The following is a 115,343-nucleotide window of genomic DNA, read 5'->3' on the forward strand; positions in this document are numbered from 1 at the left end:
CGTCCCGGGGATCGAGATCCGTCTCGATCCAGGGGCCGAGGGGGCAGAACTTGTCCGCCGACTTGGCCCGGATCCACTGCAGATCGTTCCGCTGGCACTCCCGGGCGGTGAGATCGATGCCGATGGTGTAGCCCAGCACACACCGGAGCACTTCGTCCTCGGACACGTTCTTGAGCACGCACCCCACCACCGCCGCCAGCTCTCCCTCGTAATGGAACTCCTTGGTGAAGGGCGGATAGGGGATGCTCTCGCCGGGATCCGCAAGCGCGTTGGGCGCCTTGAGGAAGAGCCCCGGCTCCTTGGGAAGGTTCTCCGCGTCGTTCTCCATCTCCTTGATGTGATCCACGTAGTTCCGCCCCACGCAGACGATCTTCGTGGGATTCGCCGGAGCCTTCAGAACCACCTTGTCCAGGGCGTAAGTGTTCCCCGTGCGCTCGCCGCCGGGACCGTTGGTGACGATGATGCGCTCTTCCTCCAAAATGCCCCACAGGGCAGCACTGCCGGGGGGGTGAACTTGACGAGTTTCATGGTATCGAACGACCTCCTTCGTTTTCGTTGCCTGCTGTCGTCTGCGCGCTCCCGAAGGAAATCGCGCCTTTTCACACCGTGTCCTTTTCCCGGGCGGGAAGCATGCTTTCCGCAACAAACCGCACCGGCGTCTTCTTCAGAACCGCTCCGGCGGTTTCATGGCGACCATGATACCCCACGGAGCATGGGAATGCATCAGCCCCCCGTCACCTCCGCCCGGGAGAAGAAACGCCGGAGAAACGGCTCCGATTCGGCGAGCAGCACCCCCGAGAGAATCACCACACCACCGAGGACGACCTGGGCGTTGAGCACCTCCTGCCCCAGCAGAATGGCGATGACGTAGCCGAAGGGACTCTCCAGGGAGAGCAGGATCGCCGCGTGGGTCTCCGGACTGTACCGCTGCGCCATGTTCTGCACCAGAAAAGGGATGGCGGTGACGCAGAGCGCTACGTAGACCACGCCGCCCCAAATCTTCGGAGACAGCCCACCGAAGTGCGGCATCGGCTCGAAGAGCGCCGCCGCGAGCACCAGAAAGACCGCCGTCGCCGCCATTTGCACCCCCGTGAGCCCAACGGGATCCATGCGGCGACTCAGGTTTCCGACGATGAGCACGTGGAGGGCGATGCCCAGGGCAAGGAGCAGGGAGAGACCATCCCCCATCCCCCAGGCCATGGAGGGAGTAAAGGCCATGATGAGCAGTCCCGTCGTGGTGAGCAGCGCCGCCACCGTGGCCACCGCCCCGGGCCATCGCCGGTAGAAGAGCGCGTAGAGAAAGGGAACCATGGCCACGTTCGATCCGGCGATGAAGGACTGCTTTCCCGCAGTGGTAAGCTGCAGTCCGAAAATGTGGGCGAAGAAGACAAATCCCAGAAAGACGCCGAGCCCTCCGGCAAGAACCATCTGCTTTCGGTCCAGGGCGGCCATGCGCCGCCACAGCACGCAGGCGAGAAACAGGGCGCTCAGAGTGAAGCGCACCGCCAGAAGCCACATGGGGGAGATGGTCTTGAGGAGCCAGGAACTCACTCCGAAGCCGGATCCCCAGAACACGGCGATGACGAGCATGGCCATGTCCGCCAGGAGGATCGTCCGCACATCCCCGCTCCGCCGCTTGCGTTCCGCTTCCATGAAAGACCTTCCTTTCCCCCGTTCCCGTGCGGCACCCACAATGAAGCTCCGTGTGCGACACACGCGAGCCCGCTTCGCGACCTCGCGCCCCCTCGGGAAGGGACGTTCCGTTTCGTCCTACCGCTTACCGCAGTGCGCTCGCTTCCGGAGAGCGCCCCTGAAGAAACACCGTGAAACAGCACCCCGAAAAAGGCGACGCACTGGAACGCTAGGCGGATTTCCCACCGATTCCCAAAATGTCCGTACCGAGAAAGGGCGACGCCGCCAACTCGGACCGGGACATGTAGAGCGGATGGGCCAGACAGAGTTCCAGCACCTGTTCCCGCAGGCGCGCCTGTTCGTCCTCCCCCGGCTCCTCCGGAGCGAGCATGCGGGCCATGATGTCCCCCACGATCTCCACATCCGCCACGGAAAATCCGCGGCTCGCCACACCGGCCGTGCCGACGCGGATGCCGCTCGTCTCCGTGGGCTTTCGGGGATCGAAGGGAATCAGGTTCATGTTCACCGTAATGCCCACCTTTTCCAGCCGCATCTCCGCCTCCCGGCCCGTGAGAGAGGTGTTCCGGAGATCCACGAGGAAAAGATGATTGTCCGTGCCGCCCGACACGAGGGCGAAGCCCCGTTCCTGAAGGCGTTGCGCCAACGCCGCCGCACAGGCCGTCACCCTGCGGGCGTACTCGCGGAAGGCCTCGGTGGCGGCGAGTTTGAACGTGAGGGCCTTGCCCGCCATGATCTGGGGAATGGGGCCGCCCTGAATGCCCGGAAAGATGGCCTTGTCCACCGCGGCGGCGAACTCCTTCCGGCAGAGGATCACACCGCCCCGAGCGCCCCGGAGCGTCTTGGTTGTGGTGAAGGTCACGAAATCCGCGTGCGGCACGGGACTCGGATGGACCCCCGCCGCGACGAGTCCGGCGATGTGAGCCATGTCCACCAGGAAGTAGGCTCCCACCTCCCGGGCAACCGCGGCGAGGCGCGGAAAATCGAGCGTCCGCGGATAGGCGCTGGCGCCGGCGATGAGCAGACGGGGGCGCACTCTGCGGGCGATGTCCGCCACCTCATCGTAGTCGAGACACCCCGTCTCCCGGTTCACGCCGTATCCCTCGGTGACGAAGAACTTGCCGGAGATGTTCGCCTTGCTTCCGTGGGACAGGTGTCCTCCATGACGGAGATCCATGCCGAGGATGGTATCCCCGGGATTGAGGACGGCCAGAAACACCGCGAGGTTCGCGTTCACCCCCGAATGGGGCTGCACGTTGGCGTGCTCCGCGCCGAAGAGGGCCTTGGCCCGCTCGATGGCGAGGCTCTCCACCACGTCCACGAAACGGCAGCCTCCGTGGTAGCGTTTTCCCGGATAGCCTTCGGCGTATTTGTTCGTCAGGACCGACCCCTGGGCTTCGAGGATCACCTCGGGGACGAAATTCTCCGAGGCGATGAGCTCAATGGTGAGATTCTGTCTGGCCTTCTCTCCCTCGATGGCCGCGGCCAGCTCGGGATCCATGTAGTGCAGCAACTGCATCGTTCTCCACCTGCCCTCTTTCAGGAAATCTGCGTCTGGATTTCTCTCGACCGGCGCGCATGTCATCTTACCATTTCCCGTATCTTCGATATACTTTGAGAACACACCGGCCGGAAAAAATCGTGTTTTTCCGAGGGCTCCCGGGAATGCCGCGTCCGAAAGGAAAGACTGCTTCCCTTGCGAAGCCACCCGACACAACCGGAGACGCGCCGCGAAGGACTCCCGGAACGATCGTTTCGCGAACGGAGCGCACACACCTGGGGCAAACGGAGCAAGGCACCCCCGGCGGCAAACTCCCGGGAAGCCGCCGCGCCCCGTTGGGTCTGACACGGCCGACCTACAAAAATCACCGAAGAGAGGGCGAAAAACAACCATGAAGAGGACCGCGAGAGGACAGGACCTTGTCGTGAACGGCCCCCGGCTCCTGCAAAGCCTGGAGCGGCTGGGGCGCATCGGATGGAACGGCGAAGAGGCGGGCATTACGCGCCTGGCCTTCTCCGACGAGGACAGACAGGCCAGACGGTTCTTTCTGGACGAACTCGCCGCGTCGGGATACGCCTGCCGCATCGACGCCGCGGGGAACATCTTCGGCGTCCGCCCGGGCGGGGCGGGCGAGGACGCTCCGGTCACGATGGGCTCTCACCTGGACACGGTGCGTCAGGCGGGCGCCTACGACGGCGCCTACGGCGTGCTGGCCGGACTGGAGGTGCTCCGCACCCTCGACGATCTGGGCATCGCCACGAGACATCCCCTGGCGGTGGCGAACTTCGTCAACGAAGAGGGCGCCCGTTTTCAGCCGGACATGATGGGAAGCATGATTCTTTCGGGGGCACTCTCTCTGGAAGAGGCCCGGACAAAGCGAGACGACGCGGGCATCTCCGTGGGAGAGGAGCTGGACCGCGGCAACTACGCCGGGGCGGATCGGGTTTTTCCTGGAAAGTACCTGGAACTCCACGTGGAACAGGGCCCCATCCTCGAAGCGGAGGCTCTCCAAATCGGCGTGGTGGAGGGCGTGCAGGGCATCGCCTGGTGGCAGGGGTTCTTTCTGGGACAGGCCGCCCATGCGGGGTGCACGCCCCTTGCGCTCCGCAAGGACGCCCTGCTCGGGGCGGCGGATCTCGCCCTGGCGGTCCGGGCTCTCGCGGAAGAACTCGGGGACGGCTCGGTGGCCACCATGGGGCGCTGCGCTCCCGAGCCGGACGTGATCAACGTCGTGCCCGGGGGCGCCCGCTTCACGCTTGATTTCCGCAGCTACGACCCCGAGCGGTTCGAACGAGGCAAGATCCTCGTGGAGGAACTGGTGCGGAGCGTGGCCTTCCGGAACGGACTCGAATACCGCCTCGAACAGGTGGCGAACGCCCTTCCCGTGCGCTTCGATCCGACCCTCGTCGCCCTGGTGGAGCAGAGCGCCCGGGAACGGAGGTACACCTACCGCCGCATGCGGAGCGGCGCCGGACACGACGCCCAGCTTCTGGCTCCGGTCTGCCCCGCGGCGATGCTCTTCATTCCCTCCGTCGGCGGCGTGAGCCACACCCCGAAGGAGTACTCCACCCCGGAGGATCTCGTCCGGGGAGCGAACGTGCTCCTCTCCTGCGCCCTCGCCCTGGCGGAGCCGCTCTAGTCTTCCCGGAACAACTCGGAGTGCGAAACCCGCGGCGGGAATTGTCCACACCGCCGCGGGAGAAACCGTCGGAGCATCATCATTCGTGCGCGCACGCGGTCCGCTTTCGCTCCATCGGACAGGGGCGCCGCCGGACGCTATCCCCGCCGCCAGACCGGCTCGCCGTCGATGACGGTGGTCACGACCCTGCTCCGCGCATCCAGCGGATCTCCGTCCCAGAGGGCCAGGTCCGCGTCCTTTCCCGGATCGAGCGAGCCGAGACGCTCCGCGAGATCGAGGTGTTCCGCCGCGGAGAGTGTCACCGCCCGGAGCGCCTCCTCCCGGGGAAGCCCCGCCCGGACGGCGAGGGCGGCGCAGACCGAGAGGTGCTCGATGGGCACCACGGGATGGTCCGTGATGATGCAGAAGTGTACCCCCGCACGATGGAGCGCGAACGGCGTGTCCCAGGTCTTGAACCGCAGCTCGATCTTGGGTTTCCCCGTGAGGGTGGGGCCCACCGCCGCCCTGGCCCGCTGCTCCGCCAGGAAAGGCGCGATGAGGTGTCCCTCCGTGCAATGCTCCAGGGTGATCCGGAGATCGAACTCCTTGGCGATGCGCAGGGCCGTGACGATGTCGTCCGCCCGATGGGCGTGCACGCAGAGGGGCAGCTCCCCGTCGAGCACGGGGAGAAGCGCCTCTCGGGCGAGATTCCGCTCGTCCGACTCGCCCTTGGCAGCGGCCTTCTCCAGTTTGAGCCGATAGTTCAGCGCCTCGACGAAGCTATTCCGCAGAAGCGCCGCGTTGCCCATGCGCGTGTTGGGGAGCTTTCCCTTGCTCTTGTAAATCCGGATGGGGTTCTCCCCCAGGGCGGCCTTCATGGACGAGGGAGCCCGGACCACCATGCGATCCGTCACATCCCGCCGCGTCTTGATCACCGCCCCCTGCCCGCCGAGCACGTTGCCGCTGCCGGGAAGGACCTGCACGCAGGTGACTCCCCCCGCGAGGGCGTCGTCGAACCCCGTGTCACCGGGGTAGATGGCGTCCAGAATGCGCAGGTGCGGCAGCACGGGGTCCGTCATGTCGTTGGCGTCCTCCATGTCCTCGGGAAAACCCTCGCAGTAGACCCCAAGGTGCGTGTGCGCGTCGATCAGCCCCGGCGTGATCCAGATGTCCGAGCCGCCCTCCGCCGGAACGTCCGGAAAACGCGCCGCCGCCTCTTCGGCGGGCAGAATCTCCCGCACCTTTCCATTCTCCACGAGCACCGCCGCGCTGTGCACGGACACGCCCCGCCCCGTCTCCACCGTACCGCCCAGAAACAACCGTCTCCGCACCACCAAGATCCTCTCCTTCGTCGTCCATCGTTTCCGCGCCCGTTCTCTTCTTTCATTTCCCTTCGTCTCGTCTTTCCAGAGGGGAAACGCCAAAAAATCCAGCTTCTCGCGACGCTTTCCGGAGCACACCATTTTCACTGTATCTTCGCCGGAAGAAATAATTGCTGATTAATATAACACAACTACATCAGAAAGCAACGCCCTCCGCATTCCTTATCAAGCGCTTTGAATGAAGCTGAACGCATGACAAAAGCTCGCTTCTTCTTCGGAAAGAGCAGAACAGAGAGGCGATATTCGAAAGTGGTAGGGAATCTCTGAATAAGGCTGCGTCAGCCCCGCAGGGCGCCTCGCAGAGCCTGATGCAACCCGAGTCAAGGGAAAGCGAAAGGCCTTTATTCAGAGCTTCCGTAGTTTTCAGTGAGAAATGCCCCTGAAGAGGGGCGCCCCCCATCCTCCGGAATTCCCGTGCACATCCCGTTCATCGTCGGCAATGCCATCTTCATTCACGCCACACTGCATTGAATCGGGAGATGCATCCACCGCGACAAATTCCCCGAAAAAACGCGGCATCGCGAATCCTCACGGAACATGCGCGACTTTACAGTTGCGCGATATTTTCTCCTGGGTTATTGTAAAGACAGCTCTTTTCCGCGAAGGAGGTCCGATCATGAGTTACCCCCTCCCCATACGGAACCGGAATAGTTCGCATGGTCACTTCCATCGGAGACTTCTTTTTCCAGTTTTCCTCCTCTCCCTTCTTCTGGCTCTCTTTTCCGGCGGCGTACTCCGCGCCACGGCGGAAGACTTGTACGCGCCGCAGGGGGCATCTCCCACCGCGCTTCCGGCGCAGGCAACCACCCCCTCGCCGCCGGTCTCCGGAGACCTCTTGCAGCAGCGCATCGAGGATCTGGAACGGCGCGTCGTCGCCGCGGAGAACGCCGTTTCCTCGGCGACCGCGGATGCTCTGGGCGTCTCCCTGGACGAACTCCGCCAGCGCGTGGCCATCCTCAGGGAAAACGCCGCCTATCTCCGCCGGACGAAAACCGCCCTGGAGGACCGGGCGGTCCTCCAGAAGGAACTGGCCTCCCTCAGGGAAAAACTCGCCGCAGGAACGCTTGACGTTCCTCGACAGCCACCCTTCCCCCTTTCCTTCTACGACGGCTACCTGGACCAGCTGGACGCGCTCGCCCAACGGCGGGATTCCGTCACCATGTCCATCAACATGTCCAGAACATCGCTGGATGCGCTGAACTCCCGCCTCAACGACATCGCCCGACAACGTCGAGCGCTGGCGGACCAGAGAGAGCGAGGAACATCGGACCCGGCGACACAGAAACGTTTCGAGTGGAACGCCGAACGCCTTCAGCTTCTGGAGGAGTTGACACAAGCCAATCGGGAACTGATCATACAGACCCTCGAAAACCAGAAACTGGAACAGGAAATCGTTTCTCTCACGCGGGAGATCCTCACCCGAACGGCGAACTGGATCCGCGAGAACGTGCATTTCGACCAGGAGGATCTGGACAAGCAGATTCAGGCTCTGCAAACCCGCATGGAAAACCTCCGCACGCGCATCACCTCGCTGATGGAACAGCGGAATCGGGTCGAACGGGCAGCGATGCGCGCCCAGACCCAAGCCACGGAGGCCGTGATCGACCAGGACAAAGCCGTCACCGCGGCGATGATGAAGGCCCTCGAAGCCTTTCGGGAGTACTACCAGCGCACGCTGGAATACACGGAGACCCAACTGAGCATTCTCTCGGACTTCGAGGCGATCTGGCGCATCCGCTACCAATACCTCGCCGAACGGGAGACGGACAACAAAGAGTCGAAGCCGGAGAACGTGCAGAAGAACATCGAAATGCTCCGCGACGAAATCTCCACTCTCGAGAATGCCATCCGATTCTTCCAGGGGTACCAGGTAACGCTCCAGAGCCGCGTCACGACGCTCCAGCGCGAGGAGGACAGCGAATCGCTTCCCTTCTATTCTCTCGTGGCCCCTCAACTCCGGAGCGAATTGCGGGCTCTTCGGGACCTGATCGAGGCCAACGGAAGCCACCTCGCCCTTCTGCTTCAGGCCGCCCAACGCTACCAACGTCTTTACGACGAGCTGGAAAAGATCCGCCGGGGGATGAACCTCACCGAACGGGTGAACATTCTCTGGCAGGACCGGGTGATGAGCATCTGGAATATGGAACTCTGGGTCATCGACAACAGCGCCGTGACGGTGCGGAAAGTGATCCTCGCCTTTGCCATCTTCTTTCTCGGCCTCTGGGGAGCCAAGGCGGGAACGCGCTGGTTGAACAAAAAGCTCCGCCGCCGCTTCGAAATCGAGCGGGACGCCGCCGCGGCGATCCAGCGCATTATCTATTACGTGCTGGTGATCATCGTTTTTCTCTTCACCCTCAAGATGGTGAACATCCCCCTCACGGCCTTCACGATCATCTTCAGCGCCTTTTCAGTAGGTCTCGGTCTCGGCCTGAAGGACCTCTTCGCCAACATGGTGACGGGGTTTTTCCTGCTGCTGCACAAACCCTTCCGCACCCAGGACGTCATCGAGGTGAACGGCATCACCGCCACGGTGCAGGAAATCGGCGCTCGCTACACGATTCTCCGTACCTTTGACAACAAGGAAGTCATGATGCCCAACAACGTGTTCTTCACGAACCAGGTCACCAACTGGACCCTCTCGGACAAGATCACCCGGAACAAGCTCACCGTCGGCGTGGGGTACGATTCGCCCGCGGAGAAAGTGGAGGAGCTGCTCCTCGACGTCGTGAAGAACCATCTGAAGATCCAGAAAAAACCCGCGCCCTTCGTCGTTTTTCAGGATTTCGGCGACAGCGCGCTTCTTTTCGACCTCTACTTCTGGGTGGACATGAACATCGGCGTGGGGATGCGCGTCGCCAGCGACCTGCGCTTCCGCATTCTGGAGCGCTGCAGGGCGGAGGGCATCTCCATCGCCTTCCCTCAGCGGGACCTGCACCTGCACACACCCCGCCCCCTGGAACTCCGCTTCGAGAATCCGGAGCAAGCCCCCCGGCCTGGCCGGGACGGCGAAACACCGCCTTCCGCGGACAAAGCCCCTCCGCCGTCACAGGAGGTCTGAACAGAAAGAGGATCGGCCCGGGAGGGAAGGTTTCATTCCCCGGGCCGATCCTCTTTCTCCGGGCATGTTTCCCGACGCGCACCGGGCGATCCTCCGGCACAATTCGACGCACGTCCGCTATCCCTCCTCGGAGAGCGCCTCCTCAAGGGCGTCCTTCTCGTGTTCAAGAAGGCGCCGCTTGTCCTGAACCGCCTCGATGCACTGGAGCATAATCTCTCCCGAATGGGCGAGGAGGAACACCGCCAGGGCGAGATCCACATCGCCGGAAAAACGCTCCGCCAGCTCCTTCAGTGCCGCATCGTCCCCCCGAAAGCTCGGCGTGCACGTGTAGCGGTCCTGGTCGTCTCCAACGATGGAGAAGGAAACACCCTCGTAGGCGAAGGCGACGTCCCGCTCTCCCATCGCCACCACCCGGGCCATGGCGTTGAGGAACTTGGCGGCGTCCTTTCTGACCTGGGCGTTCGCGGCGTCGAGTTCATCCCCCCGCTGCTTCAGATCGAGGCAGGCATTCCGCAGGGCCAGCACATACTGAGAATAGGCATAGGCCATGACACATCCCTCCTTCCACTCCTAGTCCTAGCGCCCGCCGCTCCGTCTTCGGGGACGGAGACGCCTCTTCGGGGAGCGACTGGGGGAATAGAATGCCCCCTTGGGTATCTCGCCGCTCTTTCCTTTCTTTTTCTTGCCCTTGGAAGAGGTTTTCCCCTTCTTCGCGTCCCTGTGCGCTTCCTCCGGAGAGGAAGCGGTCTCGCCGCCGGACGAGGACGCCGCCTCCTGCGTCGCGTCGGATCCCGCGCCATCGGGGCGGCCGGGAGCGCTCCGCCCTTTCCGTTTTCCCGACGCGCTCCGGGTTTTCTCCCGGAGAAGTTCCGGGCGGGACAGGGGTGTTTCGGAGCGGCTCTCGGAGATCTCCTGGAGACATTCCTCGAAGGTGAACACCGTCTCGTCGATACGCTCCACCTCCGCCTCCAGCTCTCCCATACGGGCGAAGGAGTATCCCTCGGGGAGAGCGTTGGCGAAGCGTTTGATCTTCAGCAGCGCCTGGAGGCGGTTCCGCTCGTACCGCTCCACGATCGTCGCGGCGGCGAGGGAGGAGGGACGCTCCTCCTCGCAGAAGAGCCAGGCCATCTGGAGGTTCTCGCCCACCTCCATCTCCTCGAACCAGATGTCCCCCAGAACAGCCCGGAAGCGGCGCCGGAGGTGGTGCGGCACGAGGCGCTTCACCCAGCGGTCCACGGAGCGGAGGGCCGCGCGGATCTCGGTGTAGACGTCCCGGTAGTCCCGCTCGGGGAGGGAACCGAAGGCCACCGTCTCCGCCTCGCTGGAAGGAGTGGTCTCCTCCCGGAGCAGGCGTCCGAAGGCGGGCGCAAGGTCGATCCGGGCCGGCTCGGGAGTGCGGAAGAGCAGATCCCGGTAGAGGTCGTCGATGAGAAAGTTCCGGTTCTCCCAGGGGCTGTCCGCAATCCAGGTGACATAGCCCGTGTCGAAGTGTCCCTTCCGGCCCGCCCGCCCCGCCATCTGCAGGAACTCGTTCCGGGACAGGGGACGGTCGTCGTGGTACCAGGCGAGCTGGGCGAAGAGCACCGTCTCCGCCGGAAGGTTCACTCCCAGCGCAAGGGCGTTCGTTCCCACCACCACGTCGAGAATGCGCTCCCGGAAGGCGGTCTCCACGAGGAGTTTCTCCTTGGGAAGCAGACTGCCGTGGTAGAGGCCGACTCCCTTGTAGAGCGGCGGCGGCAGTTCCGCCACGCCGAAGATGCGGGCCATCTCCTCGAGCCGGTCCAGCATCTCCCGGGGCAAAGAGCGCCGTACTCCGGCAATCTGCTCCGCCAGCTCCTTCACTCCCTCCCGGGAGAAGACGAAGACCAGCGCATCCCGCACTTCTCCGGGACGGACGATGGGCTTCTCCCGGAAAACCAGTTCCGTGGCCCGCTCTTCGTTCTCCACGAGGACGAAGGGACGCCCGGTGACGCGGGCCAGATAGCTCCGAACATGTTCGGGATTGCCGAAGGTGGCGGACATGACGAGGATGGGGACCTCCGGCGAGGTGGCCCGAATGCCGTCCACATAGGTGCGCGCCCGGCGGCTGTCGGTGAAGATGTAGTGGAACTCGTCCACCACCAGGCGGATGCCGGGCTTGCCCGCGTACTTGAGGGTGTAGATCTCCTGGGTGCAGCAGAGCACCCGAGCACCGGCGTTCTTCTTGAAATCCCCCGTCTCCAGCCCCACCTCGAAACCAAGGCCCCGGAGGTCGAGATAGCGTTCGTTGGAAAGCGCCTTGATGGGGGCGGTGAAGATCACCCGCTCTTCCGGGCGACGGGGCTGTCCTGCACTGTCCAGAAGCCCCGCCCAGAGATAGGCCACCAGCGTCTTGCCCGATCCCGTGGGCGCCGCCAGCACAGCGCTCTGTCCCTCGATCCGGGACCAGGCGTCGAGCTGCCAGGGATAGAAGGAGATCATGACGCTTTCACTCCGGAATATCCGCTTCGTCCCTGCGGAGCGACACGGCGGGAAGCGCGTTTTTTCCGGAGAGCCCGCTGTCCTGCGATAGGTCTCATGCTTGTCCCTCCCGGAGCGTCGTCTCCTCCGGGAAGTCGCCTCCACATGGTTCGGAGGAACTCCCGGAATTCTTCCATTCCATTCTTTGATTATGGCACAGCGCTCAGGGAACCGCAAAATTTCCCGAACCGCCCCCATCCGGGTCGCGGAAGGGCATGTCGTGGAGCGCACCACGGTATGGCAGAAACGGAAAGGCATGCCCCCTCCACCACGACACGGGACCATCCTGGGAGAGTCCTTTTGGTTGCGGGAAAAGCGTCGGATGACGCAGGAACGAAGATGTGACGCAGAAGATGTGACGTATAGACGTATATAGGAAGACAAGCTTGTCTGACGAAAGATGTCGACGTCTTGTCCGGTTCGTATGCGTTTGCCGCCGGGGTGGGTCGGTTCTTCATCTCGCCGACGGGTCGGTTTTTGATGGTGCTTGACTGCGACGACTCGCAAATCCAGGGGCGATATCTTTTGGAAGCTCTGAATAAAGACCTTTCGCTTTCCCTTGACTCGGGTCGCATCAGGCTCTGCGAGGCGCTCTGCGGGGCTGACGCAGCCTTATTCAGAGATTCCTTTTCAGAAACATGCCCCTTTTCCGGAGGAAGCATGATATGATGAGAATGGCATTAGTCTTCCGAGCCCTGTCGCCTCGGGAAAAATCTCCGCCTCCAAGAGGCGGATGTGCCCACTAAACGCTGGAGGAACATGGGACTTCGACGACGCCTCGCTCTCGCTCTCGGCAGCATGTGCATCCTGATCTTCGCCGGACTAGGCCTCCTCTTCGGCGGCCTTTCCCGGGAGCGTCCCCGTGCCGTTCCGGAAGCACCCCACGAAGGCGTCACCCGACGACCCGTCCTTCCCGATCTTTTCGAGGAAATCGGGAAGGTGCTGCGTTCTCCCGAGAGAGGCATCCTTCCGAAAATCCCCCTTTCCCCATCCATCCCATCGCCGCTCTCCACCCAAGCACCTCCTCCGGAGACGCCCCCGGTTCGCCCCTTCTTCCCGGCCTTCCTCGCCGCCGGACTCGTGACCGCCCTCCTCGCCTATCTTCTCGTGCACCGCCTCGTCCTTGCCCGTCTCCTCCGCCTTACGGAGGAGCTGCGGTGCATCAGCGAAACGGGCGAGCAGGGACGGCGCGTCACCGTGAAGGGAAAGGACCAGCTCGCCATGTTGGCGAACTCCGTGAACGATCTCATGGACGCCCTGGAAACGTCCATGATCCGGGAGCGGGAACATGCAACACGCCTGCAGGCACTGACCAACAACATCCCCGGCGCGGTGTACCGCAGCCGCAACGACGCCGCATGGACAAAGCTCTATCTGAGCGGACACTTTCAGGACATCACCGGCTACGCTCCCGAGGAATTCCTCGGTGTGAACGGGCGGGGCTTCGCGGAGATCATTCACCCCGACGATCTGGAGAAGGTGCGCGCCGGCGTGGCCGAGAGCAGCCGAAAGGGACTTCCCTTCACGCTGGAGTACCGCATCGTCCGCCCCGACGGCAGCGTGCGTTGGATCTCCGACCGGGGGCGGGTCGTACAGGACGAACTGACGGAAAAAACCTGGCTGGACGGGGTGCTTCTGGAGGAAACGGAGCGACGGCGCGTCCTGGAGGCCCTCGGCGAGTCCGAGGCCAGACACAGGGCCATCTTCGAGAACGCGGGAAGCGCCATGATCCTCACCGACGAGGACGGGCAGATCGTCATGGCCAACGAGGAGTTCTGCCGTCTCACGGGCTACTCCAGGGAAGAGGTGGAACATCGCCTCTTCTGGACAGCCTTCGTTCCCCCCGAAGAGCTGCCCCAAGTCCTGGAGATGACCTCCCGGCGGCAGAACGCACCGGAAACCGTTCCCCGGCGCTATGAGACGCGCCTGACGGACAGGACGGGAAGACACCTGGACGTGATCGTCTGCGCCGATCTCATTCCCGGTTCTCGGCAACAGGTGGCCTCTTTCCTGGACATCACGGAGATCCGAACCGTCCAGAGCGCCCTCGAGGCAAGCGAACGCCGCTTCCGTGAATTCGCCGAATCTCTTCCCCAGGTGGTCTTCGAGATAGACCTGGAGGGAACTGTCCTCTTCGTCAACAAGAACGCCGGAGTCACCCTCGGCTATTCGCCGGAGGAACTCCGGAGCGGGTTCAACGCCCTTTCCATCATCGCCCCCGAGGACAGAGAACGTGCCCGGAACCGCATGGAGGAACGCCTCCGTGGCGACGACAACCCCGCCCACGGAGAATACACCGGACTCCGCCGGGACGGCTCGCGCTTTCCCCTGGCGGTCTATCTCCGCCCGATCCTCGTCGAAGGCCGCCCCCAGGGCTTCCGAGGACTTCTCGTGGACATGACCCACCAGAAGGAGCTGGAGGAACGGCTCCGCTTCTACAGCCTCCACGATCCGCTCACGGGACTCTACAACCGTACCTTCTTCGACGAGGAACTGCGTCGCCTCAGCGCCGGACGGGACGATCCCGTGGGAATCGTGATCTGCGACCTGGACGGGCTCAAATTCCTCAACGACACCATGGGACATGCCGTGGGCGACCGCATTCTCACCGAGACCGCGCACATTCTCCGAAGGGCTTTCCGCAAAAACGACGTGCTGGCCCGCATCGGCGGAGACGAATTCGCCGCCCTGCTCCCCCGCTGCGACGGCAACGCGCTGGCCCGCATCGTGGAGACAATCTTCCGGGAGGTGGAGCGCCACAACGAATCCACTCCGGCCCTTCCTCTGTCCATTTCCGTGGGACACGCCTCGGGAAATGCCGGAGAGGTCCGCATCGAGGCGCTCTTCGCCGCCGCGGACGACAACATGTACCGGGCCAAGAACGACCGCCGGGAGGCATCCCGCCATTTCCTTCTGGAACGCCTGCGGAGAGCGCTCGACCTCCGGGAATTCAGCGACGGGGAGCATTTGCGGCGTCTCGAACGCCACCTCCTCTCCCTGGCGGAGCCCCTCGGCATCCCCAGGGAGGCCCGGCAGCTTCTGCATTCGCTCGCGCACTGGCACGACATCGGCATGGTCACCGTGGACGAGTCCATCGTGCTCCGCCCGGGCCCCCTCACGCCGGAAGAGTGGAAGGAAATCCGCCGCCACCCCGAAACAGGGGCGCGCATCGTCGCCTCCTTCCAGGATCTGGCGGCCCTTGCGCCGTGGATCCTGGCCCACCACGAGCGGTGGGACGGGGCGGGATATCCCCTTGGTCTCAAGGGCGAGGAGATCCCCCTGGAGAGCCGCATGCTCGCCCTTGTCCACGCCTACGACGCCATGACATCCCCCCGGCCCTGGCGCCCGGCCCGAAGTCCCGAGGAAGCCCGGGCCGAACTCCGACGGTGCGCGGGAACCCAGTTCGATCCCAACATGGTGGAACTGTTCCTCGCCCTGCCCGAGGATTCCGAGGGCGAGCGTCACATCTCCGCCGACGTCTCTCGGGTGAACGCTTCCTCCTGAGCGAAGGTGAGGCTGCGGCACCGGCACAGCGCTTTCGGCCGGCTTTGACTCCTGAAGCAAGCTCCCTGGAACCCCGTTACGGGTATTCTTTCAACGAAAAGGCTCCTTGTGCCCGTCGAGGAGAAACGCCCGTCGCGAAACACGTTGCTTCGAGCACGAGCACAGAGCGGAGGGAAAGAGGGAAATAAAAATACCGAGCTTCTCCGAAGGATTCGGAAGAGCCCGGTAAAGAGGCGAAAACAGGGACGGCGCGGGCGAAAAATGCTCCGGAGAGATCACTCCCGGGCGACGGCGAGTTTGTCGAGGAGATCTCTTTCCATGAAGGGTTTGGTGAGAAAGCCCCGAGGCGCCAGTGCCTTGGCCCGGGCGAGCGTTTCCTGATCCGTGTGGGCCGTGAGAAAAATGACGGACACTTCTCCGTTGCCCTGCATGAGCCGAGCCGCCTCGATCCCTCCCAGATCCCCCTTGAGGGAGATGTCCATGAGCACCAGGTCGGGTTGCAGTTCCTTGGCTCGACGCACCGCGTCCTCCCCGGAGAAGACGATGTCCACGACGCGATATCCCGCCCGCTCCAAACAGGCCTGGAGATCCAGGGCAGTGAGCACCTCATCCTCAACGACGAGCACCCTTGGCGGAGACGCTTCACGCCGTTCTTCCCGCAAGTCCATCGAAAAGTCCTCCTCTTTGGAAATCTCTGAATAAGGCTGCGTCAGCCCCGAAGGGCGCCTCGCAGAGCCTGATGCGACCCGAGTCAAGGGAAAGCGAAAGGTCTTTATTCAGGGCTTCCTTTGTTTTTTCGCGCCGTGTCACCGAACATGCCTCCGGGTCAACAATTTCCGACGCGTTCCATTCTACGCGAGGGGCAGGGAAATGACCAGACGAGGCGTTTTTGGGTATAATCGAAACAGCGTATTTCGGACCCGTCTCCTCGCTGAGGGAAACGCCGTTCCGGAAAGCCGTGCACGCCACGAAGGAGGAAGGCACTCCATGAGACAGGGACTCCTCTGGTTCGAATGGCTCAAAAGAAAGGAACCACTCCACCTCACTCTGTGGGCGCTTCTCCTGTGTGTTTTCCTTACGGCATCGTTTTGTGCCGACGCCCGGCCCACCGCTGCCGACGATCTCCGCTTCTTTCGGGCAAGCCAGGTCGTCTCGGAATATCCCCGAATTCGAATTTTCCTCACACTCCCCCGGGAAAGCGCAACGTCCGGGAAAATTTCCCCGGAAACACTCCAGGCGCGCCTGGGCGACGCGGTTCTTCCGGTCCGTTCGGTGCGCCCCTTCTCCAGAGAGGAAGACGGCGTCGCCTACATCTTTCTCGTGGACGTCTCCAAGTCCCTTCGGGAAGCCCAACTGGCGGACATGCGCATCGCTCTTTCCGCCTGGGTGGACGCCATGGGCCCGAAGGATCGGGCCATGATAATCACCTTCGGCGAACGCGTCCACCTTCTCCGGGACTTCGACGGAAACTCCGAGGCCCTTCGGGCGGCGGTGAGGACGCTCCGCCCCACGGACATGCTCACCGAACTCCACGGCGGCCTCGCCCGGGCGCTGGACATGGGCAAACGCCTCGACCCGGGACTTCCGTCCCGAAAGGTCATCGTAGTCCTCTCCGACGGCAAGAACGAGATGCTTGGGGGCATCACCCGGGCGGAGGTGTTGCGCCGCATGGAGGAAGGCGCTCCTCCCATCTTCGCCCTCGGCTATTTCGCCCCTCCTCTGGACGAGGAGAAACGGGAGCACCTGCGTCTTCTGGGAGAGCTGGCGACATCCTCCGGTGGGGCCTATTTCCAGCCCGACGGAACACCCGTCGAGACCATCTTCACCGCCATGCGGAGCGCCATCGACGACACCCTCGTGGTGGATCTCGACGCGGGAGCCATCTCCCCCGACGGATCACTGAAGCGTCTCTTTCTCTCCCTGAAAACCGAGGATGCCACCCTCACCTACACGGCCCCGCTGCGCCTCCTTCCTTCGGAAGTGCGCCCCGCCTCCGCCTCCGGAGACTCCTCGGCGGAACAGACCCTCTCTGCAAACAGCGCCTCCGGTCTCACTCCGCCCTCAGAAACGCCGGAAAGCGCGAAAGAAACGACGCACACGCCCGAGACATCCCCGGCAGGAACCGCTCCGGCGGAGAAGGCCCAGGAAACTGCCGCGACTCCCGAGGACACCCTCCGGGGCGGAGCCCCTTCGGACACTGCCGTCGGCGTCGGCGCCGCCGCTCCGGAAGCACAACGTTCTCCGGAAACCGGAGCGGCTCCGACGGCCCACGCTCCCGGAGCGACGAAGGAAGAGGCGCCCCCCGCGTCGGAAAAGACCCGAACGCCAAGTCCCTCCTCCACAAAGACGGGCGGTGCCGCGCCGGAACCGACGCCCGGGACGGCTGCCACCGGATCCGGAACCTCCGGGGAAACATCCGAGGCAAAACCCGCCTCGCCGAGGCTGACGCCTCTGCTCGCCATTCTTCTCGGCGGCATCGCGCTCATCGCGATCACGACGCTCCTCCTGCTCCCCCGGGAACAGCGGAGGAAGGGAACGGAGACCGGGTCAGGAACCTCGCGCAAGGAACACCGAAGCATGCGGCTCCGTATGGAGATCTCCCGGTCCGGCAAGGTTCTCGGCGCCTACGCCGCGGACATCACCGAGCGGATCGTGCTGGGCCGGGGTTCCGAGTGCGACGTGCGCCTCTCCGGAGACGAGACGGTGTCGCATCGTCACTGCGAACTCAGCCTTGCAGGAGGAATCCTCGCCGTGCGGGACCTCGGCTCCACAAACGGAACACTTCTCGACGGCACACCCGTTCCGGGTGACCGCGCCATCCCCGTCACCGACGGCGCGCGCCTTCTGCTGGGAAACACGACGGTGACGCTCTTTCCCGGAGCAACCTCCGGAGACCCCTCCGGAGAGCGCCGCAACACCTCGGAGCGTGCGCTCCCATGACGATCCGCCCGGACATGCGCGGCCCAAACATGTGCCCCCCCGCCCCGGAAGTGGAAACGGCTCCGGTGATTCTTCCGGGCAACGCCCAGGACCAGGGCAAACGCCGGGAACAGCAGGACGCCTTCACCATCTCGGACCCGGAACACACGGTCTTTCTGGCCCACGCGGGTCTTCTCGCAGTGGTCGCCGACGGAATGGGGGGCATGAAGTGCGGCGGCGACGCAAGTCTCCTCGCCGCGGACACCATGCTCGAAGCCTATGCGGTGAAACGCCCGGAGGAACCCGTGGAGGAGGCCCTCCTCCGTTCCCTGCGCAGGGCAAACCGCGCCGTTCTGGAGATGGCCTGCCGGAACGGCGTGGCGGGCGACTCCGGAACGACCCTCGTCGCCGCGGCAGTCCTCGGCAACCGCCTCTGGTGGATCTCCGCAGGCGACAGCCGGCTCTACCTGGCCCGCAAGGGAGAACTGCTCCGGCTCACCGAGGATCACGTCTACGCGACGGAACTGGACCGCTCGGTCCTCCTCGGCCGCATCTCCCCCGAGGAGGCGCTCTTTCACCCCGAGCGCGAGGCACTGACGAGCTTTCTCGGCCTGGAACCCCTTCCCAAAGTGGACCGCAACCGGAACCCTCTTCGCCTTGAAGCGGGAGACCGGCTCCTCCTCTGCAGCGACGGGCTCTACAAATTTCTTCCTCCGGAAGAGACGGCGGCGATTCTTTGCGACGGGGAGCGGCGCCATCCCCAGGCGCAGGCGGAGCGCCTCGTGGAGGCGACGCTGCGCAAGGACGCTCCCGGCCAGGACAACATCACCGTGGTGGTTCTCGGCGTGGAACGTCCCGAAGCGCCCAGGACATCCGGAAACGGAGGGCTCTCCTCCCTATGGGCCGAACTGGAGCGCGGCTTCGCTTCTCTGACGGAACGGGCACGGGGCGTCCTCGCCCTCGAACCGGGAGAAAAGCCGTGACGTTTTCCGCTTTCCCCGAAGAGGATTGGCTGCGCCGTTTTACCCTCTCCAAAGGCAGACGTCCGGGGCATAATGAGGATGCTTCGGGGGAGTTGTATTCCTCCCGAGGGCTTCTCGCGGCACTCGCGGACGGCCTGGGAGGCCACGCGGGGGGAGAGATCGCCTCCCGCCTTGCCGTGGAGACCGCCCTCGCCGCCTGGCGGCGCCGCGAGGAGGCTCCGGACGCGGCAGATCGGGATGACGCGGAATGCCCCGGTTCGCCCGGCCACGGCTCCCTGTGGATAGGGCATACGCTGGAGCGGTGCCTTCAGGAAGCTCACGAGGCACTGCTGCACCGAACCCGGCAGGAGGGACTTCCGCCGCTTCTGACCACCCTGGCCCTCCTCTGGATCGGCGCAAACGGTGTCATGGGCTGGTGCTCCCTGGGCGACACCCGGGTGCACCTCTTCCGCGGAGGAGCCCTCGAAATCCGCACCCGCGACCACTCTCTGGTGCAGGCCCTTGTGGAGAGCGGACGTGTGCCTCTCCGGAACGCACGGCGGCATCCCGAGCGAAACGTGCTCACCGCCGCGCTGGGAGATCCGAATGTGGAAAACCTCTCCCCGGAGATCTTCTGCGGAGAGGTGAAGCGCGGAGACGCCTTCCTTCTCTGCACGGACGGCTTCTGGGAGTGGCTTGCCGAGGTGGAGATGCTGGCGGACCTCCTCGCCACGGAGGATCCCGCCGCGTGGATTTTCCGGATGGAACTGCGCCTCTACGGACATTTGCTCCGGGAAACGGAGCGGAACGGACAGAAGGGAAAACTGCTCGACGACTATTCCGCCGTGGCGGTGCTGGTCGGTGCCGACACCGCCGCGAACGACACGGACGACAGGAGGGAAGACCCGTGGGATTGATCCGTTGCGAAAAGGGACACTACTACGACGAACAGAAGCACAGCTCCTGCCCCTATTGCGGCGTCAAGGAACTGGAGGAGGAAATCTCCCGTTTCACCCCCCTCGAGACCAACGGTGACGCACCCGAGGACGACGAGGGAAAAACCGTGCGCCTCTCCAGACCTTCCGGAGGCCCCGAGGGGTTTGCGCTGGGCGGCGGCAGAGAAGGCGAGACCGTGGCGTACCTGCGCTCCCGAACCGGAATGGACCCCGTCACGGGGTGGCTCGTCTGCGTGGAGGGACCGGAGAAGGGGCGGGACTACCGCATCCGGAGCGAACGAAACACCATCGGCCGGAGCGACCAGATGGACATCTGCATCCGCGGGGACGAGACCATCTCCCGGACAAACCACGCCTTCATCGTCTTCGATCCCCGGAAGAACATCTTCCGCGTCCAGGCCGGAGAGGGGCGGGGACTGACCTACCGGAACGGCGAGGAAGTCATCCTCTCGGAAAAACTCGAGCCCTACGACGTGATCGAGGTGGGGCGGACGCGGCTTCTCTTCGTGCCGCTCTGCGGGGAGCGCTTCTCATGGGAATGACATCGAGACGCCCCCAGAAGTCCGCCTCCGAAAGAACCGATGCTTCCGGAACGTTCCGCCGGGGAACGCCGCCCCCCATCGCCGGAAGAACCCTGCCGCTCCCGCTCCTCCTTCTGCTCTTCGTACCGGGCGTGCTGCTTGCTCTTTTGACCTGGAGTCCCGGTGCTTCCGCACAGGACGCACCGACGGAGCCGACCCGGTTCCGCCTCGTGGGAAGCCGCATCGCCCCGCCCACGACGCCGCAGGAAGTCCTGCGGGTGCTCGCCTACGTGGAACTCCTCGACGAAAACGAGCGCCCCGTCAAGGGCGTCTCCCCGGACAGCGCGGCCTGCACCCTCGGCGCGACGGTGCTCGACAATCCCCGCTTCACCCCGCTCGCCGCCGAGGAGGGAACGGCGGTGGTCTTTCTCGTGGACGTCTCCAAGTCCCTCAAGCAGAACGAGTTCTCCCGCATCCGGGACGCGCTCGCCGCCTGGGCGGACTCCCTCGGCGAGGCCGACCGGGGAGCGGTGATGCTCTTCGGCGAACGGGTTCGCCTGGTGCAGGACTTCACCGCCGACAAAGCGGCCCTTGCCGCCGCCATCAAGGAACTGGCCCTCACGGACAACCGCACGGAACTTCACGCGGGCATCGCCGAGGGGCTTCGCCTCGCCGCCCGCGGCGATGAGGCGCTTCCGCCGCGGCGCGTGGTCGTGGTCGTCTCCGACGGCATCGAGGACGCGCCGGGCGGCACGTCCCGGGACGAGGTGCTCGCCTCTCTGCGGGAACATCCCATCCCCGTCTACGCCGTGGGCTTCGCCCTGCCACCCCTCACGAACGCGAAGAGGGACGGGCTCGCCGTTCTGGGAGAGTTCGCCCGCACCTCCGGCGGAGCCCTCACCACCGTGGAGAAGCCCGATGCGTTTCAGGGCGCCTTCGAGACGCTCCGGGAGCGGATCAACAGCGTCTATCTCCTCGCCGCCGACGCGGGGGCGATCGTCCCCGACGGAAAGACGCACCGCCTGCAGGTGACGCTCCGAGTGGGGAGCCGCACCTTCACGGACGGCACGGACCTTCGGGTCCTTCCCCTTCCGGGCCTCCTCGCCGCCGGAGCGTCCCCTGACCTGGAGGCCGCCGCGGTCACCGCGCCGGAAAGCACCACCGCCGTAACGGGAGCACCGAAGACAACCTCCCCTTCACCCCAGGCCGCGGAAACGCCCACACCCTCGCCGGGCCGGAACCTTCCCCTTCTCGCCCTTGGGGCCGGCGTGGCCCTGCTGGTGCTGATGGCGCTCTTCCGAAACGGCAAACGCACCCCGCGGGAGAAAGAAACACCCCCCGCGCCGGAAGAACCCGCGGCGGAAAGGACGGGCGCCGCACCGCGCATCGTCGCCGGAGAGGGATTCTTCCTGCGCCTCACCGTCCTCAAGGGAGCCGACGTATCGCGCCACTACGACGCGGTGGTGACGGACCGCCTTTCCCTGGGGCGCTCCTCCAAGGGAAACGGCATGGTCCTCAAAGGAGACATGGGCATCTCGGGAACGCACTGCGAGTTCTTTCTGGAAAAAGGGCGCCTTTTCGTCCGTGACCTGGGCTCCACCAACGGCACCTACGTGAACGGCGTGGCCATCGTGGGCCCCTGCCCACTTTCGGACCAGGACAGACTGCTTCTGGGCAGCACGGAGCTTCGGGTGCACCTTCCCGCATCCGCGTCCAGAGAAGACCGGAAGAGCTGACCCCTTTTCCTTTCGTCGGGTTCCACCTCCGCGAGGTTCGCACCTTCGCGGAGCACTGTCTGAGGAGGCGATTCCGTGAACGGAGGCAGACATCGAGAGGGCGCACCGGCGGTGACCCGCACCTCCGCCGCCCGGGGGCACCGGGACGAACCGGTCTCTCGCCAGATCAGCGTGCGCCCCGCCCGGGAACGCGCCGAGGAGCTGTGCCCCTTCTGCCTCCAGGAGCGCACCTCCGCATCCGGCCCCTGCCCCGCCTGCGGCGAGGGCGGCGAAATCCGACGCACCAGCCCGCTGCACCTGCCCCCGGGGACGATCCTCCTCGACAAATATCTCGTGGGAAAGGTCCTCGGACACGGCGGTTTCAGCATCACCTACCTCGCCCTCGACCTCTCCCTGGACGTGCGCTGCTGCCTCAAGGAGTATTTCCCCGCCAACCTCGTGACCCGCAACGCCGGACAGACCCTCTCGGTGGAGGTCTTCCGGGAGGAACGCGGCTCCGGAGGCGACCCGAGGGAGATCTACAACGAGGGGCTGCGCCGCTTTCTCGACGAGGCTCAGATCCTCGCACGCTTCGAGAACCACCCGGGTATCGTCTCCGTGCGGGATTTCTTCGAGGCCAACGGAACGGCCTACATGGTGACGAGCTTCTTCGAGGGAATCACCTTCAAACAGTACCTGGAGCAGCGGGGCGGCTCCATCTCCTTCGACGCGACCCTCAAGATTCTCATGCCCGTGCTGGACTCCCTCCGGGAGGTGCACCGCGCCGGATTGCTCCATCGGGACGTGAGCCCCGAGAACATCTACATCACCGCCTCGGGGCAGGTGAAACTTCTCGATTTCGGCGCCGCCCGCTCCCTCGCCGGGGAGGGGCACAGCCTCTCCGTGGTGGTGAAGCCCGGCTACGCGCCGGAGGAACAGTACCGCACCCGGGGACATCAGGGACCCTGGACGGACGTGTACGGCGCGGCGGCGACCTTCTACCGCGCTCTCACGGGAAAAGTTCCCCAGGAGGCGCTGGAACGCCTCTCCGGGGACGACCTGCGCGCCCCCTCGGCACTCGGGGCGGAACTCCCCGAAAAGGCGGAACTCGCCCTCATAAAGGCCCTGGCCGTGAGAGCGGAGGACCGTTTCCAGAACATCGAGGCATTCCAAAAGGCCCTCCTCGCCGCTCAGGGCGCACCAACGAAACGACAGGCGCTCCGACTGCGCAAACGTCGTCTCGCCATCGGCGCTGGAGCGGCGCTCTTTCTGCTCCTTTTGGGCTTCGGAGGCTGGTACCACTGGGCGAATCAGCCGGAACAGCTCTTCCGCCGGGGCGAGCGTCTCACCGCCTCCGGAAAGTACGCCCAGGCACTGGCGCTTCTCCAAAAAGCCCAGGACCGGGAGGGAGGGGCTCCCTGGGGAACGCTCCATCTCCTCATGGGACACTGCCTCCTCGAACTGCAGCGCCCTGCCGAGGCGGAGGAAGCCCTGTCCCGGGCAGTGCTTCGAGACCCCCTCTCCCGCCAGGCCTGGCAGCTCCTCGGTGATGCCCGCGTAGCTCTGGACCGCCTTGCCGAGGCGCGCAGCGCCTATGCCCGCGCCGCCTCGCTCCCTCCCCAGGACGGCCCCTCCTGGCTTCGGGTGGGCGATCTCGCCCGACGCCTGCACCAGGACGACGAGGCCGCCGGAGCCTACGAGCGCGCTGTCGCCGTTGATCCCAACCTCGTCGAGGGCTGGATCGCCCTGGGAGATCTCGCGGCCTCCCGCAATCGCCCCGCCGAGGCGGAGCGCGCCTTTGGCCGTGCAACGACCCTCGCGCCGGAGCGACACGACCTCTGGAAAGCCCTCGGAGAGGCGCGCCGCAGCCTGAACGACCTTTCCGGCGCCGCCGACGCCTTCGCCGAAGCAGCGGCACGGGCCGGAAGCGACCCCGCCGAAGCCCTGTTTCTCGGCACAGCCCTGCTGGAATTGGACCGCCCCCGGGAGGCAACAGAGATTCTCAACGCGGGCCTCGCAAAGACGCCGCACGACCCGGCCCTGCTCGTTTCCGCCGCGGAAGCGTCCCGGCGCCTCGGCGACATCGCCGCGGCGGAAACGCACCTGCGAAACGCCGTGGCCGCCGACGGCGCCTCCGCCGACGCGTGGAAAGCCCTGGGACTCCTCCTTCTCGATGCGAACAGGCCCGACCAGGCCCTCTCCGCTCTGGAGCGGGCCGCCTCGCTCCGCCCCGACGACGTGTCTTTGCGCAAACATCTCGGCATCGCCCTCGCTCGGACGGGACGCTCCTCCGAGGCGGAGGAGACGCTCCTCCGCGCCGCCGCCGCCGCTCCCGACGACGGAGAGATTCTCCTCGCCCTCGGCGATGTCCGCCTCGGGGCAGACTCCCCGCGGGACGCCCTCGCCGCCTATCTCGACGCGGCCCGAAAGGACGAACGCCTCGCGGCGAAAGCCCTCGTCGGCCAGGGCAAAGCCCTTCTCGCTCTGGGACGCACCAACGAGGCCGCGGGAGCCTTCTTCGCCGCCACGGACCGCGACGCGACCTCCGTTCCCGCCTGGCTCGGCCTTGCGGAAGCCTCCCTCCGGCGCGAGCAGTACCGCCTCGCCGTGGATGCCCTCCGCCGCGCCCTCATCCTGGACCCGAACAACGAAACGGCCTGGCGCAGACTCGGCCAGGCCTACTTCAGCTGGGGACAGTACGACGGCGCCATCGAAGTCTACAACCGCATCCTCTCCAACGTCTCCGGCGACGAGGCCGCCGAGCTGGAGCACTTCAACCTCGCCAAGGCCTACATCCAGATCGGCGACATCTCCTCCGCCTCGCGCATCCTCGACCTGCTGGAGGAACGCTCCTCCACCTACTCGGGCGAACTCCGCCGCCTCCTCGAAGGACGCCGCCCGTCGCAGTAGAAGCTCAGAAGGGCCACCACCACTTGGAGCATCTCAATCGGAGAGATCTTACCCACCTTTGCTGGACACTCTGATAAGCAAGCACAACGCCCACCAAAGATGAGCCATGAAAGACAAGACAGCTCAGGAAAAAAGGACACGAACCAGATACCCCGGGGATCCTGACGCAGCAGAGCACGACTCCGCACAGAAAAAGAAGAAGCAAAAGCACATCTCTCGGCGATCTCACCGCGGCGGTGATCTCATGTGCGAGTTGTGTACGTCAAGTCTTGTGATACCGAGCGCCGTGTTCGCCCGCAACACACCGAACACAATCTTCCGACCGCATGGCGAAGGCGGATCCAGGCAAACAACGACGCGGCGCCGGAAGAGGATTCCTTCCGGCGCCGCGTCGTGTTTTCCGTGTGGACAAGGTGGAGCGGGATCAGTCCTTGAAGTAGGTGCAGACGTATTCCGTGGGTTCGTCGCAGCGGTACTTGAACTTGCTGTTCGCGGGAATGCCGAAGAACTGACCCGGACCGTAGGACTGCCAGTCCTCCCGGCCGGGCAGCACCACCGAGGCGACTCCGGCGGTCATCTCCATCAGTTCCCGGTCCGCCGTGCCGAACTCGTACTCCCCGGGCAGAATGACGCCCAGGGTCTTCTTGCTTCCGTCGGCAAAGAGAACGGTGCGGCTCTGCACCTTGCCGTCGAAATAGACGTTTGCCTTGGTCAGGACCGTTACTCCTTCAAACTTCTCGATCATGGGGAAAAGCCTCCTCCGGAAGAAATGAATGTGGCGGAACGAGAGAACTTGCGTTTCCTGTCTTGCGGAATCGGTGACGAGCGTCGTTCTTCCCGAGAGTGCGGTCCCGGGGCGCCTCCAAGTATACACTCTACAATGCTCTGATGCCAGAGAACCGATGTCTTTTCGGCCTCAGAAAAAACAGCCGGAGGAAGAAGAACGGAAGCCCAAAGCTCCGTCCTCCTCCCTCCGGCTGTTCCGTGGGTTATCCTCCTCTTTCCGCGACACCGCGAAAGAGAGGGGGTTTCACTGTTCGCTACTCGGCGTAGCCGAGGTTCTTCGCCTCGTCCTTGTAGCCGAGTTCCCAGAGGACGTTCCGGTAGACCTCAAGGTATTCCTTGCCCTCGGGGATGGCCTCGCACTCGGCGAGAAGGAGCTTCGTGCCCACTTCGCGGGCCTTCTTCGCGTCTTCAGCACTCCAGCTTGCGACTTCGATGTTCGGATTGGATTTCCACTTCTCCCGGGCCTTGATCTCCGCCACGTAAATCAGGCTGGCCTGGAAGCGGGCCTTGTCGCGGGCGACGAGGAGAATGTCCTTGAAGTTCTGGGGAAGGGCATCCCACTTGGCGGGGTTCACCACGAGGGGGAAGTTCTCGTTCACGCCGGTATGGTAGGCGGGGTCGAGGACGAAGGTGGCGACTTCCTGGAAGCCCATGCGCATGTTCTCATCCCAGTAGGTCCACTCCGCGGCGTGGATGTTCTTGGTCTGAAAGGCCGTGTAAATTTCCGGAGCGGAGAGGGACACCGTGGAGGCACCGAGTTCTTTGTAGAACTTTGCGCCGAAGCCGGAGGAGCGGATCTTCTTTCCCTTGATGTCCTCGATGGACTTGAGGGGAACCACGGACATAAGCTGCTCGGGCATGACGCTCTCCATGATGTGCCCCAGATACTTGATGCCGTACTTCGCGTAGATCTTTTCGAAGAAGGGGAAGAGTTTCTCGTCAAGATAGACCCCTTCGGCGAAGGTGCTGATGGGGCAGCCCGGTCGGGTGGTGAGGATGAACGCGGGGTCCTTTCCCGTCCAGTAGGCGCTGTAGACCATGGCGGCATCGACGATGCCGTTGGCGACGGCGTCGAAGGACTCGAACACGGGGAAGAGCACGCCCGCCGCATAGGGCTCGATGACGAACTCACCGCCGGAAAGGGTCTTCACGGTCTCGCAGAAGTCCTCGGCGAGTTTCTGCTGTTCCGTTCCGGGCATGGCATGGGTGACGAGTCTCCAGGTCACCTTCGCCGCCAGAGCCGCCTGGGCTCCGACGAGGATGAACAGAAACACCAGAGCAAGGGCAAACATTTTTCTCATGTTGTCCAAAAGCCTCCTCTCTCGCGAAACGCCTCCGCATACTACAGAAGGTCTCCTTCTTTTCCAAGCGCGTCGAACGTGGATGGTGACGAAACGGACTCTCCCTCTCTCGGCGTTCACCCCTTTCTGTCCGAAGATGCGTCCGCGTTTTCCTTCCGCAAGGCACAAAGCTCAAAGCCCAAAGACGAGCCTGGGGAGCCAGAGGACGATGGACGGAAAGAGAAAGATCAGGATGATGCAGAGAATCTGAAGCGCCAGAAAGGGCACGCTCGCCCGGTAGATGTCCACGATGGAAACGCCCTCGGGGGCGACTCCCTGGAGATAGAAGAGGCTGAAGCCGAAGGGGGGCGACATGTAGGCGCACTGAAGCAGTACGTTGAAGGCGAGCCCCACCCAGAGGGGATCGAAGCCGAGCCTGGAGAGGATGGGCGCCAGGATGGGCACCGCAAGAAAGATGATGGCCCCGGGCTCCAGGAACATGCCGAGGAAGAAGATGAAGATCGCAGCCACGACGAAGACCATGTTCGGCCCTCCCGGCATGGACATGGCGAGGTTCGCCACGAGGGTGTTTCCTCCAAGGCCGGAGAAGACCGAGCCGAAGGCGGAGGCGCCGATCATCATCCATCCCACCATGGCGGACACGGAGATGGTCTCGAAACAGGAGGAGTAGACGATCTCCCAGGTGAGCCGCTTCTTGAAGAAGGCGATGATCATGGCCCCGAAGGCGCCGAAGGCGGCGGCCTCGGTGGGCGTGGCCATTCCCATCAGGATGGAGCCGAGGACGATGACGATGAGCAGTCCCGGCAGAAGCACGTTCCGCAGGGCGGCCAGCTTCTCCCTCGTCGTGGCCCGCTCGTCCGGCGGCAGCGCGGGGGCGAAGGAGGGATCGAGGAGCCCCCGGATGAGCACATACCCGATGTAGAGAACGGCGAGGAGCACTCCCGCGGAAAGTCCCCCCGCGAAGAGTCCCCCGATGGAGACACCGGTGACGCATCCGTAGAGCACCATGTTCGTGCTGGGAGGAATGAGCTGCCCCAGGGTTCCCGCGCTCATGACGCACCCCAGGGACATGTTGCGGTTGTAGCCGTGCTTGAGCATCTGGGGAAGGCCGATCAGTCCGAGGCCGATAACCCCCGCGGCGACGACGCCGGAAACGGCGCCGAGGATGGCCCCCACCAGCACGGTGGCGACGGCGAGCCCTCCCCGAAGACCGCCGGACCACTTGTAGAAGGCTTTGTACAGGTCCTCCACCACGTTGGTCTTCTGGAGGATATAGGCCATGTAGATGAAGAGCGGCACGGCGATGATCACGAAGTTGTTCATGGAGCCCCACGCCGCGGAGACCACCAGATTGAGGGCTCCCGCACCCCAGAGGAAATAGGCGAAGACGATGGCCACCGCCGCGAGGGAAAAGGCGATGGGCACGCCGAAGGCGAGGAGAAGGAAGAGCGATGCGAACATCAGAAGCGGATAGAATTCACGGGCCATGGTCGTCCCCTCCTCACTCGGGCTTCGCGCCCGCGACTTTCCCGAGCTTCGGGAAGATGAGGGCGAGCATGTCCTTGAAGGACTGCCAGGACAGGAGGGCGCAGGACAGGGGAATGATCCAGCGGTACCACCACACCTCTGGGTTGAAGGGGGTCTGGTGGGTGGAGCGCTCCCGCATGAGAGTGGAGCGGTAGGCGGCGGGAATGCTCACCCAGAGGAGCACCAGCACCACGAAGAGCACCACGCCCTCGGCGAAGATCCCCTGAATGCGGCGCCATCGTGGAGGCAGATAATGATTGATCACGTCCACGGCGACGTGCTTTTTCTCCTTGTGGCAGTAGGCGGCGCCCAGCATGAAAAAGGTCCCGTAGAGGAAGAGGGAGATCTCGAAACTCCAGATGGGGGTCTCGTTGAGGAAATACCCCTTCAGGGAGCTGTAGACGATCTCCAAAATGAGCGGCAACAGCAAAAGTGAGACAAGCTTACCAAACCGATCCATGTTCATGAGCCGCACCCCGCAGACGACGGAGTTTCCCCGTACCGGTGACAACAGCAGGAATCGCCCTGCATCAGCGTCGCGGAACGGGAGAAGGTCAGGTTTTCGGAGAAACCCCTGGCGATGGCGAAATCGATGGCACAATAGAGTTCGCCTTCCTCCACCATGCCTTTTTCCTTCCATTCCTCGCACATCGGGCAGTAGGTGATGTCGCTTCCGTTCTCCCGCTTTATCGCCTTCCAGGCGAAATGCAGCGGAAGGTCGTAGTGTTCGGCCAGGGTCTCGTGCGTGAGTTCCCTGACGTGCCGCAGCACCTCCTCGCGAATGCGCCTTCCCCGCTCCTCGCCGAAACGGGCGACGACACGCTCCACCAGCTTTTTCCCCTCGCTCTCGCCCAAAACGGCCACACTTTCCTGCACAAAAATTCCGTGGAAGTGCGCCAGTGCCCGGGCCATATCGTCCACGCTTTTTCGCAACACTTCGGAATTCTCTCTCATACTCATATCCTCGGCCACTCTCCATTCCACCTCGCTTCCGACATGACACAGCAACGAACTGCATGAACCCTTTCGACGAAACACCCTCCCTTGAAACAGCCACATTGCAACGCAACAAGCGTCCGAAAGTCCGAGACCTTGCTGTGTTTTCTTTTCGTGCATCGGTTCTTCTGCATCGATTTCTCGGGGAAAACGACCGTGCTTTTTTCCGGATCGCTTTCAAAGAAACGGGAGAAAGGCGAAACCCTCCCCTTCCGTCTTTCGGCCTCGGAGAAAGAAACGTTCCTCTCTCAGGGACGCCCTTCGGAAAACGCCTTGCGAAAGCGGGCGAGAAGGAGTTCCGGCCGCATCTCCGTAAGGAAAACCGCCGCCAGAATGAGGACACACCCCATCACCATGGGGGAGGTGAAGACATCTCCCATGAGCAGGATTCCCGCGGCGGCCCCGAACACCGATTCGAGGCTCAGGAAAATGGACGCGTGCGTGGAGGGCGTGAATTTCTGCGCGACCGTCTGGATGAGAAAGGCTCCGGTGGTGCAGAAGAGCACGAGATAGGCCATGCTCCACCACGCCCCTCCTCCGAGCTGCGTGAGGTCCGGAATCGTTTCGAAGAAAGGAACGCAGAGTGCGGCGTAACAGGAGACGAAGAGAAGTTGCAACGTGGCCAGGCGATACGCGTCCATGCGGGGCGCGAAGGCCTCCAGGGAGACGATGTGCAGGGAATAGAACACGGCGCAGGCAAGAGTGAGCCCGTCGCCGAGGGAGATGGAAAAGCTCTCCTGCAGAGTGAGCAGGGCCGTTCCCACGAGACAGAGAAAGGAGGCGGCAAAGGCGTTCCATTCCGGAATTCTTCGTCGCAGTGCCCAAGCGGCGAAGGGAACGAGCACCACATAACTGGCGGTGAGAAAGGCCTGTTTTCCCGCCGTGGTGTACTGGAGCCCCACGGTTTGGGTGGCGAAGCCGAGAAAAAGCAACAGCCCCACACCCGCGGCGATTTTGAGATCCTTCAGGGTCGTGCCCCGCAGGGACTTCGCAAAAATCAGAGCCAACAGGCCTCCCGCGAGAAAAAACCGCACCGCGAGAAGGAAAAAGGGAGGAAAAAACACGAGGGCATCCTTCATCACGACGAAACCGATGCCCCAAAAAAGTGCCACCGAGGCGAGCCCCACATCGGCGAGCAGCGTCCGGGTTGTACTTTTCATTCGGTTTCCAGCTCCTTCTCTCCCGTCAACAGTACCCTCAAGCCCGGAATCTTTTCTCCAGGCACAGCGTCAACTGGTCGGATTCTCTTTCACCGGCCTCTCGACAGAGAGGAATAGCAGAAATTATACAGTATTCTCATTGGGAGAACAAGATTGCACACAACAAGAATTTTCCGGACCGGGAAGCGGTTTCCCGCCAGAACACGAGTGCCTCGGAAATGCGTCGGGACGACGGAGCCATCGCAATCCGCTCGTACACCCCGTGGAACTCCGCTCCTTTTTGCTCCTTTATTTACCGCGAGAACATACGACAGAGAACTCCTTTGTAATCCAGGTGTTCACATATGCCTGCACTATCGTAATCAAACTCCTGAAGGTGGATGATGTGTATTCCGGAACAGCAGAGAGAGTTTACAATTTCCGAAAAAAATCGGGGGTAATTCGTGAATTTTCTGGAACAGTCGTTCTTTTTTGTAACGTACTGCGCATTCCTTCGTCAATCCATTCTTTTCCAAAACACGAGTTTCTCAACGCCGTCAGGGTTGCTTCGTCATAGAACTCTTCTCCGGGAGCACAAAGCATGTCCGTCGCGGGATACTGTTCATTGATCAGCAGAAAACCGCTCCGGAACAGATTTTTTAAAATTTTTTCAAAATCTGTTTCCCCTCTCCCCGAGGAGCGTTCCTGTGAAGAGCCGACGGAAAAGACCGGGTGTCGAAGGCGAGAATGGAGGCGACTACGGGATGTTCCGCGGAACGAATGGACTCTCTTCCGAAGAAATCGCGGACAATGCGGTTCCTTCTTGGCTTCCTTCGGGGTATCATGCTGGGAATCGGGCAACATGGAACGGAATACGGAGAGAAGGAGCAGAAACGAAAGGAGTCGAGAACCCATGCACAAGAGAGGAATGTGCTTTTCCGCTGCGACGAGGAGACGCCTCGTCCTTGCGGTTTTGCTGATGGCTGCACTGTTCGGCACTGTCACGGCGGAAGCCTCCGCTACGGCGGAGCGCGATTACGACGTGATCGTGGTGGGGGCCGGTGCGGGCGGTACGGCGGCGGCGCTCCAGGCGGCCCGGAGCGGTGCCCGGGTGGCGCTTCTGGAGGAGACGAACGTCGTCGGAGGCCAGATGACCGCGGCGGCGGTGTCCACCATGGACGACATGTACGCCAACTGGTCCGGCATCTACGAGGAGTTCCTCGCCAAGGTGAAAGCCCACTACGACGCGCTTGGCAAATCCACCGGCACCTGCTATTGGGTTCCCTTCACCATCGCCTTCGAGCCCTCGGTGGGGGAGACGGCGCTCCTGTCGCTCGTCGAGGAGACCCGCAGCGGCGCGGCCCTTCGGGACCGCACGCCCCGCACGCTCGACCTGTTCCTGCGCTCTTCGGTGGTCCAGGTCCTCAAGGACAGGCGAGACACCACCGTCACGGGAGTGCTCGCAAACCTGGACGGAACGCCGACGCTCCTCCGCTGCAAGGTCCTGGTGGACGCCACGGAATACGGAGACGTGCTGCCCCTAGCGGGGGCCGCCTACCGGGCGGGCAACGCGGAGACGCCTTTCCTCGATCTCGACGCCCGGATTCAGGACATCACCTGGGTGGCGGTGATGAAGGCCTATCCCAGGGGCATTCCGGAGCACCTGCGGATGTCCACGCCTCCTCCCGGCTACGAGGAGCGGGTGGAACTCTTCCGGAGCTACCTCACCAGGGACGGCAACCGTTTCTGGGGATATCCGGTGAAGCTTCCGGTGAACTTCCACAGCCACAACGCCTATCGGGGCCTGCCGGACTCCTCAGCCCCTGGAAACGCCGACGCTTCCAGCGCCTACAGTTGGCTTCTCCTTTCGAAGACGGGGGTCAACTGGTGCAACGACTATCCGGGCAAACCCGGCTACGAGGGGCGGAGCGGCCTTCCCGTGCGCTATCTCGAGGACAAGGAATTCCGCCGGGAGACGAACGCCCGGGCGCTGCTCAAGACGCTTCAGTTCCTCTACTACGTGCAGACCGAACTGGGGATGCCCTGGTCGGTGGCGGACGACGAGTTCGACAGCCCCGCCAATCTGGAGATCGTGAGGGGCATCGTTCCAGAGGCATACGCACCCCTCGTGCGCCGTTTCCCGCCCATGCCCTACGTGCGGGAAAGCCGGCGCCTCGTTGGCCTGGAGACCCTCACCTCGGCGGAGCTGCGGCGGAACTCCGAGAGTTACTTGGCGGGCGGACCGGGCTTCGAGCAGCCCACTTCCCTCGCGGTGGGAAGATATATTCTGGATCTGCACGGCTCCAGCGAGACCGAGGCGCTGGAGGCGCGCTTCGGGGAGACCGCCGAGTCCACGGTGGAAAACAAACCCCGGGGTCCCTTCCAGGTACCCTTCGAAATCTTCATTCCCGAAAAAGTGGACGGCCTCGTGGCGGCGGAGAAAAACCTCTCCATGACCCGCCTCACCTCCGGGGCGCTGCGTCTGCAACCCATCTGCATGTTCACGGGACAGGCCGCGGGAGCCATCGCCGCCGCGGCGGTGCGCGGCGGCATCCCTCCCCGGGACGTGAACCCCCTTCTCGTGCAGCGAAGCCTTCTCGAAGCGGGAAGCGTCCTCGCCCTGCTCCGCTATAGCGACGTGCCCAGAAGCCACCCCTACTGGGCGGCGGTGCAGCTGGCCACCATCCGGGAACTGCTGGAGCCCCGGGCGTATCCCACGGCACCGGCACCGCGCCTGGACGATCTGAACACCCTTCTCGCAACGGCGAAAAAAGGGCGCCTCCAGGGCATTTTCGGCGTGGACGAGCCGATTGCCCCCGCCGAGGCGATCCGCCTGCTTGCCCGCGTCGCGGCCCTCGGCGAGCGCGCTCCCCAGCCGTTCCGCCCCGTCACGTCGTCGCGCTTCGTCACCCGGGGCGAGTTCGCCTGCGCCCTGGCGGAACTCTTCGATCTCTCCGCCGACACGCCGGAGGTGCCGACGCCGCTCTACGGCGACGTTCCTTCGGGAAGCCGCCTCGATAGGGCGCTTCGCGGACTGGACGCGCTGGGAGCGCTCGCCGGCGTGGAGGGCGGCACCGCCTTCCGCCCCGAAATGCCGCTCTCCCGGGGGCTCGCGGTGGATCTGGTCTACCGGGTACTCGGCGCGGAGGCGCTCTGGTACGAAAACGAACGGAACGAAGGGCCGGAGCGATGACGTCCCGCCACACCGCGCTCGTCGCGGAGGAACTTCATCTGCGTCCCGAATCGGTGGCGGCGGCGGCGGAACTCTTCGCCGAGGGATGCACCATTCCCTTCGTCGCCCGCTACCGGAAGGAGGCGACGGGCTCCCTCGACGAAGTGGCCCTCCTTGCCATCCGGGACCGCCTCGCCCAGCTGGAGGAACTGGACAAGCGCAGGGAGGCGATCCTCAAGTCCCTGGAGGAACGGGAGCTGCTCACGGAGGAACTCCGGCGCAATCTGGAGGAGGCCCCCACCCTGGCTCGTCTGGAGGATCTCTACCTCCCCTTCCGACCGAAGCGACGCACCCGGGCGACCATCGCCAAGGAAAAGGGACTGGAGCCACTGGCGGCTCTCCTGTGGCAACAGTGCGGCACCGATCCCGCCGCGGCGGCGAAGGAGTACGTGGACCCGGAAAAGGGCGTGGAAAACGCCGACGACGCACTGGACGGAGCCTGCGACATCATGGCCGAGTGGGTGAGCGAGGACGGCACCGCAAGGGCGTCCCTGCGGCAACTCTTCGCCGCAAAGGCCATGCTCTCCTCCAAGGTGAAGAAGGGCAAGGAAGAGGAGGGGGCGAAGTTCCGGGACTACTTCGCCTGGAACGAACCCGCGGCGAAAGCCCCCTCCCACCGCGTGCTCGCTCTCTTCCGGGGAGAGCGGGAGGGGTTCCTCTCCCTGTCGCTGCTTCCTCCGGAGGAGGAGGCCCTGACGCTGCTGGAACGCCTCTTCGTCAAAACGACAGGCCCGGACGGAGCGGAGGTCCGGGCAGCCGTGGCCGACGGCTACACCCGGCTGCTGGCGCCCTCCATGGAGACGGAATTGCGAAACGCCCTGAAGCGCAACGCCGACGCCGAGGCCGTGACGGTCTTCGCCCGCAACGTCCGGGAAGTGCTCCTCGCCCCGCCGCTGGGACGCAAGGTGGTGCTCGCCGTCGACCCCGGCCTGCGCACGGGGTGCAAGCTGGTGGTGCTCTCTCCGGAGGGAAAACTCCTGGAGACGGCGGTCATGTATCCTCACACGGGCAAGGAGAGCGCGAAAGAGGCGCTCCGCCTCGTCCGGGATCTTGCGGCGCGGCACAACGTGGAGGCCGTGGCGGTGGGCAACGGCACGGCGGGGAGGGAGACCGAGGCCTTTCTCCGGGCTGCGGAACTGCCGGGAAATCCTCTCGTGGTCATGGTGAACGAAAGCGGCGCTTCCATCTATTCCGCCTCCGACGTAGCGCGGGAGGAATTTCCCGACCAGGACGTGACAGTCCGCGGGGCAGTCTCCATCGGACGGCGTCTCCAGGACCCTCTGGCGGAACTGGTGAAGATCGACCCCAAATCCATCGGCGTCGGCCAGTACCAGCATGACGTGGACCAGAAGCTCCTCCGACAGGCCTTGGACGACGTGGTGACCTCCTGCGTCAACAGCGTCGGTGTGGACCTGAACACCGCCAGCAAAGAGCTGCTTTCCTACGTGTCCGGCCTCGGCCCCCAGCTCGCGGCGAACATCGTCACCTTCCGGAACGAACACGGCCCCTTTCGGAGCCGGAAGGAGCTGCGCAAGGTGCCCCGGCTGGGTCCCAAGGCCTTTGAACAGGCCGCGGGGTTCCTGCGCATCCGGGACGGCGAGAACCCCCTCGACGCAAGCGCCGTCCATCCCGATTCCTACGACATCGTGGAGGAAATGGCCCGAGACCTGGCCTGCGACGTGGCGGACCTCCTCGCGGAGGAGACGCTCCGCCGCCGCATCGACCCCGCCCGCTACATACGAAAAGGAGTGGGGCTCCCCACCCTTGCGGACATCCTCGCGGAACTCGCCAAACCCGGACGGGACCCTCGGAAGAGTTTCGAGGTGGTGCGCTTCGCTCCGGGCGTCACCACTCTGGAGGATCTCGTGCCCGGCATGATCCTCCAGGGCGTGGTCTCTAACGTCACCGCCTTCGGCGCCTTCGTGGACGTGGGGGTGCATCAGGACGGGCTCGTCCATGTGAGCCGCATGGCGGACCGCTTCGTGGCCAATCCGTCGGAACTCGTCTCGCCGGGACAGCGCGTCCGCGTGGCCGTGGAGGGAGTGGACCTCCAGCGGCGGCGCATCTCCCTCACCATGAAGGGCATTCCTCAGCACGAGCCGGAGGACGCCTCCGGGGAAAGCGCATGACCGGCGCACCCGTCGAACCTGCGCGGCGACGCACCGAACGGAGACGGTGAGGAAATGCCCCGGCTCCGCCGCCCCTTTCCCTTTCTCGGGATCGTCCTCGTCGCTCTCGCGTCGGACCAGGTGCTGAAACTCTGGGCTCGGGAATACCTTCTCCCCTGCGGAGGAAAACTCCCGGGACTCTCGCTCTGCCTCTCCTCCAACCAGGGGATCGCCTTCGGGCTCTTTCGGGAGCGGGGGCTCCTTCTCGGCCTGTTCGGCCTCGCCGTTCTCGCGGCGGGCACAGCGCTCTTTCTGCGCTCCGCGGAGCACGTCCCTTCCGATGAAGAGGCACGGAGGCGGGAAAGCACGACGATGCCATCCTCCGAAGCCAGGACGTCTTCTTTTCTTCCGGGACTCGCCCTGCTCTGGGGCGGCGCCCTGGGCAACGTCGCGGACCGCCTTTTCCTCGGCGCCGTCACGGATTACCTACGCATTCCCCTTCCCTTCCATCTCTTCGGAGGCGCCCTGTCGCTGAACCTCGCGGACGGATGGATCATCCTGGGAGCGTTCCTCCTCTTCACGGTGCATCTCCGGTTCCTTCGAAACTGAGAAACCTCTGAAGAAGGCCAAACCGAACTCGCGAAAACGCGATGCGATCAAGAGCGAGAGGAACCCTTTTCATCAGAGCGTCCATGAATCTCTTCCCCAAGGCAGCCACCGTTCCCGCACCCTGCGGCACAACCCCATCGGCGGCACCGGAGCCGAGACGTTGCCTCCGCATGAACCTGTCGCTCGAACACGAAAAGGCACTCCTGGAAAAGTGCGATCACTCGCTGCCGGCGGCCACCAAACACCATGAAAACCTCTGCACACGACGGAACGCGCACGACTCTCACGGCCACCGGACACCGGAACAACCCTTTTGCAGAACGTGGCGCGCAGGATCGACAAGGGACGAAAGAGAGTCCCGGCAACCCTTCCCGCGGAAAAGATGACAAAACTCTTTCAAACGGAGAACACTCCGGGAAATAATTCCCCAGACCGTTGCTTTTTCGGCGATTTCTGTCATGCTATGCCTACTTCGGCTTCCATATTCAAGGGAGGTGGTATGGGTTGACCAAAGTGGGTGCACCCCTGATCCACGTGGAAAACCTCTGCAAGAGTTTCGAGGATGGAGAAGTACTCAAAAATGTCTCCATCGACATCCGGGAGGGGGACCTCGTCTCGATCATCGGCCCTTCCGGGTGCGGCAAATCCACATTTTTACGATGCCTCAACTGCATGGAATACCTCGACTCCGGAAACATCACCATCGCCGGCGTCACCGTGAGCCGTACCGGCACGGAAGAACATCTGGACCGCCCCTTCCTGGAAGCCTGCGCCCAGATGCGCAAGAACGTCGGAATGGTGTTTCAGAGCGTCAACCTCTTCCCCCACAAGACGGTTCTCGACAATGTCATGCTCGCCCCCCTGGTGGTCAAAAAGGAAGCCCCCGACCAGGCCAGGGAAAATGCACTGCGCCTGCTCGCCAAGGTGGGGCTCAAGGATTTCGCCGCCCGCTATCCTGCAACACTCTCGGGAGGACAGGCGCAACGCGCCGCCATCGCCCGGGCGCTGGCGATGAACCCCAAGGTGATGCTCTACGACGAACCCACGTCAGCCCTGGACCCGGAACTGGTGAACGAGGTGCTCCAGGTCATGAAGGACCTCGACGCGGAGGGAATGACCCAGATCATCGTCACCCATCACATGCGCTTCGCCAGAAACGCCTCGGACTACATCGTCTTCATGGACGGCGGGGAGATCGTCGAAAAAGACGACGGCGACGTGCTCTTCACCACACCCAAAAACGAACGGACCCGTGAGTTCCTGCGACACTTCACGGAGGAGGTGGCATGATGGCCCACAAGCGACACCGCTCCTCGTCGCCGGCCGGGTGGAAGATGGCGGGATGGACCAACCGCGTTCTCTTTCCGCTTTTTGTCCTCGTTCTGGCACTCTGTCTCGTTCCGGGCATTCCGGAATCCGCCGCGGCGGAAAAACCCGCTCTGAAATGGGGAGGCGACACCGAGGGCGGCGCTCCGTTCATGTTTGCCGACCCCGCCGATCCGAACATCCTCATCGGCTTCGAGGTGGAGATCGTCGAGCGAATCGCGGACTATCTCGGCATGCGGGCCGAATTCGTGCAGAATGGCTGGGACAATCTGATTCCGGGGCTGCAACGCCACCTCTACGACATCTCCATCAACGGCCTGGAAATCACCCCGGAGCACAAGCAGGAAGTGAACTTCTCCATTCCCTACTACCGCACCTTTCTCCAGCTCTCGGTGCGGCGGGACGAAAAGGGCATCACCTCCCTGGAGGACTGCACGGACAAGGTGGTGGGCACTCTCAAGCAGTCCTACGCCTATTTCACCCTCGTCGACGCGGGGGTGAAGGACATCCGCACCTACGAGGACGAGATCAACGCCTACACGGACCTGCAGAACGGCCGTCTCGACGCCACGCTCTTCGACGCGCCCATCGCCATCTACTACGCGGGGTTCAATCCGGAGATCAAGTTCGTGGGGGGCCCCATCGGAGAGATGGAGTACGGCATCGCCCTCCGCAAGGAGGACACGGAACTGCTCCGGAAAATCAACGAGGCGGTGGTGTACCTCCGGGATTCGGGGGAACTGCGGCGCATCTATGACCGGTGGAACCTCTGGAGCCCCGTCATGGCGGACATGTTCCAAGATTTCTCCCCCGCGAAGGAGGCTCCCTCGCGTTTTCAGGAATGGGCGGAGCACCAAAAACCCGAGTTCACCCTGGCGCTGCGCCTCAAACGCTACGCGGGCTTTCTGCCCATTCTGGGGCGGGCCGCGGTGGTCACCATGGAGGTCTCCCTCGCCGCCATGGGCCTGGCCATCGTCCTCGGACTCTTCCTGGCCATGGCCCGCATTTTCGGCCCCTCGCCCGTCTCGCGCCTCGCCGTGCTCTACATCGAGTTCATCCGGGGGACTCCCGTGCTGATCCAGCTCTTCTTCATCTTCTACGGGCTTCCCCACATCGGCATCAAGCTCAGCCCCTTCGTGGCGGGCGTGCTGGGGCTCGGCCTCAACTACGCCGCCTACGAGGCGGAGAACTACCGGGCGGGGCTCCTCTCGGTGCCGCGTCTGCAGATGGAGGGCGCCCTCGCCCTGGGCATGTCCCGATGGGAGGCGCTGCGTCACGTGGTGCTTCCCCAGGCCATCCGCGTCTCCCTGCCTCCGGTGACGAACGACTTCATCTCCCTGCTGAAGGACTCGTCCCTCGTGTCGGTCATCACCATGGTGGATCTCACCAAGGCCTACGGACAGCTCGCCACCACCTATTACGACTACTTCGGCACGGGCATCCTGGTGGCGATCATCTACCTTCTCCTGGGCCTTCCCTTCGTGCGCCTCGCCCGCTGGACGGAGCGCCGCATGGCCGTGGCCGTCCACGGCGGCACCACCCCGGGGGGGACGGGGCGGAACGGCAAGTATTCCCTCGGGCGCAAACCCGCGTCCTACTAGAAACAGGTACGTTGTGATGCGCTTTCCACGAAACGGAGTTTTCAACCGCTTCGCGATTCTCCTCCTCGGAGGGTTCGCCGCGCTGCTGCTGACGCTTCCGGGACAGATCTCGGCACAGAACATTCCCGCGACCCTGCCCGGCTCGTTTCTTCCGGCTCAGGTCGGAACCGCGCCGGCGTCAAGGGAGCCTTTGCAGCTTCCCTTCACGCCAGTACTTCGGGAAGGGCTTCCCCGCTTCGTTCCGGGACCGTGCCCCATCGACGTCCCCGCAGCGCTGCGGGGACGGGTGTCCTGCGGCACTCTCGTCGTTCCCGAGGACAGGAAGAACCCTTCCGAATCGGAACTCGTGCGCATCGCCGTGGCGATCCTCCGCAGTGCCTCCTCCTCTCCGGCACCCGATCCGGTGCTCTTTCTCGAAGGAGGGCCGGGGGATCCCACGCTGCCCTCTCTCGAAGATTGGGAAGAGTCTCCCTTTCTCGAAAAGCGCCACCTGATCCTCTTCGACCAGCGTGGAACGGGGTTTTCCACCCCCTCCCTGGAGTGTCCCGAACTCTACGACATGTGGGACCGCACCCGGGACCGCCATCTCACCGCGGGAGAACACGAGGAGGAACTGCTTTCCGCGGTGAGGGCCTGCGCGGTCCGTCTCCGGGGGCTCGGCATCTCCCTCGAATGCTACGACACGGCGGCGAGCGCCGCCGACGTGGAGGATCTGCGGCGCGCTCTGGGCATTCCGCAATGGAACCTCTACGGCATCTCCTACGGAACGAGGCTGGCCCTGGAGGTGATGCGGCGCACTCCCGAAGGAGTGCGGAGCGCCATTCTCGATTCCTGCCTCCCCCCCCAGGCCAGGGAATACGAGGAGGCCCCGGAGAACATGCTCCGGGCCTTCCGGTACTTCTTCGACGCCTGTAAAGCCGATTCCCGCTGCGGCGCCGCCTTTCCCGACCTGGAGCGGAACTTCTACGAGGCGGTGGAGCGGCTGAACCGAAAACCGCTTCGGCTCTCCCTCCAGTACGAGGACGAGCCAAAGCCGCTCCCCATGCTCTTCACCGGATGGGACCTGGTGAACCTCCTCTTCGATTTCCTCTATGACGAGACGCTCCTCCCCTATTTTCCCCTCCTCCTGGCCCAGATCCGGGCCGGGGATACGGCAGCCCTTTGCCGCTACTACGAGGAGGGAAGCGGTTGGTCCAGCGACGGTCTGTACTATTCGGTAAAATGCCGGGACGAGGCTTCGGCGAACGCCCCCGAGATCGTGCGGGAGCGCCTGAAAAACCTCCCCTCGGCCCTGCGGGGCTACGATCCCTTTCCCGGCGAGTTCGCCGCCTGCACCCTCTGGAACAATGGAACGGCCTCCCCCGAGGTGAACGCTCCGGTCTCCGGCTCCATCCCCACGCTGGTCCTCGCCGGGAGCTACGATCCCATCACGCCTCCCGAATGGGGACGCCGGGTCGCGTCGAGCCTGGAAAAGGCCTACTTTTTCGAGTTTCCCCACCGGGGACACGGCACGACTTTCTACGGTTGTCCCCTTGAACTCGCCCTGGCCTTCCTCGACAGGCCGGACCGCAGGCCCTCGGCCTCCTGCGAGGAGGATGAGCCGCTCGTCTTTCCGACCAAACGAAATGAAAAGGACTCCCCCTACGGCATCGCCGACCCACCTCGGAAACGCCGTTGAAGCGACGGAACGCACCCTGCGTTGAAAGCGGGTCTCCCTGCTGTTAGAATCGAAGACGGTCTCGCCGGATTTGCACCGTGAGCGTCACCGGAGACGCTCTCCGAAGAGGCCGTCTTCCCTTCGGCACAGGACGCACCGCACGGATGCCGTCCTCCCGTCACAAGATCGCCGGGAGCACTTCCGGCGTTTCTCCTCGTGTCGGTCTCAGCTGTTTCGGAGGGCATTGTCTCGCGGACGCCGCACGCCGCATCATCCACATCTATCATGAGGAAAGCAGGGATCCGTCACATGGAAGAACTCCTCGGTTTCGAGATCTGCAACGCCCGGTACAAGCCCCTGGCGGAATTGCTGATCCGCAAGTACGACGAACTGCGCCACATCGACCCGGATTCGCTCCTCTTCGTCCTGAACCGCAAAAATCCCGGCAAGAGCCGCCGGAGCAAAGTTCTTCTGGCGCAGACCTACAAAGTGCCCGCAAAATGGCAGGAGATCATCTATCAGCTCGGCGGCCTGTCCTATTTCTTCCTCATCGAATTCTACGAGAAGAGCATCTCCGTCCTGGATGGCAACCAGATGACCGCCCTGGTCTATCGGGAACTGCGGCGCATCACGCTGAACGGCAATGTGGCCGCCCCGGACGTGCACGAATGGTATCAGGTGCTCCAGGGGCTTGGGCGTCACTGGTTCTATCCTGACGCCACCTGCCCGGATCTCCTGGCGGACAACGTGGACTGGAAGAAGCTCATGGGCCCCAACTACGAACCTCCGCTTCCGATGGAGGGATAGAAAACGGCGGGAATTTCCGTGCGCAGGACCCGCCCTCGAAAGGGCGGCCCAAAACACTAGAGGGGGAAAGCGGGAAAGACAAACCCCTCCCGGAACAGATGCCGGCAGGCTGCCACGACGCGGGCATCGTAGCGCTTGCCCGCACCCTCGTCGATTTCCTCGAGGGCTTTTTCGAGACCGCGGGCAGGGCGGTAGGGGCGGTTCGACGCCATGGCCTCCACCACATCCGCCACGGCGAGAATGCGGGCTTCCGTCCGCAGGGTCTCTCCGGAAAGCCCGTTGGGATAGCCCGAGCCGTCGAGGCGCTCGTGGTGCTGCAGCACGATCTCCGCCACAGGCCAGGGAAAGTCGATGTTCCGGAGAATGTCGTATCCGGCTCCGGCATGAGTCCGGATAAGCGCAAACTCCACGGAACTCAGGACGCCGGGCTTGCTCAGCACCTCCGCGGGAACGGTGATCTTGCCCACATCGTGCACCAGCGAGGCAAGGTACACGCCGCGCACGTCCGCCTCGGACAGGTCCAGCTCCCGGGCGACGGCCTGGGCGAGAGCGGCCACGCGCCGCTGGTGCCCCGCCGTGTAGGGATCGCGCAGCTCCACCACGGAGGCGAGAATCTGGATGGTCTGCTCCCAGGCCTTCTCAAGCCGCCCAAGACTCTCGCGCAGCTCCGCCTCCGCCCGTTTGCGCTCCGAAATGTCCCGGTAGATCACATAGTACTCCAGATCGCCCTCGGGCTCTTCCGGAAGAATGAGCGTTCCCAGGAGATCCACGTACAGGGGTCTTCCGTCCGTGCGGTACCGGAGCACCTCCACGGCCACCTTTTCCCCCCGGAGAATGCGGGCGGTGATGTCCGAGGCCTCGGCATACTTGTCCCCCATGGAGACGAGAACGTCCAGCTCCTTTCCCACCACCTCCCCGAGGGAGGCAAATCCGAAAAGATCGCAGAAAGAGCGGTTCACCCGGAGTATCCGCCCCTTGGCATCAAGGAGCACCACGCCTTCGAGGGAGCTCGCGAAAAGCTGCTCCATCCGGCGCTGCTCCGCCCGGAGCGCTCTCTGATCCCGAAGACGTTCCTCTTCTTCGCTCTGCATGGTACGACCTCCCCTCTGTAAAACCCGGCTCTTCGGACATGCCGCGCTCCGACGCCGGAAAAAGGGTTTTGGATCGGGAGAAAAATTTTTTAAGGAATCTCTGAGGAATCTCTGAATAAGGCTGGGTCAGCCCCGCAGGGCGCTTCGCAGAGCCTGATGCGACCGGAGTCAAGGGAAAGCGAAAGGTCTTTATTCAAAGCTTCCTTAAGAAAAATCAGAAAAGAAACCGATAGATGAAAAAAAGAACCATAACGAGGACACCCGCAAGGATACCGAAGAACACCGCGGGAGGAAGCGGTTTTTTTGCCCCGTCCTCCCCCGGAGACCCTTCATCGAGGTGTCCCTGTCGCAGCATGAGCGAGTTCTGGGCGGAAAGAATTCCCCGAAATCCCTTGGTTATTTCGAGTTCCATGAGCGTGGACTCCTCGGTACGCGCCTCCACCCGAAGAATCCGCGCCTCCACCTTGCCGTCGAAAAATCCCTTTCTGGCCTTGGAGATGAGGGAATAGAGCACCGATTCCTCGGGAAGTTTCACCACCACTATCTCGCCTTCCTTGAAACGGTTCGCCGCCTTTCCCTTTAAAGGATCGATGATGGCAGTGCAGTTCACGTAGACGACGGATTCTTTCTCCTCCGTCGCGCCTTCATCCGTTTCCGCTCCTTCCGGTGCCGACGCGTCGCCTTCCTCCGTCGATTGAGCCGCCCCACGGGAGGGGAGAAAGGGACGGATCTCGTCGTCCGCGGCGTTCTCCACCCGAACGAAGGCGTGCACCTCCGCCTTGAGAGCCGAACTCCCGTAGTCGTTCAGCTTGGCCTCCATCTCCCGTGCGGCCTTGCCGTTCGTCTCCACCAGCTCCGACGGGCGCACCGCCGCCAGAGCCTGGCTGATGACGTTTTGGAGGACCTCCTTGGAGGGGCAGACATCCGAGCCAAGCACGAAGGAGATGTATTTGGTCCACTCGCCGCGGATGCCGGGAAAGGGGACCCCCTCTTCCACAAGACGGCATCGCACGCTGTAGATGCTTCCGTTATCGATGATCGCGTAGAAAGCGACGAGGCTTGTGCTCTCCTCGGAGGTGGTGATGTCGCAGTAGCCCTTCACCACACGATATCGCGCACTTTTGAGGGTATTCGCCACAAGGCATCATCCTTTCCTTTTCAAAGCCTTCCCGCGAGAGCTTTTCAGCTTGCCGCCACAGAACAGGAACGGAGGCCCCGGCATCTCCTCCCCGGTCAGAGCCTCTTCTTGCCGCGATATTCTCCCGAGAGAAGCCGGGAAAGTTCCTCCGCGGCGTCCCCCCGATCCTCCTGCGTCTCCTTGCGCCCCTTGCTGTGCTCCGCCTGCAGTTTTTTCGCGAGGTTTTCGTCCACTTCGACGAGACGGAAGGTGGAAAAGGACTCCTTGCGTTTCACTTCGAAGTATTTGTGATCCCGGATGAGAATTCCCTCGGAAAAGATGTCCAGCAAGCGGTTGATCAGCAGATCGATCGTGTCCGTGCACATTCTCGCCTCGAATCGTTTCCACATGGCAAGGGAGAGCTCCTGAGGCGAAAAGGGCTTGAAGACCGCCACGATGTTTTCGTTGGGGAAAGCCCCATAATAGTCGAAGATGAGCCCTCCCTCCACACGCTCCACCATGAAGGCGGCAAAGAGATCCCGCAGCCTTGTCTGGATCATGAGCTTGTCCTGAATGACTTCTTCCTTCTTCCACTGGTAGATGATCACGTTGCCTTTTTCGATGTCACCTCGATCGAGGACATCCTTGAGCAACATCATTTTTCGATCCCTCCCCGGAACGAGACGTCTTCGTGCTCCGTCGTTCCTTCATCCCATGCGCACACATCCCTTCAAAACGCATTATACCGTGTTTCGCAAACGCCACGGGATAGGGCCTTTCCGAAACGACACTCCACAAAGCGGGGCGGCGTTAACGCCGCCCCGCTCGCGGGAACTTTCCACAGCCCGAGTGCCCTTATGCCAATCCTCCGTTCAGATTCCTGGGAAAATCAGTCCTCCCTCGATTCCGCCAGCAGCGCGAGCTTGACAGGTTTTGCCGGAGGACGGATGGTTCCGGGAGGAATCTCCCCATAGGGGGTTCCGGTGATCTTGGCGATCTCCCGAAGGATGATCTCTCGACACCCCCGGCCCTGGCACGGACCCATCCCCACACGGAGAACGCGCTTCAGTTCGTCGAAGGTGTCGTATCCCTTGCCGATCCATTCCCGGATCTCTTCCATGGTCACTTCCTCGCAACGGCAGACGATGACTTCCTTCTCCATGTCTCACACCACCTTCACGGCCCGGACTTCCGAGACGAGTTCTTTCGGCACGGCCACGGAGACGACGTAGGTACTGTCCTTCCACGGCTGGGTGACGTTCACGATCTGGGTGCGGTGCACTTCCTCGCCACAGCGGTTCAAACACGCCACGGTCTGCCCTTTCGCGGGGAGGGGGAGCATTTCGTAGGGGAGTTTCAACAGGGCTTCCTTCTCTCCCCAGGTAAGGTCCGCGACGAAACAGGCGAGGCCGGGGCACTTGGCGACGCACAGGGCGCAGCCGGTGCATTTGCTGTAGTCGATCCGGGGGGTGTCGTTGATGTCCTCGAAGGGGATGACTGCGCCGGTGGGGCAGCTGGTGGCGCAGGGGTTGCACGGAATGCGCTGGGGGCACTCGATGAGGACGAGGCCGTTCTTCTTGCTCTCCCAGAGCTCTTTGGGGGGAAGGACGGCGCCGGGGCGCTCGCCGGTGAGGATGCCGCTGTTGAAGGTCTTCTCGTTGTCGGTCATGGGGTTATTCCTCCCATTTCTGGACGCTGGCGGCGCTGACGCCGATGCGGATCTTTTCGCCGACTTCTCCGGCCCGGAGGTCGGCAAGGCGTTCGCTGTAGTGGGCAAACCGCTCTTTGCGTTCTTCGGGGGTGCCATATCCGCAGGCTCCGGCCGCGCCGAGTCCGGCGATGCGACCTTCGACCATGGCGGAGGAGGCTTCTTCAATTCCTGCGGCGTCTCCGGCTATCCAGATGTCGGGATGGCTGGTCCGCATGAAGGGGTCCCGAAGGGCGACGTGGCCGCAGAGCTGGGGAATGAATTTCATGGCGCATCCGGCCTGCCACAAAAGTTCGCAGGTGGGGGCGAGCCCGACGGCCATGCAGATGATGTCGCAGTCGATGGTGGTGCGTTTGCCGCCGGGGGTGCAGTCGGGGGCGAGGTTCTCGATGATGGCGCCGGTGACGGTGCGTTCTCCGAGGGCTTCGACGATGGTGTGCTGGAGGTAGATGGGCACGCCGAGGCGGCGGATCTTGGCGGCGTGCACCCAGTATCCGCCGACTTTGGGCATGAATTCGACGACGCCGCACACCTGGACTCCGGCCTGGAGGAGCTGGTAGCTGACGATGAGGCCGATGTTCCCGGCTCCGACCATGAGGACGCGGTCGCCGGGGGTGACGCCGTAGACGTTCATGAGGGTCTGGACGGCTCCGGCTCCGTAGACGCCGGGAAGGTCGTTGCCGGGGAAGGGGATGAGCCGTTCCTGGGCTCCGGTGGCGACGACGATTTTCTTGGGCCGCATCCGGAAGTATTTCTCTTCTCCGATCATGCAGGTGACGATGCCGTCCTCGGGGTAGTAGCCGGTGGCGGTGCAGTCGGAGAGGATTTCGATGCGGTCGGCGTTTTTCCTCAAGTCCTCGAAAAGGATGTCGGCGATCTTGTACCCGCGGGTTCCGGCGTATTCGTCCTTGGAACCAAAGAATTTATGGGTCTGTTTGATGAGCTGGCCTCCGAGCTTCAAGTCGCTGTCGACGACGGTGACCTGCGCTCCGAGGGTGGCGGCTTCGATGGCGGCGGAGAGGCCGGCGGGACCGCCTCCGATGACGAGGATTTCCGTGGTCCGCACGCTCAATTCCTCCTTTCCTCTTCGCCCCGCACTTCGCCACGGCCTCGCTGGGTTTCGACGCTCATGCCCTCGCGAAGTGGCGTGATGCAGGTCCGCACGTTCGGAACTCCGTCCACGACCATGAAGCAGGACGAGCATTTGCCGATGGCGCAGAAGAATCCCCGGGGGCGCTTCATCTCCGGCGTCTCCCGGTAGATCCGCACGCCTCCGGCGTGCAGCGCCATGGCGATGGGTTCTCCTTCGAAGCCTTCCATCTCGCTGCCGTCGAAGGTGAAACGCACTTTCTTCTTCTTCCCGTGCTCGAAATCGAGTATGGGATGTTCCTGGATGAGTCGCATTGGTCCATCACCTCGTCTTCGCTAGATGCAGGCTGGCTCGAAGAAAAGTTCCCCTTCTTCGAACCGGCTGTACCGAAACATGGACACGTCGATGAACGGCGTTTCTCCCGCGACGAGCTCGGAGAGAACCCGTCCCACCGAGGGACCAAACTGCAACCCGTGGCCGCTCCAACCACAGTTCAGGAAAAATCCCGGCACGGGCGTGGCACCCACGATCGCCTGAAAGTCCGGCGTGTTGTCGTAAGGGCCCGTCCACTGACGCACTAGCCGGATACCGCCGAGGATGGGCATCTTGGCGAGAACTCGGGTCGTGACCTCATCCAAAAAGTCCCAGCTCGACGTGTACGCCGTGTCCTTCTTCTCCTCGGGATTCCCCCATCCGAGCATGAAGGTGCCATTGGGACACTGTTTCCAGTAGCTGCCGTCGTCGAGACAGAGCGTCATGGGATGTTTCATGCGTTCCACCGCTTCGGTGATGAGGATCTGATGCCGCTCGGGCGTGATGGGGATCTCCAGTCCTATCCACTTCCCCACCTCGACGCTCCAAGGGCCGGCACAGCAGACCACCGCATCAGCTTCGCAGTCGCCTTTCGTCGTGTGGACTCCCGCGGCGCGTCCACCCTTCATGATGATTCCCGTGACGGGCGTGCGCTTGTGGATCTCCGCGCCGAGGGCCTTGGCGGAATCGGCGTAGGCGAAACAGAGCGTGTGAGGATTGATATGTCCGTCTTCCTGGTTCCAGCTCGCCCCAAGCACGCCCTCTACATTGAGGTATGGCGCGACCTCCTTGATCTGGGCGGGGGTGAGAATCTTGGAACCCGTCGTGCCGAGTTCGTTCTGCAATGCCACGTTCTTCTCGAGCTGCGCAAGTTGCGACTCCGAATAGGCGATCCAGAGGTACCCCGCGGGATCGTATTCGAGGGAGACGGGATAATTGAGATCCTTCTCCAACGTCTTGAACACCCGCATGTTGTACTGAGCGAGGCGAATGTTCACCTCCGTGCCGAACTGGTGGCGGATGCCCGCGGCACTGCGCCCGCTGCCGCCGGAGGAAATGTAGTCCCGTTCGAAGAGGGCAACCTTATAGCCCTTTTTCGCCAGGTGATAGGCGGTGGAACACCCATGGACACCACCGCCGATGATCGCCACATCACACTTGTGCACGCCCCCGCCACATCCGCAGCAGCACTGCGGTGCTCCTTGCGCTTTCATTTCTCTGCGCTCCATGCACGAAACCTCCTTACGCTAGGGAATTTCGGAGAAGATCCGCCTTTTCCGCTCTTTCGGCAGGACGACATCCTCCACCTCCCACTCCTGCGCCATACACCCCAAAAGGGGCTACAGCAGGAATACGCGGCCTCGTCGCGACGAATACGCCGAAATCTCCTGTGGCGCAACATCGCAACAGGGTGCAAAGGCATGGAAAACAACATGACGAAAGAGAAGGAAAGACGGAACGTTCAGGGAGTACTTTCGAAAAGGAATGCCGAGGGTCAATCTGCGGGGGGGCGCTTGCGGCAGCCTGCAGGAAGAGGAAGAGACCAGATATCCCATACCATGCCGGGAAGGGACCGTCTGGAGCCAGGTAAAGAAGGGGGCATGCCGAGAAAAACACGTGCCGTCATCAAGTGCCACCTCCTTTCCGTAGAGTATTCAGAATTGCAGATCCCACTCCAGGTTCGATTGTGCACTAAATCGCGTCCGAGGTCAATGTAGTACCGATTTTCACATAAGAGGAAACCAAATTCCCCTTTTGCTCTTTTTTTGCCACCACCCTGACTCTGGTTTCGCAACGACAACCAAACCGACACAGACATCCTTGACTGGCCTGTGCATTTTCCGTAAAATCCAGTCAGGTTTGTCCATTTCAGAAAAATTATTTCCAAAATGGAAAAGGAGGCGTCTCCATGAGCCGTTTGGACAAGGGAATTCAGGTTTTGCGACGCCTGTGCGAACCCCCCTTCTTTCATTCCCTGGGAGACCTCTCCAATTCTCTGGAAATGACCAAGAGCGGCATGCACAAAATTCTCGCCGTCCTGGTCCAGGAAGGGCTCGTTTTCCAAGAGACGGAGTCCGGACTGTACCGGATCGGTCCCGTCGCATACCGCATGGGCGTGGTCTACGCCAACGAAAGAGGGCTCAACGGAGCCGCCCTTCCCGTCATGGAGCAGATCGGGCGCATCACCAAGGAGACCGTTTCCGTCGGACTTCGCGACGGAGATTCGGCCTTTCTCGCGCTGAGCGTGGAAAGTCCGCATCTCATCCGGCTCAAAAGTCGGCTGGGCACCAGAATGCCTCCCAACGCCGGAGCCATCGGCAAGCTTTTGTGGGCCTACCATCCGGACCCGGTCCGGCGATCCACCGTTCTCCACTCCCTGGATCTCGCGTCCGAGGCATCGGGTTGCCCGAATCCTTTCCTCGATCTCGACGCACTCCTCGAGGAATACGACCGGATCCGCCGTCAGGGGTACGCCCTCAGTGTCAACGAAAGCGTTCCCGATTTCCTGGGGCTCTCCGTTCCCGTTCCGGACCGCATGGAAAGAATCTGGGCCTGTCTCTGCATCGCCGGTCCTCTGGAGCGACTCCCCGTGGAAAGAGCGCTGGATCTCCTGCCGGTTCTCCGGAGCGGCGCGGAGGACATCTCGGCCCGCCTGGGTTGAGCGCTTTCCTTTTGCCCACGGAGATCCTTTCGTTCCATCGTTCAGCTCGAAAAACCCATCCCGAAGGAGAGAGTGCAGGTATGTCCGTCAGTGAAAACATTATGCGCCTGGCCCGAGAACATGATTTCCGCATCCGCGAAGACCGAAGAGTCATTCACCGCCGTCCCGGTGTCGGCATGGAAGTGGAGGAGACCGCCTCCTTCGTCGCGAAAACATTGGAGGAGATAGGTCTCGACGTGCGCAGGGGCGTCGGAGGGACCGGAGTCGTCGCCCTTCTCGAAGGACGTGAGGCAGGCCCCGTCGTCGGCCTCAGAGCCGACATGGACGCCTTGCAGATCCAGGAACAGACGGGACTTCCCTTCGCCTCCGAGATCCCGGGAATCATGCATGCCTGCGGTCACGATGCGCACACGGCGATGCTTCTCGGAGCGGCTCGGGTCCTTTCGGCGCTGAAGGGAACGATCCGCGGCGCGGTCAAATTCGTCTTCCAACCCGCCGAAGAGTGCGCACCCACCGGAGGGGCTCCGGCGATGATCGCCGACGGCGTTCTGGAAAATCCCACGGTGGATGCCATGGTCGCCCTTCATGTCTGGCCCGATCTTCCCACAGGGAAAGTGGGTATCAAGACCGGCCCCATCATGGGCGCCTCGGACCGCCTCGACCTGATCGTCCGTGGACGCAGCGCCCACGGCTCCACCCCGGAGCAGGGAGTGGACGCCGTCGTCGTTGCCGCTCAGGTGATCACGGCGCTGCAGACCGTGGTCTCCCGCTCCGTGAACGCCACGGAGGCAGTCGTTTTGACCTTCGGGACCGTCCACGGAGGCTACCGGTACAACGTTCTGGCCGACGAGGTTCGGCTCGAAGGAACCCTCCGCACTCTGAACCCAAACATCCGGGATGTTCTTCCGGGGAAAATAGACGCTCTCGCACGAGGGATCTGCCGGGGAATGGGAGGTGACTGCGAAATGCATTACGAAAGAGGATACGCCCCCACGATCAATCATCCCGAAACAGTCTCCGTCGTCCGGGAAAGTATCGCGAACATTCTCGGAGAGAGGGGCATTCTGGAGATCGAAAAACCCACCCTTGGAGGAGAGGACTTTTCCTTCTTCGCTTCCAGGGTTCCTTCCGTCTTTCTCTGGCTGGGATGCCGCCCCGAGGGAATCGCACCGGAGGACTTCCCGCCTCTGCACAATCCGCGTTTCACCCCCGACGAAAGCTGTTTTTCCATCGGGGCTGCCGTCCTCGCCCAGGCGGCATGGGATCTTCTGAAAAAGCTCGGAGGAGGCATATCCGCATGAAAAGTCGCCCGACGGACTTTCGCGAAGAACTCATCCGCCTCCGGCGCGAACTGCACCGCCACGCCGAAAAGGGGTGGGAGGAGTTCTGGACCAGCGCCTTCGTCGCCTCGAAGCTCGACGCGCTGGGGTTCACGGTTCTTCTGGGCGAGGACGTGATCGCACCCGAGGCCGCCATGGGGCGCCCCTCTCCGGAAGAACTCGAGAAGGCCCGGACGCGGGCTCTGGGATGGGGGGCTTCTCCCTCTCTTCTGGAAAAAATTGGGCTTTTTACCGGCGTTGTGGGAATTCTGAAGGCGGATTGTCCCGGTCCCGTGACGGCTTTCCGGTTCGACATGGACGCCGTCGAAGTGGGCGAGAGCAGAGACCCGGAGCATCGCCCACTTCGGGAGGGCTTTGCAGCCCTCGACGAGGGCGTTGCCCACGCCTGCGGCCACGACGGCCATACCGCCATCGGGCTCGTCCTGGCCCGATGGATCAGCGAAAATCGACGACTCCTCCGGGGGACTTTCAAACTCCTTTTTCAGCCCGCCGAAGAAGGAGTCCGCGGCGGAAAATCCATGACCGAAAAGGGGCTTCTCGATGACGTGGATGTCCTTCTGGGCCTTCATCTCGGAGTGGGCATGCCCTCGGGGACAGTCGGAGCCGGATGCAGCGATTTTCTCTGCACCACCAAGATCGACGCCGTCTTCACGGGAGTCGCCGCACACGCGGGAGGCGCTCCCAACGAGGGACGAAACGCACTGCTCGCCGCAGCGTCGGCGGTCCTCGGGCTTCACGCCATTGCCCCGCACCGCGACGGCGCCAGCAGAATCAATGTCGGTGTTCTTCAGGGAGGAACAGGACGCAATGTGATCCCCCCCAGGGCGGAGCTGAAACTGGAGACCCGCGGCGCGACCGCGGAGATCGACGGCTACGTTCGGACCCGGGCTATGGACATCCTGAGAGGTGCGGCCATCAGCCAGGGAGTGGAGCTGGAAACCCGTCTGGCGGGAGGAGCGGTCAGCGCCGCAAGCGATTCGGAACTCGTCGATCTCGTTGCGGCAAAAGCCCTTGGCATCGAGGGCATCCGCCGGATTGAGCGGGAGGGCCACATTTCGGGGAGCGAGGACATCTCCTGGATGATGCAAAGGGTGCACGAGAGAGGAGGACGTTCCTGCTATTTCATTCTCGGCGCCGACACGACGGCGGGCCACCACAACGAGCGTTTTGACTTCGACGAGGAGGTCCTCGGTCCCGGCGTGGCTCTTTTAAAGGAGTTGACCCTCGACATAGCGGGGCGCTGAACGTCGTTTTTTCCGCAAGGAGGTGGTTTCCGACACGCAACGCACCTGCGAGATCAGGACGGTTTTCCGAAGTTTCGCACACTGCCTTTTTTACTCTCTGTCTCTTATTGTATTCCAACAAGGAGGAGGATCAGTATGTCCAAGAACACGGATTCGAACAGGACCCCACAAGGTGGGGCCTTCGGGCGCTTCATCCGCGGCATCGAAGTGGTGGGAAACAAGCTGCCCCATCCCTTCTGGCTCTTTGTCCTTCTCGCCCTGACGGTGGTCGTTCTTTCGGCCTTTCTCGCCGCGTCAGGCACGTCCGTCACGTACATGGCTGCTTCGCAAAAGGTTGGGGAACTTCCCAAGGAAGTGACGGTCCCCGTCAAAAACCTCCTGAGCTACGAAGCCATGAGACCCTTTTTCGCCGACTTCGTCAAAACCTACATTTCCTTCGCACCCCTCGGACTGATCATGGTCATGATGCTCGGCATCGGCCTGGTGGAGCAGACGGGTTTCATCTCCGCCCTGATGCGGAAGACCATCCTGGGAGCGCCTCCGTACATGGTGACCGCCGTTCTCGCCCTGGTGGGCATCAACGCCAACCTCGCCTCCGACGCGGGCATCATCTTCACCCCCGCCATCGGCGGAGCGGTCTTCAAAGCCCTGGGGCGCAATCCCGCCGTGGGGATCATCGCGGGATTCGCCGCGGCCTGCGGAGGATTCACGGCCAACTTCTTCGTCGCGGGAACGGACGCCCTTTTGGCGGGGATCACCGAATCGGCCGCCAAGGGAATGAACATTGTGGCCCCCACCCATCCCCTCATCAACTGGTTCTTCCTCTTCGCCTCCACCATAACGGTCACCCTGGTCACAACCGTCGTGACCGAAAAGTTCATCGTTCCCATGTTGGGAGACGAAGGCGCATCCCGAGATTCTTCCGCGCTCGCAGAACATGTCGTCACCAATGAGGAGAAAAGAGGACTCCGCTGGTCCCTCTGGGCAGGGCTGGGAACAATCGTCCTCCTTCTTGTTCTGACCGTTCCTCAAGGGGCCTTTTTCCGCGCCGACGATGGAAGCCTTTTGCCCAGGTCGCCACTCCTTTCCAGCGTGGTGCCCATCCTTTTCTTCCTCTTCTTCTTCGTCGGCATCGCCTACGGCTTCGGATCCGGAACGCTCAAAACCGCCTCGGACGTTCCCAAGCTGATGCAGAACGGGCTTCAGGGAAGTCTCAGCTTCCTGGTCATCGCCCTTCCCGCGTCCATGTTCATCCAGCTCTTCAACACCAGCAACCTCACCACCATCCTGGCCGTCAAGGGAGCGGAGGCTCTCGAAGCCCTCAATCTGGGCGGAATCCCCCTGCTGCTCCTCTTCATCCTCCTCTGCGGCACGCTGAACCTTTTCATGATCAGCGGTTCCGCCAAGTGGTTGATTCTCGCTCCCATCTTCGTCCCCATGTTTTCCATGGTGGGCTTTTCTCCTGCCCTCACCCAGGTCGCCTACCGGATAGGGGACTCGAGCACGAACATCATCTCCCCCCTTTCCTATTACATTCCGGTCGTCATCGGCCTTCTGGAACAGTACCGGCGGGAGGGCGACGCCCCGGTCGGAATAGGAACCGTCCTCTCTCTGGAACTCCCCTATTCTTTGGCGTTCCTGGTCTGTTTCTCTCTTCAGCTCATTCTCTGGTACGTGTTGAATCTTCCCTTGGGACCCGGTGCGGGAATGTTCATGTAAGACAACCCGATTCCACGCGAAGGAAGAAAATCGCCGGAGAGGCAGCCCCGGAAGGGCTGCCTCTCGTTCATCCCGAGACAAACCGTCTTTTCCGCCATCGCTTCCTCTTTTTTCACAACCCTGTCCAGAACCGCCGCTTTGCCGCTTCCTTCAGGCTCAAGAAGCACCCGCCCCTCCTCATCCGCAGAGAAGGACAGATGGCATTTTCCCTGTTCCGTTCCAGGTACGGACATTATCACTGTCTCGTAACACAATTTTTGCACGCACCCTTGCCCCTTTTTCCGAGAAGAGCTATGATGGACACGGCGAAAAGTTCTTCGCATTTTTTGTGTGCTTTTCAGGGGCGTATACGCCCAAAAGGAGTGACATCCCGTTATGGAAGGCGACAGTTCGAGTAAACCTCTGCATTGCCGCTTTACGAACCGTACTTCGCACTGACGCCGCACGGACGTACTCTTTCCCGGTCCGGCGGCGCCGGATCGGGAAAGGGATTCTTTCTCCGCCCGTACACTGCGGGCTCTTTGCAGCACCCCCCTTTCTCCGGTCCCCGATACAGTTCCATCAATCTCATATCGAAACAGCCGTTCGTCTTCTGCGCAGCGGGACATTTTGTCTGTGTTTCCCAGAGGGTGAACGGAAAAGGGGGGAGCCGTCATGATCACCATTTTCAAGACCGAAGACCGGGGTATCCGCCAGCTCGATTTTCCTGCCGTGGAACCCGGCTGCTGGATCAACGCCGCCGCACCCACGGCGGAGGAACTCGCCGCGCTTTCCGCCGTGGCGGGAATTCCCGTGGATTTTCTCTCCGCGGCGCTCGACCCGGAGGAAACATCCCACATCGAATCCGACGAGAACATTCTCCTGGTCATCATCAACGTCGCCAAGGCGGCGGGAAGCCACGACTTCGACACGGTCCCCCTCGGGGTGATCCTCACGCCGGACTTCATCGTCACGGTCTGTCTGGAACAGGGAGAGATCCTGCCCAGAAGCGTGGTCTCCATGAACGGTTTCTGCACCTACAAGCGGACCCGCTTTCTGTTGCAGATCCTCTACAAGACGGCCACCCAGTTCCTGAAATATCTGCGACAGATCAACCGCCGCTCCGACGAGATCGAGGCGCACCTGCGCAAGTCCATGCGCAACGAGGAACTCTACCAGCTCTTCGACCTGGAAAAGGGGCTCACCTACTTCACCGCCGCCCTTCGGTCCAACCGCATGGTGGTGGACAAACTGCTGCGTCTCTTCCAGAACGGCCAGATGCGGGAGACGGTGAAGATCCGCGAGGAGGACGAGGACCTGCTTCAGGACGTGCAGGTCGAATACAACCAGGCCTTCGAGATGGTGCAGATGTACGGCAACGTGTTGGCGGGCATGATGGACGCCTTCGCCTCCATCATCTCCAACAACCTGAACATGGTGATGAAGTTCCTCACCTCCGTGACCATCATCCTCGCGGTACCCACGGCCATCGCGAGCTTCTGGGGCATGAACGTCCCCGTTCCCTTTCAGGAATCGCCCAACGGCTTCGCCGTCGTGACTCTCCTCTCCCTTGGAGTGTCCGCCCTGTCCGCCCTCTGGCTCTGGCGAAAGCGCCTGCTCTGAAAGAACGCGCCTCCGACGGCCCCCTCCGGGGGCCTTTTTCGTGCACGTCGAGAGGCGCTTTTCTTCGCACAATTCCGTAACACCCGCCGAAATCCTTCTCTTTCTGGGCTATAATGGAGCGATACGAAAACGGAACATCACTTCGACTCGGGAGGACCGTCATGGCAGGCTCCGGCATTTTCACGCTTCTGCTTCTCTTTCTCTTCCTCTTTCTCCTTTCGGCGTTCTTCGCCGCGGCGGAGATGGCCTATTCGAGCATCAACAAAATCCGGATGAAACGCTTCGTCGAAGAGGGACGCACCGGCGCCGGGCGGGCCATGCTCCTGCTGCAGGACTTCTCCCGCACCATCTCCACCATCCTCGTGGGGGGCAATATCGTGGACATTCTCATGACCGCCATCGCCTCCACCGTACTCGCCCTTCTCTTCGGCCCCATCGGGGCTCTCTACGCGACGGTGCTCATGACGGTGCTCATCATCCTCTTCGGCGAGGTGCTGCCCAAGTCCTACGTGAAGGACTGCTCCGAGTCCTTCGCTCTGGGCGCCGCACCGGTCCTGCGCTTTTTCGTGCGCCTCCTCCACCCCCTCACCTGGTGCATCATGTCCTTCTCGGCCTTCCTCGGGCGATGGCGCTCCGCGGGGCAGCGCCCCCAGCCCAGCGTCACCCACGACGAACTGCTCCACATCCTGGAGACCATGGGAGAGGAGCAGGTGCTCCCCCAGGCGGAGCGGGAGCTCATCGAGAACGCGGTGAACTTCAACGAGCTGGAGGTCTGGGAGATCCAGACACCCCGGGTGGACGTGTTCGCCCTCGACGTGGACGAGGAACCTCAGAGGGTGCGGGCGCTTTTGGTGAAAAACCAGTACTCCCGCGTTCCCGTCTACGAAGGCACGCTGGACAACATCATCGGCGTGCTTCACGTGAAGGACTACATGCGCCGGGTCTTTCAGCAGGAAGAGACGAACCTGCGCTCCGTCATCAAGCGCCCGGTCCTCCTCGCGGGAAGCGCGAGCCTCATGGACGCGCTGCGCATCTTCCGGGCCAACCGGACGCACATGGCCATCGTCCTCGACGAGTACGGCGGCACCTCGGGAATTCTCACCGTGGAGGACATTCTGGAGGAGCTGGTGGGAGAGATCCGGGACGAGCACGACGACATCAAGGAGTCTTTCACACAGCTTGAGGAGAACGTCTATCTCGTGAGCGGCGATGTCTACCTGGAGGACATCTTCTACGAACACCTCAATTTGGACACCATGCCGGACAGCGAGGCCTCGACCCTCAGCGGCTGGCTCTACGAGCAGTTCAAGACCCTTCCCGAGCAGGGAGCCGCCGTCGCCTGGGGCGGATTCCTCTTCTCCGTCGCAAAGGTGGGAGGGCAGCGCATCCTGAAGGTCCGCATCGAGCGAAAACCCGTCGAAGAAGCCATCCCTTCACTGCCGCACCAGGAATAAGCTTTTTCACTGCGGCAACGCTCTTTTTTTCCGTCGGAACGGCGAGAACTTCCAGGCGGTTCAGTCGGTTGTCATCGCGGAAGACCCCCCGCTGCATCCGGGGCCGGAGAGTCCGCTCCGGCCTCCGGAAAGCGGAAAGACCCGGATCTGGGAGGCGATGCGCTCCTTGAGGGCCGCAACGTGGGAGATGACGCCGATGAGTTTGCCGTCCTGCCGCAATTCCGCGAGGGTCTGGAGGGCCGTGTCCAGGGCGTCCTCGTCCAGCGTGCCGAACCCCTCGTCGAGAAAGAGGGAGTCGATCCGGACGTTTCGGCTCGCCATGCGAGACAGGCCGAGAGCCAGGGCGAGGCTGACGAGAAAGCTCTCTCCTCCGGAGAGATTTCTCGTGGACCGTCGCTCCCCAACCTGGTAGGCGTCGATGACATCCAGCTCCAGAGGTTGCCCGTCGTTGCGGACCAGGAGATAGCGGTCGGTCATCTTCCGGAGCTGCCGGTTCGCGTGAGAAATGAGGATGTCGAAGGTGAGGCACTGGACGAAGTTCCGGTACTTCTTCCCGTCCGCGGACCCGATGAGGTCGTGCAGGGCCTCGATGCGGAAGCACTCTTTCTCCTGCGCCTCCAGTGCCGCACGGCGGTCCCGGGCCATTTCCCTCGCGGTCTCGTTCTCCCTGAGCTTCTGCGCGATGCCGCCCAGTTCCTCCCGGAGGATTTTCACGTCCCGCCCCAGCTCCTCCAGCTCACGAAGGAGATCCTCCCGGGAGCGGTCGGTCGCCTCCCGGCGCTCCTCCTCCTCCAGCCGCTCCGCCTTCTCCCGTCTCCTCGCGTTCAGCGCGACCCGCTCCTCCTCCAGCGCACGGGCCCGCCCCTGCAGTTCCTTCCGCTCCTCCTCGGGCAGAAGCGCCGCCAGGTAGGCGTCCTCGTCGGCAAAACCGGCTCCGTCGAGACGGCGGACAAAGGCGATCTCCCGGACCTGCAGCACTTTCTCCCGCTCCGCTATGGCGTTTTCCGTCTCGGCGATTTTGGTTCGCGTTCCGCCAAGCGCGTGCACCGCTTCGTCCGACCTGGCACGCACCGTGTCGAACTCCGCCGCCAGGGCCTTCAACGCCTCTCCGAGGCGGCGTTCCTCCGCGTCGGGATCTCCGTCGCCGAAGCGCTCCCGCCGTTCCTCCTCCAGGACCTGCCGTTCCCGCAGAAGTTCGTCGCGATGCCGCCGCCGCTTCTCCACCTCCTCCACGGCCTGGCGAATCCGCTCCTTCCGCTGGTCGATCCGGAGTTCGAGGGAGGCGATCTCCTTCTCCAGTGCACCCTTTTCCTCCTGCCGGGCATTCCAGTGCACCCGACGCTCCTCCAGGTCCCGGAGCACCGCCTCCCACTCCTCCGGATCGGACGCGAGATCGCCGATGCCGTAGGGCGCCAGGTCGCGAAGCACCCGCTGCCGCGCCTCGTCGAGCTGCACGGCGGCCTCCCGCGCCTCGGCCTCCGCCCGGACCGCCGTCTGCTCCGCCGATTCCTCGCGGTGTGCGGCGTCCCCGGCGAAGCGCTCCTCCAGGACAAGATTTTCCCGGGCCTTCTCCAGGCTCTCCCGCAGGGTGGCACACTGCTCGTCCGCCTCCTCGGCGGCCTGCACAACCCGGAAGGTCTCCTCAAACCGCTCCCGGATCTCCCGGGCAAGGCGCTCCAGCAGTGCCTCCGCTCCAGGTCCCTCCGGGCATTTTTCTTCCTTGGAGAGCGCAGTCCATTCCTCCCGAAGCCGGACCTCCTGCCGGGCGATTTCCTCGTCGCGTTCCCGCCGCCGTGTTTCCGCCTGCTCCAGGTCCTTCGACGCCTCCGCACGAGCGACCCGGAGATCCGCAAGAGTCCTCCCCGCGGCCTGAAGCTCGTTCCTGAGAGAGAGCAGCGCCGCGGCGGCCTCATCCGGAACGGGAACGACCCCCGCGGCGAAGGGGTGCTCCGTGGCGCCGCAGAGGGGACAGGGTTCACCCTTTCGCAGGCGATGCCGCTCCGTCTCGAAATCCGCGATCCGCCTCAGCGAGGCGAGTTGTTCCTCCAGCCGGGCCGACTCCGCTTCGAGCGCCGTCTGCCGTACCGACGCCGCCGCAATTTCCCCGTCGAGATCCCCGCAACGAGCTCGCGCCGCGTCCTCCAGAAGACGCAGCTCCATCGTCCGCCGACGCGCCTCTTCCAGGGCATGCAACGTTCCGACGACATCTTCGAGGAGGCGTCTTCGCTCTTTTTCCTCGTCGAGATCCTTTCTCCAGTCCGACATCCTGCGACCAGCGAGAAGGCTCTCCAGCGCATGCCGCGCTTCATCGAAAGCACCCCGGGCGGTCTCGTACTCCGCCCTTCCCGTCACCAGGGTATCGTCCCGCTTTCGCCGGGCGGTTCGGGCCTCTTCCAGTTCCCGGGCAGCGGCCCGAAGTTTTTCCGTCCCCTCGCGGCCTTTTCCGTCCAGAGTGCGGAGCGCGTCGAACCGATCCCGGAGTACGGGAAATTCCTCCACGAGCTTCTCGTCCGCCGCACTTCGGGCAAGGTGAGAGCGAACCGCCTCAAGGGCGCCCTGCCGTTCTCCGAGAAGACGCCGTTCCATCCCGTCCCTGTCGCGAAGAGCGTCGAGGGCGGCTTCTCCCTCCGTCAGGGCCTCTTCGGCGGCACCGACGGGGCCTTCCTTGTCCCGGATCCGCAGGTCCAGGGCCTGCACGGCCCGAAGAAGCGGCACCGCCTCGGCCAGGGCCCTTCTGCCCGCGTCCAGCGTCTCGCCACTGCGCCGCTGTGCCTCGGCGGCGAGACGAACTTCCTCCTCCAGCGCCGGAAGTGTCTTCAGAGACGCTGCATGAACGTCCCGGTCCCGCCGTTGCTCCTCCCGAAGAGATTTGAGGGCGGTGTGCTCCGGGGCGAGTTCCAGGGCATCCTCGGCGCGACGGAGTCGTTCCGCCTCGGGGTGAAACTGCTCCCGCTGGTCCAGCAGCGCTTTCTCCGCTTCGTCGATCATCCGCAACTCCGCCTCGAGGCGTGCCACTCCGTCCAGCCAGACGACGGCAGCCCTGTCCGCCTCGATCCGTCCGCTCATGTCTTTCTCCCGGAAGGAACGTTCCTCCAGCTCCACCCGAAGGCGTGCCTCCTCTTCCTCAGGCAACAGGCGCATTCCCGCCAGTTCGGCCCGGAGAAGATCCCGTTTTGCCCGCTCCTCGGCGCGGCGCTCGTGGACGCGCACGGAAATCCGGGAGTAGATCTCCGTCCCCGTGATCTGTTCGAGCACGGGGGCCCGCTCGTCCGAAGGAGCCTGCAGAAAAGCCGCGAAACCCCCCTGGGCGAGGAGCATGGACCGGGTGAAGCGGTCGAAATCCATGCCCGTCACCGCTTCGATACGCGCCGCCACGCCCGTGATCGAACTCTCGAGCACCTCTCCGGACACCGCGTCGGCGATCTCGTGTTTCGGAGCCTGCAACTCCCCGTCGGACCGCCTGCGGGATCGGTGCTGGCTCCAGACACAGCGGAACCGGCGGGCCTCCGCGCCGCCAGATCCGGCTCCTTTTCCCGCCGAAGTCTCGAAGGTCGCCTCGGCGAAACATTCTCCGGTCTGTCGGGACATGATCTCGTTTCCGCTCCTGGAGATCTTGCCCAGGCGCGGAGTCCGCCCGTAGAGGGCAAGGCAAAGCGCGTCCAGAACGGTGCTCTTGCCGGCGCCGGTCGGGCCGGTGATGGCGAAGAGACCGTCGGCGGTGAAGGCGGGGTGGGTGAAGTCGATCTTCCATTCCCCCACGAGGGAGTTCAGATTCTTGAAACGCACCTGGAGTATCCGCATCGTCCGCTTCCTCCCCGTCCGCTACGTCCGCTCTTCCGCCCGGGAGTCCTCTCCGTCGAGGGACGCCCGAGTCTCCCGGTAGGTCCGCAGCAGTTCCGGCCGCTGTTCGTCGGGAATCCTCCGGCTCTCCAGACAGCGCCCGAACACGTCCTCCTCATCCAGGTCATCGAGCGTCTCCTCGGAGAGTCCCTCCAGGGCGCGTTCCAGCATCCGCCCGTCCTTCATCCGGAGAATCTCCAGCCCCGTTCCGGCCGTGACCTCCTCAAGCTGCTCCCGGAGGTCTCCCACCGCACCATCACCCTCAAGCACGACCTCCAGCCAGATCGACTCCTTCTCCGCGGCAAGCCTTTCGACCCCGGAGAGAATCTCCTTCCGGCCGCCCCGAAGACGTTCAAGACGCCGGAAGCACGGCACGGGCAGAAGCGTCACCGTCGCCGCCGCACCGGCGAATTCCACGAGACAGACGCTCTTTTCCCGCCCCGCCTCGCCGAAGCCCATCGGCAGCGGGGAGCCGCTGTAGCGGAACCTCTCCGAACCGTCCACCCGCTGGGGGACATGAAGGTGCCCCAGCGCCGCATAGGACGTGGACTCCGGAAAAATCGACGACGTCACCGCCGAAAGAGAGCCCACGTAGAAGTCGCGCACGCCGTCCCCCTCCACGGTCTCCCCTCCGGCGGCGAAGAGATGTCCCATGACCACCAGGGGAAGCTCCTCGCCCGTTTCCGCCCGGACCTCCTCCCGTCTCCGCTCCGCCAGAGAACACACCTGGGCGTAGTGGTCACGGATGCCTTGGGCGAGCTTGCGCTCTTTCTCGTCGGGGCTCTCCCCCGCCTCGACGGTGCGGATGTCCCGGTCCCTCAGAAAAGGAACGGCACAGAGCAGCAGCTCCGGAGCGCCCGCCTCGTCCCGCAGGAGGAGCACCTCCTCCGCGGGATCTCCCGAAATCGCGCCCACCACGTGGACGCGAAGCGCCCGCAGCAGTTCCTTCGGGGCGTCGAGAAACGAAGGCGAGTCGTGGTTTCCGCCGATGAGCACCACGTGGCGGCAGCACGATCCGGCCACGCGACACAGAAACGTGTAGTAGAGCGCCTGGGCGCGGTTGCTCGGTGCGGTGGAGTCGAACACATCCCCCGCCACGAGGAGCACCTCCGCACGTTCCCGGCGGATCGTCGCCTCAAGCCAGGAGAGGAATGCCTCGAATTCCTCGTAGCGTTTCCGTCCGTAGAGCCCCCGCCCGAGATGCCAGTCCGACGTGTGAAGAATCCGCAGCGGAGTCCTCACCGCACACCTCCGGCGGACCCACGGCTCCCGCCTTCCGAGGGAAGCATTCCGGCGTAAGAGGCGACATTCCGCCCGGAACAGGGACACCCTTCCGCACGCCGGGTTCCAGCCCCTGGCCCCGAAAGAGCAGAAGAGAGCAACCGCCATCTCCGAGATCGCCGTTCCCCGCGGACGGGGGATGGCGCGTTTCCTCTGGCTTTGCCTGCGCGCGTGCGTTTCCGGTCGCCTCGCTCCATGAACATTTCCTCCTCGTCGGGTGGCTGCAGAGAACCATAGCACGCCCCCTTCCGGGGGGCAATCCGGCCCCGACAAACCGGAGGCCCCCATCGGGCCGGCCCGCCCGCAGCGCTTCACCGGCGTCAGAAGGCCTTCCGGAGCAACGCGACCGCACCCTTCTCAAGCAAGGAGTTTCCGTCCGGACCCAGGGTGATGCGCCAGCAGCTCTCCGTGACCGCCTCGAGAAAACGCCGGTCGTGGCTCACGAGCAGCATTGTGCAGGGACAGGAGGCAAGAGCGTTTTCGAGCAGTTCCACCGCGGGGAGATCGAGATGGTTCGTCGGCTCGTCCAGAACGACCAGGGAGGGCACCCGAATCACCCCCAGGGCGAGCTGCAGCTTTCGCGCCTCCCCAGGGCTCGGAACGGGCACGTCGGCGCCTTCCCCGAGAGCCGCCGGAGCAAGCAGGCTTTCCGGCCGGGAACCGAGACAGCTCACCACGGTCATCACCAACCCCCGCTCCGCCGAAGAAAGGAGCGCGACCTCCGAGGCGAGACGCCCGAGCTGCTCCCCCGAGAGTTCCTGAGGGAGAAAGAGCACCTGCTCCGGAGGAAGCTGCACCCGCCGGAGCAGGTGGCGCACCAGAGTACTCTTGCCCGACCCGTTCGGACCGACCAGGGCGACCCTGTCCCTGGAGCCGAGTTCCAGCCTCGGCAGGTGCAGTGTCCGCCCTCCGCCGAGATCGAGGCGACCTTCGGGAAGATCGAGGATGCGGTTGCGGGGCGAGACCGCTCCGGAGAGCCAGAACCGCAGCTCCCGCTCCTTGGGTGGCCGGACTTCCCGCACCTCCTCCCGAAGATGGCGCAGACGCCCGTCGAGCTGGCTTTTCAACCGCCCCGCCTGGCCGTCCATGCCGGAAACCCTGGCAAGATCGATGCGCGCCCGTCCGTCCGAATCGTGCCGGTCCAGGCCCCGTTTGGAACGCCTGCGGTCGCTCCGGCTAGCCTCCTCCAGGCGCCGCCGCTGCTCCGCCTCCAGGCGCTTGCACGCCCTGCGGCGCTCCAGATAGACCGCACGGGCGGTCTCTTCGTCCCGGGCTTTCTGCGCCGAGGCCTCCGTGTAGTTCCCCGGATAGAGCACCGGCCCGGAGGCGCCGAGAAAGAGGCAGCGCCGGCAAAGCCCGTCGAGCAGCTCACGGTCGTGGCTCACGAGAAGTCCCACGCCGTCGTAGGTGGCGAGGGCCGCACCGAGCAGACGCCGCGCAGCGCCATCCAGATGATTCGTCGGCTCGTCCAGAAGGAGACTCTCCGGTTTCTCCCAGAGCGCCAGGGCAACCTGGACGCGCTTGCGCTCGCCGAAGCTCAGGGAGTGCCATCGCTCGCCCCAGGCATCCTCGATGTCGAGCATTCCCCGAAGACGAAAGACCTCGGGATCGCCGGACCCGAGGAACGCGGCAAACCGCTGCGGCATCTCCTCCGTTCGCTGCTCGCAGAGCAGAACCCGCCCCCTTCGGAGCACCTGTCCCTCGCACGGCGACAGTTCTCCTGCGGCCAGCCGCAGAAGCGTGGTCTTGCCCGACCCGTTGGCGCCGAGAATTCCCGTCCATCCCCCGTGGAAATCGATGGACAGTTCGCGGAAGAGAAACGCTTCCGCCGTATCGAAACGAAAGGACACATTGCGCAGGAGAAGCGCCATGAACTCTCTCCATTCCCCCCGCCCGGCGGGGACACTGCCTCCTCCCGGCACCGCAGGGAAATCCGCTCGTAGGAACGGAGTCCCTGGACGCGCACATTCCGCCATGCCGCGGCGAACCGGAGGCAAAGGCCTTCCCGGGACGGAGTGCGAAAAGCGGAGAGCACACTGGAACCGGGTAAGAAAATGGACAGCGCACGAGCGAACGAAACCCGGGAAGGCGAAACGGAGATGTGGCGGCGGAGCCGCCTTGAAAAACGAGGAGGAGGGGACACGAAAAAACGGCCCGGAGGGGCCGGAAAAACATGCGTAGCTGCCGGTGCGTGTCCCGCTCGTCAGAAGAGGCGCATTCGTCGAGTCTCCCGAAGATGGAATGGATGAACCGCCCTGGATCATACCCGTTTCCGGTGAAACGGGTCAAGAGGAAACCGGTTTTCATGCTCCTCCAGATCATTTTATCGCCGGGACAAGACAACGGCACCCGCGAGGTCTCGCCGCACTACGGCAAAACGTCGCGGGTACCGTCACTTACGACTCTTCAGGAAAAATTGCGTACTGACAAGCCAAGAAAGAAACCCTTCTCGGGAGAGCGTGCGCACTCCAGCCCTCTCACGCCTGCGGGGCAGCGCCGACGTACCGAAGGAGCGAAGCTTTCACGTCACCTTTTGAAACTTTTCATTGTTCTGAAGCGCGATGACAGACGCCACCTCCTTCGTACCACCATTTCCGGAGAAGAGACAGAGGCCACTTTGTCACGCCGTTTCTTAATGTTTCAGCTCTGGATGTTTCTCAAAATAAGCTTTTTCCTCGTTATTGATCTCTGTCATGATCTGCTCAAAGTATTCTTTATCAACGAGTTTCATGCTCTCGTCGTAGGAAGGCCTGACAACTTCTCTAAATTTATTTAATTCATCCACTGAAAGTTCATTGATTTCCATGCCCTTACTCCTGAAAAAGTCAAGCCATTCCGCATTCTTCTTCGCGATCTGATCCCGATAGGCCTGGGTTGCGATGGCGGCGGATTCGTCAAAAGCAGTACGCACGTCATCGGGAAGGTTCCGGTACCACTCTTCGCTCGTGAAATACACAACGAACTCGAAAAGGTGCCCGGTGAGCGTCATGTGCTTGCACACTTCGTACAACCGGCCGCCCATGACATTCTCGAAGGGATTCTCCGTCCCGTCCACAACGTTCTGTTGCAGCGATGTAAACAGCTCGGACCAAGCGATCGGGGTCGGATTTGTTCCGAGAAGTTTGAACGCTGCGAGATGTACCGGGTTGGGCTGAACCCTGAACTTCATCCCCTTGATGGACTCGAGATCGGGAATAGGCTTTTTGGTGGAAAGCAGATGACGGAAACCCACTTCCCAGTAGGCCATGATCCGAAGACCGGTCTCCTTCATGACCCGCTCCCGGAAGATCTCTCCAACCTTGCCATCCACGACGTTATAGGCGATCTGCACGTGCGGATAGGGAATCACGAAAAAGTTTCCGAGCGGAATACAGGCCTTCGTGAACTCGGAGAACGTGGACATGGGAACCATCGTCCAGTGGAGGTTTCCGTTCTGCACCAGATTGACGGATGATTCATAGGTCTTCGCAAGCTGCTCTTCCCAATAAATCCTGACGTTGATCCGGTCTCCCACACGCTTCTTCATTTCTTCCGCCAATTTCAGTGTCGCAACGACGCTCGGCTGGTCCGGATAGCTCTTCGGGTTGTACGACGCCTGGATCTTGAAGTCGATCTTCTTCTCTCCGGCAGCGGCAATTCCAGAGAAACAAAGGAAAACGACACACGCAACCGTAACTGCAACTGCAAATCGGCAACCGTACTTTCTCATGGGAGCACCCCTTCCTGAAAATGCACGAGACATCTTCCGCAACACCGAAGTCTACTTGATCACTTCATGAGGATACGTTCTGACGACCTCGTCGTTCAGCTCCTGTCCGAGACCGGGGAGATCCGGCACGGCATACTTTCCCTTCACCGGCTGATAGTCATACGTGCACAGCTCCCGGATATGGGGACAAAGGGCCTGAACGTGATGCTCGTGAATGATGAAGTTCGGAATGACCGCTTCAAGCTGAAGTGCCGCCGCGGTCGAGACTGGGCCACCGCAGACGTGAATCTGCACGGTCGCGTCATAGGTGTTCGCATAGTCGCAGATCTTCTTCCCTTCGGTGATACCTCCGCAAAGACACAGATCCGGTTGAATCACCGCCAGCGCCTGCTTTTCAAACAGTTCCCTGTAACCCCAACGAGTGTAGGAACGCTCTCCCGTCGCAACGGGAAGCTTGGTACTCCTGGCAACGAGCGCCATGTTGTCCACATTCATCGGATGAACGGGCTCTTCATAATAAAAGACGTTATATTCTTCGAGAGCCCGGCCAAGCTGGATAGCTGCATTCACCCCGAGCAGGGAGTGGATTTCGACAATGAGATCCCTGTCGGGACCGATTGCCTCCCGTACGGCACTGACACGTTCGCAGCACATCGCGACCTGGTCATGCTTCAGAATGCCGTAGTGATTCCACGCATCCTCCGACTGGGGGGTATCCAAGCCGAGCCTGTCGTGCTGGAGAGGGTCCACCTTGACACAGTCGTATCCCTCGGCGACAGCCTTTCGAGCTGCCTCGGCGTAGTCCTCCGGGGCGGAGAGATGGAGGAATTCCTCCCCCCAGCCAAACTGAATCTGGCTCGCGTAGGTTCGAAGGAGGTCGCGGGTTTTTCCACCGAGCAACTGGTACACTGGCGCATTGAGCACCTTGCCGCGGATATCCCAGCAGGCAATGTCGATGGCGCTCATGCCTCCATACACGACCGGACCACCCCCCATACCCCAGAAGGTGTCCCGAAAAAGCTTCTCCCAGATATATTCCGTGCGCATGGGATCCTTACCGACAACATATTTGAAAAGATCCTTCAACATCGCGAAGCCGGCTCGACCACCTGCGCAATAGGCGAGTCCCACTTCTCCGATCCCACTGACACCTTCGTCCGTATCCACACGAATCAGGACAGGGTTGAAGAAATTCCCCTTTGGTGCAAGATCACAAAAAAATGCTTCGATCTGGGTGATCTTCATGCTAAAAGCGCCTCTTTTCGTTCTTTCGCGCACACCGCTCAGGCGGTAATGGTTTCAACACGATAATTTTTCACCACATCATCATTAAGCTCCTGACCGAGACCAGGAAGATCCGGAATCCCGTACTGCCCCTTGGTCGGTTGATAATCGTATTTGCATAGTTCAACATTGCATTCCTTAAGGGCGTACGTATGGTGTTCATGAATGATGAAATTCGGAATCACCGCCTCGACATGAAGTCCCGCAGCCTTCGACACCGGTCCTCCACAAACATGAATCTGCACGGTCGTGTCATAGACATTCGCCATGTCACAGATCTTTTTTCCTTCAGTGATGCCTCCACACAGACACAGATCCGGCTGAACGACCGCCAGAGCCTGTTTCTCGAACATCTCCCGGAAGCCCCACCTGGTGTAGGAACGTTCGCCCGTTGCAATGGGAATTTTGACGGAGCGGGCAATGAGAGCCATATTATCGGCATTCATGGGGTGAACGGGTTCTTCATAATAGAACACGTTCATATCCTCAAGCAGTCTTCCGAACTGAATGGCGGAATTCGTTCCCAAAAAGGAGTGGATCTCGACGATGATATCGACCTCGGGACCGACCGCTTCCCGAATGGCTTTGACGCGCTGGTATCCCATATCGAGTTCCTCTCTCCGGAGCAGACCGTAATAACTCTGCTTCGGAGATCTTCCCGGCAGGACGGATTCGTCCTTGTCTATCATCAACGGATCGACCTTCACCGCATCGTACCCTTCGGAAACAGCCTTCAGCGCAGCTTCCGCGTACTCTTCCGGCCTCCGGAGAGCCTTGAATTTCGGAGCCCAGTCAAACTGAATCTGGCTCGCATACACCCGCAGAGAATCCCTCGTCTTACCGCCGAGCAACTGGTATAAGGGAGCATTCAACACCTTGCCGCGAATATCCCAACAAGCAATATCGATGGCGCTGAATCCGGAATACATGATGGGACCGCCACTCATGCCCCAGAACGTATCACGGAAAAGGGACTCCCACAGCGCTTCGACCTTCATCGGATCCTTGCCGAGGACGAGAGGTGCAAGGTCCTTGATCATTCCGATTGCAGCGTTCGAACCACAACCGTAGGCCAAACCGGCCTCGCCGACACCGCTGATGCCTTCGTCCGTATTGACCCGAATCAGGACCGGATTGAAAGCGGCCATCGTAGGGTCCTTTTTGTTGACCTTACAATCAAACACCTCAATACTTGTTATCTTCAAAACAAACTACCTCCTCTATATTAGTGTAGAAACTGAACCAAAAACAAGCTTATCTGTGGGATGAATGTTACAACAAATAGAGCCAAGATCATAGCAAAAACAAATGGAAGTTCTTCTTTTATTATTTCTTGAACTGGTATGTCAAATATGGTGGATGCAAGAAATAGATTGGTGGCCATTGGAGGAGTAACAAAACCAAGAGCAAGCGCTATCGTAATCACAATTCCAAAATGAACCGGATCGACACCGAGAGGGGCCACTATCGAAAGGAGAAGCGGTGAAAAAATAAGATTTGCAGACATGGTATCCATCAACATTCCAAGCAAAATTAGAAATATATTTACTATAAAAAGAACCACATATTTATTCGTAGATATCATCGAAATAGCTTCACTGAGTCTGTCCGGAAGCATGGTGACAGACACGAGAAAGGAAAGCGACGTGGCGAAACCAAAAATCAGGAACGAGGCGCCGACAAGTGAGGCATTGTCGACAAACACTTCCATCAAGCGCTTGATCGTCAATTCTTTGTAGATGAAGAACCCCACGAACATTCCGTACACAACACCCACCACCGCAGCCTCCGTGGGCGTGAAAATCCCTCCGTAGATTCCACCCAGGATGATCAACGGCATGAACAGCGCCCACTTCGCTTCCCAGGCCGCCTTTCCCGCCTCGCGAAAACTGAAGCGCTCTCCGGTTCCCGTGTACCCCCGCTTCTTCCCGACAATGCGCGCCGTGATCATGAGAAAAACACCGACGACAACACCCGGACCAATACCTGCGATAAAGAGGTCTCCGATGGACGTCATCGTTCCCACACCGTAAATCACAAGAGGAATGCTCGGCGGAATGATGATACCCAAGCCTCCCGCAGTAGTCACGACACCGACGGAAAAATTTTTCGAATAGCGATGTTTGACCATGGCAGGAACCATGATTGTTCCAATGGCCGCGAGCGTCGCCGGAGCGGAACCTGAAATCGCCCCGAAGAACATGCACGCCAGAATAGCCACAATCGCCAGACCGGATGTTCTGTTCCCCACAAGTTTGTTGGCGACATTGACGATACGCTGCGAGAGGCCGCCGCCTTCCATAATGGAACCCGTCAGCATGAAAAAGGGAACAGCCATCAACGGAAAGGAATTGATCGCGGAATACATATTCTGAAACATGAACGAGAATCCCGAGACATCATAAATCAAGACAAAAACCAAGACAGCGCACCCGATCGCAATACCTATGGGGATACTCGTCACAAGAAAGCCAACGAACAAAAGCGACAGCACGAGCGCATCCATGACCGTTATTCCCCCTTTGGAGCCGATCCGTGTTTCTAGAATTCAGGTCTCTGAAATTTCCCCGCTTCTCCGGGAATGACTCCGAACTCGTCCATAAGGCGATATTCCCGGAACTGCCGCGCCATATCCTGAAGCAACCTGATCGCAACCAGCAAAAACGACACAGGAAGCCCTGCAAAAACGAGCCATCTTTTCAAGCCCGTTGCCGCGGCAGTCTGACCGGTGGCTTTTGCGAGCATCGTCATGTTATACGTCCCATAGACCAAAAATAAACAAAAACAAAAAAACACGACATTGCATAAAATATCAATTATTTTTCTTTTTTTAGGACTCAAAAAAGACACAAAAACCTCAATTCTAAGATGCCTTCTCTGCTTTACGGCAAGAGCAGCGCCAAAATATGTAAGCCACACAAGACAAAAAATCGACAACTCCTCGGACCAACTTATTGACAAATTAAATACATATCTCGAAAAAACCTGCAAAAACAATACAAACGTCATTGCTGAAGTCAATAAAATGGTGATTATTTTCTCAATATTCGCTAAAACAAATCTCATATTTATACCTCCAGACCTTATTTGATGTTTTCCACAAAAACACCCTCTTTTAATGTTTTTGCAATCCTTTCTGTTGCACGTACATAATGGCTCTTTAGCTTTTCAATACTAATAGCCTTGTCCTTTTTCCATAAAGCATCTATAATGTCTTGATGTTCTTTTTTAGGATTTAGATAATCTTTTGCAATTTTTTGTGATGCAAGAGTCATCCTAATCAATTCCTCAACCATCGTCATCCAAACCTTCATCACATAGTCGTTTTGCTCGAAATCAAGTATTGTCTTGTGAAACTCAAGATCCTTCATTGTGAAATCATACAAACGACCTTCTACTTTTATCATTTCAGAAAGAATTGAGTCGAGCTTTCCTGCTATCAACCTGGATGAGTCTTTTTCAAATATTTTTTCAAGTGCCATTGCCTCCATTTGAGTCCTAAAACAATACATATCGTAAATATCTTTCTCTCTTAACTCTTTGACAAGATACTTTTTCCCTTCTCCCGTGGACACCCACCCGTCCCAGGCAAGGCGCTGCAGAGCATCCCTGACGGGAGTCCGACTCGTTCCGAGCTGTTCCGCCATCTCTCGTTCCTTCACAGCCGCACCAGGCGGCAATTCCAGCGTGATAATCTTCTCCTTGATCGTTCTGTAGATTTGCAAATACAGAAACTCCTCGGCCATGTCAGCACTCGCCCCTTTTTTGGTACACCAAAAATATTTTGGCACGTCATGTTTTCTGAAATATACCATTCTTATTTTGGTGTGTCAACAAGAGTACCGTATACCACGAGTTTTCTCCTCGCGAGGAGGAAAATGTCCTTGGTGGGCATATCATTCCTCCGCGCATGCCGCGGCGAACCGGAGGCAAAGGCCTCCCCGAGGCGGGGTCAAAAAGCGGAGAGAACACTGGAACAGGGAAAGAGAATGGACAGAGTGCGAGCGAACGCGAAACCCGAGAAAGCGAAACGGAGATGTAGTGGCAGAGCCACCTTGAAAGGCGAGGAGGTGCATCCCTGCTGGAGCGGCGGTGCCGCAGAAAAGGGGCGGAGCTCTCCTTGTGGACAATGGCAGAGAGGAAGTCCGCAGAGATTTTCCTGAGGGCGGAGGATTCTGTGAGCCTGCAAACCGGGGCTTGAGTTGTGTGCGTCAAGTTGTGCAAAAAGGTTTTTATGGTGTTCGGCGGCCGTCTGCCGCGATTAGCCGCACTTTTCCAGGAGTGCCTTTTTGTGTTCGATCAACAGATCCATGTGGAGGTAGCGGCTGGATTCCAGCCGCGGGGCGGGGGCGTGAAATCCGGAGGCGGAGCCTCTCTTTCCCGCTTATGTCACCTTCGCCGGCAAGGTAGTTTCGCGGGCATTGTGCACACCGTCCGCCGAGGAGAACGTTCCCAGGCATGCCCGAATAAGTTCGGTGCCGGGCGGACCGGTCTCCTTTGCCCATCTTCATAGCCACTGGGAACGGGGAAGTAATGAGAATACCAACGGCATCCTCGTCATCGACGAACTGGGGTTCCAGGTTCTGGACCGGATGAGTGCCCATTCGCTCTTCAAGGTGGCGAGCGCCCGATATGAACGCTCCAGCACGATCATCACGCCGAACACAAGCATCCGGGAATGGCCGGAGATGCTCGCGGGAGACGAAGTGCTCGCCACGGCGATTCTGGACCGGCTTCTCCATCACTGCCATGTGGTTCACGTGGATGAGAGCAGCTACAGGCTCTGGGAGATGGAACGCCGCACCCGGACTGCCGGGAAGGAGGGATGACGGAACCGGGGAATCCCGACAGGTTCAGGAATCAGTTCTGCTCAGTCACGATGGAATGCGGACATCTGCGGGAAAATAGATGTCCTTTTCGTGCGGGAATCCGGGTGTCCCTTGACATCCGAATTGGGCGCTCAGGGATTTTCCGCACTTCCCGCATCGGACAGACGGGGTGGGTTCGTTCTCCAATAGGCGCTTCCGTCGGCCTTCCGGTCCAGAAAACCGTAGTCGATGAGATAGCGCCGAATGGTGACGTAGTCGTCAAAGGCCCCGGCGAGAAGTTCGTTGACATCCCTTTCCGAGTACCGGCGTCCCCGGACGAAGAGTTCCACCATCCGATTGAGCACCACCAGCTTTGCCTTCTGTTTCTTCGGAAACGACGCGAGAACCAGAGGATCCTCGGAACTGAAATGCTTCTTCAGAATTTTCCGGGCCTCCTCGTCGGTGACCTTCACCCGGTCGTCCGCGACGGGCAGCGCCGCGTTGAAGGTCAGGTAGCCCTGATTCGCTTCCTTCCGGTCGAGGAGTTCCATGATGGCGAGAAAGAGCTTTGCCTCCCGGCGCCGCTTCCGGAGCTGAAAACGGTGATTCCGCACCGTCGAGGGGGACTTGCCCCCGAGAAGCGCCGCCGTTTCTCTGTCGCTGGCGCCCGCGTGGGTGTGGCGGAGCACCGCCTCCTGCAGCTCCGAGATGCCCGTATGCTCCTTTCCGAGACGCAGCAGCGCGTCGAAGGGATCGCCGTGCACCTCCGCCACGTGGCGGCGGACCGCTCCAGAGGCCGTGAAGAGCGTCGTTCCGAAGGGATAGACCACTCCTTCCTCGAATCTCTTGCCGCAGAACAGGCAGACATAGGCCTCGGGAGCGGTTTCCCGGATATGGCCGCACACGAGGTCCTCAAGGGATGCACGCTCGAGCTGGGAAATAAGTGAGTTTGTCATAATGCGGACAGTATCGCGCATCATCTCTTTTTTGTCAAACATATACTAGAAACATCTACTTATCCCCACCTCGACACGTCTCGACACAAAAACGCCGGGGCGGCGGCGGAACACTCCGCCATCGCCCCGGCAGAATCCGTCGCAACAGAGGGAAAAAGAGCTACCGGAACCGTCCCTCCAGGGTGAGGTACTGATCGAAGAGAAGGCGGCTCACCCGAGAGCCGAAGCGGAAGGACTCGTGGTCCTGGTAGTACAGGGAGTCCTTGAAATCTTTGGTGAAGATGGCCACCACGTAGTTCCCGTAGGGGGTGGAGACGATGCCTCCGTCGTTTCTGCAGGCGTCCATGCTGCCGCTCTTGGAGGAGACGAAGAAGAGTTCCTCGTCCCCGGTGTTCTCCGCGTCGAGAAAGTACTGGGGAAGCCCCTTGGTGAGCAGGGTGTTGTACTTCTGGTCCTTGAACATGCCGCGCATGTCCTCGCAGGCCTCGGCGCTCCAGAGTTCGTTCCGGGCGATCTTCCCGAAGAACTCGCCGTACTCCCGGGGCGTGGTGGTTCCCAGTTTGTCGAACCGGGCGAAATCGATGCGGTTGTGCAGCACCGTGTTCGGAAAGCCGAGGGCCCTGCAGGTGGTGTTGATGGCGTCGATCCCCAGGAAGTCGATGAGCAGATTGGTGGCGATGTTGTCGCTCACCACGATCATGAGGGTCGCGAAGTCCTTCACCCTGAGGGTCACGCCGCTCTCCAGACACCGCAGGATGCCGCTCCCCACGACGAAGTGCTCCTCGCCGCAGGAAAGAAGCTGGTCGGGGGCGACGCTTCCCTCGGCGATGCGCCGGTACAGCTCGGCGAGAATGAAGACCTTGATGCAGCTCGCGGATTCAAAGGGTTCGTCCGCGTTCAGGGCGATCACGTTGCCCCGGAGATCGTCCGCGTAGAGTCCGAGCAGGCCGCTGAAATTGTGAATCTCCGCACGGATGCGTTCCTCGAATGTCACTGTGCGCATGACGGGTTCTCCTCTCCCTGCAGCGGAACGGGGTCGTCCGCTCCGCTCTTTGACAGAAATTCCTCGGCGAAATGGCACGCCGCCCAGTGTCCTTCTCCGACGCACCGGAGTTCCGGCTCCTCCCGGGTGCACTGTGGACGCACATGAGAGCAGCGGGGAGAGAAGCGGCACCCCGGCGGCAGTTTCACCGGCGAGGGGGTCTCCCCTTTGAGCAGCGCCCGATCCCGGGGTTGTTCCTCCATGGTGGGCAGGGCGTCCACGAGCGCCCGCGAATAGGGATGCACGCAGCTTCCGGCGACGATACGATGGCTGCCGATCTCCATGATCTTTCCCAGATACATGATGGCCACCCGGTCGGAGATGAGCCACGCCAGAGAGAGATCGTGGGTGATGAAGAGGTAGGAGGTGTTCTTCGTCTCCCGCATCTTCACCATGAGGTTCAGGATGTCCGCCCGCACGGAGGCGTCCAGCATGGAGACGGGCTCGTCCGCGACGATGAAGTCCGGCGAGAGGATGAACGCTGCGGCGATGGCGACCCGCTGACGCTGGCCGCCGCTCAGCTCGTTGGGATATTTGTACAGGTAGGTCTCCGCCGGCTTGAGCCCGGCGAACTCCAGGGCCTCCACCGTCCGGGCGAGCAGCTCCTCCTGGTCGTGATGGTCGCCGTCGATGCGAAGCGGCTCGGACACGATGTCCACGATCATGTCCTTGGGGTTCAGGGACTGGTAGGGATCCTGGAAGATCATCTGGGCCTTTTTGCGGAACATCCTGTTCCATTCCCTGTCTCGGTTCGACACGGACGCGCCGTCGAAGAGCACCTCGCCGCCGCTTTTGGCGACGAGGTTCAGGATGGCCCGCCCCGTGGTGGTCTTGCCGCTGCCGCTCTCTCCCACGAGGGAAAGGATCTCCCCGCGGCGAAGGGAAAAGGTCACTCCGTCCACGGCTTTGACGGTGGCCTTGTTCCTGCCGAGGAGGGTATCCAGGAAACTCCTCCGGATCTCGAAATGGACCTTCAGGTCCCGTACGTCCACAATGTGTTCCGTCATGCCTTCCCTCACCTGTTTCATGATCGTTCCTCCGCGAAATGACAGGCCGCCTCGTGCCCGGGTTCCACGCATCGCATGGCGGGCTCCCGGGAAAAGCAGATCTCCCCGGCGGCATCGCACCGGGGAGAAAAACGGCACCCCGGCGGAGGCGTGACGAGATTGGGCGGAAAGCCCGGAATGGACTGCACCATCTCCCGCTCTCCCCGGATGTCGGGGAACGCCTTCAGGAGTCGCTGCGTGTAGGGATGGCAGGGGTTTCGCAGCACCTTTCCCACCGGGCCGATCTCCGCGACCTTGCCGCCGTACATGACCGCCACCTGGTCGCAATTGGCTCCCACGATGGAGAGATCGTGCGTGATGAGGATCATGGCCATGCCGAACTCGCGGCGGAGCTTTCCGAGAAGGGCCAGGATCTGGGCCTGGACCACCACGTCCAGCGCCGTGGTCGGCTCGTCGCCCACAATGAGCTTTGGCCCGCAGGCGAGGGCCATGGCGATCATGGCCCTCTGGCGCATGCCGCCGCTGAACTCGTGAGGATAACAGTCCACGAGGCTGGAGGAGATCTCCACCAGATCGAAGAGGGCGAGCACCCGCCGCCGGGCCTCTTTCTCGGTAAGCCCCTCGTGGAGGAGCAAAGCCTCCGCAATCTGGCGGCTCACTTTCATCACCGGATTGAGGGCGTTCATGGCTCCCTGGAAGACGATGGACACATCCCGCCACCGGTGCTTCCGCAGCTCCTCCTCGCTCTTCGCGGCAAAGTCCTCCCCGTTCAGAAGGATCTGGCCTCCGGCGATCCGCCCTTCCTTGGGCAGCAGTTGCAGCACCGACAGCGCAGTGGTGGTCTTGCCGCACCCAGACTCTCCCACCAGACCGATGGCCTCGCCCTTTTCGAGGAAAAAGCTCACGTCGTCCACCGCGCGGACGACGCCATCCCGGGTGTCGAAATAGGTCTTGAGGTTGCGTACTTCCAGCAGCTTCATGGTCATCTCCTCCGCAACGCCGGATTGAGGATCTCGTCGAAGGAGTGCCCGAGGAAGGCGAATCCCAGGACCAGCAGAATGATGCACACTCCGGGCGGAACGAAGAACCAGTAAGCGCCGACGCTGACCGCCCCCGCCTCGAAGGCGTAGTGGAGCATCATGCCCCAGCTCGGCCGCAGCACATCCCCCATGCCGAGAAAGCTCAGGGTTGTCTCGGAGAGAATGGCCACCGCGGAGACGAGCACCGTGTTGGAGAAGATCAGGGGAAAGACGTTTGGCAGAATCTTCTTCCGCATAATGTACACGTGCCCCGCCCCGATGGAGCGGGCTCGCTCCACGAACTGCCGCTCCTTCACGGAGAGGGTCTGGGCCCGGGCGAGACGGGCCGTTCCCGCCCAGCTCGTGACGCCGATGACGACGACGATGTTCCACAGGCTCGACCCCAGAAGAGCCGCCAGCACGAGCATGAGGGGCAGCCAGGGAAGCACCAGAAAGGCGTCGGTGACGCGCATGAGGAAGGCGTCGGTCCTTCCGCCGAAGTAGCCCGAGCTGATGCCGATGACCGTGCCGATCACCATGGAGATGAACGTGGCGAGCACTCCCACGATGAGAGAGGTCTTTGCCCCGTGGATAAGCTCTCCCAGCACGTCCCGTCCCAGATCGTCCGTGCCTAGGAGAAACGCCTTCGACGGGGGCTCCAGCATTCCCCCGGCGCCGTATTCCTGGTGGTCGTAGTCGTACAGGAGCGGACCGACAAAGGCCATGAGGACGAAGAAGACCAGGATGGCCAGACCCACGAGGCTCATCTTGCTGCGAAACAGTGCCTCGACAAATTGCCTCCGTTTTCTGTGCAGAGCCAGTTTTTTCGCGTTTTCCATGGATATCCCGCCTCAGTACCGGATCCGGGGATCCAGATAGCCGTACATGATGTCCGCGGCGAAATTCGCCAGAATGACGCAGAAGCTGACAATGAGAAAAATGCCCTGGAGCAGGGGATAATCCCTCGCCTTGAGCGCCTCGTACATGAGACGCCCGATGCCGGGCCAGGAAAAGACCGTCTCCACCTGGAGCGCCCCGGCGATCATGAAGCCCAGGTTGATGGCGATGATGGTGATGATGGGAAGCCTCGCGTTGGGCACGGCGTGCCGGTTGATCACGTCCCGCCGGCTGAGCCCTTTCGCCCTGGCGGTGGTGATGTAGTCCTCGCTGAGCACGTCCAGGAGAGAACTCCGCATGATCATGGAGTATCCTCCCACGATGACCACCGCCAGGGTGACCGCCGGCAGGAAGAGATGCTTCGCCAGATCCACGGCTTTGTCGGCGAACCCCGCGAAGGTGACCCCCGAGGTGTACATGCCCACCGTGGGAAACAGCCCGAGGTGGACACAGAAGAAGGCGATGAAGACGATGCCGAGCCAGAAGGTCGGCATCGCGTAGGTCACGAGGGAAAAGCCCAGAATGGCCGCATCCACGGGCTCACCGCGACGCACTGCGGCGATCTTGCCCAGGAGGATGCCCAGAAAGATGGCCACGATCTCCGCGGCGAAGGCGAGCACCAGCGTGGCGAAGAGCCGGGAACCGATGACGTCGATCACGGGCTGCCGATAGAAGAAAGACATGCCGAAGTTCCCCTTCACCAGTTCCCGCAGGTACACGGCGAACTGCACGAGCTGGGGTTTGTCGAATCCGTAGAGGCTCTTCACCTGGGCCAGCATGGAGGGATTGGCGTTGGGATTCCGCATGATCATGGAGACGGGGTCACCCGGCATGATGCGGAAGAGGAAATAATTGATGATCAGGACGATGAACAACGTGATGGCGCTGTGAAAAATCTTTCGGAGCAGGTATTCGGAATTCATGCGCGTTCCTCCCGACGGTAAGCGCCTTCATCCGGGGCGAGCCCGGCCAAGGGACCGCACCGCTCCACTCTCCGGAGCCGCTGCAATCCCCGCAGGCGCAGGGAGGGCGGCGCGACGAGCGCGCCGCCCTTTTTTCACTGTTGTTCTGTTCGCCCGCCTCCGCCTACTTCTTCGGTTCGAGCTTCACGAGGCTCGTGGCATTCTGAGCGAAGTAGAAGAGGGGGCCGTTCTCCGCGGGAACCCGGACGAAGTTGGTGTATTTGTCCGTGCGGTACGCCTCGTAGACCTTGTTGTAGTACATGATCACGTAGGGAGCATCCTCATAGAGAATGGCCTGCATCTGGTCCACGATCCGCTTCCGTTCCGCCAGATCCACCGCGGTGGCCTGTTTTTCGTAGAGTGCGTCGTACTCGGGGTTGCTGTAGAAGCAGTCGCTCATGTTGCCGATCTCGCTGGTGAGCATGACGCTGAGGATGTAGCTGGGGTCGAGATTGGAGGTCCAGCCCCAGATGAAGAGATCGAAGTCGGCGCTGCCGCCGCCCATGAGATCGATGAGCACGCCCTCGTCCATGATCTCGATGTTCACCTCGATGCCCACGTCGGCGAACATCTTCTTCATGAGCTGGCTGGATTTGACGTAGTGGTCATAGTTGGAGAGGACGGCAAAACGGAAACTCAGACGGTTGCCGTCCTTGTCCTGCCGGATGCCGTCCTTGCCGACGGCATAGCCCGCCTCGTCGAGGAGCGCCTTGGCCTTCTCGGGGGAGAAGGCCCGGAGGAGCGACTCGGGAACCTCGTAGTGCCAGTCCGGCTGGGAGGGGGGAATGAGCGTCGTGCCGGGGCTCGCGGAGCCCATCTTGGAGAAGTTCACCAGTTTTTTCTTGTCCAGGGCGTAGTCCATGGCCTGGCGGATCCGCTTGTCCAGGAGCAGCTTGTTGCCCTTCGACTTCTCGGACTGCCAGCAGTTGAAGCCCAGCTCGGTGAAACTCCGCTCGTCCGAATGGAGAACCTCGATGTTCGGATCGTTCCGAAGGGTCTCCACCTGGTTGGGATTGATGTCCAGGGCGGCGTCGATCTCACCGGTCTTGATGGCCTGCACCATGGCGTCCTTGTTGGCGAAGAGGATGAAGATGAGTTTGTCGATCTTCGGCGCCCCGCCGTAGTAGTTCTTGTTGGCCCTGAGGACGAGGCTGTCCTTTTCCTTCCACTCCTCCACGATGAAGGGACCGCTTCCCACGGGAGCCTTGTTCGGGAACGTGGCGAGCTCCTCCTTGGAGAGCGTCTCCCACACATGCTTGGGAAGAATGGGCGCGGAGATCTGGAGCATGTTCGCCTTGGGGGCCTCGGTGAGCATCTCCACCGTGTCCGCGTCGACAAGGCGAATCTCCTTGATGCCCGCGAGCTGGGACGAATAGCCCAGACCGGCGCTCAGGTAGAGTTCGTAGCTGAACTTCACGTCCTCCGCGGTGAACGGCTTGCCGTCGGACCAGGTGATGCCCTTCCGGATCGTGAAGGTCCAGGTCAGACCGTCCTCGGAGATCTTCCAGCTCTCGGCGGCCTTGCCGACGGCGGAAAGATCGTCCGCGACGCCGATGAGCGGATCGTAGATCAGCTTGAACAGATCTCCCGCGTAGGCCGAATAGGCCGCGAGAGGGCTCAGGCTGTCCGTCTCGTTGGGATAACCGATGCGGTACACCGCCTCCTCCGCGAAGACAGGCAGGGCGCTGCCCAAAAGCAGTGCCACCAGCGTACACAGGACGAGAAACGGGTTGTTCGTCTTCCTCATGTCATCACGCTCCTTCGGTCTTCATCCACAACATCCGCACCGCCACTCCGCCGCGTCAACGCTGCCGATCTCGTCTCTTGCCGTCGCCTGTCCAGGCCCCACGCATGGCATGCACAATAGACGGACCATCACTCATCACGGCAAAACATGCCTTTTTCATGAAACACCGCCGCGGCACGACTATACCACGCCGCAAGAGGGGCGACAAACCAGATCTTTCGCAGAGCCTTCCACATAAAAACAGTGCTTGCGTCAAAGAACTCCGTGCATGCGCAATCCCAGCAGAAGAATCGTCGCGGGAGCCAGGTACTTCACCAGGATGGTGATGTAGGTACGCAACCCCGGGGAGAGGACGTTCGCTTCGGCGAAAAAGCGGGGAAGTCCCCAAGACCATCCCACGAAAAGGGAGAGAAGGAGCCCCCCGAGAATGAGCAGATTGTTCAGGAGCGTGTCCGCCGCCTCGAAGAAGGGCATGGACCAGGCCGCCACGCAACCGATGGAGAACATGACCGCCCCCACCAGGTACACCGCTTTCCGCCGGGACATGCCGAACTCCTCCATATAGGCCGCCACCACCGCCTCCGCGCCTCCGAGCCAGGAGGAGAGCGCCGCCAGATAGAAGAGCACGTAGAAGAGAACGCCGAAGAGCGTGCCGTAGGGCATCTTGTTGAAGACGTTCGGCATGGTGACGAAGGTCAGCCCAGGCCCGCCCGCGGGCTCAAGGCCGAAGGAGAAGACCGCGGGGAAGATGACCAGACCCGCGAGAAACCCCGCCAGCGTGAGCGCCGCGCCAATGTGGATCCCCTGCCGGACCAGGCTTTTTTCCTCCTGTCGGAGATAGCTTCCGAAGACGATGCCCGCCGCCATGGCGACGCCGATGGCGAAGAAGGCCTGGCCGATGCAGTCGTAAAAGGCCTGGGCGGTGAAATTGGCGAAATCCGGTTTCAGGTAGTAGGCCAGCCCCGCTCCGGCTCCGGGAAGCGTGACGGAGCGGAGGATCAGCAGGAGCAGCAGAACGAAGAGGGCGGGCATGCAGAAGGCATTCGCCCGTTCGAGCCCCTTGTTCAATCCCCTGGTGATGATGAGGACCACGAGGACCACCGTGACGGCCATCCAGGCGATCACCTCCGGCGTGTTGCCGATGAAGGCGCCGAAGTACTCGCCGATCTCGGCGGGGGCCATGTTCCGGAAGGTGCCCGCGCCGGTCTTGAAGATGTACGCCGTGACCCATCCCGCCACGGGCATGGTGTATCCCAGCAAAAGCTGCATGGCGAAGACGTTCATGTACCCGTTCAGCGTCCATCCCTTCCCCTTGCCCAGAATGCGGTAGGCGCCGACGGGGTTTCTCTGGGAGGCGCTTCCCAGGCTCAGTTCCAGAATGAAGAGCGGAATGGCGAGGAGAAAGATCACCGCCACGTAGAAGAGAAGAAAAACGCCGCCGCCGTACTTCCCCACGAGATAGGGAAAGCGCCACAGGCTGCCGATGCCGATGGCGAACCCGATGGCGGAAAGAAAAAATCCGAGTTTCGAGGAAAACCGTTCCCGCTCTGCCATGCTCATCTCTCCTTTACCCTCTCCGGAAAATCGCTCCGTGCCGCCGCACGCCGCCTCGGGAATGCGGCCTCTCGCTCTCACTCGCCGTAGACGTCGCGCTCCACCGAGCGGTAGGCGTGCTCCGTGGGAGTGACGCCCTCGCGGCGTGCGCCGTTCAGGTTCTCCCAGGTCTGTTCCGTGCAGAGCTTTCCCACGTTCTCCATGAGCCGCTCCCGGCTCGCCCTCTCCTGGTGGACATATTCCTCGTATCCCGCCATCACTCCCGCGATGTTGTGCACCCACTCCACCTGATAGAGAATACCCCGCTCCGCGATCCGGGCCGCGAGGGCATATTCTTCTTCCTGGCTGGACGCCTTGAGGACGTTGTTTGCGGGACCCATGATCATTCGGAACTTCAGCTCCGGAATGTTGTGCGCGTCAAGGATCCCCCCCACCGCGGCGGGGGCGAAGATGTCAGCCTCGACGCCCAGGATAGCCTCGGGCTCCACCACCCGGACGGCCCCCTCGGGGGACGCGGCGACGAGTTTCCGCACCGCCTCCGGATCCCGGTCGCAGACGACGAGTCTGGCGCCGTCGGCGAGAAAATCCTCCGCCAGAGGAAACCCCACGGCACCGAGTCCCTGCACGACGACGGTCTTTTCCTTCAGGCTTTCGGAGCCCCAGAGGAAACGGGCCCCCTGCTTCACTGCCATGTGGGCGCCGTGCGCCGTGGGCGTGCCGGTGGGCCCCAGCGGTCCCTTCGGCCCACCGGTGATGTGGAAGGAGAAATGTGCCTTCATCACGTCCGCGAGCTCCGGAGGAAAGCGCATGTCCGGCCCGGTGGTGTTCCGCGTCCGGTCGTTGGCATAGGCGAGGAACCCCACCTGATCCAGATTTTCCAGGTCCACGGGCTCCATCTGCACCGTCACCTTGCATCCCCCCATGGGAAGACTGGCGGCGACGTTCTTGAACGTCATTCCCCGTCCGAGGTTCATGCCGTCGACGAAGACGTCGATTTCGTCCTCTCCGGGCTCGTGGCGCCGGATTCCTCCCATGAACAGGCTGGAATGGAGATTGTTCACGCCGCGTTTGTCGCTGTGGATGTGGTTGACGAAGCGGATGTCCATCTCCTCGTGGTAGTAGCAGTCGAGAAGAATGTGCCGTCCCTTGCGCATGAGTTCCATGATCTGCCGGAGGTGTTCCTCCAGGCCGTGCTTTGCGAAGAGTGCCCGGGTCTCCCCGGAATTCCGGTACACCCCCTCGGTGGGACAGAGCGTGAAGAGCGTGAAGGAGCGGTTGTACTCCCGAAAGGGCGTGTCTCTGTCCCATTCCCGGGCGGAAAAGAGCGAAAAGTGATCCTTCCTCCAGTCATAGGCAATCTTGAGATGGGTCAATCCCTCTCGGCGCAGCACTTCGAAAACGCTTTTCCTCATCAAACTCCCTCCTCGACGTCGTCGGATTCGCTCCTTGCGGAACTCCGGTGCAGCAGAATCATCCTCGCTTCAACCATTCCGGCGGCACCGCCCGGAAAAAGCGGAAAACACCGCCGGTCTCCGCGCCGCACCGCCGAGGGCGGCCGGCGACAAAAAAAGCATGAAGGGAGGACTGCTCCGTCATTCCGCGAAAGAATGTGCTGTCGATGGTATTTTTCACTAAAGTGATTGTCAAGCGGCGATGCATGGCGCTTTTGGTTCATCCAAAGGAAGAAAGGAACACGATCTCTGCGCACCGCCGAAGCGGAGCGAGAACAGCGGGAGCACGACACCGGAACATGCCGCTGCCTGAGAAAAGGCGATCCGTGGTTGCCGTATCCGAGGGAGCAGGGTTCCCGATGGCGATGCCCATGCCCATGGAGGCCGTGTTGCCGTATCTGAGGGAGGAACAGGTTTCCTATGGCGATGCGCGTGCCCATGGAGACCGTGTGGTCGTCTCCATGGGCAGACAGGGACCGGGACAGAGACAAGGGACAAAGACTGGGAGCCGAAGAGAACAAGAAAAAGGCACCGGCGCACAAACGAAGCGGGGCGTGCTTGCGCACGCCCCGCTTCGGAAATAGTCCGGCAGTCCTCGGTGGAACACGCGGCCCATCCCGTATCGGGTGCGCCGGGCACTCGCCTGCTCTGGAACGGATGCCGAAAAACGGCCCGAAGTGTCTCAGGCGCGACGTTCCGCGTCGCGCCGCACCTCTCTCGGAAGGACGATTTCCACGAGCAAACCGCCTCCGGAAGCGAGGGAAGCCCGGATGGAACCTCCGTGCCGTTCCACGGCGCGCTTGGCGATGGCGAGGCCAAGGCCCACGCCGCCGCTCCGCCGGTCCCGGGCGGCATCGCTCCGGTAGAAGGGTTGGAAGATGCGCTGCAGCTCCTGTTCCTCCACGCCCGGACCGTGGTCCCGGACGGACAGGACGATGCGGGATCCCGTCTCTTTGAGCTCGACCTCCACGGCGGTCCCCGGCGCGGTGTGGCGCAGGGCGTTGCGCACCACATTTTCCAGCGCGCTCGCCAGAAGCGCCTCGTCTCCGGAAATGACCAGATCAATGGGCAGATCTCCCACGAGGACGCGCTTTCCCTCGTTTTCCGCCTCGAAGGAAGCGTCTCCGGCGACGCGTTCCACCAGAAGGGAAAGATCCACGGGAGCATGCGGTTCGTCGCTGTTCATCTCCTCCGCCCGGAACAGGGCCAGGAGATGGCCGATCATGTCGTTCATGCGCGCCGCCTCGAGCTCCACCCGATCGAGGAACAGGTTTACCTCGGGGGTCGCGCCGTTTCTGGCGAGGGTGAGCGCCACGTCGAGGCGTTGAAGCGGCGAGCGAAGCTCGTGGGAGATATCCCCCAAAAGACGGCGCTGGGAGGTGAGAAGGGCTTCGATGTGTTCCGCCATGCCGTTGAAGGCCAATCCGAGACGTGCGATCTCGCCCCCCCCCTCCAGAACGATCTCCGGAGCCCGTGCGGCAAAATCCCCTTCGGCAAGGCGGTGGGTGGTGCGCTCGAGCTCCCGGATGGGAACAGTGATGTGTCGGACGAAGACGAAACAGAGGAGCGCTCCCGCAGCCATGGAGAGCAGAAGCATTCGGGACGGGCCGGGAAAGCGAGGGGGTTTTCCGAAGGGATGGAACACCGCGACGAGGTGTTGTCTCTCCCCATTGGACGCCCTGTCCCCAAAGGGAACGGTCACGAAAAAAGAGCCCCGGTCCAGGTGCTGCACGCCATGGGAGGAAGCCGCCTCAAGCTGGAGCCGCACCTGTTCCGGCAGAGGTGGGCGGAATCCTTCCTCCGCGGGGAGGTGGAACTCCGCACTGTTCGCCTCCTCCGCCTCGTCCAGATAGGACGACAGGGCCGCCAGATCTCCGCTCCGGAGCAGGTGCGCCGCAGTCCGCGCGACCGAGAGAGCCACCCATTCCATGTGCCGCTCTATGTGGGGAGGAATGCCCACGCGCTCCGCCGGGCGGTACAACAGGGAGGATATCTCGAAGACCACCACGGGGAAGAATACTACCGCTAACGCACCCAGATAGAGCTTCCAGAAAAGAGGAAATCCTCTCACGATGCATCCGCCTTTCCGGAACAACCGTCCTCTCCGGGAAAAGCGTACACGTATCCTTCACTCCGCACGGTGTGGATCCGCTCGGTTCCGTCACTGTAGGGACCAAGTTTTTTCCGGAGACGGCTCATGTGCACGCCAAGGCTACGGTCAAAGGGAGAATGGCGCCTTCCGAGCACGTCCCGGGAAAGGCGCTCCAGGGAAACCAATCTTCCCGCCGAGACGAGAAGGGTCTCCAGAAGACGGAATTCCGTTCCCGTAAGCGCCACGGGAACACCGCCGACCTTCACGGAGCGTGCGCCGGGACGACATTCGAGATCGCCCACGACAAGCAGTTCCTCCTCGCGACCACGAAGCACCCCCGGCACGTCTTCGTTCCGCCGCTCCGTCCGGCGCAGAACGGCCCGGATCCGCGCCGCGAGCTCCCGGGTGTGAAAGGGTTTGGGGATATAATCGTCCGCCCCCAGCTCGAATCCGACGATGCGGTCCACGTGATCCGTCCTCGCCGTGAGGAACAGCACGGGGAGGTCCGTCCTGTTCCGGACCTCCCGAAGCACCTCGAATCCGTCGCATCCGGGAAGCATCACATCCAGAACCATCACGTCGTACTTTCCCGAAAGGGCCTCCCGAATACCCGCGATGCCGTCGTGCACATGCCGGAAGGCAAATCCCTCCCGCTCGAAATAAGCCTCGAGAAGTTCGCAGAGCTCCATATCGTCGTCCACGACGAGAATGCGCTTCATGTTTTTTCCTCCTTCACCGTCCCTCTTCGGACCATCCGCTCTCATGCCGCGTCTCCCTTTGAGTTTTCGGTTGTAGCAATGAAAAGGCGCATCCTCAAGATTATTTGTATTTCTTCGCGATTCTTTGCGATTTCATAACGCTTCTTGTCGAGCTCTTTTCTCCCAGCCTCCGAGAAGGGAAATAGACGGTATGTCGCTTCCGGAGCGCGGCACCGCAAAGATCATGTTTCTTCAAAAGGAGGTGTGTGCTACATGAGTGTGAGCGGAATCACCGGCAGTAGCGACACAAGTAGCATTTCCGAACTACTCCGCCTGGCACAATTGAATGCTCAGCACGTGGAAACGAATTCCACGGAAACGGAAGAGGATGACGTAACCCTGTCCGGCCCGGGGGAACTCCTGAGCAAACTGCGACAACTCCAGGAGGAGGACCCCGAACAGTTCAAAATCGTTGCCAAGGAACTCGCGGAACAACTTCAAACTATGGCGGACGAGATGGGCGGCACCGAAGGCGAGATGCTTTCCTCCTTCGCGTCGGATCTCCTGACGGCGAGCGAAACGGGAGATCTTTCCGCCATGCGTCCCAAGCCGCCTCAGGGAGGCGGTATGCCTCCGGGCGGAACCTACGGCATGGAGAACGGCAAGGTCGTCATGAATAACGATACGGAGGACGAAAACAGCTTCCAGACCCTCGGCGCCATTTTCGCAGCACTGTCCGACGAACTCGACGACATGCTCAACGCATAATTCGTTTCCTGAAGGCTGTTCCCGGGGCGTTTCCGCGGAATGTCCCGAGAACAGCCCTGAGTGATGAGAGACTTCGACACCGTCGGGAAAATGAAGAAACTCTGCTCGCTGCGGGCTGCCTCATCGGCTTCCTGCGGGCAATTCCGCAAGGAAGCCGTTCTCGTCTTCCTTTGTCCCGCTCATAAGAGGAATGCAAGCAGGTTTTTCAAGGAGGAAAAGCCATGTCAGACTACTCGACACCAATGTTTCAGTTCACGGGCGTCACCAGCGGCATCGAATGGGGGGACATGATCGACACGATCATGGCGGCGGCCCGCAAGCCGGTGGAAGTTTGGGAAGCCCAACAGGACACGTTGGAACTCAAGATCGGACTCTACGAAGAATTCTCCGCCGTCATGAAGACCATGCAGAGTACGCTGACGAGCCTGAAGCTTCCCTCTACCTTCCGGATGAAAGCGACGGAGGTCACTTCCCTCTCCTCCGGCCTGGAGAGCAATGCCATCCTGACTGCCACGGCCACCACAGATGCCTATCTGGGCGAGTGGGACATTGAGGTGCTCCAGAAGGCGACCACGGAACAACGAGTCGGCACGGGCTTCTCCAGCGCTTCGGAAGCACTGGGCATCTCGGGAACCTTCTACGTCCGCGTGGGATCCCAGCGGGCGGAAATCGAAGTAAAGAGCACCGACAGCCTTCGGGAGATCAACCTGAAGATCTCTCAGGCCGTGGACGATCACGGCAACGCGTTGAACATCAGCTCCAAGCTCATCGACAATCACCTGGTACTCACCAGCGCTTTCAGTGGCCTCGGCAGCAGCACGGGAAGTTCCGCGACGGTGACGCGGGGATCCTGGACGGATGGCGAGGGTGGATCGGACTACCTGCCTCTTCCCGGCGACGGAAGCAGCTACCCCACCATCACGGCGATCACCTACGGCTCCACCACCTACACAGAGGGAACGGACTACACCTACGATCAAAGCACGGGAACCATCACATGGCTTTCCGGGGGCTCTCATCCGAGCACGGACGAGGACTACACCATCACCTTCGACGGAGAATACACGTGGAACACGAATACTTTCGCCCTTGAAGAGGGAACGGGAGATGTCCTGACATCCCTGGGACTCAACATCGACGACGACGAGCACTACAGCGCCGCCCAGGACGCGATTCTTCTCGTGGACGGCGTCCGGGTCACCCGGAGCAGCAACGAGATCGACGATCTCATCGGCGGCGTCACCCTCAACCTGAAAGGACCCGGAAAAGTGATCCTGGACATCACCACCGACATGGAAGAAGCCGTCACCGCCATTCAGGCGTTTGTGGATGCCTACAACGAGGTCATGGAATGGATCAATATCCGTCTCTCGGAAGAATCCGATGAAGACGCCGAGACGGACTTCGACAAGAAGTTCGGCCTGCTCCACGGGGACTCCCTGCTGTGGCAGGCGAAAAGCCAGCTCCGGCAGCTCATTTCGGACCCGCAGAACATTCTCGGCCCCCTTACGATGCTCTCTCAGATCGGCATCACCACGGAAAGCACCGACTACGGCAAGAGCGGTCTCCTTGAGTTCGACTCGTCGGCGTTCATGGAAGCGGCCACGCCGGGTTCCCTCGATTTCCTGGATCAGTGGATGACTGACGCTCTGGAGGATTCGGATACTCCTCTCAACGAACTGAAGACCGGCTTCAGCGGAGGCACCTTCTCCATTGCCATCGGAGGCAAGAGCACCACCATCACAGTGAACGCCACGGACACGCTGACGGACATCAATCTCAAAATCGCCGCCGCCCGGGACACCACGACAGGAACGTCCCTCGCTCTCCGAAGCACGATCGTAAACAACACGCTGGCCTTTTCCAGCAGAAGCGTCGACGAAGATCTGAGCTTCCAGGATCCCGACGGAGTATTGCTCGCTCTGGGGATGGACATTTCCGATCCGGATGATTCGGCACATCATGCGCAATACGCCTCGGATTTCGTCGGAGACCTCGTCACTACAATCATGTCGAAGCTCGACGATTTCTGCAGCAACATGGTGGACAGTACCCAAGTCTCGGTGGGTACTACGGTGACCATCAAGGGACGCATCGCAAGCCGCATCGATTCTCTGACCACACAGATCACGAACCTCGATGAACGCATCGCGGCCTTCGAGGAACGACTCGCGACCAAAGAGCGCGGTCTGAACGCCCAGTACTCCCAAATGGAGACCATTCTCGCCGAACTCAACGAACAGGCGGAGTGGCTGTCAAGCACTCTTTCGGCCCTCTCGTCGAGTTGATCCCGGTTTCTCACGTCGACACAGGGAATCCGCAACTTCGTCATTCGTCAGTCTGCCCGGAGGAGGTCCCGTCCAACCCCTCGGATCCCTCGGGAAAACGCAGCTCCACGCAGAGTCCTCCCCCTCGGACGTTCGTCGCATCGATACGTCCTCCGTGGAGCTGCACCGCCCTCCGGGCGATGGCGAGCCCGAGCCCGACGCCGCCGCTCTCCCGCCCCCGGGAGGCGTCGAGGCGGTAGAAGGGGCGGAAGAGGTTCTCCAGCTCCTCCTCGGGAACACCAGGCCCGTGGTCGCGAATGCGCACCAGCCCCCATCTCCCGCCGTTTTCCACAAGAGACAAAACCGCCACCTTGACCTCCGTTCCCGGCGCGGTATGGCGCAGGGCATTGCGCACCACGTTCTCCACGGCGCTCCGCACCAGATCCGCGTTGAGCAACAGCGGCGGAAGCGCACCGAACGCCTCGAAGCGCACCGTGCAGCCGCAGGCGCGGGCCTCAAAGTCCGCGTCTGCTACCACTTCGCGCACCAGAGCAACGAGATCCTCCGGGGCAGTGAGGATCCTCCCCAGATCCGCCTCCACCCTGGCCAGGGAGAGAAGTTGACCGATGAGTTCGTTCAGTGCCTCCGCCTCCTTCTCGATGCGGGCGAGTGCCCCCTGGACTTCCGCGCCCGCCCGTTGTCTGGCGAGGGCGAGGGCCACATTGAGCCGTGCCAGAGGTGAACGCAGTTCGTGGGAAATATCCCGAAGAAGGCGCTGCTGCGCTTCCAAAAGGGCTTCCACGTGACGCGCCATGTCGTCGAAGCTCCGTCCGAGTTGACCGATCTCGTCTCCACGGTTCTTTAGATCCTTCTCCACCCGAACGGAAAACTCCCCTCTGGCCATGGCCTGGGTCACCTCGTTGAGGCGCCTCACGGGGCGAGCGATATGCCGGGCGAGCCAGAAACAAAGCAAACCGGCCGTGCAGGCAAGCCCAGCCAGGTAGACCGGAAGAACCCGACGGTTCGGCCCGATGAGGGGAAAGAGAGGACGTTTCGGCAGAAGACCAACCACAATGTAGGCATTGCCCCGGGAAGAAACGATCCTCTGGAAGACCAGGGACAGCCCCTGGCGATTCGCGAAGCTCTCCCCCCTCTTCAGGGCGGCAAAGGCGCTCTCCCGAATCCGCTCATCTCCAGGAAAGGGAACGAGGGAGGTCCCATCCTCGCGGAAAAAATGCAGCCCCAGGGCCGTTTCATTTCGAATCTTCGCCGTCGCCTCCGCGAGGGCATCGGTCCCTCGCACCTCGTAGATCTCCAGACAAGTCGCACCGTGGTTCCGCACGGCGTTGGTGAGAATGCCCTCCCGCCCCGAGAGGAGAATGCCCTGGGAGATCATGACCTGGGTGAGGACGACGCTCACCGTCGCCATGAGAAGGAGCACGCCGAGAAACCAGAGGAAAATCTTGAGGAAGAGGCTTTTGCCGCTCACGAGGAACTCCCCTCGGGGGGCAGTGCGTAGAGATAGCCCTCACCGCGAAGCGTCTTGATCCGCTCCGAGCCGTCGCCATAGCGGCCAAGCTTTTTCCGGAGGTTGCTCACATGCACGTCGATGCTGCGGTCGAAGGGGGAATAGGGACGTTTCAGAACCGAGAGCACGAGCTTCTCCCGGGAAAGAGGCTGTCCGGCGGCGCGGAGCAGTTCCTCCAGCAGGGAAAATTCCACAGTGGTCAAGTCGAGCGGCATTCCCGCAAGGCGCACCGACCGGCCTCCCTGGTCGAGCTCCAGATCGCCCACGGCGAGAAGTCCCGGCGTGCTCCTTCCGCTCTCGCTGCGGCGGCGGCGAAGAATCGCCCGGATGCGCGCCACCAGCTCCCTGGGGTTGAAGGGTTTCGGCAGGTAGTCGTCGGCGCCCATTTCGAGCCCGACGATGCGATCCACGTCGTCGCCCCGAGCGGTGAGCATGAGCACCGGAACGTCCGACTCGGAACGAAGCTCCCGCAGCACGTCGAAGCCACTCCTGCCCGGCAGCATCACATCGAGCACCACCAGGGCAAAACGTCCGGCGAGAAGTTTCTCCCGCACCCTGCGTCCGTCGAAAAGAGCTTCCACGGCGAATCCCTCGGTCTCTAGATATTCCGCCAACAGGGAACACAATTCCTGATCGTCGTCCACCACGAGAATGCGTTCCATTTCTTCCGCCTCCCGATATTCCGGCCTTTTTCCGCCCGAAGTCCGTCTTCTCCTCCACTCTATCCCGACTTGTCTTCCTTGCCCAGTCAAGAACTGTTCGGTTGTGCCAAGGAATCTTTACGTATCCTCACAAATCTTCACAGAGAAAAAAGGCATGTTTACCCGAAGCGCGCTAGAATCCTCCCGTCCGGAGGAAAAAATGCGTTTTCTCCACACCCTGCGAAGTGGGCACACTCCGACGCCAAATCCAAACAGAGAAGCGTTTGCCCCGGCCTGTCCCGCTTGCCCTCGATGGAACAAGATGCACACAGGGTGGAACACGCATGAGAGAAAACCCCTGAAGAAAGGCTTTTCCTTTTCCCTTGGCTTGGCTTGGATCGCATCGAGTTTTGCAAGGAGACCCGCGGCATTGACGTAGCCTCATTCAAAGATTCCATAGTTTTTCCCTCAGGAGGCGAGAGTTCATGAAAAAAAGTTTTCTTCCGCTACCGTTTCTGTTCCTGTCGGTGTTTTTGCCGGTGCTGCTCCTCTTCCCTGCCTGGACTGGCGCCGTCCCGGCGGAACAGACACAGACGGAGATCCTCACCCTGGAACAAGCACTGAAGCTCGCCTTCGCGTCCCACCCGGATCTTGCCGGGGGCGAGGCGGCATTGCGAAGCGCCGCCGGATCGGTGGCACAGGAAAGAGCGGGGACGAGACCGTCTCTTTCGGCAAGCGCTTCCCACACCTCTTGGGAACGAGAGAACAGCCAGAGTGCCTCTTTGAAAGTGCAACAACTTCTCTCCGACGGAGGCAAAACTTCCGCCGCCGTGCGAGCGGCCCAGCGGAGCGAGGATGCGGCAGCCTCGGACCTGGAGAGCCTTCGAAACGCGCTGGCCTACGAGGTACGCACCGCCTATTACGAACTCGTCCGGGCCAGACAGGAACTGCAAGTTGCCCTGGAAATGGTGTCCCTCTACGAAAAACACCTGGACAAGGCAAAGGCCCTCCTCGCCGCCGGAGCCTCCCCAAAATCAGACGTTACCGCCGCCGAAGTGGACCTAAGCCAATCCAGGCTCGACCTCGCCGCGGCACGGGCCGCGGCGGCACAGGCCGCGGCGGCGCTGGAAAACGCCATGGGAGTTCGCAGCAACGGCGCAGCGCCGGAGTATGCCGTCGAGGAACCCCCGCTTCCCAACGGACAAACCCTTTCCCTCGAAGAGGCCGTGCAAAAGGCCCTTGCAGCGCATCCGGATCTCCGCGCCAAGGCCTTCCGCGTCGCCGAGGCGGAGGAGACGCTGCGGCTCAGCCGCAAGGGGCTGGCTCCGTCCCTTTCCGCCTACGGGGGCTATTCCTGGAGCTCCGGAGGCACCAGCGACAGCGAGTGGGAGGCTGGGCTCACCCTGAGCGTCCCTCTCGCCGACGGAGGACTCACCGCCGCGAACATCACCGTCGCGGAGGCAAAGCTCGACGCAGTGCGCGCAGAAGAGGAGCGCCTGCGCCAGACCGTGCTTCTTGAGGTGCGCAAGGCATGGCTCGCCATCGGCGAGGCGGAGGAGAAGTTGAAAACAGCGACGGTGGTGGTGCGCCAGGCAAAGGAGAATCTCGATCTCGCGGAGGGACGCTACCAGGTCGGGGTGGGAAGCGCTCTTGAAGTGAGCGACGCCGCAGCGAGCTACAGTGACGCCCGAAAGTCTCTCGTTCAGGCCCGGTGCGACCGTCTCTCCGCCGAAGCGGCCCTTCTCAAGGCCATGGGAGTTTCCGGCGTCGCCGCCATCGAAAGCACGAACGCAGCCCGTCCCAAATAGCCCACAGGAAAGGAACGGGGCGGATTCGTCCGACGTGACACATTCGTCATCTGTTTCCTGCGAAAACGAGCTTAGGCCTATTCAGGAGGTTATGACCATGAAAAAACTTCTGTTTCTGTTTCTTCTCTGCCTCGTCGGAGGAGGCGTGTATCTTGGCTTTCTCCGAGAGCGCCCGGAAGAACTTCGTTTCATCACAGCACCTATAGTCCGCGGCGATGTGACAACTGTTGTCTCCGCCACGGGCACCGTTGAGGCGGTGAACACCGTCACTGTGGGAACCCAGGTGTCCGGCACCATTCAAAAGATCCTGGCGGACTACAACTCCCACGTCAAGAAGGGTGATGTCATCGCCCTCATCGACCCCGTGCTCATTCAGGCCGAGGTAGCCCAGAAGGAAGCGGCTCTGAGTGCTGCACAAGCGGCGGTTCGGGAGAGCCAGGCAACGCTTGCAGACGCAAAACGCACTCTGGAGCGACAGAAAAAGCTGTACGCCCTCCAGTACATCGCCGAGAGCGACCTCGACAGTGCTCAAAGCGCCGTGGACGTCGCCGAGGCAAAGCTCAGCTCCGCCAGAGCTCAGGTGGAACAGGCACAGGCATCGCTGAAGTACGCAAAGGCAAATCTTGACAACACCCGCATTCTCTCCCCCGTGGACGGCGTAGTGATCGGCAAGGACGTGAGCGAGGGACAGACCGTCGCGGCGAGCTACCAGACGCCGACGCTCTTCACCATCGCGGAGGACCTGACCAAGATGGAGGTTCAAGCCGATGTGGACGAGGCGGACATCGGCGCCATCACTGAGGGCATGGAGGCCACGTTTACGGTGGACGCCTTTCCCGACGAGATTTTTCATGCGAAGGTCCACCAGGTCCGCTTCCTCGCCACCACCGTGGAGAACGTGGTCACCTATCCGGTGGTACTTCGGGTGGGCAACCCCCATCTGAAGCTCAAACCGGGGATGACCGCCAACGTCTCCATCGAGACCGCCGCGGCCCGGAACGTCCTGACGGTTCCCGCGGCGGCACTGCGCTTCACGCCTCCCGAGGCGTTCCTCCACCCCGAAGGAGCCGCCGGTGCCGCGGCTTCTCCGGCTTCATCCAGAGCGACCGAAACCGGAACGGCATCGGAAAAAAACAGGGGATCCAGCGGCGGAACCGGAAGCGGCAAGGGAGCCAGCTCTGGTTCTGGCAAAAATGCAGACAGGGCCGGAGGCCGAGTCCTCTGGATTCTCGAGGAGACCTCCGGAAACCGTCCTTCTCTGAAAGCCGTCCCCGTGAGGACGGGGCTCTCCGACGGGTCGAAAACCGTCGTCTTCGGTGACCTTCGGGAAGGACAGCAGGTCGTTATAGGAACCACCTCGGGCGGTTCCTCGGGCGCATCCTCAAACAGTGCGGGAACGAGGCAGAGCACTCAGCCTCCTCTGCCCCGCTTCTTCTAGAGCCATGGCACTGCTCGAACTCGAAAACATCCACAAGACCTACGACCTTGGGGAAGTTCAGGTCCACGCCCTCCGGGGGGTGACGCTCTCCGTCCGCAAAGGGGAATATCTGGCCATCATGGGGACGTCCGGCTCGGGAAAATCCACCCTCATGCACATTCTTGGATGCCTCGACACACCCACGGAGGGACGCTATCTCCTGGACGGAAAGGACGTGAGCGGCCTCGGCGGAGACGATCTCGCCCGGATCCGGAACAATCGGATCGGTTTCGTCTTTCAGGGTTTCAATCTCCTGGCCCGGACTTCCGCCGTGGAAAACGTGGAACTTCCGCTCCTCTACGCGGGCGTTCCGAGAAAGGAGCGGCGGCAGCGCGCTCTGGAGGCGCTGGCACTGGTGGGCCTTTCGGGGCGAGAGCACCATCAGCCGCACCAGCTCTCGGGAGGACAACAGCAACGAGTGGCCATCGCCCGGAGCCTCGTGAACGGTGCTCCCCTCATCCTCGCGGACGAGCCCACGGGAAATCTGGATACCCGGACCAGCGAGGAGGTCATGGAGCTTTTTTCGCATTTGAACGAGACGGCGGGCATCACGGTGATCCTGGTCACCCACGAGCCGGAGATGGCCCGCTACGTGGAGCGCATCGTCACCATCCGGGATGGACTGGTGGTCTCCGACGAGGCCAAGGCCAGGGAAAGGAGCTTCGCCTCATGATCGCGCCGGAAGAAATTCTCCTCACCGCCCTTCGGGCGTTGCGGAGGAACAAGATACGCTCCCTTCTTACCGTGTTGGGCATGATCATCGGCGTGGCGGCGGTGATCGCCATGTTCGCCGTGGGAACGGGGGCTCAGGTGCGGATCACGGAACGATTCGCCAGCATGGGGAGCAATCTGCTCGTCGTCTTTCCCGGGTCGAGCCGGAGCGGCGGTGTCCGGGGCGGCGGAGGCACACTTCCCACCCTGACGCTGGAGGACGCCGAGGCGGTCCTCCGGGAGTGCCCCGCAGTGGCGGACGTGGCGCCCCGCGTGTCGGGACGGACCCAGGTGGTCTACGGCAACGCCAACTGGTCCACCAGCACCGTGGGCTCCACGGCGTCACTGCTCTCCATCCGGAACTGGACGCTCGAAAGCGGAAGGAATTTCACCGAGTCGGACCAGCGGAGCGCCGCAAAGGTGTGCATTCTCGGCGCCACCGTTGCGGCGGAGCTTTTCGGCGGCGAGGACCCCCTGGGGAAAATCGTCCGGGTGAACAAGATCCCCATGACCGTTGTGGGACTTCTGGCGGCGAAGGGAAGTTCCGCCGCCGGCTCCGACCAGGACGACATGGTGCTCGTTCCCGTGACCACCGCCATGAAGCGTCTCTTCGGCGCCCGCTTCCCCGGCAAGATCCAGGACATGACCATTCAGGCGAAAAGCGCCGCGGAGATCGCCGCGGCGGAGAGCCAGATCACGGACCTGCTCACCCGGCGGCACCGGATACGCCCCGGCGAGGAGAACGACTTCACCGTGCGGAATCTCTCGGAGATCATGGAGGCCGCCCAGGAGGGAGCGCGCATCATGTCCCTTCTGCTCGCCGCCGTGGCCTCGGTGTCACTTCTCGTGGGAGGCATCGGCATCATGAACATCATGCTCGTCTCCGTTACCGAGCGGACAAGGGAAATCGGCATCCGCGCCGCCGTGGGCGCCCGGAGAGCGGACATTCTGCTCCAGTTTCTCGCGGAGGCGCTCCTCCTCTCTCTCGCCGGGGGAATCCTGGGCATCTGCACCGGCGCCGGAGGAGCATTTCTGATCTCCCATTTCGCCGACTGGCCCGCGGTGATCGCCCCCGAATCGGTGGCCCTCGCCTTCGGCTTTTCCGCCGCCATCGGAGTCTTCTTCGGCTTCTATCCCGCATGGAAGGCCTCGCGGCTCAATCCCATCGAGGCGCTGCGCTACGAATAGGGGAGCTGAGCGCGGCCCTCGCCTACTCCAGATCGAAGAAGGGATTCTCCCGGCGGAGCAGGGCGGTGCGCACCTCCCCACCGAGACGACACCGTACCTGTTCGGCCAGTTCCTCCATGGCCTCCGCGACGGAAAGGGCGAAGGAATCGTCCACGCCCTCGATGCAGAGCAATGCGTTCCGGGTCGCCTCGGTCAGCTTGGTCCGCTCCGCCTCGCGCCAATTCCAGCAGCGGCAGAGAATTCCTTCGTCGTCGGCGTAGACCACCTCGCCGGGCAGGGGTGGCTCGTTTGTCTCGCTTCCGAGGGGGACGAAAAGTTCGTCGCCTCTCGCGAGGGTGAGGCGGACGTCACCGCTGGACACGTCCAGATCCTCTCCACCGCAGGGAAGCGCGAAACTCAGAGAGACCATGTTGTACAGATCCACCAGGGGATTGATGGAGGGCAGAGGTTTGCCGTTCTTCACCCGCCGAAGCAGGGCCTCGATGGAAGAGCGGTTTCCCTTGGGCGCACCGAAGCGCTTGTAGGCCTCACGCCAGGGCGCTACAGCGGCATGTCCCGCTAGTTCCACATCGCGGAAACGCTCCTCCGCACGAGCCGTTGCCTCCTGGAGGAGCTCCGGCAGGGAAGGCACCTCACCCTTCCGAGAAAGCCACCGGTTGTCCACGTTCCGCGCCACCGCCACGGCGATGACGCTGGAGGGAAAGAGATTCCAGAACGCTTCTTCGATGACAAGACGTCGCATGAGCATTTCATCCTTCCTGCAAACGTTTTCTCCGTCGGTCTTTCGCCGAGAAACGACGGACCTTCGGGACATTGCCCTTCTTTTGGCTCCCGCGTGGTCTGGTTTCTCCAGACGCAACACCGCTTCAGAAGGAGGGGCTTCGTCGGCTTCGCCTCCGCCCGGAAGGCCCCGCGGCGCAGCTTCACGAAGGCACCCTTGCGTCATCCACCGAGGTTCACGCCGATGAGAGCGCCGATGCCGTAGGTGACCACCGCGGCGCCCAGGCCAAAGACGATCTGTCGCACTCCCGAGGCGAGAAGGGGCTTTCCCGTGACCAGGGTGATCCCCGCGCCGATGACGAAGAGCCCGAGGGCGGAGAAGGCCCCGCTGGCCGCCACGGCGACATGCCCCGACAGGAACAGAAAGGGGAGCACCGGCACCGCCGCACCCGCGGCGAAGAGCGCAAACGATGTGAGCGCCGCCTCCCAGGCGGAGCCGCCCAGTTCCTGGGGGTCGATGCCCAGCTCCTCCCGGGAGAGCGTGTCCAGGGCCCCCTCGGGATCGGCGAGAATGGAGCGGGCCAACTCCCGGGCCTGGAATTCGGAGAGCCCCTTGGCCTGATAGATCAACGCCAATTCCTCCATCTCCTCCTCGGGAGATTCCTCGAGCTCCTCCTTTTCGATCTGGATCTGATTCTCGTAGAGTTCCCGGGCACTCTGCACCGAAAGCCACTCTCCGAGGGCCATGGAAATGGCCCCAGCCAAAAGACCGGCCATACCCGTGACCAAAATGGCCCGGCCATCCAGGGCGGCTCCCGCGACGCCCATGACGAGGCTCAGGTTCGACACGAGCCCGTCGTTGGCCCCCATGACGGCCGCCCGGAGCGCGTTGCCCCCCGTGGAGCGGTGACGCCCCTCGAGACGGGCGACGGCGCTGCCCTCCAACCCCCGGGCACTTCCTCTCGAAAGGGAGCGAAAAATCCTGGCGTGGGAACGCTCCTCCGCGGCAATGCGGGGGACTTCCGGATCGGGCTGCCCCGCGTACTCTTTTCCCGCGTCCCCCTCCATGGCGGTCACGCTCTGAAGAATGAGCCCCGTCCCCCAGACCTTCGCGAGCCACCCGAGAAGACGCACGCGCCATCCCGGCGCGAAGGGACGAACCGTCCCGCCGGCCTCTTCGATCTTCCGGCGCCACGTGTCGGCGTGGCGATCCTCCGTCTCGGCCATCTTTCGGTAGATCCTGGCCAGCTCGGGATGCTCTTCTCTCTCCGCCATGATCCGATAGAGCATCGCCGCCTCCCGCTCGGACTGCAGGTTTCGCGCATAGCGCCGAAGATCTTCGTTTCCGGTCATGTCCGTACCTCCCCGTACTGTGGGCGCACTTCCGGCGCTTCGGCACCGTCGCCCCACTCCAAGTATACGCCACATCCCCCGTGCACTCCCGGAAAAACCGGGAAAAACCGCGGATTCCGAGGAGCCTTTCGCCTTGTGAAGGCTCTCTCCGAACATCTATAATGAATGACCCTGAAAGCGGACCGGCCCTTTCGGAAACGCCGCAGGATCTCTGCACACGCGGACGCAGGGGCGCCGTCGTCCTGGAACGCCTGCTCTTTTCCCGTCGGGCTTCCACGAACCCCGTGCTCCTTGAGGAACGCCTCGGCAAGGCCCTCTTCGAGGGAGACCGGGACACCGCGTCCCGCATCGTCGCGGAAGGGGAGTCCTCGCTGCACCACCTCTTTTCCGCCGCCATCGCCCATTGGCAGATCGATGCGGAAACGCTCAAACTCCTGCTGGAGCAGGAGATCCGCCGGGAACTCTTCCGCTGGGAGAAGGGGCTTGCCCTTCTCGGCACGGCGGCGCGTCTGGTGCCGCCTCTCGGGCTTCTGGGAACCGTGCTCGGCATGGTGGAGATCTTCCGGCTTCTTCCCGAGTCCGCCGCGTCGCCCAAGGCGGGCGTCAGCGCCGCCGCCACAGCGGCGGGCTGGCCCGTCTCCATCGCCGGAGGTGCCACCGCATCCCCCACACATTCCACCGAAACCTCCGGGCCCCTCCGGAGGAGAACGTTCCCTACGAACCACACACCGCGGAAGCACTCCCCAGGAGCACGAAAGCGCGGCACGCCCTGCGACGCCACCACCTTCCCAGAGCCGGAAACGCGGCGAGGAGGAAAAACGGCGGTCCTTCTTCTTTCCGTGGCAAAGGGGAAGGCACAAGTGATTCAGTGGCGGGAAGAACCGTGACGCTCGATTCCGGCGACGAACTGTTCATCCCCTCCGGCGTGGCCCACGGGGGGTGCTGAACCGCTGGGACGAGAACCATCCACGCCTTCGGCGGCAGACGGACCGAGCGGGAGGCCTGACCCCCGGCGGAAACCGGGGGCGCGTCAGCAGAAGAGCGTCCGATACCTGTCCAGGTGCCTTTCGAGGCAACCGCGGGCAGCCTCCAGGTCCCGCGCCTCGATGTAACGAGTCAGGTTCCGGTGGCACTCGAGAATCTCCCGTTGATGCAGGAGCGATTCCTCCGCGTCGAGGCTTTGAAAGCGCTCCCCCATGGTCTCCGAAAGGATTCGGTACAGCACCCGGTAGACCACGGCAACAAGGCCGTTGCGCCCCGCTTCGGCGATGCGCCGATGGAACGCCAGATCCTGGAGAAGAAACGTCTCCCAGTGCCCCAGGCAGCCCTCCGCGGCGGCGACGATCTCCCGAAAGGCGCGGAGGTCCTCGTCGGTGCGGCGCTCCACACACCAGGCGAGCATGGCCTGTTCGAGGACGATGCGAAACTCGTAGATCTCCTTCGCGGAGATCCGCTCCAGATGGAGCATCGTCTCCAGGGGCTCCTCGATGTTCGACGCGGCGAAGTGCTGCACCGTGGCACCGCCGCCGGGAACGATCCGGACCAGGCCGCTCTGTTCGAGCATGCGCAGCGCCTCCCGCACGGTGGGGCGGCTGCGTTTGAACTGGGTGATGAGGGTCCGCTCCGAGGGGAGCTTGTCCCCAGCCTTGAACCGGCCATCGAGAATGCTGCGCCGGATCTGTTCGTAAATCGCCTCCGAGGCCTTGACGGTGCACACCGGCTTGAACTCCGCGTACCCGGCGCTTTTCCGGATCTTTTCCCCGGACATGGAGCCATTCCCCCCATACGATAGCTTTGCCCCGTTCGGCGGAAGACGGTCTCTTTTCCGTGTGTCCCCCCCGACCTGCGCGCCTCCCGCCTCCCGACAGGAGGCAAAGAGGCCACGCACGACGACGCCTCGCCCCATTCTACAGGGACACCGGAAAGGCCGCACGCCCTCGTCGTCGTCGCGCAAGAACATTCTTTCTGTCGCTGTCCCGTCGCAACAGAACGTGCCGGATTTGACACAACATGCAGGTTTCGCCATTTTGCCCGGAGGTGCGCCGCGCACACCACGGCATCTCCGGCAACTGCACGTAACCGATGCCCGGAGGGTGTCCCCGCCCATCCGTGTCTCATCGGGAGAGCGTCCCGAAAGGAAGGCGAAGCCCCTTCGGAAATCCAAAGGGGCTTGCACGTCTCTCATCTGCGCCGGTCTGCCGCATTCCCGAAACGTCCCGCTCTCTCCTTACAGCATCGCCTCGTAGGCCTCTTCGGCCGTCAGGAGATCCTTGGAGAAGGCGATGCGTTCCCGCTCGATCTCCCGTTTTTCGTCGTCGTCGAGGCCCCGGCTGTCGCGCAGGCGGCACAGCTCGAAGTAGCGTTTGGGGTCGAGAGCCTTCTTCAGGATGAACCGCCCCTTTCGCGTCCCCACCGCAATGTCGAAGAGGAAGGAACCGCCCGTCTGCCCCTCGGGAGCGACCACCTGTCCCTCGCCGAGCCGCTCGTCGATCTCCAGGCGGCCCCCGCTGGCGGCGCGGGTGACCATTTCGAGCCCGTCCACGATCCCCTTCCCGAAGATGCCGCAGCGGATCGACAGGTCCTTCCGCTCGGGCATTCCCTCCCGGGCCAGAAGCGGAAGAGCCTGCCGCAGCAGCATGTAGGCCGCGGCGACGCCGCATTCGGATTGCCGCCCCGCGTAGCGCAGCATCGCTCCGTAGGTGATCGAAAGAGGCAGCCCGTTGTCCGCCACGGCAAGAGGAGGCAGCGCGTCCTCGGCGGAGAGATCCGCCGGCGAATCGTCTTCGCCCTCCGCCGACATGCGCGGCAAAGGCGAGAGGTGGTGGCAGTCGAAAAGGTCCTCCGGCTTCGAGGCAAGGAGCGCCGCGCCCACCGCCCTGCGAAGCGCCATCAGGCGCTCCCGCTCCGCTCCCTGGAGAGGCGAGCGGGCGTTCGCCTCCGAGAGCGTGTAGAATTCGTCCGGAACGAGCCCGTGCTTCAGCGAGAAGAGGACGATGCCGCCCGCAGCGTGCAGCTCGAAGAAAAAATACCCCCGATTCGGAGAGGCGGGAGGGTTGCCCAGCATCGGCATGCCGTCGAGCAGATGAAACGCCTTCCGCGAGGAGGCCCTTGTCGCCATCTCCACCGCGTCGAAGAACCCGATGCCGGGAAAGGGCGTCTTCAGCAAAACATCCTCCCGGCGCACCACACCTCCCCCCGCAAGTGCGGGCAGGGCGAAACGGAGCGCCTGCCACGCAAGCGCCACACCACCCGGATACTCGCTGCCGTGGTACATGGAGAGATGTTCGTGCGAAAGGGACAGCATGTCCTTTCCGTCGCGGACGAGAAGATGCTCCCGGCTGTTCACGGTTTCACGACCTCGATGAGCGATTCCACGTCGATTGTCTTCGTGATCAACCCGGCTTCCAGCAGAAAATCCTGCGTGCGCTTCAGTTCCTCGATGTCCGAGGGACGAATCTCCGGATCAAAGTCGTACAGGGGGGCCATCTCGCGCACCTGCTCGACGGAGAGCCCCGTTTCCTCGGCGGTGAGGCAGAAGGCCTCCTCGGGATCCGCCTTCATGAACGCGACGCTCGCACGACGGACCTTGTCGAAGGAGCGCACAATCTCCGGATGCGTGCGCAGCAGCTCCCCGCGCACCGCGACCACGGTGGTGGCATCGACAAGCCCTTCCCCGTCAAAGAGGATGCGTGCCCCCTTGCTCAACGCATCCGCCACAGACGGCCCCGCGGCCAGCGCGCCGTCCACCGAGCCGCCGAAGAGGGCGGCGACCCCGTGGGGGATGCCCATTTCAATGTGCTGCACGTCGTCGTAGGCCATTCCCTCTTTCTTGAGCGCCGCAGCCAGAAGCTGATGCAGCACCGTCCCCTTGGGACCGGCGATCTTCTTGCCCTTCAGATCGGCGAGGGATTTCACACCCGGGTCGCTGACGAGCAGCGTGAACGCCTTCGGCGAGCGTCCGTAAATGCCGATGATTCTGATGTCGAGCCCCTGAGAGGCCGCGATGAGCACCGACGTCCCCCCGACGCAGTTGGCGAAGTCCACGGAACCCGCCGCCATCGCCTGCGTCTGCTTCGGCCCCGCCGTGATCTCGGGATGCCCGACGGTGATCCCCTGGGGCCCGAACTCCTTCTCGAACAGCTCCATGCGCTTCTGCACGATGGAGGGAATATTCAAAGGCGCCTTGACGTAGGTGATGTCGAGCTCCCGGATCTCCGCCGATGCCGAAGAAAGAGCCGCCCCGGATGCAACGAGCAGCGCAAGGACCGTTATCGCAAGGATCATTCTTTTCACCGTGCTTCCTCCTTCTATGTTCTTCTGCGTGCGTTCTTATGTTTGCTTTCTCTTATACTTCTGCTGCTTTTTCTTTCGCATGATGCGCTCCGCAACACGTTCCGTTGCCGATCGCGTCGAGAATCTCCCTTTTCAGTCCGCTCATCGACGCAATGTCCCGCGGATAGTCGTCCTCAACATCGAAGATCCGTACCACCTCCCCTCTGTCCATCACGTGGATTCGCTGTCCGAGACAGAGCGCCTCGTCCACGTCGTGCGTCACGAAAAGGACGGTTTTCCGCCGCTCCTGCCAGAGATGCAGCAGATCGTCCCTCAGCGCGGCACGGGTAAAGTAATCCAGTGCGGAGAAGGGTTCATCCATCAGGATGATGTCCGGATCATAGAGCAACGTTCTGCCGAGGGAAGCCCTCTGGGCCATGCCGCCGGAGATTCGATTCGGGTGCGCACGGCGGAAGGCGGTCAGACCGAGGCTCTCGATCAGGGCCGAGAGCGTTTCCTCGGTCGGTCTTTTCCCCATACTCCGGTACGAAAAGGCAATGTTCTCCTCCACCGTCAGCCACGGAAAAAGGCGCGGCTCCTGAAAGACAATCCCCGTCCTGAGCGGTGCGCCGCCCCCGCGAACACCCACCGTTCCTTCCGTGGGCTCTTCCAGCCCGGCGATGAGCCGCAGCAGCGTCGTCTTGCCGCAACCGCTCTTTCCGACGAAGACGGCGAACATCCCCGCGGGAATCGAGAGCGTGATACCCTTCAGCGCGGAAAAGCGGCCTCCGTCGAACAGAAATTCCTTTCGGAGATTCCGGATGTCAAGGGCGTCCATGAACGTCGTCCTCCTGAAACGCCCAGGGCGCTATCCGACTGCTCACCTTCAGAACGAGAGCGTCGAGAAGACTCCCCAGGATGCCGATGGCAAGGATGCCGACGATGACGGTATCCGAACGGGAGAGCATTTCCGCATCGTGGATCATGTAGCCGAGGCCCGATGCCGCCGCCACGAGTTCCGCGCCGATGAGCGCCCGGAAACCGAACCCGAGGGCGAGGCGCATTCCCGTGAGCACGTGGGGAAAGATCGACGGAAGAAGAATCGTGCGGAAAATCGCCCCCCGGGAGAGGCCGAAGGAGCGTCCCACCTCGATGAGCTTTCTGTCGCAGGCCGCGACGCCACCGAGCGTGTTCAGAAAAACCGGAAAGAAGGAGGCCAGGATGATCACGGCGATCTTGGACGCCTCGCCGATTCCCAGCCACAGGATGAGAAGCGGGATGAGCGCCAGCGGCGGCGTGTGTCGGAAGAAGTCCAGAATCGGAAAAAAAGGAGCGCATCCTCGCGGAAAGAGACCGAAGAACACCCCCAGAGGAAACCCAGCGGCAAAGGCGAGCCCCGTGCCGACAAGCACGCGCCCGAGACTGGCCTGAAGATGCCTGAAGAGCGTTCCGTTCAGCAGCAGCGTGCAAAACGTCTCGCCCACCGCCTGGGGAGAGGGGAGAAGAAACGCATTCCACCAGCCGAAGACGGAGCCTGCCTGCCACAGAAGAAGCAGAAGAAGAGAGGGCAGAAAAAACGAGAGGCGACGCACAAGAGGACCTCCTGAGTTAGCGTGCTCTAACTTAAACGAAGGCCAGCGTACGCTCTCCCCGGTTTTCTGTCAAGGCCCTTTTTTCACAAGTGTGATCGGACAGGGAAATGTCATCCTGATCTTACCCTGACATGCTCCCCTAAAATAGGACCACTGGAAGAGTTAGAGAGTCCCACAACCAGGAGGTGCCAAAGGGAGCATGAAACAACGGTTCAGCGATGAGCAGATAGTCGCAATCCTGCGTGAAGGTGAGGGTGGATCCGATTCCATTCGCGACGTATGCAGAAAGCATGCCATTACGGAAACGACCTTTTACCGATGGCGGCGCCGCTTTGGAGCCATGTCGAAGCCTGAGGTTCGCCGCCTGCGCGAGCTTGAACGGGAAAATGAGCGCCTCAAGCGCATGATGGCCGAACGGGATATCGAGCTGGACATCATCAAGGAATTTCTAGCAAAAAACTCCTGACGGCACAGCAACGAAGGAGAGCCGTGACGTTCTGCATGTCGCGAGGGCTTTCGGAACGTCGTAGCTGTGCCATCGCCCGGATCAGTCGTTCCAGCTACCGTTACATACCCGATCCCGATCGGGACGAGCAACTGACGAGCGAAATCAAGCAGATCGCAAAAGAGTACCGGCGTTACGGATACCGCCGCGTGTGGGCTTTGCTCCGACGCAGGAAGCGGTATGTCAACCACAAACGCGTGTATCGACTGTGGAAAAGCGCCGGGTTGTGCCTGCCGTCGTGCAAACGGCGCAAACCAGCCCCGAAAAGGGGGTACATCCCCATGGCGGCGCTCCATCCGAATCATGTCTGGACCTATGATTTCATGGAAGACAGGACTGCGAACGGCCGAAAGATCCGGATACTCAACGTCGTCGACGAGTTCACGCGCGTCTGCCTCGCATGTGAAGTCGCCCGCCGGTTCGACGCAAGGGCAGTGATTGCCGTTCTCGAAGAACTTTTTGCTCGAAACGGGATGCCGGAATATCTGCGTTCCGATAACGGCCCCGAGTTCATTGCCAAGGATTTGAAAAGCCGGCTTGCTTCCCGAAACGTCCGGCCGTACTACATCGCCCCGGGCTCCCCATGGCAAAACGCATATGTAGAGAGCTTCAACGGCAAGCTTCGGGAAGAATGTCTGAATCTTGAAATCTTCGCATCACTGCTGGAAGCACAGGTGATCATCGAAAGCTGGCGCGTTTACTACAACGAGGCGCGACCTCACCAAAGCCTCGAGTACAAAACACCCTGTGAATTCCTCGAAATCTATCGGCAAGGAGTTGATGGCATGAACGACAAAGTGCGAAAAGATCTCTCGGAAGGGGAGCCCCTTGTCACCGGAGTGCTCGCCCAGAGAGTACCGTCGTGACGTAGGGCTGATTTTCCGGGAGCTGTCGATACTAACTTTCCTCGTGGTACTCAATTTGGGGGCTGGTCACGAAGCGCGAGGGAATGCATCGTTGACACTCGAACCTGCGCCGCAGCATTTGCATAGGGGAGAGTGCTGCAGAAAACCCGGATACGTTCAGTCAGCTCGGCACACGTAGCCCGAGTGAATGATATAACATAGACATTGCTGGGAGTCGCTCCATTGGTCAGAAGATCAGCTACCCGCTTTTCAATCGTATGAGATTTGCCTGTGCCCGGGCCGGCAACAAGCCGCACCTGTGGCGCACCATCTCTGGCAGCGGCCCACTGGCGTTGCTCAGCTTGTGCTTTTTGTGCAGCGGTTATCGGCATCCTATCACCTTCACGCGCCTACTATTGAGACTGCATTGTCGGAAAAATCTTCTTTCGTATTTCACTTCATTGCTCCTTCTGACAAGACTTCAATCTCGTGCCTTTCTTTGCCAATTCTCAAAATTCGGGGAACGGCATGATTGGAGGAGTCTGTCAGACGGTCTGCGTCCATACTCTGGCGATTGGCATGTATCTGGCCCATAAACTGAGAAAACAAACCCGGCTTTGGTAGCCCCTGTGAGGGATAGGGATAGACCAAGACATGCATCGGCTTCACGACTTCTGTGAAAAGGCGACAAGCGTCTTGAGTAGCGATTCTTTTTTCTAACCTGTGCCAATACTCATGGTGCCACTCACAGCATTCCGGATGGCACCATGGACCGCAGGGACAGCAGCGGGGAAATGGGTGTCCAAAATGTCGAAGGGCCTTCCGACTGATGCCGGGACCCGAGCTACCATGGTGGGGGTATTTGAAGATATCGGCTGATAGATCGGGGAACCGCCTGGCAATCAAGTAAGTCCAGTCAGTCAGATCGCCGGGGAAGAGCATGGTTGCCGGGTTGATTCCGCCAAGCACGTGAATCTTGGTAACGATGCTCAGGTTATTGTAGAGGGTGCCCAGCATTGAAATAGGCAGGTATTCGTGGTTGTTTGAAACTTCCTCTTCTTCGGGGGAGAGATTATCTGACTCCTCGGGTGTATCGGGTGTAGCCAATGGTACGGGGATGGCTTCAGAGCCTAGGGAATTAAATCCATCCAGGCGCTCGCCTAACAAGGATTGCTCCTTTGATACAGTAATTTTGTGAGCAAGACATGGCCGTTGGTTCTCAATATTTTCTCTATTTTCTCTTGCCCATTCTGGAGGCATCCAGTCTGCAGGCCATTTCTTCGCCAGAAGCTCCCTAATCCGTGTTGGTGAATGGAGCTCGTTGTAGAATCCATCCCATGGGTAAAGTACTTCAATGTAAAGACTGCCAAGAGTGAACCTATGCCCTGCTGACACCTGAAGTGTGAGTACATTCTTCTCGCCAAGCGTCTTCAAAATCTTATCCATACCATCGAGCGTTCGAAACAAGCACTCGTAGATAATCTTTCGGGTAGGGTCCTTCGGGCGCGGTATCTTTCCGGTCGTGACAAACTCCCGAAGAAAAGCCAGATCGAAGCACCACACCTGCCCCAAAGAGATCAGAGGGTTGCTGAGTATGGCAAGCAAACCCTGCAAGTGATCCAAGTCAGGGTGAGAGAGGATTATGAGATCGAGGTGGTATACCCCGATGCTCTGCAGATAGGAGACAACTTCGTCCTTCGCCAGTCCGGCATCAATCAGAACCGTATATGGACGACCCTGGGAGCGGTCAATGATGAGCGTCGCATCTCCGGCCTGCACTGGAAGCATATGGAGTTCCACTGTCATAGAGTAATCTCCTTTCTGACCAGCCCCCAAATTGAGTACCACGAGGAAAGTTAGTATCGACAGCTCCCGGAAAATCAGCCCTACGTCACGACGGTACTCTCTGGGCGAGCACTTCGGTGACAAGGGGCTCCCCTTCCGAGAGATCTTTTCGCACTTTGTCGTTCATGCCATCAACTCCTTGCCGATAGATTTCGAGGAATTCACAGGGTGTTTTGTACTCGAGGCTTTGGTGAGGTCGCGCCTCGTTGTAGTAAACGCGCCAGCTTTCGATGATCACCTGTGCTTCCAGCAGTGATGCGAAGATTTCAAGATTCAGACATTCTTCCCGAAGCTTGCCGTTGAAGCTCTCTACATATGCGTTTTGCCATGGGGAGCCCGGGGCGATGTAGTACGGCCGGACGTTTCGGGAAGCAAGCCGGCTTTTCAAATCCTTGGCAATGAACTCGGGGCCGTTATCGGAACGCAGATATTCCGGCATCCCGTTTCGAGCAAAAAGTTCTTCGAGAACGGCAATCACTGCCCTTGCGTCGAACCGGCGGGCGACTTCACATGCGAGGCAGACGCGCGTGAACTCGTCGACGACGTTGAGTATCCGGATCTTTCGGCCGTTCGCAGTCCTGTCTTCCATGAAATCATAGGTCCAGACATGATTCGGATGGAGCGCCGCCATGGGGATGTACCCCCTTTTCGGGGCTGGTTTGCGCCGTTTGCACGACGGCAGGCACAACCCGGCGCTTTTCCACAGTCGATACACGCGTTTGTGGTTGACATACCGCTTCCTGCGTCGGAGCAAAGCCCACACGCGGCGGTATCCGTAACGCCGGTACTCTGGGGTCGGTCGTCAATAGCGGACACCAAAATATGTAAGCAGCCTACTGCTCTTTGAAAAATTGTTTCTCATAGGCGGCAGGGGAGAGATAACCAAGTCTCTTCTGCCGTCGCTGCCGATTGTAAAAGATTTCGATGTACGTCGTGATCTGCCGTATAGCTTCCTGCCGGGTTTCGTAACGGCAATGATGAACGAGTTCGTTTTTCAGCACACCCCAGAAACTCTCAATGGGCGCGTTGTCATAGCAGTTCCCACGGCGGCTCATCGATGCCCGCATTTTGAACTGGTCAAGGAGTTTTCGGTAGCCCGCGGCGCAGTACTGACTGCCACGGTCGGAATGATGAATCAAACCAGCCGCAGGCCTCTTGGCAGCGACAGCGCGAAACAGGGACTGGGTGACCAGATTCTTTGTCATGCGTTCTCCCATGGCGTAGCCCACAATCTCTCCGGTAAAAAGATCCTTGTGACCGGCAAGATATAACCAGCCCTCGGCTGTGGGGATGTAAGTGATATCCGTTACCCAGACTTGATTCGGGGCCTCCGTGACAAAGTTTTGTTCTAAAAGATTTGTGGCAACCGGCAGCTTGTGGTTTGCGTTTGTGGTTGCTTTGAACTTTTTGACCTGTTTGCAGCGAAGCCCCAGTTTCCTGCGAATCCGTTTGATCCGGTGAACTCCAATGTGAACGCCGTGGCAGGCAAGCTCTTTCTGCAGACGTTCCGGACCGTAGGTTTCTTCCGTTCTTTTATGAGCCGCTATGATTTCGAGTTCGAGCCGTTTTTCCTCTTGATTCCGGGGAGAATCCGGTCGTTTCAGCCAGGCGTAGTAGCCACTGGTTGAAACCTCCAGAACCCGACATAGCCGAGGAACCGGATACTTCGATCGAAACCGCCTGATTACCGCGTACCGGACAGCGACTCCCGGGCAAAGTACGCGGCGGCTTTTTTTAAGATATCGCGCTCCTGTTTTACTTGAGCAAGCTCTCGTTTGACGCGCTCAAGCTCCTCCTCAACCTGAGTGAGAGGCCGCCGCTCGCCGCCAATATCGGAAAGTTTTCCGGCCTTGTACGCTCTCACCCAGTTTTCCAGGGTCGACTTGGGCAGGGAGAGTTGACGCGATGCTTCATATGCTGTCAAGCCGCCTTCAATGATCATGTTGACGGCTTCATGCCGAAATTCTTTCGAATAGCGACCGTTCGTTGCGTTCTTTGCCATTCAGACACCTCCGTTTTGGTTGGATAGTAACTTTGGTGTCCGATATTTTCAACGTACCTCACTCTTTTGCGATCTGCTTGATTTCGCTCGTCAGTTGCTCGTCCCGATCGGGATCGGGTATGTAACGGTAGCTGGAACGACTGATCCGGGCGATGGCACAGCTACGACGTTCCGAAAGCCCTCGCGACATGCAGAACGTCACGGCTCTCCTTCGTTGCTGTGCCGTCAGGAGTTTTTTGCTAGAAATTCCTTGATGATGTCCAGCTCGATATCCCGTTCGGCCATCATGCGCTTGAGGCGCTCATTTTCCCGTTCAAGCTCGCGCAGGCGGCGAACCTCAGGCTTCGACATGGCTCCAAAGCGGCGCCGCCATCGGTAAAAGGTCGTTTCCGTAATGGCATGCTTTCTGCATACGTCGCGAATGGAATCGGATCCACCCTCACCTTCACGCAGGATTGCGACTATCTGCTCATCGCTGAACCGTTGTTTCATGCTCCCTTTGGCACCTCCTGGTTGTGGGACTCTCTAACTCTTCCAGTGGTCCTATTTTAGGGGAGCATGTCACCGCATCTGCCGAGATTTCGTAGAACCTTGCTGCGACGATCTCGCGTTTGGCGTGGTCGAGCTTGGCAACGGGATTATGGATGCGCACAAGCTCGGGCGAATCGCCCAAGGGACCCCAGACCACGTAGAGCCAGCATTGATCTTGCCCACCAATCGTGGACACCGAGCTAAGCGGCAAATTTCGCCTCGAAGGATTCGGGGCTCAGGTATCCGATGGAACTGGAACGACGAATGCGATTGTAGTTGACGGCAATGTACTCGAAGACCGCCCGGCGCATGGCTTCCCGCGTCTGGAACCGGTTGCCGTGGATGACTTCGACCTTGAGCGAGTGAAAGAAGCTTTCGGCGCAGGCGTTGTCGAAGCAGTTGCCCTTGCCGCTCATGCTGCAAACCAGGTCGTGCCACGTCAACAGCGTCTGGTACTGAGCGGAACAGTACTGACTTCCGCGATCGGAATGGACGATGACGCCACGAGGCGTCCCTCTCCGCCACAAGGCCATCTGCAGTGCGTCGCACGCCAGATTCGCCGTTCTGCGTTTCCCCATGGCCCAGCCAACGACCATGCGGGAGAAGAGGTCGATGACAACGGCGAGGTAGAGCCACCCTTCCTCAGTCCACAGGTACGTGATGTCACCCACCCATTGCTGGTTCGGTGCGGACGCCGTAAAGTCCTGCGCCAACAGATTCGGCGCCACGGGCAGGTCATGTTTCGAGTTTGTCGTCGCCTTGAATCTGCGTGCTGCTTTCGCCCGAAGGCCCTGACGACGAAGGCTCGCGGCCACCGTCTTTCGGTTCAGGGAATTGCCGGACTCCTTGAAATCGTGCGCCAGACGCGGCGCCCCGTAGAAGCTTTTCCGCTCCTTGAAGGCTCTTTTGACTCGTTCGTCGGCGCCTGCCGTTTCGAGGGGGCTTTCCCCCGGGATTTCCAGGCATAATACCCGCTCCGGGCAACTTCGAGCACGCGGCACATGGTGCGCGTCCGAAATTCGCCTGAGTGCTTGTCGATGAACGCGTATCTCACCTCAGGCTCTTTGCGAAATACGCTGCGGCTTTTTTTAGGATTTCGAGCTCTTCGGCCTTTTCGGCCAGCTGGCGCTTCAGGCGGGCGTTCTCCGCCAGAAGGCGGGCTTCGGCTTCGCCTTTTTCCTCATGAAGCCGCATCTTGCTGCGCCAGGAGCACAAAAGCGCTTCCGACACGCCTTGCTGCCGTCGGGACGCCCACGCGTTCCACGAGCTTCAGCGCCTCTTTCTTGTACTCCTCTGGATATTTGGTCCGGGTTCGCTTTTCCTGCTTCGCCTCGTTTTTCATGATCCACCTCTGACTGGTATTGTACTCGCTTGTCCGAGTGTCCATCAAAGATGGGTAAGATCATCGAGGTCCAACCCTCCTTGAGTCATAACGTCGACATCACCTGCTAAGTGAAGCGCTAGCGGAATTCAGTCAGGTGCATGCGGTTGTTCGCCTCACGTTAACCCCTGAATCTCTCGGTGAGCGTCTCGATTTTGTCGCCATCGAGAAACACAAGGTTGTTCCGTAATGCATGGCTCTCAATCTTGTCGCATATCTTCTCGATGGCATTCTCCGTGAATTTCCCCGATGCGATTACCAACAGTTTCGAAATCCGTTGTTGCTGTCGTGTGTAAATATCGTAGAACGGCATCTTAAAGGCATCGTCTGCTTGGGTGATGATCTTGTCGATCTCCGAACCTGCGCCGCCGCCAATATCGCCGTACTTCACTTGGGCGGCCCAATGTTCGAGTTCCTGAAACTCCGTCATTCGGGCGAAGACAATGTCCTTCCCGTATTCCCGCTGTCCATGGTTGTACTTAATATTCGCGAAGCCAAGTTTCCTGAGAATGGGCAGAACAACGCGGACAGTGAACTCCGCTTCGTTTGTGGGATCGCTCGCCTTGATAAGACGACCGCCGAGACGAAGCTCTGCCGCTCCATCGATCTCGTCCACAATCTGCTCTGCGAGCTGGATTGCGGCCTCGACGGAGTCCGCTTGGAACTCGGCACTGTACTGAAGCCAGATGTAGGCGCCATCATCGTCGTATGACTCGAAATGAACATCGCCCACCTCCGTCTGCCTTTCCTCGACCGTAGCGCGCTTCGCTTCCATCCACGGCTTGAAGCCGATGTCACCGTCCCAGTACTTCCGTGTACCACCGTCTTTGAACTCTACACGGATTCTGTTTGATGCGATGCGCTTTAGGCGCATGGGGATGGAATCGAGAACGACTGCGAAGTCTTCATGGAATTTGCATGGTTCGAACGCGACCGTTTTGGGTAGTTCGGATACCTTCAGCCCGGCAACGAGCCCCTTGGGAAGAAACCAAACTTCTCCATCGTCGGAATCCAGTCGCTCACCGTTTACGGTAATCGCTGTGATCTCACCATGGTCATTTTGAATCTCAATCATCGTGTTCCCCTCCTAGGCGAACGCCTGAATTCACCGGGCCTGCGCGAAAAGCCGCGCAGGCCCGGTGGAATGATGGGTTAACGCTCGAAACCACGAGACATCGTTCTCGCATTTGTGGGCGTTGGTGGTTGAGGTTCATGATCGAGCGTCCTTGCTAACACTCGAAGACTATCGACTTCGACAACCGTGATTTCACCGCTGCCCAAAATATTCATGATTGCCCCCATGCCTCCACCACCTCCACCGTCGGGAGGGTCGTTGGCGGTGCAACGAGCCAAGACGTCAAGGTAATGTGAAAACTGCTCATAGCGCAGGCCCAGCTCTGATTTTGGGTTTAGTAGAGCCTCGCAAAAACCTGAAAGATCACGGCTGTCCTTGCGATCTTGAGAAGTTTTATCTCGAATAAAGGCATATGGCATAAACAAGAGAGTCATTGTCGAGTCTTCAAGAGGGGAAGGGAAGCACATGAAGTGACAACCGCACGACAGCTCCGCCGCCTCTTCTGCGGTTGACTTGCTGAGCTCCTCCAATAGCTTGGTGCGTTGTGGTTTTCCAAACTCAGACTTCACCTGATGTTCGTTGCGCTTGAATTCGAAAATGAAATTCCGGCCTTTCAAATTGGCGAACAGATCACCGACAGTACGATCATCCGGAGTTTGTTGCAACAGCTGAGGTACGTTGAAAATATCGGACACCAAAGTTACTATCCAACCAAAACGGAGGTGTCTGAATGGCAAAGAACGCAACGAACGGTCGCTATTCGAAAGAATTTCGGCATGAAGCCGTCAACATGATCATTGAAGGCGGCTTGACAGCATATGAAGCATCGCGTCAACTCTCCCTGCCCAAGTCGACCCTGGAAAACTGGGTGAGAGCGTACAAGGCCGGAAAACTTTCCGATATTGGCGGCGAGCGGCGGCCTCTCACTCAGGTTGAGGAGGAGCTTGAGCGCGTCAAACGAGAGCTTGCTCAAGTAAAACAGGAGCGCGATATCTTAAAAAAAGCCGCCGCGTACTTTGCCCGGGAGTCGCTGTCCGGTACGCGGTAATCAGGCGGTTTCGATCGAAGTATCCGGTTCCTCGGCTATGTCGGGTTCTGGAGGTTTCAACCAGTGGCTACTACGCCTGGCTGAAACGACCGGATTCTCTCCGGAATCAAGAGGAAAAACGGCTCGAACTCGAAATCATAGCGGCTCATAAAAGAACGGAAGAAACCTACGGTCCGGAACGTCTGCAGAAAGAGCTTGCCTGCCACGGCGTTCACATTGGAGTTCACCGGATCAAACGGATTCGCAGGAAACTGGGGCTTCGCTGCAAACAGGTCAAAAAGTTCAAGGCAACCACAAACGCAAACCACAAGCTGCCGGTTGCCACAAATCTTTTAGAACAAAACTTTGTCACGGAGGCCCCGAATCAAGTCTGGGTAACGGATATCACTTACATCCCCACAGCCGAGGGCTGGTTATATCTTGCCGGTCACAAGGATCTTTTTACCGGAGAGATTGTGGGCTACGCCATGGGAGAACGCATGACAAAGAATCTGGTCACCCAGTCCCTGTTTCGCGCTGTCGCTGCCAAGAGGCCTGCGGCTGGTTTGATTCATCATTCCGACCGTGGCAGTCAGTACTGCGCCGCGGGCTACCGAAAACTCCTTGACCAGTTCAAAATGCGGGCATCGATGAGCCGCCGTGGGAACTGCTATGACAACGCGCCCATTGAGAGTTTCTGGGGTGTGCTGAAAAACGAACTCGTTCATCATTGCCGTTACGAAACCCGGCAGGAAGCTATACGGCAGATCACGACGTACATCGAAATCTTTTACAATCGGCAGCGACGGCAGAAGAGACTTGGTTATCTCTCCCCTGCCGCCTATGAGAAACAATTTTTCAAAGAGCAGTAGGCTGCTTACATATTTTGGTGTCCGCTATTGACGACCGACCCCAAGCTGCAATACGGTTTGATTCAGTTTAATTCCGCGCTGTCCTGCGAGGTAACCGAGAGTCAGAATGAGATTACCGAGAAGAATGTTTTCGTACGGCTGACGCATGCATGCTCTCCTTTGTGTATAATAGTTGTTATATGGTTTCTTCATAACAACTTTGGCCGCGACATCGCGGCATAAGACCTCGTCTGCAATTCTGTCGCAACACCAGCATTTGCAGAAAGTCATGCTCTGTCCCGCAATGAACACAGGGTATATATGGTTTCTGTATAAGACACCTTCGTTCCTCCTCTACAAATCGTCCGCGGGACTTTTGGCACCCTGGCCGCCCTGGTTAAGGACATGAGTGTAAATCATGGTGGGCACGATCAGCCGGTTGGATTTTCGCCCGTCAATTCAATTCCGCCTTTTCAAACAATTTCTTATGTGATTCTACCACAACACCGCAATCAATCGCAAGCTGATTTTTCACCATTTCCACGTACATGCACGAAGAACGATAAAGTGTGATTGAAAATTGATTCTCCGCGTGAGCGAGAGTTTTAACGACAAACGGGACAGGGGAGATATCTCCCCTGTCCCGTTTTCTCTACCCTGGCGTAGCATTGCCCCGCCCCCTGGCATGTACTTTCGTCCGTCCAGCCCGGAAAAATGGATTATGCTCTAAAGAGTGTGCAAAAAGTGCTTGCGGAGGGGGATTCAAAAAAAGAAGGTCATGGTGTATGTAGGTTGTCTGCAGCGCACAAGCAACCCTAGCCCTTAGGAGGCGATACACCATGACCGGAAAGAAGCATAGCAGTCGTTTCGCTGGAATGAAAGCCCTTTTCGGGAACGAAACGGACGCCCTGAAGACCCTGATGAAGGAAGTGCTGCAAGAAATCCTTGACGGGGAAATGACGGAACTCCTTGGAGCCGAACGACAT

91 protein-coding genes and 2 pseudogenes (2 of these 93 cut by a window edge) are annotated in these 115,343 nt (G+C 61.3%); 34 read left to right on the plus strand and 59 right to left on the minus strand.

Annotated elements, in window-relative coordinates:
- The 3 genes from K349_RS0101115 to K349_RS0101125 all read right to left on the minus strand — a co-directional run.
- Positions 1-478: the 5' portion of a fumarylacetoacetate hydrolase family protein gene (locus K349_RS0101115; RefSeq protein WP_245587983.1), read on the minus strand. Its footprint begins 227 nt before the window's first position; the window shows 478 of its 705 coding nt (coding positions 1-478); it begins with the start codon at positions 476-478; its stop codon lies off the left edge, out of view.
- 245 nt (positions 479-723) lie between these two features.
- Positions 724-1,653 (minus strand): DMT family transporter, encoded by a 930-nt coding sequence (locus tag K349_RS0101120; RefSeq protein WP_026368067.1) that lies wholly within the window; start codon positions 1,651-1,653, stop codon positions 724-726.
- Between the two features lie 208 nt (positions 1,654-1,861).
- Positions 1,862-3,169: a serine hydroxymethyltransferase gene (locus tag K349_RS0101125; RefSeq protein WP_026368068.1), complete on the minus strand. Its 1,308-nt coding sequence runs from the start codon at positions 3,167-3,169 to the stop codon at positions 1,862-1,864.
- A gap of 373 nt (positions 3,170-3,542) precedes the next feature.
- On the opposite strand from K349_RS0101125, the gene K349_RS0101130 reads away from it, so the two are divergent.
- Positions 3,543-4,790 (plus strand): Zn-dependent hydrolase, encoded by a 1,248-nt coding sequence (locus K349_RS0101130; RefSeq protein ID WP_026368069.1) that lies wholly within the window; start codon positions 3,543-3,545, stop codon positions 4,788-4,790.
- A 137-nt stretch (positions 4,791-4,927) separates the two neighbouring features.
- Here the strand turns inward: K349_RS0101130 and K349_RS0101135 are convergent, their stop codons facing one another.
- A complete protein-coding gene (locus tag K349_RS0101135) occupies positions 4,928-6,103 on the minus strand; it encodes an amidohydrolase (protein ID WP_245587984.1) in 1,176 nt (391 codons plus the stop codon).
- 664 nt (positions 6,104-6,767) lie between these two features.
- Between K349_RS0101135 and K349_RS0101145 the strand changes: the two genes are divergently transcribed.
- Positions 6,768-9,209 (plus strand): mechanosensitive ion channel domain-containing protein, encoded by a 2,442-nt coding sequence (locus K349_RS0101145; RefSeq protein WP_026368071.1) that lies wholly within the window; start codon positions 6,768-6,770, stop codon positions 9,207-9,209.
- A gap of 117 nt (positions 9,210-9,326) precedes the next feature.
- On the opposite strand, the gene K349_RS0101150 is transcribed toward K349_RS0101145, so the two are convergent.
- Together K349_RS0101150 and K349_RS0101155 are read right to left on the minus strand one after the other, a co-directional pair.
- The gene (locus tag K349_RS0101150) at positions 9,327-9,758 is read right to left on the minus strand and encodes a hypothetical protein (RefSeq protein WP_026368072.1); all 432 of its coding nucleotides are present in this window, start codon (positions 9,756-9,758) and stop codon (positions 9,327-9,329) included.
- A gap of 27 nt (positions 9,759-9,785) precedes the next feature.
- On the minus strand, positions 9,786-11,669 hold the full coding sequence (locus tag K349_RS0101155; protein ID WP_084460106.1) for a DEAD/DEAH box helicase: 1,884 nt from the start codon (positions 11,667-11,669) through the stop codon (positions 9,786-9,788).
- Between the two features lie 798 nt (positions 11,670-12,467).
- On the opposite strand from K349_RS0101155, the gene K349_RS0101165 reads away from it, so the two are divergent.
- The gene (locus tag K349_RS0101165) at positions 12,468-15,212 is read left to right on the plus strand and encodes a PAS domain S-box protein (RefSeq protein ID WP_026368075.1); all 2,745 of its coding nucleotides are present in this window, start codon (positions 12,468-12,470) and stop codon (positions 15,210-15,212) included.
- A 275-nt stretch (positions 15,213-15,487) separates the two neighbouring features.
- Here K349_RS0101165 and K349_RS0101175 read toward each other — a convergent pair whose 3' ends face one another.
- Positions 15,488-15,880: a response regulator gene (locus tag K349_RS0101175; protein WP_026368077.1), complete on the minus strand. Its 393-nt coding sequence runs from the start codon at positions 15,878-15,880 to the stop codon at positions 15,488-15,490.
- A gap of 319 nt (positions 15,881-16,199) precedes the next feature.
- On the opposite strand from K349_RS0101175, the gene K349_RS0101185 reads away from it, so the two are divergent.
- From K349_RS0101185 to K349_RS17620, 6 genes are all read left to right on the plus strand, one after another.
- On the plus strand, positions 16,200-18,152 hold the full coding sequence (locus tag K349_RS0101185; protein WP_026368079.1) for an FHA domain-containing protein: 1,953 nt from the start codon (positions 16,200-16,202) through the stop codon (positions 18,150-18,152).
- The gene (locus tag K349_RS15965) at positions 18,149-19,114 is read left to right on the plus strand and encodes a PP2C family protein-serine/threonine phosphatase (RefSeq protein ID WP_026368080.1); all 966 of its coding nucleotides are present in this window, start codon (positions 18,149-18,151) and stop codon (positions 19,112-19,114) included. The genes K349_RS0101185 and K349_RS15965 overlap by 4 nt, the downstream gene beginning before the upstream one ends.
- The gene (locus K349_RS15970) at positions 19,111-20,010 is read left to right on the plus strand and encodes a PP2C family protein-serine/threonine phosphatase (protein ID WP_026368081.1); all 900 of its coding nucleotides are present in this window, start codon (positions 19,111-19,113) and stop codon (positions 20,008-20,010) included. Before K349_RS15965 ends, K349_RS15970 begins: the two co-directional genes overlap by 4 nt.
- Positions 20,001-20,591, plus strand: a complete 591-nt coding sequence (locus K349_RS15975; protein ID WP_034264152.1) for an FHA domain-containing protein — start codon at positions 20,001-20,003, stop codon at positions 20,589-20,591. The genes K349_RS15970 and K349_RS15975 overlap by 10 nt, the downstream gene beginning before the upstream one ends.
- Complete coding sequence (locus K349_RS0101205; RefSeq protein WP_034264155.1) at positions 20,582-22,306, plus strand: VWA domain-containing protein; 1,725 nt, start codon at positions 20,582-20,584, stop codon at positions 22,304-22,306. The genes K349_RS15975 and K349_RS0101205 overlap by 10 nt, the downstream gene beginning before the upstream one ends.
- Before the next feature lie 75 nt (positions 22,307-22,381).
- Positions 22,382-25,195, plus strand: coding sequence for a serine/threonine-protein kinase (locus tag K349_RS17620; RefSeq protein WP_026368083.1), 2,814 nt, complete (start codon positions 22,382-22,384; stop codon positions 25,193-25,195).
- A gap of 424 nt (positions 25,196-25,619) precedes the next feature.
- Here the strand turns inward: K349_RS17620 and ppnP are convergent, their stop codons facing one another.
- The 6 genes from ppnP to K349_RS0101240 form a co-directional block, all read right to left on the minus strand.
- Complete coding sequence (gene ppnP, locus K349_RS0101215) at positions 25,620-25,940, minus strand: pyrimidine/purine nucleoside phosphorylase (protein WP_211240305.1); 321 nt, start codon at positions 25,938-25,940, stop codon at positions 25,620-25,622.
- Between the two features lie 295 nt (positions 25,941-26,235).
- A complete protein-coding gene (gene dctP / locus K349_RS0101220; protein ID WP_026368085.1) occupies positions 26,236-27,282 on the minus strand; it encodes a TRAP transporter substrate-binding protein DctP in 1,047 nt (348 codons plus the stop codon).
- 171 nt (positions 27,283-27,453) lie between these two features.
- The gene (locus tag K349_RS0101225; RefSeq protein WP_026368086.1) at positions 27,454-28,770 is read right to left on the minus strand and encodes a TRAP transporter large permease; all 1,317 of its coding nucleotides are present in this window, start codon (positions 28,768-28,770) and stop codon (positions 27,454-27,456) included.
- Positions 28,771-28,783: 13 nt separating this feature from the next.
- Complete coding sequence (locus tag K349_RS0101230; RefSeq protein ID WP_157367236.1) at positions 28,784-29,275, minus strand: TRAP transporter small permease subunit; 492 nt, start codon at positions 29,273-29,275, stop codon at positions 28,784-28,786.
- Positions 29,272-29,763, minus strand: a complete 492-nt coding sequence (locus tag K349_RS0101235; protein ID WP_169731283.1) for an L-2-amino-thiazoline-4-carboxylic acid hydrolase — start codon at positions 29,761-29,763, stop codon at positions 29,272-29,274. Before K349_RS0101235 ends, K349_RS0101230 begins: the two co-directional genes overlap by 4 nt.
- A 290-nt stretch (positions 29,764-30,053) precedes the next feature.
- The gene (locus K349_RS0101240) at positions 30,054-30,965 is read right to left on the minus strand and encodes a DMT family transporter (protein WP_026368089.1); all 912 of its coding nucleotides are present in this window, start codon (positions 30,963-30,965) and stop codon (positions 30,054-30,056) included.
- 892 nt (positions 30,966-31,857) lie between these two features.
- Between K349_RS0101240 and K349_RS15985 the strand changes: the two genes are divergently transcribed.
- From K349_RS15985 to K349_RS0101290, 7 genes are all read left to right on the plus strand, one after another.
- On the plus strand, positions 31,858-34,137 hold the full coding sequence (locus tag K349_RS15985) for an FAD-dependent oxidoreductase (protein WP_026368091.1): 2,280 nt from the start codon (positions 31,858-31,860) through the stop codon (positions 34,135-34,137).
- Positions 34,134-36,305 carry a Tex family protein gene (locus tag K349_RS0101255; protein WP_026368092.1) on the plus strand — a complete coding sequence of 724 codons (2,172 nt, stop codon included), beginning with the start codon at positions 34,134-34,136 and terminating at the stop codon, positions 36,303-36,305. Before K349_RS15985 ends, K349_RS0101255 begins: the two co-directional genes overlap by 4 nt.
- A gap of 54 nt (positions 36,306-36,359) precedes the next feature.
- Complete coding sequence (locus K349_RS0101260; RefSeq protein WP_026368093.1) at positions 36,360-36,893, plus strand: signal peptidase II; 534 nt, start codon at positions 36,360-36,362, stop codon at positions 36,891-36,893.
- Between the two features lie 504 nt (positions 36,894-37,397).
- Positions 37,398-38,183: an amino acid ABC transporter ATP-binding protein gene (locus tag K349_RS0101275; RefSeq protein WP_026368094.1), complete on the plus strand. Its 786-nt coding sequence runs from the start codon at positions 37,398-37,400 to the stop codon at positions 38,181-38,183.
- Positions 38,184-38,227: 44 nt separating this feature from the next.
- Positions 38,228-39,820, plus strand: a complete 1,593-nt coding sequence (locus K349_RS0101280; protein ID WP_034264405.1) for an ABC transporter substrate-binding protein/permease — start codon at positions 38,228-38,230, stop codon at positions 39,818-39,820.
- Between the two features lie 16 nt (positions 39,821-39,836).
- Entirely contained in the window at positions 39,837-41,498 is a 1,662-nt protein-coding gene (locus K349_RS15990) for an alpha/beta fold hydrolase (RefSeq protein ID WP_157367237.1), read from the plus strand.
- Between the two features lie 288 nt (positions 41,499-41,786).
- Positions 41,787-42,284 (plus strand): putative metallopeptidase, encoded by a 498-nt coding sequence (locus K349_RS0101290; RefSeq protein ID WP_026368097.1) that lies wholly within the window; start codon positions 41,787-41,789, stop codon positions 42,282-42,284.
- A gap of 56 nt (positions 42,285-42,340) precedes the next feature.
- Here the strand turns inward: K349_RS0101290 and K349_RS0101295 are convergent, their stop codons facing one another.
- From K349_RS0101295 to K349_RS0101330, 8 genes are all read right to left on the minus strand, one after another.
- Positions 42,341-43,375, minus strand: coding sequence for an HD domain-containing phosphohydrolase (locus tag K349_RS0101295; RefSeq protein WP_026368098.1), 1,035 nt, complete (start codon positions 43,373-43,375; stop codon positions 42,341-42,343).
- A gap of 214 nt (positions 43,376-43,589) precedes the next feature.
- Positions 43,590-44,513 (minus strand): hypothetical protein, encoded by a 924-nt coding sequence (locus K349_RS0101300; protein WP_026368099.1) that lies wholly within the window; start codon positions 44,511-44,513, stop codon positions 43,590-43,592.
- 95 nt (positions 44,514-44,608) lie between these two features.
- Entirely contained in the window at positions 44,609-45,151 is a 543-nt protein-coding gene (locus tag K349_RS0101305) for a hypothetical protein (protein WP_026368100.1), read from the minus strand.
- Positions 45,152-45,381: 230 nt separating this feature from the next.
- Entirely contained in the window at positions 45,382-45,654 is a 273-nt protein-coding gene (locus K349_RS0101310) for a (2Fe-2S)-binding protein (RefSeq protein ID WP_026368101.1), read from the minus strand.
- A 3-nt stretch (positions 45,655-45,657) separates the two neighbouring features.
- A complete protein-coding gene (locus K349_RS0101315; protein ID WP_026368102.1) occupies positions 45,658-46,161 on the minus strand; it encodes a 4Fe-4S dicluster domain-containing protein in 504 nt (167 codons plus the stop codon).
- A gap of 4 nt (positions 46,162-46,165) precedes the next feature.
- The gene (locus K349_RS0101320; protein WP_026368103.1) at positions 46,166-47,266 is read right to left on the minus strand and encodes an NAD(P)/FAD-dependent oxidoreductase; all 1,101 of its coding nucleotides are present in this window, start codon (positions 47,264-47,266) and stop codon (positions 46,166-46,168) included.
- A 2-nt stretch (positions 47,267-47,268) separates the two neighbouring features.
- Positions 47,269-47,604, minus strand: coding sequence for a (2Fe-2S)-binding protein (locus K349_RS0101325; RefSeq protein WP_026368104.1), 336 nt, complete (start codon positions 47,602-47,604; stop codon positions 47,269-47,271).
- 21 nt (positions 47,605-47,625) lie between these two features.
- Positions 47,626-48,831, minus strand: a complete 1,206-nt coding sequence (locus tag K349_RS0101330; RefSeq protein ID WP_245587986.1) for an NAD(P)/FAD-dependent oxidoreductase — start codon at positions 48,829-48,831, stop codon at positions 47,626-47,628.
- Positions 48,832-49,511: 680 nt separating this feature from the next.
- On the opposite strand from K349_RS0101330, the gene K349_RS0101340 reads away from it, so the two are divergent.
- The 6 genes from K349_RS0101340 (at position 49,512) to K349_RS0101370 (ending at position 57,623) form a co-directional block, all read left to right on the plus strand.
- Complete coding sequence (locus tag K349_RS0101340; protein ID WP_026368106.1) at positions 49,512-50,264, plus strand: IclR family transcriptional regulator; 753 nt, start codon at positions 49,512-49,514, stop codon at positions 50,262-50,264.
- Between the two features lie 80 nt (positions 50,265-50,344).
- Positions 50,345-51,565 (plus strand): M20 metallopeptidase family protein, encoded by a 1,221-nt coding sequence (locus tag K349_RS0101345; RefSeq protein WP_026368107.1) that lies wholly within the window; start codon positions 50,345-50,347, stop codon positions 51,563-51,565.
- Positions 51,562-52,848 (plus strand): amidohydrolase, encoded by a 1,287-nt coding sequence (locus tag K349_RS0101350; protein ID WP_026368108.1) that lies wholly within the window; start codon positions 51,562-51,564, stop codon positions 52,846-52,848. The genes K349_RS0101345 and K349_RS0101350 overlap by 4 nt, the downstream gene beginning before the upstream one ends.
- Before the next feature lie 135 nt (positions 52,849-52,983).
- Positions 52,984-54,567 (plus strand): AbgT family transporter, encoded by a 1,584-nt coding sequence (locus K349_RS0101355; RefSeq protein WP_026368109.1) that lies wholly within the window; start codon positions 52,984-52,986, stop codon positions 54,565-54,567.
- A gap of 654 nt (positions 54,568-55,221) precedes the next feature.
- Positions 55,222-56,169 carry a magnesium transporter CorA family protein gene (locus K349_RS0101365; protein ID WP_026368111.1) on the plus strand — a complete coding sequence of 316 codons (948 nt, stop codon included), beginning with the start codon at positions 55,222-55,224 and terminating at the stop codon, positions 56,167-56,169.
- A 161-nt stretch (positions 56,170-56,330) separates the two neighbouring features.
- Entirely contained in the window at positions 56,331-57,623 is a 1,293-nt protein-coding gene (locus tag K349_RS0101370; RefSeq protein WP_026368112.1) for a hemolysin family protein, read from the plus strand.
- 60 nt (positions 57,624-57,683) lie between these two features.
- Here the strand turns inward: K349_RS0101370 and K349_RS0101375 are convergent, their stop codons facing one another.
- The 9 genes from K349_RS0101375 to K349_RS0101425 form a co-directional block, all read right to left on the minus strand.
- Entirely contained in the window at positions 57,684-61,424 is a 3,741-nt protein-coding gene (locus tag K349_RS0101375; protein ID WP_026368113.1) for an AAA family ATPase, read from the minus strand.
- Positions 61,425-61,445: 21 nt separating this feature from the next.
- Complete coding sequence (locus K349_RS0101380) at positions 61,446-62,705, minus strand: exonuclease SbcCD subunit D C-terminal domain-containing protein (protein WP_211240306.1); 1,260 nt, start codon at positions 62,703-62,705, stop codon at positions 61,446-61,448.
- A gap of 359 nt (positions 62,706-63,064) precedes the next feature.
- On the minus strand, positions 63,065-64,615 hold the full coding sequence (locus K349_RS0101390) for an ATP-binding cassette domain-containing protein (protein WP_026368116.1): 1,551 nt from the start codon (positions 64,613-64,615) through the stop codon (positions 63,065-63,067).
- Between the two features lie 761 nt (positions 64,616-65,376).
- Positions 65,377-66,486 carry a TRAP transporter substrate-binding protein gene (locus tag K349_RS0101400; RefSeq protein ID WP_084460111.1) on the minus strand — a complete coding sequence of 370 codons (1,110 nt, stop codon included), beginning with the start codon at positions 66,484-66,486 and terminating at the stop codon, positions 65,377-65,379.
- 18 nt (positions 66,487-66,504) lie between these two features.
- Positions 66,505-67,698, minus strand: coding sequence for a mandelate racemase/muconate lactonizing enzyme family protein (locus K349_RS0101405; protein WP_026368119.1), 1,194 nt, complete (start codon positions 67,696-67,698; stop codon positions 66,505-66,507).
- A 38-nt stretch (positions 67,699-67,736) separates the two neighbouring features.
- On the minus strand, positions 67,737-68,942 hold the full coding sequence (locus tag K349_RS0101410; RefSeq protein WP_026368120.1) for a mandelate racemase/muconate lactonizing enzyme family protein: 1,206 nt from the start codon (positions 68,940-68,942) through the stop codon (positions 67,737-67,739).
- Positions 68,943-68,962: 20 nt separating this feature from the next.
- Positions 68,963-70,243, minus strand: coding sequence for a TRAP transporter large permease (locus K349_RS0101415; RefSeq protein WP_026368121.1), 1,281 nt, complete (start codon positions 70,241-70,243; stop codon positions 68,963-68,965).
- Positions 70,244-70,278: 35 nt separating this feature from the next.
- Positions 70,279-70,803: a TRAP transporter small permease gene (locus K349_RS0101420; RefSeq protein WP_026368122.1), complete on the minus strand. Its 525-nt coding sequence runs from the start codon at positions 70,801-70,803 to the stop codon at positions 70,279-70,281.
- 17 nt (positions 70,804-70,820) lie between these two features.
- Positions 70,821-71,483, minus strand: coding sequence for a GntR family transcriptional regulator (locus K349_RS0101425; protein WP_026368123.1), 663 nt, complete (start codon positions 71,481-71,483; stop codon positions 70,821-70,823).
- 729 nt (positions 71,484-72,212) lie between these two features.
- Between K349_RS0101425 and K349_RS15995 the strand changes: the two genes are divergently transcribed.
- Positions 72,213-72,566 (plus strand): ATP-binding protein, encoded by a 354-nt coding sequence (locus K349_RS15995; protein ID WP_026368125.1) that lies wholly within the window; start codon positions 72,213-72,215, stop codon positions 72,564-72,566.
- Positions 72,567-72,697: 131 nt separating this feature from the next.
- On the opposite strand, the gene K349_RS0101440 is transcribed toward K349_RS15995, so the two are convergent.
- The 11 genes from K349_RS0101440 to K349_RS0101495 all read right to left on the minus strand — a co-directional run bounded on the left by K349_RS0101440 (position 72,698) and on the right by K349_RS0101495 (position 85,991).
- On the minus strand, positions 72,698-73,501 hold the full coding sequence (locus K349_RS0101440) for a DUF2087 domain-containing protein (RefSeq protein ID WP_026368126.1): 804 nt from the start codon (positions 73,499-73,501) through the stop codon (positions 72,698-72,700).
- A 160-nt stretch (positions 73,502-73,661) separates the two neighbouring features.
- A complete protein-coding gene (locus K349_RS0101445) occupies positions 73,662-74,504 on the minus strand; it encodes a serine hydrolase (protein ID WP_026368127.1) in 843 nt (280 codons plus the stop codon).
- Positions 74,492-75,571, minus strand: a complete 1,080-nt coding sequence (locus K349_RS0101450) for an ABC transporter ATP-binding protein (RefSeq protein ID WP_051464161.1) — start codon at positions 75,569-75,571, stop codon at positions 74,492-74,494. Before K349_RS0101450 ends, K349_RS0101445 begins: the two co-directional genes overlap by 13 nt.
- Entirely contained in the window at positions 75,568-76,530 is a 963-nt protein-coding gene (locus K349_RS0101455) for an ABC transporter ATP-binding protein (RefSeq protein ID WP_245587987.1), read from the minus strand. Before K349_RS0101455 ends, K349_RS0101450 begins: the two co-directional genes overlap by 4 nt.
- A gap of 2 nt (positions 76,531-76,532) precedes the next feature.
- A complete protein-coding gene (locus tag K349_RS0101460; protein WP_026368130.1) occupies positions 76,533-77,408 on the minus strand; it encodes an ABC transporter permease in 876 nt (291 codons plus the stop codon).
- Positions 77,409-77,420: 12 nt separating this feature from the next.
- On the minus strand, positions 77,421-78,389 hold the full coding sequence (locus K349_RS0101465) for an ABC transporter permease (protein ID WP_026368131.1): 969 nt from the start codon (positions 78,387-78,389) through the stop codon (positions 77,421-77,423).
- A 163-nt stretch (positions 78,390-78,552) separates the two neighbouring features.
- Complete coding sequence (locus tag K349_RS0101470) at positions 78,553-80,175, minus strand: ABC transporter substrate-binding protein (RefSeq protein ID WP_026368132.1); 1,623 nt, start codon at positions 80,173-80,175, stop codon at positions 78,553-78,555.
- A gap of 252 nt (positions 80,176-80,427) precedes the next feature.
- Entirely contained in the window at positions 80,428-81,729 is a 1,302-nt protein-coding gene (locus K349_RS0101475) for a sodium-dependent transporter (RefSeq protein ID WP_051464162.1), read from the minus strand.
- Between the two features lie 77 nt (positions 81,730-81,806).
- Positions 81,807-83,141, minus strand: coding sequence for a Glu/Leu/Phe/Val dehydrogenase dimerization domain-containing protein (locus K349_RS0101480; RefSeq protein WP_026368134.1), 1,335 nt, complete (start codon positions 83,139-83,141; stop codon positions 81,807-81,809).
- Between the two features lie 721 nt (positions 83,142-83,862).
- On the minus strand, positions 83,863-85,251 hold the full coding sequence (locus tag K349_RS16000) for an ATP-binding protein (protein ID WP_157367238.1): 1,389 nt from the start codon (positions 85,249-85,251) through the stop codon (positions 83,863-83,865).
- Positions 85,248-85,991: a response regulator transcription factor gene (locus K349_RS0101495; protein WP_026368137.1), complete on the minus strand. Its 744-nt coding sequence runs from the start codon at positions 85,989-85,991 to the stop codon at positions 85,248-85,250. Before K349_RS0101495 ends, K349_RS16000 begins: the two co-directional genes overlap by 4 nt.
- 252 nt (positions 85,992-86,243) lie before the next feature.
- On the opposite strand from K349_RS0101495, the gene K349_RS0101500 reads away from it, so the two are divergent.
- A complete protein-coding gene (locus K349_RS0101500) occupies positions 86,244-86,738 on the plus strand; it encodes a hypothetical protein (protein WP_026368138.1) in 495 nt (164 codons plus the stop codon).
- A gap of 221 nt (positions 86,739-86,959) precedes the next feature.
- Positions 86,960-89,026 carry a flagellar filament capping protein FliD gene (fliD, locus tag K349_RS17625; protein WP_084460115.1) on the plus strand — a complete coding sequence of 689 codons (2,067 nt, stop codon included), beginning with the start codon at positions 86,960-86,962 and terminating at the stop codon, positions 89,024-89,026.
- Between the two features lie 40 nt (positions 89,027-89,066).
- Here the strand turns inward: fliD and K349_RS0101510 are convergent, their stop codons facing one another.
- Together K349_RS0101510 and K349_RS0101515 are read right to left on the minus strand one after the other, a co-directional pair.
- Positions 89,067-90,494 (minus strand): ATP-binding protein, encoded by a 1,428-nt coding sequence (locus tag K349_RS0101510; protein ID WP_026368140.1) that lies wholly within the window; start codon positions 90,492-90,494, stop codon positions 89,067-89,069.
- On the minus strand, positions 90,491-91,195 hold the full coding sequence (locus K349_RS0101515; RefSeq protein ID WP_026368141.1) for a response regulator transcription factor: 705 nt from the start codon (positions 91,193-91,195) through the stop codon (positions 90,491-90,493). The genes K349_RS0101510 and K349_RS0101515 overlap by 4 nt, the downstream gene beginning before the upstream one ends.
- Before the next feature lie 464 nt (positions 91,196-91,659).
- Here K349_RS0101515 and K349_RS0101520 point away from each other — a divergent pair, with 464 nt between their 5' ends.
- The 4 genes from K349_RS0101520 (at position 91,660) to K349_RS0101535 (ending at position 96,358) form a co-directional block, all read left to right on the plus strand.
- Positions 91,660-92,982 carry a TolC family protein gene (locus K349_RS0101520; protein ID WP_026368142.1) on the plus strand — a complete coding sequence of 441 codons (1,323 nt, stop codon included), beginning with the start codon at positions 91,660-91,662 and terminating at the stop codon, positions 92,980-92,982.
- A 97-nt stretch (positions 92,983-93,079) separates the two neighbouring features.
- Positions 93,080-94,420 carry an efflux RND transporter periplasmic adaptor subunit gene (locus K349_RS0101525; RefSeq protein WP_026368143.1) on the plus strand — a complete coding sequence of 447 codons (1,341 nt, stop codon included), beginning with the start codon at positions 93,080-93,082 and terminating at the stop codon, positions 94,418-94,420.
- A gap of 4 nt (positions 94,421-94,424) precedes the next feature.
- Positions 94,425-95,132 carry an ABC transporter ATP-binding protein gene (locus tag K349_RS0101530; protein ID WP_026368144.1) on the plus strand — a complete coding sequence of 236 codons (708 nt, stop codon included), beginning with the start codon at positions 94,425-94,427 and terminating at the stop codon, positions 95,130-95,132.
- On the plus strand, positions 95,129-96,358 hold the full coding sequence (locus tag K349_RS0101535; RefSeq protein WP_026368145.1) for an ABC transporter permease: 1,230 nt from the start codon (positions 95,129-95,131) through the stop codon (positions 96,356-96,358). The genes K349_RS0101530 and K349_RS0101535 overlap by 4 nt, the downstream gene beginning before the upstream one ends.
- A gap of 22 nt (positions 96,359-96,380) precedes the next feature.
- Here K349_RS0101535 and K349_RS0101540 read toward each other — a convergent pair whose 3' ends face one another.
- Positions 96,381-97,100 (minus strand): B3/B4 domain-containing protein, encoded by a 720-nt coding sequence (locus K349_RS0101540; RefSeq protein WP_026368146.1) that lies wholly within the window; start codon positions 97,098-97,100, stop codon positions 96,381-96,383.
- A gap of 200 nt (positions 97,101-97,300) precedes the next feature.
- Positions 97,301-98,431: a VIT1/CCC1 transporter family protein gene (locus K349_RS0101545; protein WP_026368147.1), complete on the minus strand. Its 1,131-nt coding sequence runs from the start codon at positions 98,429-98,431 to the stop codon at positions 97,301-97,303.
- Between the two features lie 161 nt (positions 98,432-98,592).
- Between K349_RS0101545 and K349_RS17630 the strand changes: the two genes are divergently transcribed.
- Positions 98,593-99,318, plus strand: coding sequence for a MotA/TolQ/ExbB proton channel family protein (locus K349_RS17630; RefSeq protein ID WP_026368148.1), 726 nt, complete (start codon positions 98,593-98,595; stop codon positions 99,316-99,318).
- Positions 99,319-99,461: 143 nt separating this feature from the next.
- On the opposite strand, the gene K349_RS19265 is transcribed toward K349_RS17630, so the two are convergent.
- From K349_RS19265 to K349_RS0101575, 5 genes are all read right to left on the minus strand, one after another.
- Complete coding sequence (locus K349_RS19265) at positions 99,462-100,199, minus strand: FadR/GntR family transcriptional regulator (protein ID WP_169731284.1); 738 nt, start codon at positions 100,197-100,199, stop codon at positions 99,462-99,464.
- Between the two features lie 459 nt (positions 100,200-100,658).
- A complete protein-coding gene (locus K349_RS17635; RefSeq protein ID WP_026368150.1) occupies positions 100,659-101,777 on the minus strand; it encodes a hypothetical protein in 1,119 nt (372 codons plus the stop codon).
- Positions 101,774-102,715, minus strand: a complete 942-nt coding sequence (locus tag K349_RS0101565) for an ABC transporter substrate-binding protein (protein ID WP_157367312.1) — start codon at positions 102,713-102,715, stop codon at positions 101,774-101,776. Before K349_RS0101565 ends, K349_RS17635 begins: the two co-directional genes overlap by 4 nt.
- Positions 102,716-102,776: 61 nt before the next feature.
- Positions 102,777-103,541 (minus strand): ABC transporter ATP-binding protein, encoded by a 765-nt coding sequence (locus K349_RS0101570; protein WP_026368152.1) that lies wholly within the window; start codon positions 103,539-103,541, stop codon positions 102,777-102,779.
- Positions 103,528-104,295 (minus strand): ABC transporter permease, encoded by a 768-nt coding sequence (locus K349_RS0101575; RefSeq protein WP_026368153.1) that lies wholly within the window; start codon positions 104,293-104,295, stop codon positions 103,528-103,530. Before K349_RS0101575 ends, K349_RS0101570 begins: the two co-directional genes overlap by 14 nt.
- 199 nt (positions 104,296-104,494) lie before the next feature.
- Here K349_RS0101575 and K349_RS0101580 point away from each other — a divergent pair, with 199 nt between their 5' ends.
- The gene (locus K349_RS0101580) at positions 104,495-104,761 is read left to right on the plus strand and encodes a transposase (protein ID WP_026368154.1); all 267 of its coding nucleotides are present in this window, start codon (positions 104,495-104,497) and stop codon (positions 104,759-104,761) included.
- Positions 104,762-104,784: 23 nt separating this feature from the next.
- Positions 104,785-105,666, plus strand: a complete 882-nt coding sequence (locus tag K349_RS17640; protein WP_169731285.1) for an IS3 family transposase — start codon at positions 104,785-104,787, stop codon at positions 105,664-105,666.
- A gap of 50 nt (positions 105,667-105,716) precedes the next feature.
- Here K349_RS17640 and K349_RS20020 read toward each other — a convergent pair whose 3' ends face one another.
- The 9 genes and pseudogenes from K349_RS20020 to K349_RS0101630 form a co-directional block, all read right to left on the minus strand.
- Complete coding sequence (locus K349_RS20020) at positions 105,717-106,037, minus strand: UvrD-helicase domain-containing protein (RefSeq protein WP_084460117.1); 321 nt, start codon at positions 106,035-106,037, stop codon at positions 105,717-105,719.
- Positions 106,038-106,098: 61 nt separating this feature from the next.
- Positions 106,099-107,451, minus strand: coding sequence for a ComEC/Rec2 family competence protein (locus K349_RS0101590; protein WP_026368156.1), 1,353 nt, complete (start codon positions 107,449-107,451; stop codon positions 106,099-106,101).
- Positions 107,452-107,536: 85 nt separating this feature from the next.
- A pseudogene (locus K349_RS0101595) lies at positions 107,537-108,268 on the minus strand (IS3 family transposase); the annotation flags it as partial.
- A 55-nt stretch (positions 108,269-108,323) separates the two neighbouring features.
- Positions 108,324-109,492 (minus strand): IS3 family transposase gene (locus K349_RS18405; protein WP_211240307.1). Its coding sequence is split into 2 segments (ribosomal slippage): positions 108,324-109,204 and positions 109,204-109,492, totalling 1,170 coding nucleotides; the frame shifts between segments, so codons are not numbered across the junction.
- Positions 109,493-109,550: 58 nt separating this feature from the next.
- The gene (locus tag K349_RS18990) at positions 109,551-109,694 is read right to left on the minus strand and encodes a hypothetical protein (RefSeq protein ID WP_157367241.1); all 144 of its coding nucleotides are present in this window, start codon (positions 109,692-109,694) and stop codon (positions 109,551-109,553) included.
- A 23-nt stretch (positions 109,695-109,717) separates the two neighbouring features.
- Complete coding sequence (locus K349_RS0101610) at positions 109,718-109,984, minus strand: transposase (protein WP_026368154.1); 267 nt, start codon at positions 109,982-109,984, stop codon at positions 109,718-109,720.
- Between the two features lie 239 nt (positions 109,985-110,223).
- Positions 110,224-111,365: pseudogene (locus K349_RS16025) on the minus strand (IS3 family transposase).
- A 160-nt stretch (positions 111,366-111,525) separates the two neighbouring features.
- A complete protein-coding gene (locus tag K349_RS0101625; RefSeq protein WP_026368160.1) occupies positions 111,526-112,479 on the minus strand; it encodes a hypothetical protein in 954 nt (317 codons plus the stop codon).
- Positions 112,480-112,556: 77 nt separating this feature from the next.
- Complete coding sequence (locus K349_RS0101630; RefSeq protein WP_026368161.1) at positions 112,557-113,174, minus strand: hypothetical protein; 618 nt, start codon at positions 113,172-113,174, stop codon at positions 112,557-112,559.
- 35 nt (positions 113,175-113,209) lie between these two features.
- Here K349_RS0101630 and K349_RS18410 point away from each other — a divergent pair.
- Together K349_RS18410 and K349_RS0101650 are read left to right on the plus strand one after the other, a co-directional pair.
- Positions 113,210-114,378 (plus strand): IS3 family transposase gene (locus tag K349_RS18410; RefSeq protein WP_211240308.1). Its coding sequence is split into 2 segments (ribosomal slippage): positions 113,210-113,498 and positions 113,498-114,378, totalling 1,170 coding nucleotides; the frame shifts between segments, so codons are not numbered across the junction.
- 854 nt (positions 114,379-115,232) lie between these two features.
- On the plus strand, positions 115,233-115,343 hold the start of the coding sequence (locus K349_RS0101650) for an IS256 family transposase (protein WP_420834450.1). Its footprint extends 1,050 nt past the window's final position; the window shows 111 of its 1,161 coding nt (coding positions 1-111); the start codon lies at positions 115,233-115,235; its stop codon lies off the right edge, out of view.

The organism is Aminiphilus circumscriptus DSM 16581, assembly GCF_000526375.1.
Taxonomy (GTDB): Bacteria; Synergistota; Synergistia; order Synergistales; family Aminiphilaceae; genus Aminiphilus; species Aminiphilus circumscriptus.

Bases quoted from the DNA above. Each gene is read 5' to 3' on its own strand.
- K349_RS0101390 (WP_026368116.1), bottom strand. From the start codon at position 64,615: ATGGCGCTTCTCCTGCGCAATGTGTCCTTTCGTTTCGATACGGCGGAA.
- K349_RS0101540 (WP_026368146.1), bottom strand. From the start codon at position 97,100: ATGCGACGTCTTGTCATCGAAGAAGCGTTCTGGAATCTCTTTCCCTCC.
- K349_RS0101530 (WP_026368144.1), top strand. From the start codon at position 94,425: ATGGCACTGCTCGAACTCGAAAACATCCACAAGACCTACGACCTTGGG.
- K349_RS17630 (WP_026368148.1), top strand. From the start codon at position 98,593: ATGAATGACCCTGAAAGCGGACCGGCCCTTTCGGAAACGCCGCAGGAT.
- K349_RS0101465 (WP_026368131.1), bottom strand. From the start codon at position 78,389: ATGAATTCCGAATACCTGCTCCGAAAGATTTTTCACAGCGCCATCACG.
- K349_RS15990 (WP_157367237.1), top strand. From the start codon at position 39,837: ATGCGCTTTCCACGAAACGGAGTTTTCAACCGCTTCGCGATTCTCCTC.
- K349_RS0101450 (WP_051464161.1), bottom strand. From the start codon at position 75,571: ATGAAACAGGTGAGGGAAGGCATGACGGAACACATTGTGGACGTACGG.
- K349_RS0101425 (WP_026368123.1), bottom strand. From the start codon at position 71,483: ATGGCCGAGGAGTTTCTGTATTTGCAAATCTACAGAACGATCAAGGAG.
- K349_RS0101515 (WP_026368141.1), bottom strand. From the start codon at position 91,195: ATGGAACGCATTCTCGTGGTGGACGACGATCAGGAATTGTGTTCCCTG.
- K349_RS0101120 (WP_026368067.1), bottom strand. From the start codon at position 1,653: ATGGAAGCGGAACGCAAGCGGCGGAGCGGGGATGTGCGGACGATCCTC.
- dctP (WP_026368085.1), bottom strand. From the start codon at position 27,282: ATGAGAAAAATGTTTGCCCTTGCTCTGGTGTTTCTGTTCATCCTCGTC.
- K349_RS0101400 (WP_084460111.1), bottom strand. From the start codon at position 66,486: ATGTCTCGTGCATTTTCAGGAAGGGGTGCTCCCATGAGAAAGTACGGT.
- K349_RS0101370 (WP_026368112.1), top strand. From the start codon at position 56,331: ATGGCAGGCTCCGGCATTTTCACGCTTCTGCTTCTCTTTCTCTTCCTC.
- K349_RS0101535 (WP_026368145.1), top strand. From the start codon at position 95,129: ATGATCGCGCCGGAAGAAATTCTCCTCACCGCCCTTCGGGCGTTGCGG.
- K349_RS0101580 (WP_026368154.1), top strand. From the start codon at position 104,495: ATGAAACAACGGTTCAGCGATGAGCAGATAGTCGCAATCCTGCGTGAA.
- K349_RS0101445 (WP_026368127.1), bottom strand. From the start codon at position 74,504: ATGCGCACAGTGACATTCGAGGAACGCATCCGTGCGGAGATTCACAAT.
- K349_RS0101610 (WP_026368154.1), bottom strand. From the start codon at position 109,984: ATGAAACAACGGTTCAGCGATGAGCAGATAGTCGCAATCCTGCGTGAA.
- K349_RS0101495 (WP_026368137.1), bottom strand. From the start codon at position 85,991: ATGAAGCGCATTCTCGTCGTGGACGACGATATGGAGCTCTGCGAACTT.
- K349_RS0101255 (WP_026368092.1), top strand. From the start codon at position 34,134: ATGACGTCCCGCCACACCGCGCTCGTCGCGGAGGAACTTCATCTGCGT.
- K349_RS0101405 (WP_026368119.1), bottom strand. From the start codon at position 67,698: ATGAAGATCACCCAGATCGAAGCATTTTTTTGTGATCTTGCACCAAAG.
- K349_RS0101230 (WP_157367236.1), bottom strand. From the start codon at position 29,275: ATGAACATGGATCGGTTTGGTAAGCTTGTCTCACTTTTGCTGTTGCCG.
- K349_RS0101375 (WP_026368113.1), bottom strand. From the start codon at position 61,424: ATGCGGATACTCCAGGTGCGTTTCAAGAATCTGAACTCCCTCGTGGGG.
- K349_RS0101525 (WP_026368143.1), top strand. From the start codon at position 93,080: ATGAAAAAACTTCTGTTTCTGTTTCTTCTCTGCCTCGTCGGAGGAGGC.
- K349_RS0101570 (WP_026368152.1), bottom strand. From the start codon at position 103,541: ATGGACGCCCTTGACATCCGGAATCTCCGAAAGGAATTTCTGTTCGAC.
- K349_RS0101455 (WP_245587987.1), bottom strand. From the start codon at position 76,530: ATGAAGCTGCTGGAAGTACGCAACCTCAAGACCTATTTCGACACCCGG.
- K349_RS0101175 (WP_026368077.1), bottom strand. From the start codon at position 15,880: ATGGACTTGCGGGAAGAACGGCGTGAAGCGTCTCCGCCAAGGGTGCTC.
- K349_RS0101330 (WP_245587986.1), bottom strand. From the start codon at position 48,831: ATGGAGCGCAGAGAAATGAAAGCGCAAGGAGCACCGCAGTGCTGCTGC.
- K349_RS20020 (WP_084460117.1), bottom strand. From the start codon at position 106,037: ATGCCGATAACCGCTGCACAAAAAGCACAAGCTGAGCAACGCCAGTGG.
- K349_RS0101415 (WP_026368121.1), bottom strand. From the start codon at position 70,243: ATGGATGCGCTCGTGCTGTCGCTTTTGTTCGTTGGCTTTCTTGTGACG.
- K349_RS0101155 (WP_084460106.1), bottom strand. From the start codon at position 11,669: ATGATCTCCTTCTATCCCTGGCAGCTCGACGCCTGGTCCCGGATCGAG.
- K349_RS0101345 (WP_026368107.1), top strand. From the start codon at position 50,345: ATGTCCGTCAGTGAAAACATTATGCGCCTGGCCCGAGAACATGATTTC.
- K349_RS0101295 (WP_026368098.1), bottom strand. From the start codon at position 43,375: ATGCAGAGCGAAGAAGAGGAACGTCTTCGGGATCAGAGAGCGCTCCGG.
- K349_RS0101365 (WP_026368111.1), top strand. From the start codon at position 55,222: ATGATCACCATTTTCAAGACCGAAGACCGGGGTATCCGCCAGCTCGAT.
- K349_RS0101355 (WP_026368109.1), top strand. From the start codon at position 52,984: ATGTCCAAGAACACGGATTCGAACAGGACCCCACAAGGTGGGGCCTTC.
- K349_RS0101290 (WP_026368097.1), top strand. From the start codon at position 41,787: ATGGAAGAACTCCTCGGTTTCGAGATCTGCAACGCCCGGTACAAGCCC.
- K349_RS0101240 (WP_026368089.1), bottom strand. From the start codon at position 30,965: ATGAAAAGTACAACCCGGACGCTGCTCGCCGATGTGGGGCTCGCCTCG.
- K349_RS0101590 (WP_026368156.1), bottom strand. From the start codon at position 107,451: ATGACAGTGGAACTCCATATGCTTCCAGTGCAGGCCGGAGATGCGACG.
- K349_RS0101125 (WP_026368068.1), bottom strand. From the start codon at position 3,169: ATGCAGTTGCTGCACTACATGGATCCCGAGCTGGCCGCGGCCATCGAG.
- K349_RS0101625 (WP_026368160.1), bottom strand. From the start codon at position 112,479: ATGATTGAGATTCAAAATGACCATGGTGAGATCACAGCGATTACCGTA.
- K349_RS19265 (WP_169731284.1), bottom strand. From the start codon at position 100,199: ATGTCCGGGGAAAAGATCCGGAAAAGCGCCGGGTACGCGGAGTTCAAG.
- K349_RS0101340 (WP_026368106.1), top strand. From the start codon at position 49,512: ATGAGCCGTTTGGACAAGGGAATTCAGGTTTTGCGACGCCTGTGCGAA.
- K349_RS0101545 (WP_026368147.1), bottom strand. From the start codon at position 98,431: ATGACCGGAAACGAAGATCTTCGGCGCTATGCGCGAAACCTGCAGTCC.
- K349_RS0101235 (WP_169731283.1), bottom strand. From the start codon at position 29,763: ATGAGAGAGAATTCCGAAGTGTTGCGAAAAAGCGTGGACGATATGGCC.
- K349_RS0101565 (WP_157367312.1), bottom strand. From the start codon at position 102,715: ATGATCCTTGCGATAACGGTCCTTGCGCTGCTCGTTGCATCCGGGGCG.
- K349_RS0101150 (WP_026368072.1), bottom strand. From the start codon at position 9,758: ATGGCCTATGCCTATTCTCAGTATGTGCTGGCCCTGCGGAATGCCTGC.
- K349_RS0101470 (WP_026368132.1), bottom strand. From the start codon at position 80,175: ATGAGGAAGACGAACAACCCGTTTCTCGTCCTGTGTACGCTGGTGGCA.
- K349_RS0101440 (WP_026368126.1), bottom strand. From the start codon at position 73,501: ATGACAAACTCACTTATTTCCCAGCTCGAGCGTGCATCCCTTGAGGAC.
- K349_RS0101165 (WP_026368075.1), top strand. From the start codon at position 12,468: ATGGGACTTCGACGACGCCTCGCTCTCGCTCTCGGCAGCATGTGCATC.
- K349_RS15985 (WP_026368091.1), top strand. From the start codon at position 31,858: ATGCACAAGAGAGGAATGTGCTTTTCCGCTGCGACGAGGAGACGCCTC.
- K349_RS0101500 (WP_026368138.1), top strand. From the start codon at position 86,244: ATGAGTGTGAGCGGAATCACCGGCAGTAGCGACACAAGTAGCATTTCC.
- K349_RS0101280 (WP_034264405.1), top strand. From the start codon at position 38,228: ATGGCGGGATGGACCAACCGCGTTCTCTTTCCGCTTTTTGTCCTCGTT.
- K349_RS0101185 (WP_026368079.1), top strand. From the start codon at position 16,200: ATGAGACAGGGACTCCTCTGGTTCGAATGGCTCAAAAGAAAGGAACCA.
- K349_RS0101225 (WP_026368086.1), bottom strand. From the start codon at position 28,770: ATGGCCCGTGAATTCTATCCGCTTCTGATGTTCGCATCGCTCTTCCTT.
- K349_RS0101325 (WP_026368104.1), bottom strand. From the start codon at position 47,604: ATGCGACTCATCCAGGAACATCCCATACTCGATTTCGAGCACGGGAAG.
- K349_RS0101315 (WP_026368102.1), bottom strand. From the start codon at position 46,161: ATGACCGACAACGAGAAGACCTTCAACAGCGGCATCCTCACCGGCGAG.
- K349_RS0101350 (WP_026368108.1), top strand. From the start codon at position 51,562: ATGAAAAGTCGCCCGACGGACTTTCGCGAAGAACTCATCCGCCTCCGG.
- K349_RS0101420 (WP_026368122.1), bottom strand. From the start codon at position 70,803: ATGAGATTTGTTTTAGCGAATATTGAGAAAATAATCACCATTTTATTG.
- K349_RS0101260 (WP_026368093.1), top strand. From the start codon at position 36,360: ATGCCCCGGCTCCGCCGCCCCTTTCCCTTTCTCGGGATCGTCCTCGTC.
- fliD (WP_084460115.1), top strand. From the start codon at position 86,960: ATGTCAGACTACTCGACACCAATGTTTCAGTTCACGGGCGTCACCAGC.
- K349_RS0101145 (WP_026368071.1), top strand. From the start codon at position 6,768: ATGAGTTACCCCCTCCCCATACGGAACCGGAATAGTTCGCATGGTCAC.
- ppnP (WP_211240305.1), bottom strand. From the start codon at position 25,940: ATGATCGAGAAGTTTGAAGGAGTAACGGTCCTGACCAAGGCAAACGTC.
- K349_RS0101305 (WP_026368100.1), bottom strand. From the start codon at position 45,151: ATGATGTTGCTCAAGGATGTCCTCGATCGAGGTGACATCGAAAAAGGC.
- K349_RS0101460 (WP_026368130.1), bottom strand. From the start codon at position 77,408: ATGGAAAACGCGAAAAAACTGGCTCTGCACAGAAAACGGAGGCAATTT.
- K349_RS0101480 (WP_026368134.1), bottom strand. From the start codon at position 83,141: ATGAGGAAAAGCGTTTTCGAAGTGCTGCGCCGAGAGGGATTGACCCAT.
- K349_RS0101205 (WP_034264155.1), top strand. From the start codon at position 20,582: ATGGGAATGACATCGAGACGCCCCCAGAAGTCCGCCTCCGAAAGAACC.
- K349_RS0101130 (WP_026368069.1), top strand. From the start codon at position 3,543: ATGAAGAGGACCGCGAGAGGACAGGACCTTGTCGTGAACGGCCCCCGG.
- K349_RS0101475 (WP_051464162.1), bottom strand. From the start codon at position 81,729: ATGGCAGAGCGGGAACGGTTTTCCTCGAAACTCGGATTTTTTCTTTCC.
- K349_RS0101520 (WP_026368142.1), top strand. From the start codon at position 91,660: ATGAAAAAAAGTTTTCTTCCGCTACCGTTTCTGTTCCTGTCGGTGTTT.
- K349_RS0101310 (WP_026368101.1), bottom strand. From the start codon at position 45,654: ATGGAGAAGGAAGTCATCGTCTGCCGTTGCGAGGAAGTGACCATGGAA.
- K349_RS15965 (WP_026368080.1), top strand. From the start codon at position 18,149: ATGACGATCCGCCCGGACATGCGCGGCCCAAACATGTGCCCCCCCGCC.